The 115,343-nt window shown below is 41.4% G+C and carries 117 protein-coding genes and 3 riboswitches (1 of these 120 running past the window's edge); of the genes, 87 read left to right on the plus strand and 30 right to left on the minus strand.

The genetic code is table 11. From position 1 onward, the window contains the following. The first annotated feature begins 12 nt into the window (after window positions 1-12). From nuoL to AWM68_RS17520, 8 genes are all read left to right on the plus strand, one after another. Window positions 13-1,881 carry an NADH-quinone oxidoreductase subunit L gene (nuoL, locus tag AWM68_RS17485; RefSeq protein ID WP_066244814.1) on the plus strand — a complete coding sequence of 623 codons (1,869 nt, stop codon included), beginning with the start codon at window positions 13-15 and terminating at the stop codon, window positions 1,879-1,881. Further along, on the plus strand, window positions 1,878-3,395 hold the full coding sequence (locus AWM68_RS17490; protein WP_066244816.1) for a complex I subunit 4 family protein: 1,518 nt from the start codon (window positions 1,878-1,880) through the stop codon (window positions 3,393-3,395). The genes nuoL and AWM68_RS17490 overlap by 4 nt, the downstream gene beginning before the upstream one ends. 3 nt (window positions 3,396-3,398) lie before the next feature. Continuing rightward, window positions 3,399-4,937 (plus strand): NADH-quinone oxidoreductase subunit NuoN, encoded by a 1,539-nt coding sequence (gene nuoN / locus AWM68_RS17495; RefSeq protein WP_066244818.1) that lies wholly within the window; start codon window positions 3,399-3,401, stop codon window positions 4,935-4,937. Window positions 4,938-5,719: 782 nt separating this feature from the next. Continuing rightward, on the plus strand, window positions 5,720-5,953 hold the full coding sequence (locus tag AWM68_RS17505) for a DUF1146 family protein (protein ID WP_066244820.1): 234 nt from the start codon (window positions 5,720-5,722) through the stop codon (window positions 5,951-5,953). Between the two features lie 107 nt (window positions 5,954-6,060). Then, window positions 6,061-6,807, plus strand: coding sequence for a YwmB family TATA-box binding protein (locus AWM68_RS17510; RefSeq protein WP_066244821.1), 747 nt, complete (start codon window positions 6,061-6,063; stop codon window positions 6,805-6,807). Between the two features lie 30 nt (window positions 6,808-6,837). Further along, window positions 6,838-8,151, plus strand: coding sequence for a UDP-N-acetylglucosamine 1-carboxyvinyltransferase (gene murA / locus AWM68_RS17515; RefSeq protein ID WP_066244823.1), 1,314 nt, complete (start codon window positions 6,838-6,840; stop codon window positions 8,149-8,151). Window positions 8,152-8,575: 424 nt separating this feature from the next. Beyond that, entirely contained in the window at window positions 8,576-8,722 is a 147-nt protein-coding gene (locus AWM68_RS21555) for a lmo0937 family membrane protein (RefSeq protein ID WP_156488444.1), read from the plus strand. Between the two features lie 324 nt (window positions 8,723-9,046). Further along, entirely contained in the window at window positions 9,047-10,717 is a 1,671-nt protein-coding gene (locus AWM68_RS17520) for a M4 family metallopeptidase (protein ID WP_066244825.1), read from the plus strand. A 50-nt stretch (window positions 10,718-10,767) separates the two neighbouring features. Here the strand turns inward: AWM68_RS17520 and AWM68_RS17525 are convergent, their stop codons facing one another. Continuing rightward, window positions 10,768-11,382, minus strand: coding sequence for an RsiV family protein (locus tag AWM68_RS17525; RefSeq protein ID WP_066244827.1), 615 nt, complete (start codon window positions 11,380-11,382; stop codon window positions 10,768-10,770). Window positions 11,383-11,576: 194 nt separating this feature from the next. On the opposite strand from AWM68_RS17525, the gene spoIID reads away from it, so the two are divergent. From spoIID to AWM68_RS17570, 9 genes are all read left to right on the plus strand, one after another. Continuing rightward, complete coding sequence (spoIID, locus tag AWM68_RS17530) at window positions 11,577-12,617, plus strand: stage II sporulation protein D (RefSeq protein WP_231868448.1); 1,041 nt, start codon at window positions 11,577-11,579, stop codon at window positions 12,615-12,617. A 202-nt stretch (window positions 12,618-12,819) separates the two neighbouring features. After that, window positions 12,820-13,758, plus strand: a complete 939-nt coding sequence (locus tag AWM68_RS17535; RefSeq protein ID WP_066244830.1) for a M23 family metallopeptidase — start codon at window positions 12,820-12,822, stop codon at window positions 13,756-13,758. A gap of 599 nt (window positions 13,759-14,357) precedes the next feature. Further along, the gene (gene spoIIID / locus AWM68_RS17540; protein WP_007203593.1) at window positions 14,358-14,624 is read left to right on the plus strand and encodes a sporulation transcriptional regulator SpoIIID; all 267 of its coding nucleotides are present in this window, start codon (window positions 14,358-14,360) and stop codon (window positions 14,622-14,624) included. Window positions 14,625-14,827: 203 nt separating this feature from the next. After that, complete coding sequence (locus tag AWM68_RS17545; RefSeq protein ID WP_066244832.1) at window positions 14,828-15,823, plus strand: rod shape-determining protein; 996 nt, start codon at window positions 14,828-14,830, stop codon at window positions 15,821-15,823. Between the two features lie 388 nt (window positions 15,824-16,211). Next, the gene (locus AWM68_RS17550) at window positions 16,212-17,039 is read left to right on the plus strand and encodes a flagellar hook-basal body protein (RefSeq protein ID WP_066244834.1); all 828 of its coding nucleotides are present in this window, start codon (window positions 16,212-16,214) and stop codon (window positions 17,037-17,039) included. A gap of 11 nt (window positions 17,040-17,050) precedes the next feature. Continuing rightward, entirely contained in the window at window positions 17,051-17,878 is an 828-nt protein-coding gene (locus tag AWM68_RS17555; RefSeq protein ID WP_066244836.1) for a flagellar hook-basal body protein, read from the plus strand. A 15-nt stretch (window positions 17,879-17,893) separates the two neighbouring features. After that, window positions 17,894-18,178: a DNA-directed RNA polymerase subunit beta gene (locus tag AWM68_RS17560; RefSeq protein ID WP_066244838.1), complete on the plus strand. Its 285-nt coding sequence runs from the start codon at window positions 17,894-17,896 to the stop codon at window positions 18,176-18,178. A 135-nt stretch (window positions 18,179-18,313) separates the two neighbouring features. Continuing rightward, a complete protein-coding gene (gene fabZ, locus AWM68_RS17565; RefSeq protein ID WP_066244840.1) occupies window positions 18,314-18,739 on the plus strand; it encodes a 3-hydroxyacyl-ACP dehydratase FabZ in 426 nt (141 codons plus the stop codon). 140 nt (window positions 18,740-18,879) lie between these two features. After that, window positions 18,880-19,554, plus strand: a complete 675-nt coding sequence (locus tag AWM68_RS17570) for an HAD family hydrolase (protein WP_066244841.1) — start codon at window positions 18,880-18,882, stop codon at window positions 19,552-19,554. A gap of 276 nt (window positions 19,555-19,830) precedes the next feature. Here AWM68_RS17570 and AWM68_RS17580 read toward each other — a convergent pair whose 3' ends face one another. After that, window positions 19,831-20,865 (minus strand): class I SAM-dependent methyltransferase, encoded by a 1,035-nt coding sequence (locus tag AWM68_RS17580; RefSeq protein WP_066244844.1) that lies wholly within the window; start codon window positions 20,863-20,865, stop codon window positions 19,831-19,833. Between the two features lie 126 nt (window positions 20,866-20,991). Between AWM68_RS17580 and AWM68_RS17585 the strand changes: the two genes are divergently transcribed. The 26 genes from AWM68_RS17585 (at window position 20,992) to AWM68_RS17705 (ending at window position 47,165) form a co-directional block, all read left to right on the plus strand. Further along, entirely contained in the window at window positions 20,992-21,588 is a 597-nt protein-coding gene (locus AWM68_RS17585) for an SGNH/GDSL hydrolase family protein (protein WP_066244846.1), read from the plus strand. Window positions 21,589-21,609: 21 nt separating this feature from the next. Continuing rightward, entirely contained in the window at window positions 21,610-22,086 is a 477-nt protein-coding gene (locus tag AWM68_RS17590) for a GNAT family N-acetyltransferase (protein ID WP_066244847.1), read from the plus strand. 165 nt (window positions 22,087-22,251) lie between these two features. After that, on the plus strand, window positions 22,252-22,428 hold the full coding sequence (locus AWM68_RS21560) for a hypothetical protein (protein WP_156488445.1): 177 nt from the start codon (window positions 22,252-22,254) through the stop codon (window positions 22,426-22,428). 534 nt (window positions 22,429-22,962) lie between these two features. Then, window positions 22,963-27,309 (plus strand): alpha-amylase family glycosyl hydrolase, encoded by a 4,347-nt coding sequence (locus AWM68_RS17595; protein ID WP_066244849.1) that lies wholly within the window; start codon window positions 22,963-22,965, stop codon window positions 27,307-27,309. A 410-nt stretch (window positions 27,310-27,719) separates the two neighbouring features. Next, a complete protein-coding gene (locus tag AWM68_RS17600; protein ID WP_066244851.1) occupies window positions 27,720-28,106 on the plus strand; it encodes a DUF1259 domain-containing protein in 387 nt (128 codons plus the stop codon). 278 nt (window positions 28,107-28,384) lie between these two features. Then, the gene (gene cidR / locus AWM68_RS17605; RefSeq protein WP_066244853.1) at window positions 28,385-29,263 is read left to right on the plus strand and encodes a cidABC operon transcriptional activator CidR; all 879 of its coding nucleotides are present in this window, start codon (window positions 28,385-28,387) and stop codon (window positions 29,261-29,263) included. Between the two features lie 184 nt (window positions 29,264-29,447). Then, window positions 29,448-29,984, plus strand: a complete 537-nt coding sequence (locus AWM68_RS17610; RefSeq protein ID WP_066245720.1) for an acyl-CoA thioesterase — start codon at window positions 29,448-29,450, stop codon at window positions 29,982-29,984. Then, complete coding sequence (locus tag AWM68_RS17615; protein ID WP_066244855.1) at window positions 29,981-30,355, plus strand: hypothetical protein; 375 nt, start codon at window positions 29,981-29,983, stop codon at window positions 30,353-30,355. Before AWM68_RS17610 ends, AWM68_RS17615 begins: the two co-directional genes overlap by 4 nt. 356 nt (window positions 30,356-30,711) lie before the next feature. Next, entirely contained in the window at window positions 30,712-31,401 is a 690-nt protein-coding gene (locus tag AWM68_RS17620) for an HAD family hydrolase (RefSeq protein WP_066244857.1), read from the plus strand. A gap of 120 nt (window positions 31,402-31,521) precedes the next feature. Beyond that, the gene (locus tag AWM68_RS17625) at window positions 31,522-32,022 is read left to right on the plus strand and encodes an Lrp/AsnC family transcriptional regulator (protein WP_419865596.1); all 501 of its coding nucleotides are present in this window, start codon (window positions 31,522-31,524) and stop codon (window positions 32,020-32,022) included. Continuing rightward, the gene (locus AWM68_RS17630; protein ID WP_066244863.1) at window positions 32,019-33,191 is read left to right on the plus strand and encodes an aminotransferase; all 1,173 of its coding nucleotides are present in this window, start codon (window positions 32,019-32,021) and stop codon (window positions 33,189-33,191) included. Before AWM68_RS17625 ends, AWM68_RS17630 begins: the two co-directional genes overlap by 4 nt. Window positions 33,192-33,449: 258 nt before the next feature. Then, window positions 33,450-34,817, plus strand: a complete 1,368-nt coding sequence (locus tag AWM68_RS17635; protein WP_066244865.1) for a copper amine oxidase — start codon at window positions 33,450-33,452, stop codon at window positions 34,815-34,817. Between the two features lie 69 nt (window positions 34,818-34,886). Next, entirely contained in the window at window positions 34,887-35,519 is a 633-nt protein-coding gene (locus AWM68_RS17640; protein WP_066244867.1) for a class F sortase, read from the plus strand. A 179-nt stretch (window positions 35,520-35,698) separates the two neighbouring features. Then, on the plus strand, window positions 35,699-36,256 hold the full coding sequence (locus tag AWM68_RS17645; protein WP_066244869.1) for an RNA polymerase sigma factor: 558 nt from the start codon (window positions 35,699-35,701) through the stop codon (window positions 36,254-36,256). Continuing rightward, the gene (locus AWM68_RS17650) at window positions 36,249-37,001 is read left to right on the plus strand and encodes an anti-sigma factor (RefSeq protein WP_066244871.1); all 753 of its coding nucleotides are present in this window, start codon (window positions 36,249-36,251) and stop codon (window positions 36,999-37,001) included. The genes AWM68_RS17645 and AWM68_RS17650 overlap by 8 nt, the downstream gene beginning before the upstream one ends. 233 nt (window positions 37,002-37,234) lie before the next feature. After that, window positions 37,235-39,424: a type IA DNA topoisomerase gene (gene topB, locus AWM68_RS17655; protein ID WP_066244873.1), complete on the plus strand. Its 2,190-nt coding sequence runs from the start codon at window positions 37,235-37,237 to the stop codon at window positions 39,422-39,424. A 290-nt stretch (window positions 39,425-39,714) separates the two neighbouring features. Continuing rightward, the gene (locus AWM68_RS17660; RefSeq protein ID WP_066244875.1) at window positions 39,715-40,035 is read left to right on the plus strand and encodes a PadR family transcriptional regulator; all 321 of its coding nucleotides are present in this window, start codon (window positions 39,715-39,717) and stop codon (window positions 40,033-40,035) included. 61 nt (window positions 40,036-40,096) lie between these two features. Then, window positions 40,097-40,438: a DUF1048 domain-containing protein gene (locus tag AWM68_RS17665; RefSeq protein ID WP_066244877.1), complete on the plus strand. Its 342-nt coding sequence runs from the start codon at window positions 40,097-40,099 to the stop codon at window positions 40,436-40,438. 143 nt (window positions 40,439-40,581) lie between these two features. Continuing rightward, a complete protein-coding gene (locus AWM68_RS17670; protein ID WP_066244879.1) occupies window positions 40,582-41,343 on the plus strand; it encodes an ABC transporter ATP-binding protein in 762 nt (253 codons plus the stop codon). Then, window positions 41,344-42,093: an ABC transporter permease gene (locus AWM68_RS17675; RefSeq protein ID WP_066244881.1), complete on the plus strand. Its 750-nt coding sequence runs from the start codon at window positions 41,344-41,346 to the stop codon at window positions 42,091-42,093. Window positions 42,094-42,380: 287 nt separating this feature from the next. Continuing rightward, window positions 42,381-42,866: a DinB family protein gene (locus AWM68_RS17680; RefSeq protein ID WP_066244882.1), complete on the plus strand. Its 486-nt coding sequence runs from the start codon at window positions 42,381-42,383 to the stop codon at window positions 42,864-42,866. Window positions 42,867-43,163: 297 nt separating this feature from the next. After that, complete coding sequence (locus AWM68_RS17685; RefSeq protein ID WP_066244884.1) at window positions 43,164-43,514, plus strand: cupin; 351 nt, start codon at window positions 43,164-43,166, stop codon at window positions 43,512-43,514. A 305-nt stretch (window positions 43,515-43,819) separates the two neighbouring features. Next, a complete protein-coding gene (locus AWM68_RS17690; protein ID WP_066244886.1) occupies window positions 43,820-44,407 on the plus strand; it encodes a class I SAM-dependent methyltransferase in 588 nt (195 codons plus the stop codon). Next, window positions 44,397-45,083 (plus strand): response regulator transcription factor, encoded by a 687-nt coding sequence (locus tag AWM68_RS17695; RefSeq protein ID WP_066244887.1) that lies wholly within the window; start codon window positions 44,397-44,399, stop codon window positions 45,081-45,083. The genes AWM68_RS17690 and AWM68_RS17695 overlap by 11 nt, the downstream gene beginning before the upstream one ends. After that, window positions 45,080-46,156 (plus strand): HAMP domain-containing sensor histidine kinase, encoded by a 1,077-nt coding sequence (locus tag AWM68_RS17700; RefSeq protein ID WP_066244889.1) that lies wholly within the window; start codon window positions 45,080-45,082, stop codon window positions 46,154-46,156. Before AWM68_RS17695 ends, AWM68_RS17700 begins: the two co-directional genes overlap by 4 nt. Window positions 46,157-46,385: 229 nt before the next feature. Further along, on the plus strand, window positions 46,386-47,165 hold the full coding sequence (locus tag AWM68_RS17705; RefSeq protein ID WP_066244891.1) for a TVP38/TMEM64 family protein: 780 nt from the start codon (window positions 46,386-46,388) through the stop codon (window positions 47,163-47,165). Between the two features lie 95 nt (window positions 47,166-47,260). On the opposite strand, the gene AWM68_RS17710 is transcribed toward AWM68_RS17705, so the two are convergent. Next, complete coding sequence (locus tag AWM68_RS17710) at window positions 47,261-47,530, minus strand: hypothetical protein (protein WP_066244894.1); 270 nt, start codon at window positions 47,528-47,530, stop codon at window positions 47,261-47,263. Window positions 47,531-47,731: 201 nt separating this feature from the next. On the opposite strand from AWM68_RS17710, the gene AWM68_RS17715 reads away from it, so the two are divergent. Further along, window positions 47,732-49,033 (plus strand): YjiH family protein, encoded by a 1,302-nt coding sequence (locus AWM68_RS17715; RefSeq protein WP_066244896.1) that lies wholly within the window; start codon window positions 47,732-47,734, stop codon window positions 49,031-49,033. A 21-nt stretch (window positions 49,034-49,054) separates the two neighbouring features. Here AWM68_RS17715 and AWM68_RS17720 read toward each other — a convergent pair whose 3' ends face one another. Continuing rightward, window positions 49,055-50,182 carry an acyltransferase family protein gene (locus AWM68_RS17720; RefSeq protein WP_066244899.1) on the minus strand — a complete coding sequence of 376 codons (1,128 nt, stop codon included), beginning with the start codon at window positions 50,180-50,182 and terminating at the stop codon, window positions 49,055-49,057. 211 nt (window positions 50,183-50,393) lie between these two features. Next, window positions 50,394-50,499, plus strand: a riboswitch (TPP riboswitch). A 71-nt stretch (window positions 50,500-50,570) separates the two neighbouring features. Here AWM68_RS17720 and AWM68_RS17725 point away from each other — a divergent pair. From AWM68_RS17725 to yidC, 7 genes are read left to right on the plus strand one after another with little or no spacing between them, the layout of a single operon-like run. Then, window positions 50,571-51,179: a thiamine phosphate synthase gene (locus AWM68_RS17725; protein WP_066244902.1), complete on the plus strand. Its 609-nt coding sequence runs from the start codon at window positions 50,571-50,573 to the stop codon at window positions 51,177-51,179. Beyond that, a complete protein-coding gene (gene thiO, locus AWM68_RS17730) occupies window positions 51,176-52,300 on the plus strand; it encodes a glycine oxidase ThiO (protein ID WP_066244904.1) in 1,125 nt (374 codons plus the stop codon). The genes AWM68_RS17725 and thiO overlap by 4 nt, the downstream gene beginning before the upstream one ends. After that, window positions 52,248-52,442, plus strand: coding sequence for a sulfur carrier protein ThiS (thiS, locus tag AWM68_RS21105; RefSeq protein WP_082820762.1), 195 nt, complete (start codon window positions 52,248-52,250; stop codon window positions 52,440-52,442). The genes thiO and thiS overlap by 53 nt, the downstream gene beginning before the upstream one ends. Before the next feature lie 4 nt (window positions 52,443-52,446). Beyond that, the gene (locus AWM68_RS17735) at window positions 52,447-53,214 is read left to right on the plus strand and encodes a thiazole synthase (RefSeq protein ID WP_066244909.1); all 768 of its coding nucleotides are present in this window, start codon (window positions 52,447-52,449) and stop codon (window positions 53,212-53,214) included. Beyond that, window positions 53,211-54,227, plus strand: coding sequence for a MoeB/ThiF family adenylyltransferase (locus AWM68_RS17740; RefSeq protein WP_066244911.1), 1,017 nt, complete (start codon window positions 53,211-53,213; stop codon window positions 54,225-54,227). Before AWM68_RS17735 ends, AWM68_RS17740 begins: the two co-directional genes overlap by 4 nt. Before the next feature lie 52 nt (window positions 54,228-54,279). Then, window positions 54,280-54,567 (plus strand): hypothetical protein, encoded by a 288-nt coding sequence (locus tag AWM68_RS17745; protein ID WP_066244913.1) that lies wholly within the window; start codon window positions 54,280-54,282, stop codon window positions 54,565-54,567. A 29-nt stretch (window positions 54,568-54,596) separates the two neighbouring features. After that, the gene (gene yidC / locus AWM68_RS17750; RefSeq protein WP_066244915.1) at window positions 54,597-55,346 is read left to right on the plus strand and encodes a membrane protein insertase YidC; all 750 of its coding nucleotides are present in this window, start codon (window positions 54,597-54,599) and stop codon (window positions 55,344-55,346) included. A 55-nt stretch (window positions 55,347-55,401) separates the two neighbouring features. On the opposite strand, the gene AWM68_RS17755 is transcribed toward yidC, so the two are convergent. Continuing rightward, the gene (locus AWM68_RS17755; protein ID WP_066244916.1) at window positions 55,402-56,319 is read right to left on the minus strand and encodes a DMT family transporter; all 918 of its coding nucleotides are present in this window, start codon (window positions 56,317-56,319) and stop codon (window positions 55,402-55,404) included. A gap of 290 nt (window positions 56,320-56,609) precedes the next feature. On the opposite strand from AWM68_RS17755, the gene AWM68_RS17760 reads away from it, so the two are divergent. The 3 genes from AWM68_RS17760 (at window position 56,610) to AWM68_RS17770 (ending at window position 59,514) form a co-directional block, all read left to right on the plus strand. Further along, window positions 56,610-57,527: a DMT family transporter gene (locus AWM68_RS17760; protein ID WP_066244918.1), complete on the plus strand. Its 918-nt coding sequence runs from the start codon at window positions 56,610-56,612 to the stop codon at window positions 57,525-57,527. Window positions 57,528-57,632: 105 nt separating this feature from the next. After that, window positions 57,633-58,583, plus strand: a complete 951-nt coding sequence (locus AWM68_RS17765; protein ID WP_066244920.1) for an ABC transporter ATP-binding protein — start codon at window positions 57,633-57,635, stop codon at window positions 58,581-58,583. Next, window positions 58,555-59,514 carry an ABC transporter permease gene (locus tag AWM68_RS17770; RefSeq protein ID WP_066244922.1) on the plus strand — a complete coding sequence of 320 codons (960 nt, stop codon included), beginning with the start codon at window positions 58,555-58,557 and terminating at the stop codon, window positions 59,512-59,514. Before AWM68_RS17765 ends, AWM68_RS17770 begins: the two co-directional genes overlap by 29 nt. Before the next feature lie 275 nt (window positions 59,515-59,789). Here the strand turns inward: AWM68_RS17770 and aceA are convergent, their stop codons facing one another. From aceA to yhfH, 3 genes are all read right to left on the minus strand, one after another. Beyond that, complete coding sequence (gene aceA / locus AWM68_RS17775; RefSeq protein WP_066244923.1) at window positions 59,790-61,076, minus strand: isocitrate lyase; 1,287 nt, start codon at window positions 61,074-61,076, stop codon at window positions 59,790-59,792. A gap of 79 nt (window positions 61,077-61,155) precedes the next feature. Further along, entirely contained in the window at window positions 61,156-62,745 is a 1,590-nt protein-coding gene (gene aceB / locus AWM68_RS17780; RefSeq protein ID WP_066244924.1) for a malate synthase A, read from the minus strand. A gap of 84 nt (window positions 62,746-62,829) precedes the next feature. Next, window positions 62,830-62,961, minus strand: coding sequence for a protein YhfH (gene yhfH / locus AWM68_RS21110; RefSeq protein ID WP_082820809.1), 132 nt, complete (start codon window positions 62,959-62,961; stop codon window positions 62,830-62,832). A gap of 390 nt (window positions 62,962-63,351) precedes the next feature. On the opposite strand from yhfH, the gene AWM68_RS17790 reads away from it, so the two are divergent. The 11 genes from AWM68_RS17790 to AWM68_RS17840 all read left to right on the plus strand — a co-directional run bounded on the left by AWM68_RS17790 (window position 63,352) and on the right by AWM68_RS17840 (window position 79,408). Continuing rightward, entirely contained in the window at window positions 63,352-64,596 is a 1,245-nt protein-coding gene (locus AWM68_RS17790; RefSeq protein ID WP_066244928.1) for a helix-turn-helix domain-containing protein, read from the plus strand. Window positions 64,597-64,852: 256 nt separating this feature from the next. Further along, on the plus strand, window positions 64,853-68,644 hold the full coding sequence (locus tag AWM68_RS17795) for a S8 family serine peptidase (protein ID WP_082820763.1): 3,792 nt from the start codon (window positions 64,853-64,855) through the stop codon (window positions 68,642-68,644). A 273-nt stretch (window positions 68,645-68,917) separates the two neighbouring features. Beyond that, window positions 68,918-69,397 carry a site-2 protease family protein gene (locus AWM68_RS17800; RefSeq protein ID WP_066244932.1) on the plus strand — a complete coding sequence of 160 codons (480 nt, stop codon included), beginning with the start codon at window positions 68,918-68,920 and terminating at the stop codon, window positions 69,395-69,397. Between the two features lie 184 nt (window positions 69,398-69,581). Continuing rightward, the gene (locus AWM68_RS17805; RefSeq protein WP_082820764.1) at window positions 69,582-70,565 is read left to right on the plus strand and encodes a TAXI family TRAP transporter solute-binding subunit; all 984 of its coding nucleotides are present in this window, start codon (window positions 69,582-69,584) and stop codon (window positions 70,563-70,565) included. A 28-nt stretch (window positions 70,566-70,593) separates the two neighbouring features. Further along, on the plus strand, window positions 70,594-71,043 hold the full coding sequence (locus tag AWM68_RS17810) for a DUF1850 domain-containing protein (RefSeq protein WP_066244934.1): 450 nt from the start codon (window positions 70,594-70,596) through the stop codon (window positions 71,041-71,043). Between the two features lie 7 nt (window positions 71,044-71,050). Further along, on the plus strand, window positions 71,051-73,030 hold the full coding sequence (locus tag AWM68_RS17815) for a TRAP transporter permease (protein WP_066244936.1): 1,980 nt from the start codon (window positions 71,051-71,053) through the stop codon (window positions 73,028-73,030). Window positions 73,031-73,081: 51 nt separating this feature from the next. Then, window positions 73,082-74,989, plus strand: coding sequence for a transporter substrate-binding domain-containing protein (locus tag AWM68_RS17820; protein ID WP_066244938.1), 1,908 nt, complete (start codon window positions 73,082-73,084; stop codon window positions 74,987-74,989). Continuing rightward, entirely contained in the window at window positions 74,986-76,350 is a 1,365-nt protein-coding gene (locus AWM68_RS17825; RefSeq protein ID WP_082820766.1) for a sigma-54-dependent transcriptional regulator, read from the plus strand. Before AWM68_RS17820 ends, AWM68_RS17825 begins: the two co-directional genes overlap by 4 nt. A 17-nt stretch (window positions 76,351-76,367) precedes the next feature. Continuing rightward, a complete protein-coding gene (locus AWM68_RS17830; protein ID WP_066244941.1) occupies window positions 76,368-77,345 on the plus strand; it encodes a TAXI family TRAP transporter solute-binding subunit in 978 nt (325 codons plus the stop codon). A 31-nt stretch (window positions 77,346-77,376) separates the two neighbouring features. Next, complete coding sequence (locus AWM68_RS17835) at window positions 77,377-78,351, plus strand: DMT family transporter (RefSeq protein WP_066244944.1); 975 nt, start codon at window positions 77,377-77,379, stop codon at window positions 78,349-78,351. Between the two features lie 187 nt (window positions 78,352-78,538). Continuing rightward, window positions 78,539-79,408, plus strand: coding sequence for an AraC family transcriptional regulator (locus AWM68_RS17840; protein ID WP_066244946.1), 870 nt, complete (start codon window positions 78,539-78,541; stop codon window positions 79,406-79,408). A gap of 354 nt (window positions 79,409-79,762) precedes the next feature. Here AWM68_RS17840 and AWM68_RS17845 read toward each other — a convergent pair whose 3' ends face one another. The 5 genes from AWM68_RS17845 to AWM68_RS17865 form a co-directional block, all read right to left on the minus strand. Beyond that, window positions 79,763-81,184 (minus strand): S8 family serine peptidase, encoded by a 1,422-nt coding sequence (locus AWM68_RS17845; RefSeq protein WP_066244948.1) that lies wholly within the window; start codon window positions 81,182-81,184, stop codon window positions 79,763-79,765. Between the two features lie 307 nt (window positions 81,185-81,491). Then, window positions 81,492-82,187, minus strand: coding sequence for an OmpA/MotB family protein (locus tag AWM68_RS17850; RefSeq protein WP_066244950.1), 696 nt, complete (start codon window positions 82,185-82,187; stop codon window positions 81,492-81,494). Window positions 82,188-82,192: 5 nt separating this feature from the next. Continuing rightward, entirely contained in the window at window positions 82,193-83,812 is a 1,620-nt protein-coding gene (locus tag AWM68_RS17855; RefSeq protein ID WP_066244953.1) for a hypothetical protein, read from the minus strand. A 253-nt stretch (window positions 83,813-84,065) separates the two neighbouring features. Next, entirely contained in the window at window positions 84,066-84,473 is a 408-nt protein-coding gene (locus tag AWM68_RS17860) for a DUF975 family protein (protein ID WP_066244955.1), read from the minus strand. Beyond that, window positions 84,470-84,724, minus strand: a complete 255-nt coding sequence (locus tag AWM68_RS17865; protein WP_066244957.1) for a DUF975 family protein — start codon at window positions 84,722-84,724, stop codon at window positions 84,470-84,472. The genes AWM68_RS17860 and AWM68_RS17865 overlap by 4 nt, the downstream gene beginning before the upstream one ends. 127 nt (window positions 84,725-84,851) lie before the next feature. On the opposite strand from AWM68_RS17865, the gene AWM68_RS17870 reads away from it, so the two are divergent. Together AWM68_RS17870 and AWM68_RS17875 are read left to right on the plus strand one after the other, a co-directional pair. Next, window positions 84,852-85,262 (plus strand): thiol-disulfide oxidoreductase DCC family protein, encoded by a 411-nt coding sequence (locus tag AWM68_RS17870; protein WP_066244958.1) that lies wholly within the window; start codon window positions 84,852-84,854, stop codon window positions 85,260-85,262. Between the two features lie 75 nt (window positions 85,263-85,337). Further along, window positions 85,338-86,285, plus strand: coding sequence for a nucleoside hydrolase (locus AWM68_RS17875; RefSeq protein ID WP_066244960.1), 948 nt, complete (start codon window positions 85,338-85,340; stop codon window positions 86,283-86,285). Window positions 86,286-86,307: 22 nt separating this feature from the next. On the opposite strand, the gene AWM68_RS17880 is transcribed toward AWM68_RS17875, so the two are convergent. The 3 genes from AWM68_RS17880 to AWM68_RS21120 all read right to left on the minus strand — a co-directional run bounded on the left by AWM68_RS17880 (window position 86,308) and on the right by AWM68_RS21120 (window position 87,828). After that, window positions 86,308-86,742, minus strand: coding sequence for a hypothetical protein (locus AWM68_RS17880; RefSeq protein ID WP_066244962.1), 435 nt, complete (start codon window positions 86,740-86,742; stop codon window positions 86,308-86,310). A gap of 121 nt (window positions 86,743-86,863) precedes the next feature. Further along, window positions 86,864-87,034, minus strand: a complete 171-nt coding sequence (locus AWM68_RS21115) for an aspartyl-phosphate phosphatase Spo0E family protein (RefSeq protein ID WP_082820769.1) — start codon at window positions 87,032-87,034, stop codon at window positions 86,864-86,866. 233 nt (window positions 87,035-87,267) lie between these two features. Further along, the gene (locus AWM68_RS21120; RefSeq protein ID WP_331710056.1) at window positions 87,268-87,828 is read right to left on the minus strand and encodes a transposase; all 561 of its coding nucleotides are present in this window, start codon (window positions 87,826-87,828) and stop codon (window positions 87,268-87,270) included. 350 nt (window positions 87,829-88,178) lie between these two features. On the opposite strand from AWM68_RS21120, the gene AWM68_RS17890 reads away from it, so the two are divergent. From AWM68_RS17890 to AWM68_RS17920, 7 genes are all read left to right on the plus strand, one after another. After that, window positions 88,179-88,826: a spore coat protein gene (locus AWM68_RS17890; RefSeq protein WP_066245726.1), complete on the plus strand. Its 648-nt coding sequence runs from the start codon at window positions 88,179-88,181 to the stop codon at window positions 88,824-88,826. Between the two features lie 186 nt (window positions 88,827-89,012). Beyond that, entirely contained in the window at window positions 89,013-89,306 is a 294-nt protein-coding gene (locus AWM68_RS17895) for a YhdT family protein (protein ID WP_066244966.1), read from the plus strand. Continuing rightward, complete coding sequence (gene panF, locus AWM68_RS17900) at window positions 89,303-90,742, plus strand: sodium/pantothenate symporter (protein WP_066244967.1); 1,440 nt, start codon at window positions 89,303-89,305, stop codon at window positions 90,740-90,742. The genes AWM68_RS17895 and panF overlap by 4 nt, the downstream gene beginning before the upstream one ends. A gap of 211 nt (window positions 90,743-90,953) precedes the next feature. Beyond that, window positions 90,954-91,036: riboswitch (cyclic di-GMP riboswitch) on the plus strand. Window positions 91,037-91,068: 32 nt separating this feature from the next. Beyond that, a complete protein-coding gene (locus tag AWM68_RS17905; protein ID WP_066244969.1) occupies window positions 91,069-91,554 on the plus strand; it encodes a hypothetical protein in 486 nt (161 codons plus the stop codon). A gap of 88 nt (window positions 91,555-91,642) precedes the next feature. Next, window positions 91,643-92,377, plus strand: a complete 735-nt coding sequence (locus AWM68_RS17910; RefSeq protein WP_066244971.1) for a YdcF family protein — start codon at window positions 91,643-91,645, stop codon at window positions 92,375-92,377. Window positions 92,378-92,844: 467 nt separating this feature from the next. Further along, window positions 92,845-93,729, plus strand: a complete 885-nt coding sequence (locus AWM68_RS17915; protein ID WP_066245728.1) for an ATP-binding protein — start codon at window positions 92,845-92,847, stop codon at window positions 93,727-93,729. Window positions 93,730-93,794: 65 nt separating this feature from the next. Then, window positions 93,795-95,723, plus strand: a complete 1,929-nt coding sequence (locus AWM68_RS17920) for a nitric oxide reductase activation protein NorD (RefSeq protein ID WP_066244973.1) — start codon at window positions 93,795-93,797, stop codon at window positions 95,721-95,723. 324 nt (window positions 95,724-96,047) lie between these two features. Here the strand turns inward: AWM68_RS17920 and AWM68_RS17925 are convergent, their stop codons facing one another. After that, a complete protein-coding gene (locus AWM68_RS17925) occupies window positions 96,048-96,239 on the minus strand; it encodes a hypothetical protein (protein WP_066244975.1) in 192 nt (63 codons plus the stop codon). Between the two features lie 177 nt (window positions 96,240-96,416). On the opposite strand from AWM68_RS17925, the gene AWM68_RS17930 reads away from it, so the two are divergent. After that, entirely contained in the window at window positions 96,417-96,704 is a 288-nt protein-coding gene (locus AWM68_RS17930) for a hypothetical protein (RefSeq protein WP_066244977.1), read from the plus strand. 32 nt (window positions 96,705-96,736) lie between these two features. Here AWM68_RS17930 and AWM68_RS17935 read toward each other — a convergent pair whose 3' ends face one another. The 3 genes from AWM68_RS17935 to AWM68_RS17945 all read right to left on the minus strand — a co-directional run bounded on the left by AWM68_RS17935 (window position 96,737) and on the right by AWM68_RS17945 (window position 99,396). Then, entirely contained in the window at window positions 96,737-97,405 is a 669-nt protein-coding gene (locus AWM68_RS17935) for a sulfite oxidase-like oxidoreductase (RefSeq protein ID WP_066244978.1), read from the minus strand. A 79-nt stretch (window positions 97,406-97,484) separates the two neighbouring features. Further along, a riboswitch (SAM riboswitch) is annotated at window positions 97,485-97,591 on the minus strand. A gap of 40 nt (window positions 97,592-97,631) precedes the next feature. Beyond that, window positions 97,632-97,841 carry a hypothetical protein gene (locus tag AWM68_RS17940; protein WP_066244980.1) on the minus strand — a complete coding sequence of 70 codons (210 nt, stop codon included), beginning with the start codon at window positions 97,839-97,841 and terminating at the stop codon, window positions 97,632-97,634. A 376-nt stretch (window positions 97,842-98,217) separates the two neighbouring features. Next, entirely contained in the window at window positions 98,218-99,396 is a 1,179-nt protein-coding gene (locus AWM68_RS17945) for a S8 family peptidase (RefSeq protein ID WP_066244981.1), read from the minus strand. Window positions 99,397-99,716: 320 nt separating this feature from the next. Between AWM68_RS17945 and AWM68_RS17950 the strand changes: the two genes are divergently transcribed. Then, window positions 99,717-99,896: a hypothetical protein gene (locus AWM68_RS17950; protein ID WP_066244983.1), complete on the plus strand. Its 180-nt coding sequence runs from the start codon at window positions 99,717-99,719 to the stop codon at window positions 99,894-99,896. Between the two features lie 6 nt (window positions 99,897-99,902). Further along, window positions 99,903-100,160, plus strand: coding sequence for a carboxymuconolactone decarboxylase family protein (locus AWM68_RS17955; protein ID WP_156488449.1), 258 nt, complete (start codon window positions 99,903-99,905; stop codon window positions 100,158-100,160). A 43-nt stretch (window positions 100,161-100,203) separates the two neighbouring features. On the opposite strand, the gene AWM68_RS17960 is transcribed toward AWM68_RS17955, so the two are convergent. Then, complete coding sequence (locus tag AWM68_RS17960; RefSeq protein WP_066244987.1) at window positions 100,204-100,575, minus strand: VOC family protein; 372 nt, start codon at window positions 100,573-100,575, stop codon at window positions 100,204-100,206. A 118-nt stretch (window positions 100,576-100,693) separates the two neighbouring features. On the opposite strand from AWM68_RS17960, the gene AWM68_RS17965 reads away from it, so the two are divergent. Next, a complete protein-coding gene (locus tag AWM68_RS17965) occupies window positions 100,694-101,191 on the plus strand; it encodes a DUF1648 domain-containing protein (protein WP_066244989.1) in 498 nt (165 codons plus the stop codon). A gap of 299 nt (window positions 101,192-101,490) precedes the next feature. Here AWM68_RS17965 and AWM68_RS21125 read toward each other — a convergent pair whose 3' ends face one another. Next, the gene (locus AWM68_RS21125) at window positions 101,491-101,631 is read right to left on the minus strand and encodes a YpzI family protein (RefSeq protein WP_066293612.1); all 141 of its coding nucleotides are present in this window, start codon (window positions 101,629-101,631) and stop codon (window positions 101,491-101,493) included. Window positions 101,632-101,792: 161 nt separating this feature from the next. Here AWM68_RS21125 and AWM68_RS17970 point away from each other — a divergent pair, with 161 nt between their 5' ends. After that, complete coding sequence (locus tag AWM68_RS17970) at window positions 101,793-102,404, plus strand: hypothetical protein (RefSeq protein ID WP_066244991.1); 612 nt, start codon at window positions 101,793-101,795, stop codon at window positions 102,402-102,404. A gap of 55 nt (window positions 102,405-102,459) precedes the next feature. Here AWM68_RS17970 and AWM68_RS17975 read toward each other — a convergent pair whose 3' ends face one another. The 4 genes from AWM68_RS17975 to AWM68_RS21565 form a co-directional block, all read right to left on the minus strand. Next, window positions 102,460-102,639 carry a DUF2187 domain-containing protein gene (locus tag AWM68_RS17975; RefSeq protein WP_066244994.1) on the minus strand — a complete coding sequence of 60 codons (180 nt, stop codon included), beginning with the start codon at window positions 102,637-102,639 and terminating at the stop codon, window positions 102,460-102,462. 357 nt (window positions 102,640-102,996) lie between these two features. Then, the gene (locus tag AWM68_RS17980) at window positions 102,997-103,212 is read right to left on the minus strand and encodes a DUF2922 domain-containing protein (protein ID WP_066244996.1); all 216 of its coding nucleotides are present in this window, start codon (window positions 103,210-103,212) and stop codon (window positions 102,997-102,999) included. 42 nt (window positions 103,213-103,254) lie between these two features. Then, window positions 103,255-103,473, minus strand: a complete 219-nt coding sequence (locus AWM68_RS17985; RefSeq protein WP_066244998.1) for a DUF1659 domain-containing protein — start codon at window positions 103,471-103,473, stop codon at window positions 103,255-103,257. A 245-nt stretch (window positions 103,474-103,718) separates the two neighbouring features. Next, window positions 103,719-104,012, minus strand: coding sequence for a hypothetical protein (locus tag AWM68_RS21565; protein ID WP_156488450.1), 294 nt, complete (start codon window positions 104,010-104,012; stop codon window positions 103,719-103,721). Between the two features lie 293 nt (window positions 104,013-104,305). Here AWM68_RS21565 and AWM68_RS17995 point away from each other — a divergent pair, with 293 nt between their 5' ends. The 7 genes from AWM68_RS17995 (at window position 104,306) to AWM68_RS18025 (ending at window position 111,816) form a co-directional block, all read left to right on the plus strand. Then, a complete protein-coding gene (locus tag AWM68_RS17995; RefSeq protein WP_066245002.1) occupies window positions 104,306-104,806 on the plus strand; it encodes a sigma-70 family RNA polymerase sigma factor in 501 nt (166 codons plus the stop codon). A gap of 195 nt (window positions 104,807-105,001) precedes the next feature. Further along, window positions 105,002-106,633, plus strand: a complete 1,632-nt coding sequence (locus AWM68_RS18000; protein WP_066245004.1) for a DUF6583 family protein — start codon at window positions 105,002-105,004, stop codon at window positions 106,631-106,633. 310 nt (window positions 106,634-106,943) lie between these two features. Beyond that, the gene (locus AWM68_RS18005; protein WP_066245006.1) at window positions 106,944-108,173 is read left to right on the plus strand and encodes an ABC transporter permease; all 1,230 of its coding nucleotides are present in this window, start codon (window positions 106,944-106,946) and stop codon (window positions 108,171-108,173) included. Beyond that, a complete protein-coding gene (locus AWM68_RS18010) occupies window positions 108,143-109,306 on the plus strand; it encodes an ABC transporter permease (RefSeq protein ID WP_066245008.1) in 1,164 nt (387 codons plus the stop codon). Before AWM68_RS18005 ends, AWM68_RS18010 begins: the two co-directional genes overlap by 31 nt. After that, the gene (locus AWM68_RS18015; RefSeq protein WP_066245010.1) at window positions 109,303-110,016 is read left to right on the plus strand and encodes an ABC transporter ATP-binding protein; all 714 of its coding nucleotides are present in this window, start codon (window positions 109,303-109,305) and stop codon (window positions 110,014-110,016) included. Before AWM68_RS18010 ends, AWM68_RS18015 begins: the two co-directional genes overlap by 4 nt. Window positions 110,017-110,119: 103 nt before the next feature. Further along, complete coding sequence (locus tag AWM68_RS18020; protein ID WP_066245014.1) at window positions 110,120-110,989, plus strand: DUF6843 domain-containing protein; 870 nt, start codon at window positions 110,120-110,122, stop codon at window positions 110,987-110,989. 173 nt (window positions 110,990-111,162) lie between these two features. Then, entirely contained in the window at window positions 111,163-111,816 is a 654-nt protein-coding gene (locus AWM68_RS18025) for an NlpC/P60 family protein (protein WP_066245016.1), read from the plus strand. 57 nt (window positions 111,817-111,873) lie between these two features. Here AWM68_RS18025 and AWM68_RS18030 read toward each other — a convergent pair whose 3' ends face one another. Beyond that, complete coding sequence (locus AWM68_RS18030) at window positions 111,874-112,167, minus strand: hypothetical protein (protein ID WP_066245017.1); 294 nt, start codon at window positions 112,165-112,167, stop codon at window positions 111,874-111,876. Window positions 112,168-112,989: 822 nt separating this feature from the next. On the opposite strand from AWM68_RS18030, the gene AWM68_RS18035 reads away from it, so the two are divergent. After that, complete coding sequence (locus AWM68_RS18035) at window positions 112,990-113,544, plus strand: DUF4865 family protein (protein ID WP_066245019.1); 555 nt, start codon at window positions 112,990-112,992, stop codon at window positions 113,542-113,544. Between the two features lie 69 nt (window positions 113,545-113,613). Here AWM68_RS18035 and AWM68_RS18040 read toward each other — a convergent pair whose 3' ends face one another. The 3 genes from AWM68_RS18040 to AWM68_RS21130 form a co-directional block, all read right to left on the minus strand. Further along, window positions 113,614-114,657 carry an STAS domain-containing protein gene (locus AWM68_RS18040; protein WP_066245020.1) on the minus strand — a complete coding sequence of 348 codons (1,044 nt, stop codon included), beginning with the start codon at window positions 114,655-114,657 and terminating at the stop codon, window positions 113,614-113,616. 193 nt (window positions 114,658-114,850) lie between these two features. After that, on the minus strand, window positions 114,851-115,171 hold the full coding sequence (locus tag AWM68_RS18045) for a helix-turn-helix domain-containing protein (RefSeq protein WP_066245730.1): 321 nt from the start codon (window positions 115,169-115,171) through the stop codon (window positions 114,851-114,853). Window positions 115,172-115,260: 89 nt separating this feature from the next. Beyond that, window positions 115,261-115,343: the 3' portion of an anti-repressor SinI family protein gene (locus AWM68_RS21130; RefSeq protein WP_082820771.1), read on the minus strand. 61 nt of this gene lie beyond the right edge of the window; 83 of the gene's 144 nt are visible here — the last part of the coding sequence; its start codon lies beyond the right edge, outside the window; the stop codon is at window positions 115,261-115,263.

Consider the following 115,343-nt stretch of genomic DNA (forward strand, 5'->3'; position numbering starts at 1 on the left):
AGATGGACGATCATGTTGCAGAGTAGTTGGCTTATACCGTTGTTCCCGCTTTTATCCTTCATTTTATTGCTCATTTTGAGAAAATCAAAAAGTGAGAGCACTGCTTGGATCGGGGTGCTGTTAACTGGAATTTCGCTCGTGTTGTCTGTTGGGGTATGGCTTGCGGTATGGCAAGGTGACTTCATTAAAGTAGAAGGCACTTGGTTTCAAATCGGTGAGCGCGCCATCACCATGGGCTATGAAGTAAATCCGCTTAATGCACTCATGCTTGTTATCGTGTCACTTGTTAGTTTTCTTGTGCATCTGTACTCAAAAGGGTACATGCATGGTGATGAACGGTTTCCTGTATTTTTTGCGTATTTAGGATTGTTCTCGTTTGCAATGCTCGGACTCGTTCTTTCTCCGAATCTATTACAGCTCTATATGTTTTGGGAGCTGGTAGGGCTAGGCTCATTTCTATTAATCGGGTTCTATTATTTTAAGCCTGAAGCGAAAGCCGCTGCAAAAAAAGCTTTCGTGATGACCCGGATTGGGGACGTTGGTCTGTTTATCGGAATGGTTTTACTATTTTGGCAGGTTGGCAGTTTTGAATATGACGAGATTTTTGCTTCTGTAAAAAATGGTGATATCTCATCAGGCATGCTGACACTTACAGCTCTATGTATCTTTGTTGGAGCGATCGGTAAATCTGGTCAGCTTCCGCTTCATACGTGGCTGCCTGACGCGATGGAAGGTCCGACACCTGTTTCGGCACTGATCCATGCGGCTACGATGGTAGCGGCAGGGGTTTATTTGGTCGCTGCGATGTACCCGCTCTTTCAAGCATCTGAAACAGCGTTAACGGTTGTGGCTGTTGTAGGCGGAGTGACTGCCATTTTTGCGGCGTCAATCGGTCTCATGCAAAAAGACATCAAACGCGTTTTAGCGTATTCAACCGTCAGCCAGTTAGGGTACATGATGCTCGCACTCGGTGCCTCAGGCTATGTGGCTGGCATCTTCCACTTAACCACACATGCATTCTTTAAAGCACTGCTGTTTCTAGCAGCTGGAAGTGTGATACATGCTGTACATACACAAAACATCGAAGAGATGGGCGGGCTTTGGAAAAAGCTTCGCGTGACAGGACCGCTCTTTTTGATCGGTGCACTTGCCATTTCAGGTGTTCCATTGTTATCCGGATTCTTTTCAAAAGACGAAATCCTAGCAAGCACGTATGCCGATGGAAAGTACGGACTGTTTTGGCTCGCAGTCGTTGCTGCGTTCATGACGGCGTTCTATATGTTCCGCTTATTTTTCCTTGTGTTTACAGGAAAACCGCGCGGCGATCAGAGTGGTGTGCATGAATCACCAGGTGTGATGACACTGCCGATGATCGTCCTAGGTGTTTTGGCAGTTGTTGCGGGTTATCTGAACACAACATGGTTCGGCACTTTTTTATCTGATTACTTGGCACGAGGTCCTGTTGAACTGCCGCATGCCGAGCATCACGGGCCAGGATGGATCCCGATCGTCGCAACAGCGGCATCTCTTTTAGGAATTGCTCTCGCTTATCTGATCTATCGAAGAGGGGCATTATCTCGAGACTGGATGACGCGCTCATTGCCAGGTCTCAGCGATGTGATCTACAACAAGTGGTACGTTGATGAAGGGTATGACGCCACTTTTGTAAAAGGAACGAAGGGCTTGAGCAAGCTAGGGATTTTATTTGATAAATATGTAGTCGACGGACTTGTTGCGGCTGTTGTGAGTGGCGTGCAAGGATTAAGCAAGATCGGCTCAAGGCTTCAAAACGGCCAGGTTCAATCCTATGGAACGTTCGCTATCTTTGGCATCGTCATTCTTTTGCTGATCGTCGCATTAACAGGGGGGTATTTCTCATGAACACCTATCTTCTATCCATCTTGATTTTCTCCCCTTTGCTAGGTGTGCTCGTCCTTTTGTTTACCCCTTCTCATGATGAGAAGTCTATTAAATGGATCGGGATCTTAGGAACGCTATTACCGCTAGGTACAGCACTTGTTACGCTGTCAGCTTTTCAAATGTCAGGTGAAGGTCTTCAGCTAGCTGAGAAATTTCAATGGGTATCTTACGAAGTCTTTCAATCAAAGGGGGATGTAAGCTATCCGATCTTTTATGAAGTTGGTGTGAACGGCCTATCGATGGTTCTCATCCTTTTAACATCAGTTGTGAGTGTGCTCGCCGCCATTGCGTCGTTCTCGATAAAAAAGGACTGGAAAAGTTACTTTATTTTGTTCTTTTTGCTAGAGATAGGTATGCTTGGCGTTTTTGCCGCACAAAATTTATTCTTATTCTTTATTTTCTTTGAGATTACCCTTATTCCGATGTTTTTCTTAATCGGACGATGGGGTTATCTAGAAAAAGAAAAAGCGGCATACAGCTTTTTGATCTATAACGGAGTGGGTTCCGCGATTCTCCTTATCGCGTTTGTAACGATGTTCATGAAGACGGGAACGATGAACTTTGAGCAGCTCGCTTACACGTTCTCTCTTCCGCAATCTGAGCTGAACCAGCTGAATATAACGAAGAATTTTAAGATGGGGATGCTGATCGCGCTCCTCGTTGCGTTTGCGGTTAAGCTGCCTGTGGCACCGCTGCATTCATGGATGGTTAGGGTCCACGTTCAAGCGCCGCCTCCGATTGTAATGATCCACTCAGGCATTCTTTTAAAAATTGGGGCGTACGGTTTAATCGTATTCGGTGCAGGACTTTTTCCCGATCAGTTTAAGTCGCTCGCGTTTGTAATCGGATTGTTCGGTGTGATCAACCTGCTTTACGGAGCGTTTTTAGCCATAACACAAAGAGATGTAAAACGCGTGTTAGCTTATTCATCCGTCTCTCACATGGGAATCGTGCTCATCGGGCTTGCCTCGGTAAACGAAGCAGGGATGACGGGAGCCGTATTCCAAGTCGTCTCTCACGGATTGATCTCCGCGCTGTTGTTTTTCTTAGTGGGGGTTCTGTATGAACGAGCGGGCTCTTCTAATCTGAAAGATTTCGGAGGAGTGGCAAAAAAGATGCCGATCTTCGCAGGTGTCATGCTCGCTGGAGGTCTCGCTTCATTAGGTCTTCCGGGAATGTCAGGCTTCATAAGCGAATTTATGGCGTTTTTAGGATTGTTTGAGAAGATGCCGGTGCTAGCCGCTATCGGAACACTAGGGTTGATACTAACAGCAGTCTACGTCTTGCGAGCGGTCTTAGCCATCACGTTTGGGGCTGAAAAAGAGTTACCGAATGCACGTGATCTCTCTTCAACAGAACGCATTCCGGCATTTATCTTGCTCGCGGCGATTTTGTTTATCGGAATCTATCCTGCTTGGTTAAGTGATATGCTCCGTCCAACATTAGATGTCATTCTGCTAGGGTTAGGGGGCTAAGTCATGGATTTAGATACATTGTTTTCTTTTGAGTGGGGCGTGATGTCTCCTGAATTTATTATTCTTGGCACAGCTACATTGTTATCCATCATCGATCTTTTCATGAAAAGGGAGTCGAGCAGAAAACCTCTGGCTTGGCTTGCAGGAGCGGGAGTTTTGGCTTCTCTCGTCGCCATTTTCATGCAGCTCGATCAAGACGTAACGTCGATTCTTTATGACACGTATAGACTCGACTCGTTTTCAAAAGCCTTTAAGATCCTTCTATTATTAGGAACATTGCTTGTGCTTGTCTTAGCGTCCAATTATAAAAAAGAAGACGTAGAAGAAAACCGCGGTGAGTTCTATTATTTACTGCTTGCCGCATTATTAGGAGCCATGGTGATGGCTTCAAGTGCGGATCTGATCACATTGTTCGTCGGGCTGGAGCTTCTTTCTCTATCTTCTTACATTATGGCGGGGCTTGAGCGGAAAAATAAGCGCAGCAACGAATCAGCGTTTAAGTATGTCGTTTCAGGCGGAATTGCAACGGCCATCACTTTATTTGGAATGAGCTATATTTTCGGGCTGACAGGTGAAACGAACCTGTTCAGAATTGCCGAAAACATGGGGAACGTTGAACTGTTAAAGCACAGCTTCTTGATCGTCTTTGCATTTATCATCACATTTGCCGGTTTAACATTTAAAATCGCAGCTGCTCCCCTTCACATGTGGGCACCGGATGTTTATGAAGGGGCACCTGTTCCTGTAACGGCTTTCTTAAGTGTCGTATCGAAAACAGCAGGCTTTGTGATCTTGCTGCGTGTGATCATCATCACCTTTATCGCGGCACCTGGGATCGGCAGTGAACCGCTTTTATTGCAAGTTCAGCCGTACGTCATGATTTTAGCGGCAGCAACCATGATCATCGGTAATGTGACAGCGCTCAGACAACGAAACATTAAACGAATGTTTGCATATTCTTCTATCGCTCAAGCTGGTTACATTTTAGTGCCGTTCGTTTCAAATTCGTCATTATTGTTTGAACTGATCTGGTTCTATCTGTTGGCTTACTTGTTTATGAATATTGGAGCGTTTACCGTCATTCAATTGTTAACGAGTCAGGAAGGTTCGAACGATATCGGTGTTTTCCGCGGATTGTTCAAGCGTTCACCATGGCTTGCTGTTCCGATGACCTTCTTTGTCTTGTCACTTGCGGGAATCCCTGTGACGGCTGGTTTTATCGGGAAGTTCGGAATCTTTATGGGCGCGCTTGGATTAGAACCCGCTCATTATTGGCTTGCAGCTGTAATGATGGCAACAACGCTCGTATCTTATGTTTACTACTTTAATATCATTGCAATCATGTTTTTCCGGGATGGAGATAGCGAAGGAAAGAGGGTTTCTGTTCCTGGAAGTATGGCAGCGGTGCTGGCGTTCTGTGCCGCATCCGTACTAATTTTAGGTATTATGCCAGATCTCGCACTGGATTTCTTTTACGGAAATTTTGACGTAAACGAATTCTTTATGCAGATTGAAACCGAAGTTCATACGCATGATCATTGATGCTTTATTCGCCTCTATTTGTAGCATGTGAAAGTGGTTGATTTCCGTTCCAGATACTCGCTTTCCGCGGGGCAGGCGGTGAGCCACATTTGTACGTTTCACGTATAAGTGTCTCACCTGCCCACCTGTCCCGCAGGACAAGGAAGTCTACGGCAGCGACGCATCGCACGAAGAAAATTTGAAGTTCAATTTTCGAGGAGTCTCGCATCTTACACTCCAATCAACTTGTCAAAGAAGTAAATGAAAAAAACTTATGTAAGCTTCGGGTTAAAATCAGCTCATTGGGGTTCGCTAAAAATAGGAACCTTAATGAGCTTTTTTAAATGTAATTTTGGGTGAAAATCAGCTAACGTGAAATTATTGAGATTAACGTGAATAGATGGGGTGCTAACGTGAAATTATTGAGATTAACGTGAATATATTGTGATTATCGTGAATATAATTTGGCCGCCATTCAGTTGCTGCTTTTCCTGTCCGCTCCAGCTGGATAACAATCCGGTTATCCCTCTGAAAAATACATCCTTTCAAACTTCCAACAAACTTCAAAAATCCCCTCCAAAAATGAGTCGAAACTACCGTAACTTCTTATGTTTTCATTCGTCTAATGAATATGAGACGACTGTCTAAACTTTTTTACAGATAATAGTCGTTACAACTTTTTGAACTTCTTGAAAGAAAGGGCTTTCAAAAGAAGTAACTAGGGAAAAAGTATCTATCTAAATTCACTGGAAAGATTTATGCTTAATATGTCGAAATATGTAATGAGGAGGTCAGACGTTTTTATGATTCCAATCGGACAACAAGCTTTATTACATATCATCGTACATCTATTGTTTCTCGTTATTGCTTGGTGGGCATTGCAGGCAATCCACTTTGATAAATGGATCAAAAAAGGAAAGGTCATGCAAGCTAGAGTGTTATACATACTGCTAGTGATCAGTCTTGCGAGTATAGCGAGCGATTTTTTTCTGAAATATTTACAGTATTCCACTAATCTCAGCCAGTTATTTGGGTAATGTAGAAGCGTTAACCAAAAACGGAATTGTCGGAATATGACTACAACTTCCACGGATATCCTCTGTCTCTTTGGCAACAATGAGAAATAGAGAGGATGTGCTGGGGAATGAAAAAATGGACAATGACGATTACAGCGATTTTGCTTACAGTTATGATTACTTCTGGATATGCAAAAACAGACGAAAAAACAAATGAAGTTACACATATAATAGACGTTTTAAAGGACAAGGGCGTTAAACCTGACAAATGGACGATGTATTTTCGTGGTCAAACAGGTTTTACATCTAAAGGACTAGGGTATTTAAAACAAGCAGAAGAGCTTAAACGTAATTATCCTGAATTTGACTGGGCGGTAACAGAAGATGAAGCCGGACATTATAAAATGAACGGGTCATTTGAACGTAATGACATCGGGGTTTCAGAGAAAATGACCATCATTACATACCCCCAAAAAGATCAATCTGCATCGTATTTTATTTATGCGGTTGAAGGACTTGTAAATACAACTCAAAATTGGAAAGAAATCCAGAACCTGATTGATCGCCGTGTTGAACAATCAGTAGGAGGAAATCCCAAAATTTTCTCTTGTGTTACCGGTACATACGGTGATAGAATTGTGGTTGATTTGTATTCGCAAGCAAATGAATTGGTACGCGCCTTTTCTGGTGTTTCTGTAGAGGAACTAAAAGAAGAGACGTTTGTGTCGCTTTCTGCATATACTGAGCAGTGGGAACAAGCGATTTATACCGGTCATCAACATAAAATGAATCTTCAGGTTGCACTGCGAACTGAAGGATTGGGCAGTGAAACTACTGTCACAATTGGCACACCAATAATTACGTCTGAATATTAATATACAAATTGGACGCGGAGGGGAATATCGTTGGAAAAAATCATTGTCCGTGGTGGTAGGCGGTTAGAAGGCTCTGTTCGAGTTGAAGGAGCTAAGAATGCCGTACTTCCTGTCATCGCAGCATCCATTTTAGCGAGTCAAGGAAAGAGCACGATTAAAGATGTGCCAGCCCTTGCTGATGTGTTTACGATTAACGAAGTATTACGTTATTTAAATATTGATGTAGCATTTAATAATGGAGAAATTTCTGTCGATGCTACAAGTGAATTAAAAACAGAAGCACCATTTGAGTATGTCCGTAAAATGAGAGCATCATTCCTCGTTATGGGACCGTTGCTTGCTCGTGTTGGACTATCTCGTATCGCACTTCCTGGAGGCTGCGCAATTGGGTCACGTCCGATCGACCAGCATCTAAAAGGATTTGAAGCGATGGGAGCTTCAGTTAAAATCGGGAACGGTTTTATCGAAGCAAAGATTGATGGCCGTCTGCAAGGTGCGAAGATTTATTTAGACTTCCCAAGTGTAGGTGCTACTGAGAACATCATGATGGCCGCAACACTTGCTGAAGGAACAACAATTATTGAAAACGCAGCAAAAGAACCAGAAATCGTGTGTCTAGCTAACTACTTGAATGCAATGGGTGCAACAGTGATCGGTGCAGGAACTGGTACAATCCGTATCGTCGGTGCTGAAGAGCTTGTTGGTGCTGAGCATACTGTAGTTCCAGACCGTATTGAAGCAGGAACGTACATGGTAGCAGCAGCTATCACAGAAGGCGACGTATTGATCGAGAATGCAATCGCTGAACACCTGCGTCCTTTAATTGCAAAAATGGAAGAGATGGGTGTACACATTCAAGAAGAAGGAAACGGACTTCGTGTTCGCGGACCTCGTGAATTAAAGCCTGTTGATATTAAAACCATGCCACATCCAGGATTCCCGACTGATCTTCAGTCGCAAATGATGGCGCTATTGCTTCGTGCAAACGGAACAAGCGTAATCACGGAAACTGTATTTGAAAACCGCTTCATGCACGTGGAAGAATTCCGCCGTATGAATGGTGATATTAAAATTGAAGGCCGTTCTTCCGTAATCAACGGACCTGTAAATCTGCAAGGTGCTGAGGTAGCTTCAACTGACCTTCGCGCAGGTGCTGCTTTGGTACTTGCTGGGCTTGTCGCAGACGGTTACACACGTGTAACGGAACTCAAGCACATCGACCGTGGATATGTTGATTTTACTGGAAAACTGGCTGCATTAGGTGCTGACATCGAGCGTGTGAACGAAGATGTGAAGACAACACCTGTAAATGAAGAGCAATCATTAAAAAGTAATTTAGCTTAATTTATACAGAGAAAGCTGACTTCAAGGTGCTTAATGTACCTTTGGAGTCAGCTTTTTTGATGTGTTGGCGACATATATGAAACTAAAACGTGACTTTTTGTATAAAATGATGACGGAAAATGAGACTGAAATACAGATGTGCGTGCGAATTAGACAAAGGTGCGCGTAAAAGGTGATTTAATGCGTGCAAATGCGACTCAACCGCGTGCAACTCAGCTTAATCTGCGCGTAAACAAGCCTGCGCTGCGCGTCACCAACATTTTGCCGAGTAAGGTGCTCAAGTTCACCGACATAAATGCATGACTCTGTACGATCAACACCCTGAAAAAAGTTTTAAAGTGAAATAGTTTATTCAATATGCTGTTCGGGAAATCTATACCTATAACTAAACATATCAATTTTTCTTAGGAAGGATGTCGAGCTCATGCTTTGGACCATTATCGGGATATTAGTCGTTCTCTGGTTATTAGGTGTCATCTTTAAAGTAGCAGGCGGTATTATTCATATCTTACTCGTCATCGCATTGATCGTCTTTGTATTAAACTTTATAAAAGGCAGGAAAACAAAATAGCTTTAGAAAAAGTCGGCTGAGATTGCCGGCTTTTTTGTTGCCATTAACCGGTTAGGTGCGAGACTTGTAATAGATGATGTCACAGAGAAAGACCCCGTCCACCCCTCGAAAGCGAAACCACCTTGAAGCAGAGACAAGAGCATGCATGATCAATATTTACAATGATTTGTAATTTTTAGTAAAAAACACCCATTTTATTGAAAAAATACTTTAAATTAGTACCTTATAATCAAAATTTTTAAAATAGTTTGAAAATAAAATAAAAGATGCTAATATAAATCCACTGGCTTTAAAATTTATGAAAGCAAAGGGGATTGGAAGGGTATGAAAAAGCAGTTGTCAGTATGGGGTTTAGCACTTGGTCTTGCGGTGAGTCCATTAGCAGCAGGACAAGCTAATGCAGAAGCACCAGTTAATGTGCTATCAACAAAGCAGTTCAATAGCTTAACGGGTACACCATCTTTTGTATCAGGTAAATTAACAGAGGCATCTTCAAAATCTGCAAAAGAAGTGGTTATGTCTTATCTTCAAAAAGAGTCAAATACATTTAAGTTAGGAAGTCAAAAAGCGGAAGAGGCATTCACAGTTAAGTCTGTGACAAAAGACGAGTTAGGCAGACAGTTGGTTCGCCTTCAGCAAACATATAAAGGAGTTCCTGTTTGGGGATCCACTCAAGTGGCTCACGTAAATGATCAAGGCGAGCTTGTTGTATTCTCTGGAACAGTGGTTCCTAATCTGCAGGACAAGCCTGGATTAGGTTTTGGCAAAAAGATTTCTGCTTCTAAAGCGGTAGCAGCTGCAGTTAAAGACTTAGGCTTTACACCTGAATATGAAGCAGATCCAACGTCTGATCTCGTTGTTTATACGGAGGGACATCAAGCGGCATATGCATACTTAGTAAACCTTAACTTCTTATCTCCTAAGCCGGGCAACTACAACTATTTTGTAGATGCTGTATCGGGTAAGATTCTAAACTCTTACAATGATTTAGACGAGGCGCATGGCGATACGAAAGCACCTCCAACAGGCGGTGGTGGTTCATTAGTTGGAACAAACGCTGTTGGTTCTGGAACAGGTGTATTGGGTGATTCTAAAACGCTAAACACATTATTATCTAGCGGAACATACTACTTGCAAGATAACACAAGAGGTGGCGGCGTATTTACATACGATGGGCAAAATCGTCAGCAGCTACCAGGAAAGCTTTGGGCTGATGCGGACAACCAGTTCAACGCAGCATACGACAGAGCTGCTGTAGATGCTCACTATTATGCAGGAGCAACATACGATTATTATAAATCTGTCTTCAACCGCAATTCCTATGACAATAAGGGAGCTGCTCTAAAATCAACGGTTCACTACGGCCGCAACTACAACAACGCGTTCTGGAACGGCCAGCAGATGGTTTACGGTGATGGAGACGGAACAACATTCGTTTCGTTATCAGGTGGGCTGGATGTTGTAGCGCATGAATTGACGCATGCTGTAACAGACTTTTCATCTGACCTGATCTATCAAAACGAATCAGGTGCGCTGAACGAATCGTTATCCGATATCTTTGGAACGCTAGTTGAGCACCATGCGAACAACAACCCTGATTATGAGATCGGTGAAGACATCTACACGCCAAATAAAGCAGGTGATGCTCTTCGTTCGATGAGTGATCCTACAAAGTATGGCGATCCTGACCACTATTCTGTTCGCTACACAGGAACAAGTGACAATGGCGGCGTACACATCAACAGCGGTATCATCAACAAAGCGGCTTACTTGCTGGCAGTTGGCGGAACACATTACGGTGTAACGGTTCCGGCGATCGGCAACGAAAAAGTAGGAGCGATCTATTATAGAGCGAATACGGTCTACTTAACGGCTTCTTCTAACTTCAGCCAAGCACGAGCAGCTCTTGTTCAAGCGGCATCAGACCTTTACGGTGCTACATCTGCTGAAGTAGCAGCGGTTAAAAAATCATACGACGCAATTGGCGTAAACTAAATCATAATGAAGAAACCCTGATCTTTGAAGATCGGGGTTTTTTTGAGCCATTACAATCCATTCACCGCCAATTTTCCAAGGGGACCATTTTCATCAATGATGTTTTGTAAGTCAAAAACAGAGATCGGAAACATCGGAAAACCGTACGCATATGCCGTTAGGTCATAAAGCTGAAAATAGATCACGAGTGCTTTATCGGCAATGTAATAATCTTGGTTGGGGCTGATGGATTTAAAGGGTTCAAGCGTATCGATCTGCCGCGATTTGATTTGAACTTTTATAAGGCGATTCAACACTTCAACATAGTTTGCGCCAGGTTTAAATAGATCCTTCAACTGATAGGTTCTGCCCGTTGTAAGGTCCCACGTCTCTGATTTAATATACGTCATGCCGTGAGCGGCCATAGGCGTATAAGCATAGTTTAGAAAACCAATGCTCAAAATGTTTTGCTCGTTTGTTTTTACAGCAAATTCTCCGTACATACCTGGGCGAGCTTCAGGGTTTTGCATTTGCTGAAGCTGCTGATTGATCTGGATGATCTGCTGATTGACCTGTTGCTGAATACGCGGATTGATGCGTCCTTCGATCTGCGGATAATAGATCTTAATGTTGCCAGGTGCATACGTAAGCGTTCGGACCAATACAGGCGGCTGAAAACTGTCCATGCTGTTCACCCCTTCGCGCTGATCATCTCTTCATTTTATGCTGAGAATGGTCTGTCTCAGTCTCTGAAGCAAAACTTGTAAATCTGGAATAAGAACAGCACATTTCAATTGTAAAAATGCTAGTTTCAAGTTCTAAAGCCCGGCTTTTTTGTATAAGTTGTATGGTAGAAAACAATATAGGAGGGCATTGGAACGTGAATGTAAAAATCAAGCCGCTGATCTGGATTCTAGCTATTTTTGTCGCTATCATCGTCCTGCTTCCCACGATACTCGTACTACCATTTTCGTCAGCACCTCCTGAATGGAAAGAAGAGAAAGCAGTGCATCCGTCTGAGAGAATGCTAGCTTTGGAAATTCCTCACTCAGACATTGTCGTCCCTGTTTTCAGAAAGTCCATGGATACGGTCGAGAACATCCCTTTAGAAGAGTATGTGGCAGGTGTGGTCGCATCTGAAATGCCAGCAAACTTTGAGCTCGAAGCACTGAAAGCACAAGCATTAACAGCAAGAACCTTTATTGTAAAAGCCCTATTAAACCGAGGAAAAGATGATAGTTTGCCAGAAGGAGCCGTTGTGTCAGACACCGTAATGCATCAGGTGTATAAAGGAAACAAGGAGCTAGAAACCCTTTGGGAAGATGATTTTGACGAAAAAATAGAAAAAATCATCAAAGCGGTCTCTGAAACAAAAGGACAGATTCTAACCTATGAAGGAGACCCCATCCAAGCAAGTTTCTTCTCCACGAGCAATGGGTTTACAGTTAATTCTGAAGACTATTGGAAAAACAAATACCCGTATTTAAGAAGTGTTGAAAGTCCGTGGGATAAAGAAGAATCACCAAAATACACGGAGACCATTCAGCTTCCAGTGAGTACGGTAGAACAAAAACTCGGTGTTTCACTTTCAAAGAACGGTAAGATCGGAAAAGTCGTCGAAACAACGAGCGGGAAACGAATCGGGAAACTCTTGATCGGTAAAAAAGAGTTTACCGGAAAAGAGATAAGAGAAAAGCTGGAGCTGCGTTCAACAGATTTCCAAATGGAGAAAAAAGGTAAGCAGGTCAGCATTACGACGCGCGGCTACGGACACGGAGTGGGACTGAGCCAATACGGAGCGAACGGAATGGCGAAAGAGGGCAAGACGTACAAAGAGATCGTTCACTATTATTATAAAGGAATTGAGATCACTGATTATAAGCCGATCGCTGACAAAGGCCTCGCTTATCAGCCTCAGTAAATTGTGTGTAAATTGTAGGGGGTCTGTCCCGGGGACAGACCCCCTACAATTTCATTCAACTCAATTTAACCATATCTCAACCGCATTGTGCTCTAAGCATGATGCGGTTTTTTGTATTGTCGAAAAGAATTTTATAAAAAATAGAATGCTAAAGTATATATTTTCAGAATTCTGTTCAAACTTGTTGCTGAGGTGATGAAAAATGAAAGAAGAAGAAAAACAAACCAAAAAAACAATACCGATGAAAGGTAAGAGTGCTATGAAAAAACGTTGGGTTTATCCGGCAGTATATCTTAGTTTTGCAGCAGTCATTTTAACATCTGTTCTATGGTATCAAAACGATGCGAAAAATGTGGAGAAAAATAATACTCCAAAAAGCGCGTTAGAAGACAATGGAGCAGCAGTACCCGTTTCATTAACAAAAGAACAATTCCAAATGCCAGTCGCTGACCCTGAAGCCATTGAAGTAGTGAAAGATTTCTTTAGTCCAGACGCTACAGCTCAAGAGCAAGAAGCAGCACTCGTATTCTATAACAATATTTACTACCAAAACCGCGGAATCGACTTAGCGACTGCTAACAACAAAGCGTTCGATGTAACAGCAGCATTAAGCGGAAACGTTGTAAAAGTAGCAAAAGACCCTGCACTAGGATTCGTAGTAGAAGTAGAGCATGATAAAGGTGTTGTAACGCACTACTCATCACTTGCTTCTGTATCTGTTAAACAGGGTGACCAAGTGAAACAGGGCGCTGTTCTAGGACAAGCTGGTGAAAATGCATACGATAAAGATGCAAAGATCCACGCACACTTCGAAGTTCGTAAAGACGGAGAAGCAGTTGACCCAGTAATGGCTTGGGATCAATCTGTTGCTCAGCTGGCAGCATCTGTTGATAATTCTCGTAAAGAGATGAAGAAAGCAGAAGAGAAGAAAGCTGCTGAAGAGCAGAAAAAAGCAGAAGAGCAAAAGCCTGGTAAACAAGAAGAAAAGCCAGCACCAAAAGCCGACGATAAAGGCGGCAAAGATACGAAAGACTCAAAAGACACGAAAGATGGCAAAGATGCCAACCGTGAACAAGAATCATCATCTCAATCAGCAGAAGACACTGGCGCACAAGCCGACGATTCTGGTGCTAACGAATAATTTTCATAAAAAAGCTGTTTCGGATAAAGCCGAGGCAGCTCTTTTCAATGATTGTTTGATTACTGCTACATATGTAAGCGAAAACCTTCCCAATACCTGATGATAAATCCTAAAAAATAGACCTTGTGAGCGAAAAGAGGGTCTCATTGCGCGAAACGAGCTACTTATTGAGCGAAACGACGCATGCATTGAGCGAAACTCACTATCGATTGAGCGAAAAGTGTCCTCGATTGAGCGAACGTGTAACAGATAAAGAAACACGTACCGTAAAACGCATAAACGTAATACCCAGACCTCAAAATAGTGCTTCCGCTATTAAATTTTTCACTTGTTTAAGCACATTTTTCCAAGAAAATGGACATTTCCCCTTGTCCCAGTTGAGATTTAGGCATATAACGAAAACTTGGTTAATAAGATGTTACAAAACCTACAATAATTCAATTGAGGGTGAGCGGTGAGAAATCGTACTATGGCTGCGGTGGAAAAAGGGGAATGGAAGCAATACTTATAAGCCGAAGATGACAACAAAACTTGTCACGTAGCTTGTTCATAGAAGTCTCTATCGCATCTCTCACATCCATTTTAGGGAGGCGAGTGGTGTGCACGATTACATCAAAGAGCGAACCATCAAGATAGGACGGTATATCGTGGAGACAAGAAAAACAGTCCGCATGATCGCAAAAGAATTCGGGGTTTCCAAAAGCACGGTGCATAAAGACCTCACCGAGCGACTGCCTGAAATCAATCCGGATCTTGCAAATAACGTAAAAGAAATCCTCGAATACCATAAGTCCATCCGCCACTTGAGAGGTGGAGAAGCGACGCGTGTGAAGTACAAAAAAGGCACAGAGGAAGTTGTTCAGTAAGTCCGCGATAGATAGGGATGCAATTTGACACGAAAAACACTTAAAACATTATGTGCCATATAGGTCTGACGTCCAATAATTATTTTTTGACAATATTTAACCTTGTTCGACATACTTGTGATATAATGATAAATTGGATAGAACTTCGATTTTTTACTAAAAATGTCATTATATTGTATGGATGTTAACAGGGAGGATATAACATGTTTTCAAGGGACGTTGGAATTGACCTTGGTACCGCTAATGTATTGATTTATGTAAAAGGAAAAGGAATTGTGCTCGATGAGCCATCTGTTGTGGCGATCGACACGAATACCGGAAAAGCACTCGCTGTAGGTGAAGAAGCCCGCCGTATGGTAGGCCGTACACCAGGAAACATTGTGGCGATCCGTCCGCTAAAAGACGGAGTTATCGCTGACTTTGAAGTAACAGAGCAAATGCTGAAACACTTTATTAACAAAATTAAAGTGAAGGGCGTGTTTGCCAAGCCTAGAATCTTAATCTGTACACCAACGAACATTACGTCTGTTGAACAAAAAGCCATTAGAGAAGCTGCGCAAAAGTGCGGTGCAAAGCATATTTTTCTTGAAGAAGAGCCGAAAGTGGCTGCAATAGGGGCGGGGATGGATATCTTCCAGCCAAGCGGCAATATGGTTGTTGACATCGGTGGTGGCACAACTGACATTGCGGTCTTGAGCATGGGCGATATCGTCACCTCCTCTTCTATTAAAATGGCTGGGGACAAGTTCGATACAGAGATTCTTCAGTACATAAAGAAAGAGTACAAGCTGTTGATCGGGGAACGTACCGCTGAAAACATTAAATTAAACGTCGCGACCGTTTACGAGCGTGACGAAGAACTCGAGATCCGCGGCCGCGATATGGTATCCGGATTGCCTCGCACCATTACGGTCGGTTCAAAAGAGATTCAAAAAGCGTTGATGGAGCCTGTTATGGTAATCGTCCAAGCGGCGAAAAGCGTGTTGGAAAAGACACCGCCTGAACTTTCTGCTGACATCATCGACCGCGGCATCATGCTGACAGGTGGAGGAGCACTTCTTCACGGTATCGACCGATTGTTTGCCGACGAGTTAAAAGTACCTGTGCTGATTGCAGAAGAGCCGATGAGAGCTGTAGCGAACGGAACAGGCTTAATGCTTGAACATATGGATAAAATCGCAAAACGAAAAGTGTTTTAATGAAGAAAATGCCGCCCGAATAGGGTGGCATTTTGTTTTTGTATGAAGTAAGACTAAGGTTAGTAAGGTATATTTGGCATCGGAAACAACTTCTAGGCCCTAAATCGAAATTTCTAGGCCTTAAAAAACCTTTTATAGTCCCTTGAAACTATTTTATAGTCCTTCAAAAAAATTTATAGTCCTTCAAATTTATTTAAAGGCTTTTCGACAAAATGTCCCATCTCCACCGCCTCTTAACTCCTGATTTTCCCCATCTCTGAGACAAATTCCTCATCATGAAAAAGGAATCTCATTATTTTCGCAGAATTCTATTAATAAATGTAAAAATCTGTCGATAAAACGGATGAGACATATTGTGTCCAGATTACAAGTGCAGGAGGAATACTCCGTGTTAAGAGGCTTTTATAATGCTGCCGCCGGAATGCTGGCACAGCAGCGCAAACAAGAAATTTTAACAAACAATATGGCAAATGCCAATACACCTGGATATAAAGCGGACAATGCGAGTCTGCGTACGTTCCCGACGATGCTGCTTCAGCATATGGGGGAGACCGAATTAAACGGGAAAAAAATTCCGAATAACTACTCAATCGGGCCAGCCACGCTATCAACTGGCGTTTATGTGCAAGAGACGACGCCAAATTTCCTGCAGGGGGATATGCGTGAAACGGGGATCAAAACCGACGTTGCGCTCTTGCAGGGTCAAGTGCCTGCTGACCCAGAAAGCGGAACTCCCGGCGGACTCTTTTTCCGATTAAATGTAAATGGCGAAGAGCGTTTTACGAGAAACGGCCATTTTTCCGTCGATGCAGAAGGAAATCTTGTTACATCTGAAGGCTATTACGTGCTCGGAACAGATGGCAGTCCGATTACAGTTACAAGCGATAATTTTTCGGTGAACAAAGACGGTACAGTTATGGATAATGGTGCCGCAGCGGGTCAAATAGATGTGGCGTACATCGCGAACTCGAACAATCTTGTAAAAGAGGGTACAGGGTTGTTCAGGCTTGATGGCAATGCGGCCAGTGCGATCGGAAACCCAGCCATCACTTACAACCTGCAGCAAGGGTTTGTCGAGCGATCAAACGTGAACACGGAACAGACGATGACAGAGATGCTGACGGCTTACCGAGCGTTTGAGGCGAATCAGAAAGTACTGCAAGCGTATGATCGAACGATGGAAAAAGCAGCAAATGAAATTGGCAGGATCGGTTAGGGGGAATAAATATGAATCAGTCTATGATTTCAGCAGCTGTTACGATGGGCCAGCTACAGCATAAGCTGGATACCATCTCCAATAATATGGCAAACAGCACAACGAACGGTTATAAAAGACGAGAAGCGCAGTTTTCGGACATACTTTTTCAGCAAATTAGAAGTGAAGCACTAGAACCGACAGAAGCTGGCCGGTTAACGCCGAACGGAATCCGACTTGGAAGCGGAGCGCGTGTTTCGTCTACAGCAATAAGTATGGAAGCGGGCACGCTGCAAGAGACAGGACGCTCGCTTGATGCAGCACTTACACAGCCTAGCTTTTATTTTCAGATTGCCGGAGTCGACAATAACGGAAATGAATCGCTGCAATTTACAAGGGACGGTGCTTTCTACTTTTCGCCTTCAGCAGGGAACCCTGATGAGTTGGAACTTGTGACATCAGATGGCAGTAAAGTGATGGGTACAGATGGACCAATCACGATTCCAGCTGACCATAGTAAAATTACTATTGGACAAAACGGCCAAGTTTCGGTAACGTTAAATAATGGAGCAGTTGTTGAATCAGGACAGCTGGCGATTGTGAATATGATTCGGCCTCAGCTGATGCTATCCGTTGGGCAGAACTTACAAGCGCCAGAAAACATACCGTTAAATCAACTCATAGAGGAAGTAAATGCTGGGGCCGGTAATATCGTTCAGCAAGGTGCACTTGAATCCTCAAATGTTAATATTTCAAATGAGATGACGGAACTGATTCAGACACAACGTTCTTATCAATTTAATGCGCGTTCTCTTACAATTGCTGACCAGATGATGGGGTTAGTAAACGGGCTTCGCTAAATGAGGTAGGTTTGTATGACGAATAAGATGCAAGAGTTGAATACAGAAAAACCAAAAACACAGCGTTATAAGGAGAAAGAGAAATCTTCTAAAGAAGAGAAGAAGCAGTGGTATCAACGCCGAACGAAAAGGATCTTTCCGATCTGGCTTCGTCTTCTTCTGTTGATCTGCGGAATCATTGTGTGCTTTGCTGTGGGTACGATGGTCGGCTATGGCGTACTCGGTGACGGTAAGCCGATGAACGTGTTTGAAAAAGAAACCTGGACACATATCATCGACCTTGTACAAAAAGAAATGTAAAGATATAATAAAAAAACAATGGCAGAACGAATGAGTCATTGTTTTTCTTTTGAGATAAAATTAGTACCAGGTAACAATACCAAGTGTAATAAAAATAGATGTTCATGATGATGAAAAGAAAGGTGATGTTCTAGTATGTTAACGATTGAAGAAATCAAAGAAATTATTCCGCACCGTTACCCGTTTTTATTGATTGACCGCATTTTAGAAGTAGATGAGGGCCAGCGTGCTGTCGGCATCAAAAATGTAACAGCTAATGAAGAATTCTTTAACGGTCACTTCCCGGAGTACCCGGTTATGCCGGGAGTGCTAATCGTTGAGGCACTTGCTCAAGTAGGTGCAGTAGCCATGCTGAAAAAGGAAGAAAACCGCGGTAAGCTTGCCTTCTTTGCGGGTATCGATAACTGCCGTTTTAAAAAGCAGGTCGTACCAGGCGACCAACTTCGTTTGGAAGTAGAGATGACGCGTGTGCGTGGATCGATCGGTAAAGGCAAAGGCATCGCAACAGTAGACGGCCAAGTAGCCTGCGAAGTCGAAATCACGTTTGCATTAGGTAAATAACAATGGGGTCTGACCCCACACAATTATCATAAAAGCTTGAAATGGAGCAAACACCCTAGAGGAATGTTCCATTTCAAGCTTTCTTTTTATGGTATTTTAAATAGGGAACATCAAAAATAAGGAGCGGGGGAGAAACAAAAATGGAAAAGAGCTATAAAATTCTTCTATTTGATTTAGACGGCACACTATCTGATCCGAAAATAGGCATCACGAAATCTGTACAATTTGCTTTAGCAAGAATGGGTATCAAAGAAGAGAACCTCGATCATTTAGAACCATTTATCGGACCGCCGCTTCAACAATCTTTCTCAGATTTTTACAAATTTAATGACACACAAACGCAAACAGCCATTACTTATTATCGAGAACGATTCAGCGACGTGGGGATGTACGAAAACACCTTATATGAACACATCCCAGAACTTTTGGAGGAATTGAGGGAAAGCGGCTTTAAACTAGTTGTTGCTACCTCAAAACCAACCGTCTTTGCTGAACAGATTTTGAAGTATTTCAATATCCATCACCACTTTGATCGAATCGTCGGCAGCAACCTCGACGGTACGAGAACCGCTAAAACAGAGATCATTCAGTACATACTTCATCAATACAGCAATCCACCAAAAGAAGATTTCATCATGATCGGCGACAGAAAACACGATATCATTGGAGCGCATAACACGGGCATTGATTCAATAGGAGTGACGTACGGTTATGGTTCATTAGACGAGATTACAACAGCAGCACCTACTTTTATCGCTGAAAGCGTCCTTGAATTACAAAAATATCTATTAATAAACGCTTCAATTAAGGTGTAAAAACGAGACTCGGGTAAATTTTAAAAATAGTGTATGCCTTTAGTAGACATAACAAGAATATGTGTTTAGGGGATGAACACTTAATAATTATTACCAGGTAAATCACTATATATCCGGAGATAAGACTTACAATTCCGGGTATAAGCACAATAATTCTGCGTATAAAATTATTTATTCGATTTTTGACAACATAGAGTTCAACTTCTGCTTCATCATCTCCATCGACTTCAACTAAACGAAAAACAACAAAAAAACCTGGACCACCATCCAGGTTTTTCACTTCGCCTTCGCGACAATTCCATTATGCACTTTTATATAGCCATGCTTCATAATATCCAGCCCGTTTTCATAAAGATAAAGCCCCATCTGCTCTAACGTCATGAGTTCCCGATACGTATGGTTCATCACATCCGCCATGATTTCGTAATACAACTTGGACCGAAGCTGGGCTCGCGGTGTTGTCATCACAATATAGCCACTCGGCTTTAAGAACTTCCGATGCCACTCCACGACTTCAGCTTTCATAGAATCTGGGAAGTGCTCAAGTAAACCAACGCTCAGCACGATATCAAACTCCTTCCCGTAAGGAAGATTGCGAATGTCATCCACCACATAGGAAATGTTAGAGTCATTTTTGTAATAAACCTTATTTCCGCCCGTTCGTGGGTTCACACCTAAAAACGGGTAAGCCTCCGGAAACTCTGCAAACCTAGTATCCCTGCAGAACGGATCATAATCGACCATCACGACTTCACCACCTGGATACATTGCAGAAAGCTGCATCGCTTCATAACCTTCCGCTGCTCCCAAAAATAAAATGCGAGGTTTTTGAACATCCAACCCTTCAAACAGCGCACGCTTCCCGCGTGGATCCCAAATGCCATCCTGGACCCGATGAACATAATTCCATAAATGGATTCGCAAATAATCTCCGAGCGCTACTTTTACTTCAGAAGGCTTAAAACTTTTTAAACTATGAAAAAAGGCACCCTTCTTTTCGTGAATTTCAGCGGGAACATCCTTTGAAAACCACTCATGAAAAGACTGGTTGAACATCGTCCAGGAGGTGTGGACAGGCAGAGTCTCGCCACGCTCCTTCTCCCAATCCAGTTTATCCTTTGAAAACGAAGTCACTTCATACGGCTTCCCGATATCTTTCCATGAAACGGTCGACCAATCCTTCACCGTATTTACTTTTACAAACTTCTCATATTCTTTCTGACTTTTATATTGCCGTAAATCCATACGATAGGACGGCATCTTTTCCGTTTGACCTAATGTTACCGAGCGATGAACAGCAGTTTCGATCATGTTCTTCCTCCTTTAAAAGGATTTTCTATATGTATTCCAAAACGGCGGTCCAAAATCCTTTAAATCATGTTTTATTTGCGCGCATGGTAAAATAAGAGAAACAAAGAATCGGAGGGGGAAACAGTCATGAAAATCATTTTTATCGGGGATAGCATCACCGCTTCAAATAAAAACACAGATCCGGAAAGACTGGGGAACGGGTATGTTCGGATGATTAAAGAAGCCCTGCCAAAAGACGTAAATGTCATCAACAAAGGGGTAAATGGACATCGTGTTACGGACCTTGCCTTTCGCTGGGTGAGGGACGTAATTGATCTGGAGCCTGACCTGTTATCGGTTTCCATTGGAATCAACGATGTGTGGCGGCAGCTGGATAGCCCAGATCTCACGCAAGTCGATGTTTCTAAGTTCGAAGAGGTTTATCGTGAATTGTTGTCACAGCTTTCCACCACAACAAAACTCGTACTCATGGAACCTACAATCATCAAAGAAAACCCGCAATCTCAAGGGAACCAGATGCTTATTCCGTATGTAGAAGTGGTACGAAAGCTGGCAGTGGAATTTGATGCCGTGCTCGTCCCAACGCACGATGTTTTCATCAATCACCTCCATAAAAAACCAGATGTTTCCGTAACAACAGACGGCGTACATATGAGAAAAAAAGGAAATGAATTAATAGCCAAAAGCTGGCTAGATGCAGCAAAGTCACTCATTAACCAATAAAAATGAACCGAGGTTATGGATATGGCGAACACTACGCTTACCTTTTTTGAAGAAAAACATAGAGAAGCACTAGAGAAATTTTATTTACCTGAAGATCAGGAGAAGTTTACACAACTTCCCGCACAAGCATTAAACTTTTGTGAGGAAGATGAAAGGCGCGTACCATTTGTCATTGAATCGTCTGGAAAAGCAGTTGGCTTTTTCGTGCTGCATACAGGCGAAAACATCCGTGATTTTACATCAAACCCAAATGCGATGGTGATCCGCGCTTTATCAATCAATCATACAGAGCAAGGAAGAGGATACGCGAAGGATGCAATGCTGCAGCTTCCAACGTTCGTCATGGCTAATTTTCCTGAGGTAGACGAACTCATTCTAGCGGTAAACTTTAAAAACGAGCCAGCTAAAAAGCTCTACGAAAAAGCGGGTTTCACAGATCGCGGTCAGATTAAACATGGTCCGGTTGGGCCGCAATATGTGCTGCACTATGATGTTTGATTATTAAGCTAATATAAAGGTGATTTTAGGATTGTAAAGTCTCCGTTATGACTTGGTAAATTGCGTCTTTTCGGGATTTTTTCATGATATATTCTGAACAGGGACAAAGAAATCCCATACTCATGCAAAAATCATAATGAATATCCGAAGGGAGCAATTTTAAAGATGAGCAAAACGTTTTTAGCGAAAATCGGAGCATCTCTTATGGCAATTTTCTTGATCACTGCATGTAGCAACGCGGAAGACACGAACACAGAAGAAGACACAAGCACAGAGCAAACAGATACTCAAGACGAAGAAACTTCAACAGATGAGGAATCAACTGAAGAGTCAGCTGAATAAGATAAAGGAAGTGCCGGGCCTCTACCTACCAGAGAGGACCCGGTTTTTCGTTGTTTGGAGCGACTTGCTCTGGGACTAGCTAGTATGAACTCAATCTGCAAGGTGCGCGCGTCTTACGGTACGTGTTTTTTTATTTATTACACGTTCGCTCAAACATGACCGCTTTTCGCTCAGTGAACCCCAGTTTTCGCTCAAACATGACCGCTTTTCGCTCAGTGGACCCCTGTTTTCGCTCAAACATGACCGCTTTTCGCTCAGTAAACCCCTGATTGCGCTCCAGAACCCGCTAATTTCACCCTGATTTCTAAAGCAACCATGTGACAGCAAGCAACTTCCTACTTCCAATCCCTCTCACTCTATAAAAATGTCGAAAGTATAAGAAAAAATACCTATTTATAAACATTTTTATCAGCCGAATGACTTATTTTCCAATAAAAGAAAACATGACATAATAAAGGAAATGAAAGCGTTATCTTAAAACTATTTGTGCAAACGCTTTCACTAATTTGCACACCATTAAAAGGGGGAAATGAAGTGAGGAAAACGAAATCACGCTATATGGTTTCATGGCTATTACTTTTTACGATGATTTTGCAAACGTTTGCATCTGCATTGCTTATACAACCAGCTTCAACAAATGCGCAAGAGCGTACCGTTACACTCGTTGGAGATCTGCAATCTGAACTTGGCGGCTCAGGAGACTGGAACCCTGCAGAAGCAGCTACAAAAATGGAGCTTCAGCCGAACGGAAAGTACAAGCTCACTGGAAAACTTCCGGCTGGCAACTATGAGTATAAAATTGCGATCAACGGCTCATGGGACGAGAACTATGGAGTTGACGGCAAACAAGGCGGCGACAACTACAAACTGACTGTCGAAGCTGAAAAGGAAGTGACGTTTGTGTATGATGACACGACGCACAAAGTGACGATTCCAGAACCCCTTCCGGCAGAACAAACACCGCGCATTGTGGGTGATATACAGCCTGAACTAGGTGCAGGGAAAGAATGGTCACCTGGAGAATCAACAGCCCTCCTAAAGGACGAAGACGGTGACAACATCTACACGTACACTGCACAAGTGCCAAAAGGAAAGCACGAATTCAAAATTGTGCTCGGCAACAACTGGGATGCACCGGCATACCCTAGCGACAATTTCAAACTAAATGTACTTAAAGACTCAAATATCACGTTTTTCTACAACCATGACACGAAAGAAGTGTACACAAATTATGATGCTGGTTTGCCGGATGGCAGCGTGAACGCGGGCAAGCTTTTCCATGATACGTGGAACGAAGCATTTCGTGCGCCGTTTGGAGCGATTAAAGCTGGACAAGACGTAACACTACGCCTTCAAACGAAAAAAGGCGACCTGACAGCCGCAAAACTTTACCTCCGTAACTATAATTCCGGCTCTACGACTGTAAAAGATATGGATAATGCGGGCTGGACAACTGTTAACGGTGAAGAGATCGAGCTTTGGGAAGCGACCGTAACCCCACAGGAAAAAGGCGTTTACGGGTATAAGTTTACTGCAAGGGATGGAGATGCGGTAAAAGAGTATGGTGAAGATACAGCAGAAGGCGGAAAAGGGGCGGCAGCTGACACGAACGCTGGGCTTTTCCAAATGACCGTTTACGATCCGTCTTATAAAACACCTGATTGGATGAAAGAATCTGTTGTATATCAAATTTTCCCGGACCGTTTTTTCAACGGAAACAAGAAAAATGATACGGCAAAAACAACAGCACGCGGAACAGAACCGATCGAGCATCAAGACTGGAGTGAGCTGCCGGACAACCCTCGTCAAGCAGAAACAGAAGGCTATGACGGCGACGAAATCTGGTCGAACGATTTCTTTGGCGGTGATATTGCCGGTATTCAAAAGAAACTCGACTACATCGAGTCACTTGGTGTAAACACGCTTTATCTAAATCCGATCGCACATGCTGCATCTAACCACAAATACGATGCGACAGACTACAAAGCGATTGACCCGATGTTTGGATCACCTGAAGAATTCAAAGCTTTTACAAAAGAACTGAAAAAACGCAAGATGCACTTGATTCTAGATGGCGTGTTCAACCATGTTGGAGACGACTCGATCTATTTTGACCGATACGGAAAATACAACACGGTCGGTGCTTACGAATATTGGGCGAGCATCTATGACCTGATGAGCACAAAAGGCTTAACAGAAACTGAAGCGAAAAAACAAACTGAAGCGAAATTTACGAAAGAAGGACAAACATTTAGTCCGTATGGCTTCCACAACTGGTTTAACATCGAGAACGAAAAAGTGAACGGTGTGTACAAATACCAAGCATGGTGGGGCTTTGACTCACTGCCTGAGATCAAATCGATTCCAGGTGAGGCCGTGAACTATGATTCAGAACTAAACAACAAACCATTCGCAGATTACATTATGTATGATGAAGATTCTGCTGCTAAATCGTGGCTTGACCGCGGTGCATCCGGCTGGCGTCTGGATGTTGCGAACGAAGTAGATACCGAGTTCTGGAGAGAGTTCCGTAAAGAGTTGAAGGAAGGCAAGAAAGAAGATCCACTTATCTTAGGAGAAATCTGGGATGATGCGTCTGAATACTTCCTTGGTGATTTATACGACTCTGTTATGAACTACCGATTCCGCGGTGCGATGATTGATTACTTGAAAAATGGTAACGCGGAAAGCGCAGAAAATCAGCTGAACGCTGTTTTTGAAGATTACCCAGAAGAAGCTTTCTACGCATTGATGAACTTAATGGGATCACATGACACACCACGTGCGGCATTTATCCTTGGAAACGGAACAGATTCGTACGAGCGTGCTGAACTCGATCCGAAGTATAACCACGAATTAGGTGTGAAGCGGCTGAAGCTTGCGGCGATTTTACAGATGGGTTACGCAGGCGCACCGACGCACTATTACGGAGATGAAGCGGGAGTGACTGGCTCTAAAGATCCAGATGACCGCAGAACCTATCCATGGGGCTCTGAAGATAAGAACTTAGTGAAGCACTATCAAAACATCGGAAAAGTACGTGCAGACTATCACGAGCTGTTCAGCTATGGCGAGTTGAACCATCTATACGCTGAAAAAGACGTGCTCGCGTATACAAGAACGGATAAAAAGAATGCGGCACTTGTGATCACAAACCGCGGCAATCAAGATAAAACAGTTGAGCTAGATGTGAAGAAGCTGATCGTTAACAACGTGAAGCTGACAGATCAGCTGGATAAGACGTACAAAACATCCGTAAAAGACGGCAAATTAACAATTACCGTTCCAGCAATGACGGGACGCATGCTCGTGTCAGATAAAGGACAAAATCTAAAGACTCCTGAAGCCGTAACGAACGTGAAAGCAACAGAAGGAAGTCATTCTGTATCTCTTTCATGGAGTGGTGACGCCAGAAGTTATGCTGTTTACCAAACAACGATCTCAGGTGCTTTTTATGAAAAGGTAGCCGAAACAAAGAGCAACTCAATCAAGATTGACAACTTGGATAATGGACGAAAATATTATTTCGCTGTTGTCGCGATCGACAAGAATAACAATGAATCTGTGAAAACAGAATCAAAAGCGGCAATCCCGCACGTTGCACTAAAAGACGGCAACTATCAGATTTCTGGCTTAACAGCTCTAGATAATGGAGTGATTGACCTCTCTAAATCACAAAACGTTTCAGCTGATATTTTTATTAAAGGCGAGACAGAAAGTGACATGGCAGAAGGTCTGCAAGCCGTGCTTCAAGTGAAGGAGCCTGGCAAGAACAGCTGGACACCTCACAAAGCAACTTACACAAACCAAAACGGAGAATTCAACACATTCAACGCATCATTCCTGCCGTTTAAAGAAGGAACGTACGAATACCGTTATCAGTTCTCTACAGATCTTGGCCGTACATGGGTAACGAGTGAAACCAGAACTGTAACGTTCACAAAAGGTGACGATACAACAGCACCTGCGGATTCCGTAAAACTAGAAGAGCCAGCGCAAGAGTCTGGACAAGTGAATTTGAATTGGTCTGTTGAAGGGGCAAACGAACCTTACTTGTTCACAATCGTACGTGATGGAGAAGTTATTGACCAAGTGTTAGACACAAACGCAACAACGTACAAAGATATTAACGTGACAAATGGAAAAACGTATTCGTATGAAGTGCACATCTACGACAAGGCAGGTAACAGCGTGAAGTCGAACGCAGTGAGTGTCACACCTGACCTTGTAATGGTAAAAGTAACGCTGAAAGTGAACGCGCCAGACTATACCCCACAAGGAGTAGATCTGACGGTTCCAGGCTCAAAGAACGGCTGGAACACAGGTGCGTGGAAGATGACGCGAGGCGGTGCAGTAACAAACGATTACGAGTACACGTTTGAAGCACAAGAGGGCGAGGTAATCACGTACAAATACGTGAAGAACAGCTCATGGGATCAAGAAGGACTTGCAGACCACACGCCTGGTAACCCGAATGACGATGATGTCAGTTACTACGGTTATGGTGCAGCAGGAACGGACTTAAGTTTTGTTGTTACAAACCAAGGCGGCAACAAGATGACGGTTCAAGACAAGATCGTACGCTGGATCGACATGCCAGTGGTTGTAACGTCACATAGTGATGGCCAAACTGTAACATCAGATACCATCACGCTAAAAGGTACAGCGATTAAAGAAGGCGTGATGACGATCAATGGGGAAGCAGTCAAGATCAACGCTGATATGACGTTCTCGCACACAGTAAATCTGAAAGCCGGGGAGAACAAACTGAACATTCATATCGAACCGTCCGAAACGAACAAGACCACTATCTTTAAGAACGATGGTGGTGCAATCGCCAAGAATACGAAAGATAGTGTGATGACGATTATTAAAAACTAGCGTGACTGGATGCTGCTTCTTTAATGGAGCAGCATTTTTTTTAAAAGAAATGATTGGGAAGGGCAAAGGCTAAAATCTGGAGTACCTGATTGTTGAATAATGAGATTGTACATATGAAGAATATTTGAAAACCTTGGTATATACGCAAAAATATAAAAGTGAATGAGGATAAAAGATGGATGATACATTCAAGAATTAAACGAAGACCTTATAGGAAAGAAAATCGCGGCAGAATACGCTACATTTTTTTATATTTAAGTTTTTTGATGTGAAAAACCACTTTCAGCACTTGATTTATAGTATTCTGTTCCTTAGTTTAACAAAATCTTTTTTGTGAACGATTAGATTAATGTCCATTTCGAATCAACTCAATCTTCCATATCCTAATAGGGATAGGAGTGAATAAATTTATGAAGATGAGTGAAGAATCAACTTGTCAAGAGTTTGCAAGAATTATCGGAGGACAAGCTGGATTCGCCGGTGGAAAATGTGTGGCAACAATAAGTCGAGAAGATATTAATGCAACTATCATGGGAAAACGATTTAGAGTTACAACTTCTTTCTCATACGAATCTAGAGATAAATGCGGAAGCGCTTTATGTCTAGGTAGGATAGCACTCTTGCAAAAAGAAGTTGCTGGATTTGTTAGTGCTATTATTAATGAAGGGATCGAAGTTTCGTCCATACACAACGAGTGGTTGTTTGATGACCCAAATTTGATTTACGTTAATATTGAAGATGTTGATGATCCACTGAATTTTGCAAGGAAAGTCAGAAGAGCGTTAAGATGTCTTTAGTCGTATAGTTGGAAAATGTGCTTTTACGAGATACAGCTAACAGATTTGCATAGCTCCCGTAGATGACGATTCAATTCACCTCTGGGGAGCTTGTATTAAGGGCATTAGTTTGTATCCTTTAGTTATCCGAGGTTTCATTTTGTCTGTACGAAATATGGAAGAACAGCCTAATAAGTGGCTGTTCTTTTTTGCAGTTTTAAATCTAGTGTTTAGTAATTTATTTTGATAAGCTACATACTAAACTTAAAACATTTTTCAATATGAATGCAGGTGTCGCAATGGATATTAAACAATTACAATATTTCATTAAGGTTGCAAAATATAACAGTTTTACCCGTGCAGCTAATGAATTGTTCATCACTCAGCCAACCATAAGTAAAATGATCAAAAATTTAGAAGATGAACTAGGGTTGGTTCTATTTGACCGTTCCAGCAGAAAGAAGCTCATATTAACCGATGCTGGCAGAGTCATCTATGAACAGGCTAAACTCGTCGATAAAGCTTTTAACAATTTAGAATCTGAAATGGATAATTTGCTCGGACTTCAAAAAGGACATGTTCGAATTGGATTACCGCCTATTTTTAATTCTCGTCTCTTTCCGAAACTGGTGGGAAGTTTTCATGAGAAGTATCCAGCCATTACATTCGAATTGATGGAAGATGGATCGAAGAAAATCGAAGAAGAAGTAGCTAGTCATCTCTTGGATATCGGAGTTGTTGTACTCCCCACAAACAACGATATGTTTCAGTATTTCTCTTTTATGAAGGAAGATCTGAAGCTCATTATTCACCCTGATCATCCACTTGCCCAATATGAAGTAGTTGATCTATCGGATCTCAGCAGTGAATCTTTTATACTGTTCAATAAGGATTTTGTTCTGCATGACCGCATCATCTCTTCTTGTAATCATGCTGGATTTCATCCTCATGTGATCTCCGAAAGCTCACAATGGTCATTTATAGAAGAGATGGTCGCCTGCAAACTGGGGGTTTCTTTATTACCTGAAAGTATTTGCAGGCACCTTACCACAAAAGTAAAAACAATGAAGGTGGTGAATCCCTCAATAGGTTGGGAACTCGCACTTATTTGGAGAAAGGATCAATATTTATCTTTTGCCGCAAAAGAGTGGCTGCGTTATGCCAAAGAACAACTTTAAAAAAATAATACAAGAGACGATTCAACACGAATTGTCTTTTTTTTATGCCGTTAGAGCATACATGTAAGCATTTACATAGATACCGGCTATGTTATAAATGAAAAATAGCCATTTTACTTCATGCTATTTCAGGCGTACACTTGCCTTGTAAATGGAAATTCGCATTCTGGAAGGAATGATTCATATGAAGAAAAAGAGAGCGCGAGAAAGCCGCATTATTAATACTGACCAGGTTATGTCCCTGGATTTAAATAATTATAATACGTTATTCGGCGGTGTTCTAATGAGAAAGCTGGATAACAATGCAACATTATCTGCACGCAGACACGCCAGAGTAAAAGAATGTGTAACAGCTTCAACCGATTCAATCGACTTTTTACATCCTATCCATCAAACAGACTCTGTCTGCATAGAATCCTTTGTCTCATATACCGGAAAAAGCTCAATGGAGATCTTTTGCAAAGTGATTGCCGAAGACATGCTAACAGGCGAGAGAAGAATTGCTGCGACTGCCTTCTTAACTTTCGTTGCTTTAGGTGAAGATAAAAAGCCGGTAGATGTTCCACAAGTTATTCCTGAAACAGAGGAAGAGAAATTCTTATATGAAACAGCAAAAGAAAGAGCAGAAGTCCGAAAGCTGAGACGATTGAAGAGTAAAGAATTAGCAGCTGTTATCTCTCTTGATAAACCGTGGGATATAAAAGAGGAGGTATATGCATGATCACATTATGCAGCCAGAACGAACTGAAATCAGCTCAATCTGCACTAAATAAATTAGAGCAATCCTATCCTGAGCTTTTTGAAAAGCTGATCCATGTGATTAACTTGACCCGTACCATGCAGTTAAAATACCAGTACATGGGATGTTTAATCATGAATGAGGACCCGGAAAATGCCAAACCTCAATTTGTTACCGGATCTGTTATTCGTTTGTATAAAAAAGAAATGCAGCGATTAACGAGTGACAAGGATATTGAAGAAGTAAGAAAAGTATTCACAGAGTATAAACATACTGGATACTCCAGACTCAGCCAGCTTGCTCTAGGGAAAACACCTGAATCGTTAACAGGCAGCTCTGCCATTATTCAATAAACATCGAAACCCTGAGTACGTATTTGCGCACTCAGGGTTTCTTTTATACTGTTTAATTTTAGTAATCAAATAATAAAATTTGTACACAACAACAATAAGGAGCAGCACTATGCTTACAGCAATACTATCCTTACAGCAAAAAAGCCACTGCGATCATGGCATCACCAAACAAATATGGAGTGGTTTCTTCCTAAAAAATATACACATTCTTCTTCAGCAAACGGGCGCATTTCTGTTATAAAGAAATGTGTCCTTTTTTTATGAATAGGACCAGATTGTCATAGAAAAGCGTGCAAAAATCTATTTTAGGGTATTCACCTCTTATAAAGAGAATGCAAGATAGGAGAGTGTCAATAATGATAAAAGCAGTGTTGTTTGATTTGGACGGAACACTTTTGGACCGCGACACGTCGGTTAAAAAATTTGTAGAGGATCAGCATACCCGTTTGTCATCCGTCCTTTCCCATATTCCAAAAAAGATATTTGCAGAAAAATTTATTGAGCTTGAACAGAACGGATATGTGTGGAAGGACAAAGTGTACCAGAAGTTAGCTGATGAGCTGGCTGTAAGGAGAATGCCCCCAGGTGAACTGCTGGAAGACTACTTAACACATTTTAAGCACCATTGCACACCTTTTCCAAACCTTGTAAACATGCTGGATGAACTGAAGAAAAAAGGTCTGCGCCTCGGTTTAGTCACGAACGGATACGGCGTGTTTCAAAATGACACGATTAAAGCACTAGAAATCAAGGAATACTTTGACACCATCCTTATATCTGAGATGGAGGGGCTAAGTAAGCCCGATCCACTTCTATTCGAGAGAGCTGCAGAGCGATTGAATGTTAAGACGGAAGAGTGTATGTTCGTTGGTGACCACCCAAAAAATGACGTAGAAGCCGCGAAGAACACTGGAATGTTAGCTGTTTGGAAGACAAGTCCTTACTGGGATGAAGCTGAAGCAGCCGATTATCGCATAAATGATCTTGAGGAGCTAAAAAAGATCATAGAAAATGAGGAGAAGAAGCAGTACAATCTTCAGAGATAAAGAAAAAACGGTGCTTACACTGAATATGGACGATTGGATCGTTTCTTCTATATCTAAAAATGGGTGGCTTCATCTAAAGGGTTTGTTATAATGTTCAGCATATTCTACTAAAAGCGAGTGATTGATTTGAATTCGACAGAGCGCGAACTATTACAACTAATAGAAAAAAACGGACGTCTTGAAACAGCAACGATTGCGAAGTTAATGGGGATTTCGGTGGATGAGACCACACGAATGCTAGAAAAGCTCGAAAAAGAAAAAGTGATACTCGGCTATTCTGCCATTATAGACTGGACGAAAGGTACCGAAGACGGTGCTGTAACCGCAATGATTGATGTGAAAGTTACACCAAAACGAGGTGTCGGCTTTGATAAAGTGGCCGAGCGAATCTATCGTTTTCCTGAGGTTAAAGCGGTGTACCTCATGTCTGGTGTTTACGATTTGTCGGTCTCCATTGAAGGGAAGACGATGGCAGAAGTCGGACGGTTTGTATCTGAAAAACTCTCGACGATCGATTCAGTCATATCGACTACTACTCATTTTATCTTAAAAAAATACAAGCATGACGGCCTTGTTTTTAGTGATAATGATGAAGACAAGCGAATTGTGGTGTCGCCATGATTACAGAACCAACTTCAAAATATCTGTCAAATACCGTGCAATCCATTCAGCCATCGGGTATCCGTCGTTTTTTTGATCTTGCTTCCTCTATGGAAAACGTTATTTCACTAGGTGTCGGTGAGCCGGATTTCGTAACACCTTGGAACGTGATAGAAGCAAGTTATCACTCGTTGGAACAAGGCTATACGGCTTATACAGCCAATGCAGGATTGTTCGAACTCCGAAAAGAGATTTCTCGCTATATGAAAAGGCGATTTGGTGTTGCGTATAGTGCCGAAGATGAAATGGTGGTTACTGTCGGTGCTTCACAGGCGATTGATCTTGCTTTACGTGCGGTCCTTAATCCAGGAGAAGAAGTCATTGTCGTTGAGCCGAGCTTTGTGTCTTACGCACCAACCGTAACACTGGCAGGCGGAGTCCCTGTTCCGGTAAATACGTATAGTGAGGATGATTTCAAGCTTCAACCCGAACAAATTGAAGCTGCTGTCACTGAAAAAACGAAAGTCCTTATGTTATGCAGTCCAAATAATCCAACAGGCACTGTGTTGTCAAAGCGAGATTTGGAAAAGATTGCAGAGGTCGTAGAGAAGCATGACTTGCTCGTAATTTCAGATGAAATATATGCTGAGCTAACGTACGATGAACCGTATACCAGTTTTCCTGCTGTGAAAAATATGCGGGATCGAACAATCTTAATTTCTGGATTTTCAAAGGCCTTTGCTATGACCGGCTGGCGATTAGGCTTTGCCTGCGGTCCTAAAACGATCTTGCAAGCCATGCTCAAAATACATCAGTATACAATGATGTGCGCTCCAACCATGGCTCAGCATGCAGCTCTTGAAGCGCTAGTTAACGGACAGAAAGATGTCGTAAAAATGAAAGAAAGCTATCGGCAGCGCCGCAGTTTGGTCATTCATGCTTTAGAGGAGATGGGTTTATCGTGCCATGTTCCAGGTGGTGCGTTTTATGTATTCCCCTCGATTGAAAAGACAGGTCTTTCATCTGAAGAGTTTGCAGAACAGCTCCTGATGAAAGAGCAGGTCGCGGTTGTCCCTGGCAGTGTTTTTGGCGAGAGCGGAGAGGGGCATGTTCGCTGTTCCTATGCAACTTCTGTTCAAAAGCTTGAAGAAGCGATGCGTCGAATCGAACGGTTTTTAAAAACATTATAGAGATCTGTTTAATTGTTAGTCGCGAAAGGTGCATTTCTAAAACCCAGAAATGCATCTTTTTTAATGACCGAATAAGATTAGTAACCCATTTTATAGGAAGAGTGATTTAGTGTCGATGTTTATGAAGTAAAGTTATTGACAAGTTGTCGGTAAAAAATAAAATACTAAAATGTTTCTATAATTGTGATCCAAATCTAAACTCTCTTCGTTAGCTTTATGAATCTATTAAAAAATGTTCAAAAAAGGAGAGAGTTAACCATGAACAAGAAAATGAAAAAAGCATTTATTGCTGTTCCATTAAGTGTATCTTTATTAATTCCTACTTTTAGTGTAGCAGATGCGCATGGCCACGAAAGCCATAGCAAAGGCCATATGTCTGCTGAGGTAACGAACCCTGCAATCGATCTTCGTGCATCGTTAGACACTCTTTTATCCGAGCATGCATTCTTAGCTGTAGTAGCCATGCAAAAAGGAATTGACGGAAAAGAAGATTTCGAAGCTGCTGCAGGACAGCTGAACCAAAATACAGAAGCCCTTTCTAAAGCAGTAGCATCCGTTTATGGAGAAGAAGCTGGAATGCAGTTTAAAGAAATATGGAGCAGCCACATCGGCTATTTCGTAGATTATGTAACGGCAACAGCTGATAATAATGAAGAAGGACGAAAAAAGGCACTTGCTGATCTAGATGGATACCGTGTGAAGCAGGCTGATTTCTTAGATCAAGCAACAGAAGGACGTTTAAAAGCAAAAGACCTTGAAGAAGGATTAAAAGTTCACGTGGATCAACTTGTCTGGGCATTCGAAAGCTACCGAACAGGTGACTACGAAAAAGCGTACGACAACATTACGGAAGCGATGAACCACATGTTCATGACTGGAAAAGGCTTATCATGGGCGATCACAGATCAGTTTCCAGAGAAATTTGAAAATAAATCAGTGGATACACCTGCAGCAGACCTCCGCGCTGACTTGAACAGTGTGTTCTCAACACATGCAGCATTAGCCGCATTAACGATGCAAAAAGGAATTGATGGTGCGAAAGACTTTGAAGCAGCAGCTGCTGAACTGAACGAAAACACAGATGATATCACAGCAGCAGTTGAATCAGTATATGGTGCTGAAGGTGCAGCTCAGTTCAAAGAAATCTGGAGCAGCCACATTGGTTACTTTGTAGATTATGTAACAGCGACAGCTGAAAACAATGAAGAAGGTAAACAGCAAGCGATCAAGGAATTGGATGAGTACCGTGCAAAACAAGCGGCATTCCTCGATACAGCAACTGAAGGACGCTTAAAAGCAGCTGACTTAGAAGAAGGCTTAAAAGTACACGTTGATCAGCTGTTAGCAGCGTTCAACAGTTACACAGGAAAAGACTATCCTGCAGCTTACAAGAACATCTCTGAAGCGTATGGTCACATGTTCGGCGTAGGTCAGGCGATGTCAGGTGCAATCGTGGATCAGTTCCCTGAAAAGTTCGCGGGCGAGAAGCCATCTGAAATGCCTAAAACCGGTATGGGCGGCATGAGCCGAACGAATAACGATGCTGTGATGTGGAGCTTTTTCGGATTCCTATTAGCGGCTCTAACAGGAGCGATGGTTCTTCGTAAGAAAGCAACAAACAACTAATATAGAAAAGAATGGGGGACGATGCAGTCCTCCTTCTTTCTATCTATTAAGATGGAAAGGACGTTGAATATGCGTTATTTTTTAGGACTTATTATGCTGGTTCTTGCTTTAAGCGGATGTTCAGACGCTAAGCCATCTATTAAGGAAAACGCAAATGCAGAAAAGGAAACAAATGTAAATGAAGAGGAGGAGCAAGTCGCTTCCACTTCAACAGAACTGACTCCTCCAGAAGGCTTAACGTTAAAAGCGGATAACGAAGGAATGGTTCCCGCCTCTATTGAAATTCCTGCATTAGATGTAAACACTGAGATTGAAAAAGTCGGCAGGCTGAAGAACGGACAGATGGGAGTTCCAAAAGGATTCGACACAGTCGGCTGGTTTAGTGAAGGAGCAAAACCTGGTGCCCCGGGAAACGCTGTCATGGCAGGTCATGTAGACAGCAAAACTGGGCCAGCAATCTTTTATAAGTTAGAAGATCTTGAACGAGGTGATGAAATCATTGTGAAGGACAATGATAAACAGACACTCACATTTGTAGTAACCGGAAAAGAAAAATACGACAGAAAAAACGCTCCTGTCGATAAAATATTTGACTACGCGTATGGCAGCAAACTGAACCTGATCACCTGTACGGGGAACTTTAACCGGGATGAAGGAACCCATGAAGAGCGATTGGTTGTCTATACGGAACTGAAGAATTAGTATGATCCGTTCTCTTTACTGAGAGCGGTTTTTTCTGTGGATTACAGGGACAGGATGGAAAAAAAGTGATCCGTACAATGGATAAAAACGTTAGCTTAATACATCCTGCATCATCAGGTAAGACAAATATTGCCTGATTTCGCTATAATGAAGGAACCATGAACAGAAGGAGACAAAGGATGGGTAGAATTTCTGATAACGAGCTTTACCAGCTAGTTCAAGAAGAAAATAAAGAAGCCCTTGAGCAGTTATATGACCGGTATGAAAAACTGTTGTTTTCATTCTCATATAAAATACTGAAACAAAAAGAGCTTTCTGAAGAAGCCGTTCAAGATGTTTTTATGAAGTTATGGAGGAAAAAAGGCATCTATGCGGAACACAAAGGAAAGTTTTCTTCATGGCTGTTAACAGTCACTAGAAATGTATGTATTGATCTATTGCGAAAACAAACGAAAAATCAGGTAGAACTCATGGAAAAAGATATGGATATCGAACGAACGGAAAGCTTGGAAGAAACCGTAACCTGGAATGAAGAACGAAAGGTTTTAAAAGAAGCGGTCAATCAACTTACGATTGAACAGCAAGAAATTGTGGATCTGTTTTACTTTAAGGGGTATTCGCAGGCTGATATTGCAGATAAACAGAAACTTCCGCTCGGCACAGTAAAGGGAAGGATACGGCTTGCGTTGAAACATTTAAGAAATACGTATTCAAAGGGGGGCGGTAAATTTGGATAAGAAAATGTGTGATCAGCTTTTGGATTATTATAACGGCATTCTTTCCGTTGAAGAAAAGACTGCCTTTGAATCTCATTTAAAAGAGTGCCTGGCCTGTCAGGAAGAGCTGGCTGAGTGGAATGAACTTACAGAAGAACTACCGTATTTATCAGATGAAATCGAACCTCCAGCAGGTATGAAAGATCGTATTTTAACCAACGTTTTTGAAAGTGGACAGCCCGGAGAAAGGGAAGAAATAAATCGTCTGGCAATCCCTTTAGATATCGATTCTGTAAAAAGTGAAAAACCAAAGAAAAAAAATGGATGGCTGTCAGGTTTATTAGCTGCAGGTCTTCTGTTGTCACTTGGAACAAATGCTTATTTGTATGTACAGAACGAAAAAAATGAACAAGTGATTGAGGATCAGATTGGTAAAACGTATAAATCTGTGCAACTTGCTTCGGAAAACGCTGATTCTGCAGGAATGGCTTCCATGATACAGGAAAATGAAAAAATGAATCTAGTGGTTCAAACGCATAGTATGTCTCAAGTAAAAGGAAAAGAAGTCTATCAAGTCTGGTTGATTGAAGGTGATAAAAAGTACAGAGCAGGTACGTTTATACCCGATGAAAAAGGGAACGGTGCTGTAGTTTTCCCGGTTACTTATCCTGGTGAACACAAATGGGACGCAGTGGCTATATCCCATGAACCAACAAAAGACAGCAAACAGCCAAAAGGTACGATCGTGATGGCTTCGAACTTATAAATTCCCTGATAAACAACAATTCGAAATTTGAGTTGTTGTTTATTTTTATTTACAAACGATACGTCATAACCGCTCACTCCACAAACAAGCAATATTGTAGAATATGCTTTTTAAACGTAGAATGATAGTAACGACTGAAGACAAAACAAAATATAACTAAAAAGATTTAAGGGTAGTGGAACGCTCCCCTTATTTTTTTGTTAGCAAAATTTAAGCACAAAGGTGATGTTAAAATGAGCAAAATCGTCATTCTAGCAGAGAAACCGTCACAAGCTAAGGCTTATACAGATGCCTTTTCGATAAAAAAGAAAGATAAAACGTATATTGAATTAAATCCATGCAGCATATTTCCGAATGGCGCAATCCTTACTTGGGGAGTCGGCCATCTGGTAGAGTTGAAGCAACCGAAAGAATACAATTCAGAGTGGGGAACTTGGCGCTTATCTTCCTTACCGATCCTGCCTGAACGCTATGAATTTAAAGTGGCGTCAGGGAAGTATGAACAGTTTAATGCAGTAAAACGTTTATTTAGGGAAGCTGACATCATCATTAACGGCTGTGATGTGGATCGTGAGGGTTCGAACATCTTTTATTCGATCTACCATATGACAGGTGTGAAGGGCAAGATCATTAAACGACTGTGGATTAACTCTCTAGAAGTGGATGAGGTCAGAAAAGGCTTTTCTAACCTTCATGATAACGAGAAAGATCTATTGCTTTATGCAGAAGCGAAAACACGTCAGATTTCAGATTGGCTCGTCGGAATGAACGGAAGTCGTCTTTATACCTTGCTTTTACAACAAAAAGGACTCAAAGATAGCTTGAGCATCGGCAGAGTGCAGTCGCCAACAACGTATTTGATCTATCAGCGGCACCTCGAAATTGAAAATTTTGTAGCTAAACCTTTTTATGAGATTGAAGGAAACTTTACAGCTGCCAGCGGCAAATATAAAGGAAAAGCAAAAATAAAAAGTGAGAACAAAGAAGAAGTCGAACAGCTGCTAAACCAGCACAACATCACAGGAAATGATACCGGTATTATAAAGTCGGTATCAAAAAAGGAAATGCGTATCAAATCACCTAAACTGCATGCGCTCTCTACCCTGCAAGCAACAGCAAATAAACGTTGGAAATACAGTCCTAAAAAGGTTCTTGATACGGTTCAAAAATTGTACGATAAAAAAATCCTTTCCTACCCAAGAACAGACACACAATATATCACGGAAAATGAGTTTGCCTATCTATCTGCTAATCTTGAATCCTATCAAGATCTCATCGAGAACCGTTTTACCCCTGCTTCTAAAAGACCTAGTAAAAGGTATGTGGATGGATCAAAGGTACAAGAACACTATGCGATCATTCCTACTAAAAAGGTACCAACGCGTGCAAAAATACAAGGTTTATCAATAGAAGAGAGAAACATTTACTTTGAAGTCTTAAACACAACATTAGCTATGTTTCACCATGATTATGTGTATGAAGAGACAAAGGTAATGACGGATGTGAATGGTTTAGATTTCGAGACGGTAGGTAAAACAGAAATCAGCAAAGGCTGGAGAGAGCTGTTTAACTACGGTTCCAATGACAATAAAGGTAAGAAAGATGACACCGCACAACCTCTTCCTAAACTTGAAAAAGGAGAGCACGTGAAGAGTGTTGTCAAAATGAAAGAAGGAATGACAACTGCTCCTAAGCCCTACACCGAGGGTCAACTGATTTCAATGATGAAAACGTGTGGAAAATCGGTTGAAAATGAAGTAGAGATGGAAATTTTAAAAGAAGTTGAAGGCTTAGGGACGGAAGCGACACGAAGTGGAATCATCGAAACGATAAAAAAACATCAATACATCGAAGTAAAAAAGAACATGGTTTACATTACCGAAAAAGGGAAGATTCTGTGTCAGTCGATAGAAGGGAACCTGCTTTCGAGTCCCTCCATGACAGCGAAATGGGAAGCGTATTTAAAGAAAATCGGAAATGGAACAGGTACACCTCAAGCCTTTTTAGGAAGTATAGCAAAGTTCATAAATAAGTTGATTGAAGAAGTGCCAGGACAGTTGAATGCAGACTCCATTCAGCAGAGTATTGATGGGGTTAAGAAAGTGAGTCAGAATCCAATTGCTTTATGTCCTCGTTGTAAGAAGGGAAGCATCACGATCAATCGTTCCTACTATAGTTGCTCAGAACATGCGAATGGTTGTAAGCAAACCTTTCCTGGAAAATTACTGAGTAAGAATATTACTGAAAAACAAGTAAAAGATTTATGTACAAAAGGCAAAACCAATGTCATTAAAGGATTCAAGCCAAAAGCGAAAGAAAAGAAAAAGTTTGATGCAATGCTGATATTAAAAGAGGATTATTCAATAGGATTTGAGTTTTCTAAAAGGCAATTTGCGAATAAAGGAAAAAGTAGTTCTAGGTAATATGAGGATTTCAGGTGTTAAACTTTTGGTTGCCTTCATTCAATGCATTAGATTATCGCAAAAATAACCCATATAAATCCTGATCAGAGGACTCGTCATAGACGAGTCTTTAACGTTTTTATAGCATGAACCTTTTTATTTGGAAAACAGTTGACATTTTAGCTACTCAGTCATACAATGTAGAGGTAATGAGTAATACTTAATAGTGAGAATGAAGTTGAGAAGTTTTTTTTTGCAACGGTACTAAGTCATACTTATTATAAGCCACATGAATAAAGGAGGCTTTCGACATCGAAAATTTAACAGAAATGCTGAAGGGTTCCCTTGAAGGCTGCGTGCTGGAGATCATCAGCCGTCATGAAACCTATGGCTATGAAATTACACGCCGCTTAAACGACCTAGGGTTTACAGAAGTTGTGGAGGGTACGGTATATACGATCCTCGTGAGATTGGAAAAAAAGAAATTGGTAGACATAGTCAAAAAGCCATCAGACATGGGACCACCTCGAAAGTTTTATTCTCTTAATGAATCTGGCAAACGGGAACTTGAATTATTTTGGAGAAGATGGGATTTTGTATCATCAAAGATCAACGTCTTGAAGTCACAATAGCCTCATAAGATTGTTCATCCGCAATTTTTTTGTGCATTGATTAATAAGGAGGAATTTAACCATGTTAGAATGGATTAAAAAAATGATAGGTGATAAAAAAGAGTACAAAATGATGATGGCACGCGTCGAAGCTCTTCCAGAAGACTATCAGTTTGTATTTAAAAAAATTCAAAACTATATGTGGAATTTTTCAGCGGGCAACGGAATGGATATGCTTCACATGCAGTATGAGTTAATTGATTTGTTTGAAGCGGGTGCGGCTGAAGGCAGACAAGTGCTAGAAATCACTGGAGAAGACGTAGCGTCCTTTGCAGATGAACTCGTGGCAAATGCAAAAACTTATTATGCCAAATATCGTGAAGATTTGAATGAGAGTATTATGAAGGAATTAGGAAAAAAATAAGTGAAAAAGGCTGAATAGCTTGAAAATGAACTATTCAGTTAAATTTTCGCGCGGTACTAAGTGACACTTATTATCAGTAAGACTTAATAGTAAAAATCTTATCACATATAGATTCACATTAAAAATTTTTCAGGAGGAAAAACATGAATCAAACAGCGATTTCATTAAGTGGATTAAAAAAGTCCTTTAAAGACAAGGAAGTTTTAAAGGGGGTAGATCTTGAGGTACAGCGTGGAGAGATATTTGCGTTGTTAGGATCAAATGGAGCGGGCAAAACGACGACTGTTAACATTCTCTCGACTCTCATAAAGGCGGATGATGGTAAAGCCTTTATCTGCGGGTTTGATGTCGATCGTCAACCAGATCAAGTACGCCAGTGTATCAGTTTGACAGGGCAGTTTGCAGCTTTAGATGGAATGCTCACCGGGCGGGAAAACCTAACGATGATTGCCAAGTTAAGGGGTGTCTCTAATCCGGCTCAAGTCGCTGATCAATTACTTGCAAGATTCAGCTTGACGGAAGCGGCAAACAAACGCGCAGATCAATATTCTGGTGGGATGAAACGAAGGCTGGATATTGCGATGAGTCTTATCGGGACACCGGAAATTATCTTTCTCGACGAACCAACAACGGGGCTAGATCCTGAAGCACGTATTGAGGTTTGGGATACCATCAAAGAGCTTGCTCATGGTGGCACTACCATTTTGCTAACCACTCAATACTTGGATGAAGCAGAACAGCTTGCGGACCGTATTGCCATTCTGCATGGCGGAAAAATCATCAAGACCGGTACACTTACGGAACTTAAAGAAATGTTCCCACCAGCAAAAATGGAGTACGTTGAGAAGCAGCCGTCACTAGAGGAAATTTTCCTTGCGATCATCGGTAATAAGGAGGTTGTTTAAATGAGAAGCATCACAGGAATTTTACTAGGACGTTTGATGCGTAACATCATGCGAAGCCCAGATACGATTATAACGGTGGCGATTACGCCGATTATGATGATGCTGTTGTTTGTCTATGTATTTGGAGGTGCGATAGAGGCAGGTACCGACAACTATGTTAATTATTTATTACCGGGGATATTGCTTATGGCCATTGCATCCGGTGTCGCTTATACGTCTGTTCGACTGTTTACGGATGTAAAGAGTGGGTTAATGGCGCGCTTTATCACCATGCCAATCAAGCGATCGTCGGTATTGTGGGCTCACGTGCTTACCTCTCTAGCTTCCAATGCCCTTACGATTTTGATTGTAATCCTCGTCGCGCTTTTGATGGGCTTTCGATCTAACGCAGATATTCTGGATTGGCTTTCTGTAGCAGGTATACTTGGGCTGTTTACTTTAGCGCTAACGTGGCTTGCGGTCATTCCTGGGTTAACTGCGGGTTCTATGGAGGGAGCAACAGCTTACTCGTATCCACTTGTATTCTTACCCTTTATCAGCTCAGCCTTTGTTCCTACAGAGACGATGCCAAAGGTGGTTCGTGTCTTTGCTGAAAATCAACCTGTGACTTCCATTGTAAATGCGATTCGTGCTTTATTGTATGACGGGTCTGTTGGAAACGATATTTGGATGGCCCTTGCCTGGTGCATGGGAATCATGTTGGTTGCTTATTTCTTTGCTAGTAAACAATTTAAACGCCATTTAGGGTAAGTAATTGGATCATGCAAAGTCAAAAGCAGGTAGTCGAGATAGCTGTTCAATCAATTGACGTTAATTTCTATGGAGTAAAGCAATCGGTAACTAAAGTCTTTGTTAAAAGTGCGTTGATCCACAAGGATTAACGCATTTTTTATGGAACTTATTGAACGAAACGAGCAGTTTTCTTGAGAGCTAGAGAAAGATAGAGGTTTCGAATTGATTAATAGCTATTATTTAGGAACATTGAAAAATTATATGCTTAATGAGAATGTAAAAATATTGTTTAGGAGTGTGAAGTAATGGTACATGCCAAAGATTTATTGTCCGATCAATTATTGGCGAATGCAAATGATGAGAGCTGGTATCTTCCATTTTCCGACTCAGTGCAACATTTATCCGAAGAAGAAGCATTTTGGAAGCCGAACGAAAATTGTAATAGCATTGCTGAAATTGTCCAGCATTTACTTTACTGGAATGAAACATGGCAAACTAGGTATAAACAATCTGATGTCAATGCCGTACCTTCCATAGGCGATAATAATAAAAGCTTTATCATACCGGAGAATGAAAGTTTTATAAAACTGAAAGATCGACTCTTAGAGGTACTGTTGCAATGGCAAGAGTTATTATCTGAAGAAGAAGTTGAAAGTGAAGTGAATGGTTTCCCTGAACCTGCAAAATGGTGGCAGATTCTCGGTAATGTTGCAACACACAATGCGTATCACATCGGGCAGATCATTTTTATTCGAAAGCTGCAAAGAAGCTGGGAAGTAGTTAAAGCATAATTTGAGGCTCTCAGCATCTCTTAATATGGGAAGCTTGAGGGACGTTGATGAATCAACGTACTATGAAGGTCCTTAGACGATCGATGCTTATTTAAATACGATGATCGAGGTTATAAAAAAGAGAGATTGACCTTACTCATTTTACGCAAACAAAAGAACTGTTCGATGTATTAACAAAATTTCCACCTGATCTTGATGATCACTCAATGATCCGGAAAAAGAGCGAAAGGATTCAACAGTATTTTTTGAGTAAAGGAATTACAATCTAAAAAACTGACAGATGCAACGGGGGTACTAATGAAAATTTATCATTTTCAAAAAGAGACAGGTAAGATAATTACTAAGTTCAACTCAAATTTTATAATGTCTCGCATTACCCAAACTCAAAAACCAGCTCATATAGGATGTATGTATTTAGATGAGAATGGAATTATTGGTTATCATCAAGCAGTAGTACCTCAGCTTCTTTTAATTGTAAGCGGAGAAGGATGGGTTAGAGGTGAAACAGATGAATATAGTAAAGTTCATAGTGGCGAGGCAGTTTTTTGGGAAAAGGACGAGTGGCATGAGACCAAAACGGAAACTGGGTTAACTGCGATTGTTATAGAGAGTGAGGAATTAACCACTTCATCGTTAATGCTCTTATAGAAAAAGGTACGTATTCGAAAAACAGGTTCATTTCTAATAGAAAGTAGAAATGAACCTGTTTTATTTATGCCCAAGTCTAAATAAAGGGAAGCTGTAAAAAGTCTACTCCTCAGCAATACCTCTCTCATATTTTCCGGTCAAAGATCTCCATTCCAAACCTCTCCATCAGACTAAACTTACAAAAACAGGCCAAATATTAATATGACTGAAAGAAAGCTTAAGAATTCTTAAGGATTATTCCTCTCATTTCTTTAGGTTTGAATTATAGAATGGCTATAAAATTCAAACCATCGGAGTGAATAATATTGAAATTTTTGTCCTTTTTGGCACAGTATATTAGTAACCCTAGGTCAGTGGGTGCGGTTCTTCCAAGTACACGTTATCTTGCTGATAAAATGGTAAAGAAAATTGATTTTAATCAAGCCAAATATATTCTGGAATATGGACCAGGAACGGGTGTGTTTACAGATAAGCTTCTGCAGCATCGAAATCCGAAAACCATTATCGTATTATTTGAAAATAATCGTGAGTTCTATAAGATCCTTAAAGAAAAATATCAAGGTGTTGATAATCTATATATTTACAATGGTTCAGCTGAAAAGGTGGACTGGTACATGAAGGAGTGTGGAATTCCTTATGTGGATTATGTGCTGTCAGGACTTCCTTTTGCTACATTGCCAAAAGCTGTTTCGCACAAAATATTATTAAAAACGTCGAAACTACTAAGAAAGAACGGAAAGTTTATTACATTTCAATACACGAAAGTGAAGAAAAACTTTATTGAACAGTTCTTTTCAAATGTTGATGTAAGTTTAGAGATCAGAAATGTTCCACCTGCCATGGTGTTAAGTTGTTCGCTAGAAGAAAATATGGAGGGTACGTATGCAATCTAGAGTTCTAATCGTTGATGACGATAGAGATATTCGAAACTTAATAGCGGTGTATTTGGAGAATGAAGGAATGCAAACCACTCAAGCGGAAAATGCTATAGAAGCATTAGAACGATTGGAGAAGAAGGATTTTGATCTGATTATTTTAGATATTATGATGCCTATGATGGATGGGATTCAGGCTTGTATGAGAATAAGAGAGGAAAGGAATATGCCTATTATAATGCTTTCAGCCAAATCAGAAGACATAGATAAAATTCAAGGACTTGCATCAGGAGCGGATGATTATTTATCCAAACCGTTTAATCCATTGGAATTAATTGCGCGTGTTAAGTCACAACTAAGAAGGTATAGAAAATATAATCAGGATACAGATGTGAACCGGGAATGGATTGAGATTGGAGATTTAAAGATTAACACCGAAACTCGTCAGGTTACCGTAAGAGAGAAAGATGTAAGACTCACACCAAAAGAGTTCGCGATATTAGAGTTACTTGCACGCAATAAAGGCATCGTACTAAGTATTGAAAAAATATATGAAGCTGTCTGGCAAGAGGATTTTTATAAATCAGACAGTACAGTAATGGTTCATATCACAAAGATACGAGATAAAATAGAAGAAGACCCTAAGCGGCCTATCTATATAAAGACGGTTTGGGGTGTAGGGTATAAAATATGAAATTGAAAAGACTTAGAAATAAGCTGATTCTTAAGCTCCTGGCAGTTATTGCAGTAAGTCTTTTAGCCTCTTACTTGGTGCTCATTGTAAACGCAGTTTCTGTTAGATACCTTTATGAAAGTAATTTGCTGAATGAGGATAGTGTTTTTGCTTTTAACTTTATGTATTTTTTCATGCTTGCTGTATCTATCCTTGTTTTTATTCTGGTGTTCTTAGTCTTGATAAGAAAGAAAGTTGCTTACTTAAAGGTGATTTCGGACAGTGTTAACTCCATAGCTAACGGAAAGTTAGGTCTTACCATAAAAGCAGAGGGAAAAGACGAACTCACTCAGCTAGCAGAGAATATTAATTTTATGTCAAAAGAGCTTGAAAACAAGTTCGAGCGTGAAAGACAAGTAGAAGTGGCAAAGAATGAACTTATTACTAATGTCTCTCATGACTTGAGAACACCTTTAACATCAATCATCGGTTATTTGGACTTGCTTCGGAACAAGCAGTACCGGAATGATCTTGAAATGAGTGAGTATCTTGAAACAACCTATGCCAAATCTCAACGGTTGAATTCTCTAATTAATGAGTTGTTTGAATACACACGACTTTCAAGTTCAGATGTGAAATTAAATCTAGTCCCAGTGGATCTATCTGCTTTACTAGGTCAGATGCTCGGTGAATACATTCCCATTTTTGAGAAAGACAACATTATCGTCGAGCAAACATTGACAGAGAAACCAGTTGAAATCTTAATTGATATTGAGAAAATGGTGCGAGTATACGAAAACATTCTTATGAATGCGGTGAAATACAGTAAAAAGCCCTCTATTGTTAAGGTTGCCTTAGATTTACAATCTTCTAATGCAGAATTTCGATTCTCTAATCAAACAGAAAGACCCGAAGTTCAGGACATCAATCAATTGTTTGAACGGTTTTTAGTTGGAGAAAAAGCTCGCAGCGAGAAAGAAGGAACAGGGCTGGGGCTCGCTATTTCTAAAAGGATCGTAGAACTGCACGGAGGACGGATACGCGCGGAATACGATGAGGGATGGCTGACCATCATCATCATACTTCCTATATAATCAAAGCTTATGAGGCATGTTTCATAAGCTTTTTTATTTTCATTTGTGACGGTTGATGGGAGGATGTGAGGCGGAAAGCGAGCATCTGGAAAGGAAATCACACTTGCATTAACAACAAAGTTTATGGAAACAGCTTTTAAAAAGTTAAGAAACCTTAAGAATATCCCTGACCTTTTCTTAAGTTTTATTTTTCATAATGAATGTAACAGTAAGAAAAGGAGTCGGATCCATGAATCTTAAAAGCCCATTAAGCTCATTTTCATATAAATTATTTAACCCATACACGTATCCCGTTCTTAAACAGTTAGGGATGTTGATCATTTCAATCTTACTTCTATCTCAAACACTATCCACGTTTGAATCATCATACAGAATAATTGGCTTCAGTATAGGTTATCTATTGATGGTTACATTGTTGGTATCGCATTTATTAAGACAAAGAACAATCTTTGAAATGACAAAGACTGGATCTATCGTATATAGCCTATTTGTCTTATCCATTTATCTCACACATATCGTGAGCAGTATGGTGGTTTTACTCGACAACAAAGGATTAGAAAGCATTCTTAACGAGAATATAGAACTCGCTAAATTTATCTACTTTATGGTCTGTTTCGCACAGCCCATTATATTGCCTGTTCCAGAGATGGTAACGGTTGTTGCGGGTAGTGCTGCATTAGGGTCGCTAAGCGCATTTATACTAGGTTTCCTGGGTGCTGTTTTAGGGATTCTGACGATGTTTTATCTATCTCGTACGTTTGGGATGAAAGTTGTACAACGCTTAGTAAACGAAAAGCAATTAGAACAATATCATCGATCTGTGAGAAAGAATGAAATGTGGATTTTAGGGTTGTTATTTATCATTCCCGTCTTGCCGGATGAGATTATCTGTGTTGGAGCAGGAATCAGTGGCGTAAAAGCAAATCGTTTTATCACAATTGCGCTATTGTCAAAGCTAGTTACTACATTTTCATTGGCTTATTCATTACAATTAACGGATCTTTTTTAATGAGAGGTTATCGATACTCAGGTTACAAGCGGAAGTGAAAAAATGAAAAGCACTGCAAGTTTTCTGCAGTGCTTTTTCAATCTGCCTTACATACATCACTTCCGATACCTCTCCAAAATTTTCTCCGTCACACCTCTAATATCCCCATTTTGTTTCTTAGCTTCCGCATACTGCTTATAATCTTCAGCGGAAACCTCAAGCAAGAAGCTTTTAGGAAAGATATAAGGTTTCCCTTTATCCTGCTCGTCTAAGTTGTTCATCACTTCAAGCTCATCCTCGTTTTCTTCATTTGTTATAGGATTAAAACTAAACAGCTTGCCGTACTCTTCTTCCACACTTTTATTCACATTCATAAAGTATCGCATGTTAACACTCCTATTATTTATGGTTATGTAAATGGTATTCCCTAGACACCTTCAAAACAGACATGTTTTTGTTTGAAAAAGGGGATTTAAAAAAGAGACAGTTGTACAAGCACGACTCGTCATAATTCGTCCTTTGTCCCGATATGATGTATAGAGAGCCTGAACCGGCAGGCTTATCAACGGTTGAGGGAGTTGAATGAAATGAAAAAAGCTGCAGATTCCTGGTCTCATTCTTTGAAGTTTCTTTTTTTCAGCGCAGTCGGCATTTTCATGTTCTTCGTTCCGATCACGGTAAAAGGGAAGTCGTCCATTCCGCTCGATCACCTCGTCACATGGGTGAGAGATACAGCGGGTAGTGCCGTCCCCATTTACGCGTTACTCGTCATTCTGCTTGGTGCGGTTTATCCGTTCTACACAAAAACGTGGAACAAAGACAGAGTTACAACTACTTTTTCTTTGTTAAAAGTCGTCGGTCTGATCGCGGCAGTCCTTCTTTACTTTGAGTGGGGTCCGAGCTGGTTAAGTGACCCGAACATGGGACCATTTTTATTCGAAAAACTTGTCGTCCCAGTAGGCTTACTCGTTCCGCTTGGGGCAGTATTTTTAGCTTTTATCGTAGGTTATGGGCTGATGGAGTTTATCGGGGTCCTCGTACAAAAAATTATGAGGCCGATCTGGAAGACGCCTGGCCGATCAGCGGTTGATGCAGTTGCGTCGTTTGTTGGCAGCTATTCAATCGGCTTACTCATCACGAACCGCGTGTTTAAGGAAGGAAAGTATACGGTAAAAGAAGCGGCGATCATTGCAACTGGCTTTTCAACGGTTTCCGCCACGTTCATGATCGTTGTAGCGAATACGCTAGGACTGATGGAGATGTGGAACACGTACTTCTGGACGACGCTCGTTGTCACGTTCTTAGTAACAGCCATTACCGTTCGAATCCGTCCGTTAAGCAGAATGGAAGATTCATATGTTGGCGGAGAGGGGCAGCCAGAGGAAGTGGTTAGCGAGAAATATCTGCAAACCGCGTGGAGAAGCGCCTTGGATTCATCACAGAATGCTCCTGCCTTTTGGAACAATATCTGGTCTAACTTAAAAGACGGTTTCGTGATGGCGATGAGCATCCTGCCTTCTATCATGAGTGTTGGGCTCATCGGTCTGTTGCTAGCGGAATACACGCCTGTTTTTGACTGGATCGGCTACGTGTTCTATCCGATCACATGGGCGCTGCAGCTTCCAGATGCGATGCTTGCCGCGAAGGCAGCCTCAATCGGTGTTGCAGAAATGTTCCTCCCAGCCCTATTGGTAACAGAAGCGGCACTTGTCACGAAATTTGTAATCGGCGTCGTATCCGTAGCATCCGTCCTCTTCTTTTCAGCAAGCATTCCATGTGTATTATCAACAGAAATTCCGATCAGTGTGCCAAAACTTCTATGGATCTGGTTCCAGCGCACGGTGTTAGCATTAATTTTGGCCACTCCAATCGCATATTTATTGGTATAAACTTAAAAGAGACTGCTTGTCTTAAGCGGCCTCTTTTTTCACTGTCGCTTTCTTCATAGTTCTCATTCCAAACAAAATTCTTAGAACAGATACGTGCCGGATCACAAAATGATAACAAAGCATTATCAAGGTAAAAGAAACAGATATGAGGAAAATCAGTTTTACCGGTATGGACCAAGAAACATCACGAATCAAAAAGGCGATCAAAATAATAACAGGTTGGTGTAAAACATAGAAAGGCATAGAAACTTCACTGCCGTATTTTAAAAAGCGATTTGAAATTGATAGATACTTTTCTGCTAAATAGAAAATACATAATAACAAGCTCCAACAATTTATCGTTCTAACGCTATAAAAGATGAAGTTTTCTAAAGTACCTGGCTCAGGATATCCTTCCATGAACCACATGATATATAGAAATGTCGTACATATAGCAACAATGGCGTGAAGGGAAATCGTTGATGCAACAATGTGTTTAAAGTTTTCGCTTGAAAAAAAGTAAAAGCCATATACAAAGATCAATAAATAAAAAATAAGATCCCAACCGCCTAAGTTCTGTGTTTTCAAACTTCCTGCTAATATCAGTAGGGTTGGCAAGAGAACGAAGTGAACTTTTTTGAAGATAACGGGGTTACGGGCCCATTTGAATAACGGTATCGTCAGCAAGGAGAAAACGAGTAGAACCAATAAATACCATAAGTGCAGACCAAAAAAAGCAAAATTTCCCGTACCGCCAAAGTCTAAATAGACCCCATCAAAAAAATGAGGAAAAAAAGCAAAAAAGGACCCTTTAAACTGGTTGTTCGTTAATCGTTCAATATAGATTTGCGGCGGTGTTAAAATCAAGACTCCAAATACAAGTGGAATACCAAGACGGATGAACCGTTCTTTTATAAATGCCGAGATACTTCTCTTCTTCAACCCGTAAGAAACGCTTATACCTGAAATTGAGAAAAAGATAGGCATGATCCAGGCACCGACAAAAAGAGAAAATACCAATATGTAGCTCGCGTTTAATTCGTTATTTTTGATATGCCATGGAAACGGATTAAAGAACATAGAACAGTGATACAGAAATACCATAAAAGTGGCCAACACACGAACCCAATCGAAATCGTAATGCCTTTTCACACGATTTCCTTCCATCATAACCGCACCCCATCTTAATGAAATCTAACCTTTATGATTCTATATACCTATTTTACCTTTTATTAACAAATTAGGACACTCTCATTGCAAGTAAAAAAAGTTGAGATTCATATTAAAGACGCCAGATCCTTTTAATTGAATCAGACATCCTGTTGTTATAAGCCTGATTTAACGATAAAATGGATGTAATATGAATAACAATTAAATAGCGATTCACCGCTAGGGGTGCCTTTTAAAGGCTGAGATTAAAGTGTACTTTAAGACCCTTGGAACCTGATTTGGTTAGAACCAGCGTAGGGAAGTGGTGTGTTTGAACAGAATCCCGCTTAACAAATGCTGAATTTTGTAAAACCACCTCTTTTCTAAACAAAGGAGGTGGTTTTTTATTGTGAAAAAAGAACTTCATGTGATTTCAACGGGCAAGCAATCAGATGAACAGCTCATGGAAATTCTTTATAACATCTACCCGTACATCACTGCTTTTCATATACGTGAAAAAGAAAGAACGGAAAGAGAGCTCTCTAACTTAATCACAAATCTACTAAACATTGGTGTGCCCCAATCTAAGTTAATGATTAATGATCGAGCCGATGTCGCGGAATGCTTCAGAACAAGAGGCGTTCAGCTTCCTTATCATGGATTGGACGTGAACCATGTCAAATGTGCCTTTCCGAGGCTCACCATCGGTTGTTCCGTACATGCGATAGAAGAGGCACGCTATGCTGAAAAAAGTGGCGCTCACTTTTTGTTATATGGCCATATATACCCTACAGCATCAAAGGAAGGGAAATTGCCACAAGGACTTCAAGGGTTAAGGGAAATAACAAGCAACACACCTCTTCCTGTGATCGCAATAGGGGGTATTCAGCCAAGGCATGTAAGAGAGGTTATTCATGCAGGGGCGAGCGGTATTGCCGTTATGTCTGGCATCTTAGAATCAATTTCTCCGCTAGATGCTGTTAAGGAGTATCAGCAAGAACTGGAGGTAAGCCAATGAGTTCAACGTATGAAGTGATCATTATCGGAGGCGGGGTCATCGGTTGTTCTATTGCCTACCAGCTTTCCAAAAGAAAAAAGAAAGTCCTTTTGCTAGAAAAAGGGCAAGTGGGCGAAAAAGCCTCCTCTGCAGCAGCAGGTATGCTTGGAGCGCAGATGGAGTTTGGTGCAGACAATCCTTACTACCCGCTTGCCAAAACTAGCCGTGAGATGTTTCGGACTCTCTCTCAAGAACTGTTCGAGATAAGCGGAACGGACATAGAAATGATTGAAAACGGAATCTATGAACTTGCTTTTACAGAGGAAGAGGTCTTTCAGCTTCAAAGAAGAGGCCAAAAGGAATTTTTTCATGGAGAACAAATTCGTTGGCTAACTTCTTCAGAACTTTTAGAACGAGAACCAGCCTTAGCGACTTCGATCCGTGGAGCGCTGTATTTTCCGAATGACGGTCAAGTCTCGCCTGTGAAACTTACAGAAGCTTATCTAAAAGCTGCGAAGATAATGGGGGCAGAAGTGAGAGAACAAACAGAAGTCATCCAGCTGCTCCAAAATAAAAAGCGGATAACGGGCGTCGAAACGAATATAGAAAAAATTCATGCGGAACACGTCATTATAGCTGGCGGGGTTTGGAGTTCAAGATTAGACCCTGCCCTACAGATGGTGCCTGTGAAAGGGGAATGTGTTTCTTTTAGAACGGATGACAAAATTCTGACAGGAACCGTCAAATACAAAGGATGTTACCTTGTCCCGAAACAAAACAACCGGATAGTGATCGGTGCGACAAGTATTCCAGATACGTTCGACGAAAGCGTGACGTTCACTGGTATGTTTGAGCTGATGGAGAGAGCGAAGCAGATTGTACCCTGTCTTCAGAAAGCTGTTTTTGAAAAGGCTTGGACAGGTATTCGACCTCAAACACAAACTGGGAAACCCTATATCGGTCCACATCCAGAATGGGAAGGAATGTTTCTCGCAACTGGACATTACCGAAACGGCATCTTGCTGTCTCCTGTTACAGGAAAGATGATTGCTGACCAAATTGAAAGCGAGGTGCGTATGAGTGAAGCTTATGATCAACGGAAAAGAGATACAGGTGCCGGATTCACTGCAGTCGATCACTGAACTGCTGGAACACTTAAATTTGAACGATCAGATTGTGATTGCCGAAGTAAACCAGGATATTATCTCGAATGAAAACCAAAGTAAGACTCAAATAAAAGAAAACGACAAAATTGAACTTGTGCGTTTTGTCGGTGGAGGGTGATTTCATGCTAAACATTGGACCTTATTCATTTTCATCAAGACTTCTTTTAGGCACAGGCAAATACCCTGATTTTGAAACACAGAAAAAAGCGGTAGACGCCTCAGAATCTGAAATTCTAACGTTTGCTGTTCGGAGGATGAACATTTTTGAGGCGACTCAGCCAAACTTTTTAGAAATGCTCGATCTGAAAAAATATACACTGTTACCGAATACAGCTGGAGCAAAAACGGCAGAAGAAGCCGTACGGATCGCAAAACTAGCAAAAGCATCGGGATTATGTGATATGGTAAAGGTAGAAGTCATCGGCTGTGACAAGACGCTCTTGCCTGATCCAATAGAAACATTAAAAGCGACAGAAGAACTGTTAAAAGAAGGCTTTATCGTGCTGCCCTATACGTCAGATGATGTGGTTCTTGCAAGAAGATTAGAAGAACTGGGTGCGCATGCCATCATGCCGGCTGCTTCTCCGATCGGTTCGGGTCAAGGAATCATTAATCCCCTTTATTTAAAATTCATTATTGAGCAAACGGCTGTACCGGTTATCGTAGATGCGGGAATCGGTTCACCAAGTGATGCTATGATCGCGATGGAATTAGGAGCGGACGGTGTGCTGTTGAACACAGCTGTAGCGGGTGCAAAGGACCCAGTGAAAATGGCGCGGGCCATGAAGATGGCTATAGAAGCTGGACTGTTAGGATATGAAGCAGGCAGGATTGTGAGAAAAGAAACCGCAACAGCCAGCAGTCCATTAGAAGGGTTGAGTGTGAAGTGAATGAACGGTATTCAAGACAGGAACTATTTCGCCCGATCGGTAAAGAGGGGCAAAATAAAATACGGCAAAAGAGCGTACTGATCGTTGGAGCAGGAGCCCTAGGCGCAGCAAGTGCGGAATCGCTTACACGAGCGGGTGTAAAACGCATTGTCCTCGTTGACCGGGATTATGTAGATTGGACGAACCTGCAGCGCCAGCAGCTGTATACGGAGAATGATGCAAAACAACAGCTTCCAAAAGTCATTGCTGCTAAAAACAGGCTAGCCGAAATCAATTCAGAGGTAGAAATCCAGGCACATGTGATGGATATGGGAATTGAAGAAGCAGAAGAGCTGATCAAGGGAATCAATCTTATACTAGATGCAACGGACAACTTTGAAACACGGTTACTCATCAACGACCTGTCTCAAAAATATAAGGTGCCTTGGATTTACGGGGCATGTGTCGGGAGCTACGGCATCTCCTACACCATCATTCCCGGGCAAGGGCCATGCCTGAACTGTTTTATAAATAAAATTCCAGCGTACAACCAAACGTGTGACACAGCTGGAATCATTGCACCTGCTGTTCAAATGGTAACCGCTTATCAGACAGCAGAGGCATTGAAAATTTTAGTCGAGGATTTTCAAGGCGTCCGGCGGAAAATCGTAACGTTTGATCTCTGGGAAAATCAGCACGTGCAGCTTGGAATGGAAAAGGCGAAGAAAGAGGATTGTCCATCATGCGGAAAGAATCCGACGTATCCTCATCTAGAAAAAAACGCAGCGTTAAAAACGGCTGTACTATGCGGACGTGATACGGTTCAGATTCGGCCATCCTTCAACCGCGAGATCGATTTAAAAGAAATGGAACAAAGACTCTCACCACATGGAAAAGTCCGCCGAAATCTGTATTTGCTCGAATTGCAAAATGGCAGCCGCCGCCTTGTGCTTTTTAAAGACGGACGAGCGCTCGTTCATGGAACGAAAGATGCAGCAGAAGCAAAGTCTCTTTATCACCGGTTTCTAGGGTGAGATAGAATAAAGCGCTAAATTCTTGTATAATGATAAGTAGGAGGTGATTTGAATGATAGAGTTTTTAGACCTGTTATGTAATATGGATGCCTTGCTGTTATCCGTTAGTTTTGCGTTGACTTTTATCATCGTTGGGCAGCTTTATTCGTTTGTCAGTAGCTCTGTCGTCCACAAATCAAATCGACCTCAGAAAACGGCTGGGATTCAACTTGAAAAAGTGATGACAGATCCTCGCCTCGTTCAAAACTATTGCTTTATTCGTGACGAGATTGCGCGTAAGATGTTTAGAAAAGAAACGCCTGATGATAAAGAAGGACACGTACACTCCTTGTTTGCTTAAAGTTTTTTAAAAACAAGGAGGAACCATTTTTGAAAAAGTATGTATCCATTCTCTTATTAATCGCTATTTCTCTGTTATCGGGCTGCAACAGAACACCGATCACAGCAGATAGCACAGGTATCTGGAATCATTATTTCATCTATCCCTTTTCACAAGTTATAAAATATGCAGCTTATCTATTTAACGATAATTATGGACTGGCCATTATCTTCTTAACCATCGTTATTCGATTCTTGATTTTGCCTTTAACACTAAAACAAACGAAAAATCAGGAAAAAATGAAAAAGTTACAGCCGGAAATTAAACAGCTTCGAGAAAAATACAACGGCAAAGATCGTGAGTCTCAGCTCAAATTACAAAATGAACTCATGACAGTTTATAAAAAACACGAGGTGAATCCCTTATCAATGGGATGTCTGCCTCTTTTGATCCAAATGCCTATCTTGATGGCCTTCTATTATGCCATCATCAAAACAAAAGAAATCGCACTGCACAACTTCCTTTGGTTTAACTTAGGAACAGCAGATCCTCTACATCTGCTACCGATACTAGCGGCCATCACAACGCTCGTTCAGTATAAATTAAGCACAGCTGAGTTAGCAGCGGAAAATCCGCAGATGAAAATGATGGGTTACATCATGCCAGTCATCATCCTTTCATCAGCATGGAAGCTGGCAGCGGTATTGCCACTCTATTGGATGGTAGGAAATGTGTTTTTGACGATTCAGACCATTATATTAAAAAGAATGAAGAAAAAGACAACATCCACTAGCTCATAAATGAGAAAACGACCAGACATTAAAATCTGGTCGTTTTTATTTTCAGCCAAAAACGTTATGCGGCATTTTTTTTGCGCAATCGTCTGTTTCGAATCTCTTCAACCGCACCAGATCCTAATAGGACTCCGGTGATGATGAGAAAAAATCCGAGGATATGCTGAAAAAGTATCTTTTCATCCAAAAACAAAACAGCACCGACTAAAGCGAAGAACGGATTCAAGTTAATGAAGATTGACGCTTCAGACGCTCCGATTTTACCGATCGCTTCGTTATAAAGCATGTGCCCCATCGCTGTAGCAATACAGGCGGAAGCGAAATAGATGAGCCATAATGATACCGTTGAATTCTCAATCACTCCAGCAAATCCTTGAGGCTCCTCAATCAATCCAATCACAATCAAGAACAGTGAGCCGATTACCATCATGTACCCAGTCATCAAGCGGGGATCCAGCGTGTGTGCGACTCTTTTTATTAAAATAAAACTAACGGCTTGCGTAAGAACAGACAAAAGGATGTACCCATCACCAAACGAAATGCCTGTTACTTGGCTGCCTTCTAAGACGATGAAGGCAACTCCAGAAAATCCTAGTAATAGTCCGACCGTCTTTAGCAGTGTTAACGGTGTACCTAAGAACGAAATGGCAAGGATGGTCGTGAGAAGCGGTGACATGCCCATGATCAAACCGCCGTTTGTGGCTGTTGTTTCGGTTAGACCGATCGACAGAAAATAATGATGCGCCAAAACATTAAAGATCGAAGCTAAAAAAACATACCAAAACTCTTTTTTCGTAAGTGTTCGAACCTTTTTTATAAGAGCGAGCAGCAGAAATACCGTTAACCCAGCGGTTAGAACACGAATCCCTGTGATCGTGACAGGCATGAAGTTCGTAACGAGAATTTTCGTCGCTGTTACGTTAAGCCCCCATACCACCATCACAGAGAACAAAATAATATACGTACGATACGGTTTCATCACGTCATCTTCTTTCTTCTGCTTTTACTTCATGAAGTAAAGTATTAAAATGATTTTAGTTTCCATTGTACAGCATTGTCGAGGTTTTTACAGAAAAAAAGCTTACATTTTTACAGTTTGAGCCGAAATGACCATATCTCCTTCATAAATAGTCTGATAGAGTGGGATAAAATGATTTTGAAAAGTGTGAAGTTGCTACTTTTGCCTTGTGACTTACTGCTGTCAGGTTTATCGAATGGCCTTTATTTTTGAATTTAGACATAATTACATAAAAAAGGTGTGATCATTACATGAAAAAAATGAACCCATATGTACTTCTAGTTGTCGCAACCTTAATCTGGGGAGGCAATTTCGTGATTGGACGAGCCATCACGAGCAGTTTACCGCCAGTTACACTCTCTTTTTTGCGATGGTGCACAGCATTCATCATATTTCTTCCATTCGCGTGGCCCTTTCTGCGTAAAGAATGGCAGGTGGTAAAAAAGGAGTGGCGAATTGTACTACTCATGGCACTGACAGGCATCACTGGATTCAACACACTTCTGTACATTGCCCTTCATCATACAACTTCCATCAACGCTTCACTCGTAAACACGTCAACACCGATTATTATCTTTATTTTGTCTTTCATATGGCTAGGAGAGCGGCTGAACGCCAAGCAAATTTTAGGCGCCATTCTCTCAATAGCCGGCCTTCTGTTTATTATTTCAAAGGGCTCACTTGCGGTGTTGCTGCAGTTTTCCTTTAACAAGGGAGACCTGATCGTAATCGCGGCCGTTATTTGCTGGAGCATTTATTCACTGCTTATCAAAAGATATGCTGGAAAACTTCCCACATACAGTACGTTCACGGTTTCCATGGTTCTCGGAATCATAATCCTGCTTCCGTTTTTTATAAAAGAAGCTCAAAGTACAGATATCGTCTGGTCAGCTGGTTCTATCCTCACCATTTTATACACGGGAATCTTTGCCTCAATCGTTGCCTTCATGTCGTGGAACACAGCGGTAGAGCAAGTTGGACCGAATAAAGCAGGTATTTTTTTGAACTTGATTCCCGTATTCGCAGCTATTTTTGCCGTACTGTTTATAGATGAAACACTCGCATATTATCAAGCGGCAGGTGGAGCGCTAGTCATACTTGGTGTCTATTTATCGACTCGTATAACGAAAAGAGAGAGACACAAGGTTACAGCAGAAAGAAGCCTTTAATCTGAAAGTAAATATTTTACAAAATTTTTGAAACTATCCATTGTATTCACTCGTAGAGATAATTGGGAAAAAGAGAGAGTTGAGATAGGAGGAGTTGGGAATTTCATGACAACACATACGTTAGAACTAAAAAACTTAACGAAAAGAATGAAGAACAAGACCATTGTGGATGATCTGTCTTTTTCGGTTAGAGAAGGGGAGATCTTTGGGCTGCTCGGTCCGAATGGTGCCGGAAAAACGACAACGATTCGAATGATTGTGGGGCTCATCTCAATAACAGACGGTGATGTTCTAATTAATGGTGACAACATTCGCGGAAACTATGAAAAAGCCATGGAACGTGTTGGAGCGATTGTTGAAAATCCGCAGCTGTATGATTATATGTCAGGATATAAAAACCTCATGCAATACGCGCGAATCATGCCGGATGTGACAAAAGAAAGAATCGATGAAGTCATTGAACTTGTCGATCTGAAATATGCCATTCATGACAAAGTCAAAACGTACTCGCTTGGTATGAGACAGCGACTTGGAGTAGCGCAAGCCCTTTTACATAAGCCGAACGTGTTGATTTTAGACGAACCGACAAACGGACTCGATCCACAAGGAATTTATGATCTAAGAAACTATCTGCGTCTACTCGCAAACAACGGCACATCTGTTGTCGTATCTTCTCACATGCTTGCTGAGATGCAGATGATGTGTGACCGCGTTGCTATCATTCAGCACGGAAAACTTGTACGAATTGACGAAATCACGAACCAAGAAGATGAAGCTGACGTAAAAGTTCACTTCCTGATTGAGGGAGATATTTCACAGGCTAAACAAGTTATAGTGAAGATGAATGATGGACTTGCCGTGACTGAATCCGGCAATGAACTGATTGTGGAAGCATCTGACGTACGATTTATTGCAGAGTTGAACAAACAGCTTGTACTAGCAGGTGTTCTCGTTGTTGGTATTCAGCGTAAAACGAAGACGTTAGAAGAGCGATTCTTAGAAATGACGAGGAAAGGGGGCGATGTGAGTGAAGTGGCTGTCCCTGTTAACGAATGAGTGGATTAAGATTTTTAGCCGTGTGCGAACTTGGATTTTCCTTGCGCTTCCGATCATCATCATTATAGGTGTTGCCGTCTATGATAAAGTGACGACGGATGAAGAAGTGAATAACAATTGGAAACAAGAACTGACTCAAACCACGAATGACGATAAAAAGGCACTTGAAGAAGCAAAGAAAAATGGTGATGATGCGTTTTATATTGAGATGCTCGAAACAAACATCAAGCAAAACGAATACGCCATTGCCAATAACATCTCGCCATATGAAACGACTACATGGCAATTTATGAAAGACATGGCACCGATCTCGTCTCTTATCGGATTGTTTGTGATCGTAGTGGCCAGTGATATCGTATCCAGTGAGTTTGCCAAGGGAACGATTAAGATGCTGCTCATTCGTCCGTATAGCAGATGGAAGATCTTATTGTCGAAATTCCTTGCCACATTAGGTTTTGCCTTTGTGATGTGGCTCGTTGTGATTGTGGCAACGTGGCTTGTTGGTGGGCTTGCCTATGGATTTGGTGGAATGGATCAATCGTATCTGATTGTAACCGAAGACCAACAGGTAAAAGAACGACTGATTGTTGAGTACGTTTTTGCCAATATCGGTGTAGAGTTTATTGAATTGACGGCGCTTGTAGCTTTGTCGTTCATGATTTCCACGCTGTTTATGAGTAACTCGGTCGCGATTGGGGTAGCGATGTTTACGCTGTTTGCAGGAAACACGATTGTGATGCTGCTCGCAACAAAAGACTGGATCGTCTATACACTTTTTGCCAACATGGACCTTAGCGTTTTGATTGATGGGCAAAACCAGTTGATCAAGGACTTGACGCTGCCGTTCTCTATAAGTGTGCTTGCTGTGTATACAGCCGTGATGCTTGCGATTACGTTTACTGTGTTCCAGAAGCGGGATGTGAAAGCTTAAATTTCTGAAGGAATGGCTCCTGTTGATAAGGGGCCGTTCCTTTTTTGTAGGCAATAGAAGGGGGGGGAATCGTTTCTAGGCCGTAATTTGGATTTTATGGGCCGTTAAAAAAGTTTATAGTCCCTTAATCCTTTTTTATAGGCCTTCAAAAACATTTATAGTCCCTTGAAAAATGGTTATAGGCTTTTCGCCAAATATCGAAATCGTCAAAAGGACAGGTGCTCTCGTTGCCCCTGTCCTTTCTCTATTAAAACTCCTACCCAACAATTCTATCTCTATGCTTTCTGTGACTGAAATTGGTCTTCTTCTGTAGATCCTCTTAGGGCCGTTGTGGAAGCTGTGCCGCCTGAAACAAGCTGTGTTACTTCGTCAAAGTAGCCTGTTCCTACTTCGCGCTGGTGGCGTGTTGCCGTGTATCCGTCGATTTCACTATCAAACTCTCTTTGCTGAAGCTCAGAATAAGCACCCATGCCTCTTGACTTGTAGCCTTTTGCCAGTTCAAACATGCTGTGGTTCAGTGCGTGGAAACCAGCCAACGTTACGAACTGGAACTTGTAGCCCATTGCCGCAAGCTGCTGCTGGAACGTTTCAATCGTCGCGTCATCCAGCTTCTTTTTCCAGTTAAAAGAAGGTGAACAGTTGTAAGCTAATAGTTTACCAGGGAACTGCTCGTGGATTGCATCGGCAAAACGCTGCGCTTGCTCCAAGTTTGGTTCACTCGTCTCACACCAGATTAAATCTGCATATGGCGCATACGCAAGACCTCGCGCGATCGCTTGATCAAGACCAGCATTCGTACGGTAAAAGCCTTCAGCCGTTCGCTCACCTGTAATGAATGCGCGGTCAACAGGATCGATATCACTCGTTATCAAGTCTGCAGCATCCGCATCGGTACGCGCGATTAAGACAGTTGGCGTGCCCATAACATCAGCCGCAAGACGCGCTGAGATTAAGTTGCGCACCGCTGTTTGTGTCGGCAGTAATACTTTCCCACCTAGGTGACCGCATTTTTTCTCAGAAGATAATTGATCTTCAAAGTGAACAGCAGACGCACCAGATTCAATCATGCCTTTCATCAGTTCGAATACGTTTAACTGTCCACCGAAACCAGCTTCTGCATCGGCAACGATCGGGAGGAAGTAATCGACCTCATTTCCGCCTTCCATATGCTGAATCTGATCGGCGCGCTGAAGTGCAGAGTTGATGCGTTTTACCACGTGTGGCACGGAGTTTGCTGGGTACAAACTTTGGTCAGGATACATGTTTCCTGAAAGGTTGGCATCAGCTGCAACTTGCCAACCGCTTAAGTATACGGCTTTCAGACCTGCCTTTGCTTGCTGAACCGCCTGATTGCCTGTTAGTGCACCTAAAGCGTTTACATATGTTTCATTTTGAAGCAGATCCCAGAATTTTTCCGCACCCTTTTTTGCAAGTGTATGTTCAATATCAATGGATCCTCGCAAGCGAATAACCTCTTCAGCTGTATAGGGACGCTGAACTCCTGACCAGCGCTCTTCGTTTTGCCACATTTCCTGTAATTTCTCCACACGTGATTGTTTCATTTGTTTCTCTCCTTAAAGTTTTGGATTTTTTATTGTTGATTTCAAAAATGTGTAGCTTTAATTTTGCATGAGGAAGAGGTTACAACACCTCATACCCTCGATTGGTTAAGAAATCCTGAAAATCATCATCACGAATCAGTTCATCAAACAACCCGACAGCCTCCATAAAGCGGCCTGAGTTGAATGAGTCTTCATTCATTTGCTGTTTCAACTTTTGAACTTCCTGCAGTTTTAGTTCCTCTACCAGCTCGAATGTAACTTTGCGGCCATCGCTTAAAATGCCTTTAGGGTGTCGGATCCATTGCCATACTTGGGCTCTTGAGATCTCTGCTGTTGCTGCATCTTCCATAAGGTGGTTGATCGGTGCAGCACCTTTTCCTCTAAGCCATGATGCAATGTATTGAATGCCGACACTGATGTTGACGCGCAAGCCTTCCTCAGTAATTTCGCCCTCTGGTACAGCCACTAAATCATCAGCCGTTACGACCACATCTTCACGCTTTCGGTCGATCTGGTTCGGCTCTGGCATGATGCGATCAAACACTTCCATCGCAACAGGTACAAGTCCAGGGTGAGCGACCCATGTTCCGTCATGTCCATCTGATGCCTCGCGCTCTTTGTCAGCACGTACTTTTTCAAAAGCAGCTGCGTTTGCCGCCTCATCATTTTTAATCGGAATCTGCGCTGCCATTCCGCCGATCGCTGGGGCGTTCCGTTTGTGACACGTCTTGATCGCTAAGAGAGAGTATGATCTCATGAATGGTACTGTCATCGTAACGAGCGACCGGTCAGGCAGAATGACGTGTGGCTGGTTACGGAATTTCTTAATATAGCTGAAGATATAATCCCAGCGTCCGCAGTTTACACCTGCAGAGTGTTCACGCAGTTCAAATAAGATTTCATCCATTTCAAAAGCTGCGACGATTGTTTCGATTAGTACAGTTGCCTTGATTGTCCCTCTTGGAATTCCTAGCTGCTCTTGCGCGTAGATGAATACATCGTTCCAAAGGCGCGCTTCTTTATGACTTTCCATTTTAGGAAGGTAAAAATAAGGACCAGAACCTTTTTCAATGAGTGTTTTCGCGTTGTGATAAAAATAAAGTCCAAAATCTACTAAACTCCCAGACATCACTTCGTTGTCGACAACAATATGTTTTTCTTCTAAATGCCATCCGCGGGGACGTACGATCAGCGTTGCAATGTCTTTGTTCAATGTATATTTTTTGCCGTTCGGATTCTCAAAAGAGATAGTACCGTTAACGGCATCTTTCAGGTTGATCTGACCCTCTATCGTATTTTCCCAAGTAGGAGAGTTCGAATCTTCAAGGTCAGCCATAAACAGTTTGGCCCCTGAGTTAAGCGCGTTGATCACCATTTTCCGGTCAACCGGCCCTGTGATTTCCACTCGGCGGTCTTGTAGATCTTGAGGAAGAGGCGAGATGGTCCAATCACCGTTTCGGATATGTTCAGTTTCAGGTAAGAAGGTGGGCATGATTCCTGAATCAATTTCTTTTTGCTTCACTTTACGCTGTTCTAAAAGTTCTTTTCGGGTGCTGTTGAATTGAAGGTGCAATGACTTTAGAAAAAGAATGGCACCTGGGGTTAATATCTTTTCATACGCTGGGGTGATATCGCCTAACACTTGAAGATTAGAGGTTTCAATGGTCACTAATTCCACAGTCCTTTCTGAATATGTTATTAAACAGGTGCTTATATTTGTTATTGTTGTATAACAGAAGAGGTAAAAAAATTTTTACCTCTCGTGTTTGCCCATACAGCGCTCACACTCGTAAAGGTATGATTCGTGCTGCTCCTCAATCACACATCCACATTCTGTACACGTTTTATCCGGTATGTTGCGGTGAAGCTCCAAGTAATTTTTCATTTTTTGTTCCTCCTGTTTTGTTATTGTTTGATTATAATGCATTGTATTATAACAGTTTAAATATTGCAACACCTGTTTTATAACATTTTTCGTTTTTTTGTAAAATTGAGTCATTTGTCCACCTGTTTTTCCTCGTTATATCAACGATTGTCCTAGTTTAAATTTTTTTTGGAAGCTGTTGTAATACAGAAAGGTTAAAACGGGTAACATTCTATATTCTTGCCACACTAATAGTTGAAAACCAGATCTAATAAATCATTTCATAAGGCAGAAGGGATGTAGCCAAATATTGTCGAACATAAGGTGAAAATAAAAAAGAACGGGGTGCATATTCGTATAAAGATATGTACTTTTTTTGGAACTAAATCGATGAAGGGAAGAGACAGTTTAATGGTTGAGGGGAAAATCATTAGCTTTTTTCGTGAAAAGAAACAGTTAACCCAGCGTGATATCGGTATGGGGATTTGTTCAAGTTCTCATGTGAGTAAGATTGAGAGAGGACTAACTGAGTATTCAACCGAAGTTGTAAAGCTTTTGGCAGATCGGCTGCAGGTAGATTTGGAAAGGGAAAAAGAAACCTATTATACAATAAAGTCACTGCTACATCAGTGGATGGAAGCAATTTTGTTAAGACAGGAAAAGAAAGCTAAACAACTAAAACGCAAGTTAGAGGGATATGAATTACTAGAACTGCCAGAATTCCAACGGACCTATATGCTTATCCATATACGCTACAGTATGCTTTTGGGAGAGTTTTCTGATGTTCCTCTGATTATGAAAGAGACAGAGAAAGAAGAGAATCTATCAGACTTAGACGTTCATTTATTGTTACATAATAAAGCCATTTGTTTATTATATTTTGATAGAGATTATGAGGGTGCAAAAGTTCTTCTAAGACAGATCGACGACTCTATGTATCCTTACCATGAATATTATTATCATCTCGCCCTTAGCCATTATTTTCTTGGTCAGCATATCTTAGCCTATAAATACGTCAGTAAAAGTCTAGATTACTTTATGAAAACACATAATTTCTCAAGAATCATAGATGCAGAAATGCTAATTCTAATCCAACTGGAGCAGGACAGCATGACTGAATATAAAGAAGACAAGTATCAGTCACTGCTGGAAATGAGTGAAACATACGGACTGCAAGAACAGCAATCGATCATTCTTCATAACTATGCGTATCACCAGTTTGTAAATCAGCATTACCTAAAAGCAATGGACTTATATAGACGAGCAATGAGTCTGAAAGATCCTAACAGCAAAGAATATTTAGGATCATTAGAAGGATATATCCATGCTGCCTCAAAATCGTCCATTAATGCTCCAAAAAAATTACTAAAATGGGTAGAGGAGGGGTTGGAAAAAGCTAAGAAGCTTGGAGATGAGCGCAGTTTGCACTTGTTAACCCTTCATCAATTTAAAATTTTAAATCAACTAGATGATTATTATCAATATTTGGAATCAACTGCTTATCCCTACTTTTCCATAAATAATATGAAGCCACAAAAAGAGTATTACCAAATACAGCTTTACCACTATTTTGTTAAGAACGGACAAATGGAAAAAGCCAACCTCTTGTCGCGTACATGCATAGAATCTATTGAACCTAAACATCAGTATGTTTAATAACCTTCCAACTTTTTGGGAGGTTATTTTTTTGGTACAAAGAGTTGATAAAAACCCAACAGAAAAAGAGAGAAATAATTCATAAGTCCTAAAAAAACAGCTCTCACAAGTCCAGTAGGACGAAAACAAAGCAAAAACCGGGACGAATAGACAATAAAAACCCCGATAGTCAGTTAATAATTTTTGAGCTTACAATGAAGAAACAACAAAGACATAGCGTGGAAACTTTGAAACTATTACTACAGGGGGAAAAATAATGAAGAAGAGCAGTATGTTAAAGCCTGTTGCACTTGCATTATCAACTGTCATACTAGCATCACCTATTTTAGGAAATGCAAGTACCCAACCACCGGTAAATGTTTTAAATAATCAAGAAGAGGCTCTAAAACAGCTTATTGAATCAGAAGAGAATAATGTGTCTTCTGGCCAAGGTAAACATCAAATTACACTGATCACGGGAGATGTCGTGACCGTAACCGAAATTGGTGAAGGAAAAAGTGTCATTGATGTGAAGCCAGCAAACGGAATAGAAGATCGCACAAGAATCATCACAGCAGATAATGAAACATATGTCATTCCAGAAGAAGCAATGCCTCTTGTTGCGGCAGATAAGATCGATCAAGACTTATTTAATATTACAGAATTAGTGAAGAACGGATACACCGATAAAGGAAGTACGGCTCTTCCGATGATTGTTCAGTATAAGGAGTCGAAGGTCCGTACTGCCTCAAGTGCAAACCTTCCTAAAGCGCCTGAGGGTTCAAGAAGGACAAAGGTTCTTGAAAGCATTCGAGCTGCTGCCGTGTCAGTAGATAAATCTCAGGCAAAAAAGCTATGGAATGCTGTAACAGATCAAGTGGTTCAAGAAGACGCGAGTGAGAATGAACGTACAGAGGTTATATTGGACCAAGAAATTGAAAAGATTTGGCTAGACGGAAAAGTAGAAGCGAGTCTTGAACAAAGCGTTACCCAAGTGGGAGCTCCAACGGCATGGAATCTTGGTATTGATGGGACAGGAGTAAAGGTTGCTGTCTTGGATACAGGAATTGACCCGAATCATCCGGACATAGCCGGTAAAATTAAGGATAGCAAGAGCTTTGTGCCAGGTGAGAATATCTTAGACTACAATTCTCACGGTACACATGTTGCTTCGACAGTACTTGGTACAGGTGCAGCTTCAAATGGAAAAAATAAGGGTGTTGCGCCAGGAGCTGAGTTGCTCGTAGGTAAAGTTTTAGCAAACAATGGATCTGGGTTAAATTCTTGGATTATCGACGGAATGGAATGGGCTGCTCAAAATGCCGATATCGTCAATATGAGTTTAGGAAGCCAACAGCCAAGCGATGGAACAGATCCCATGTCACAAGCCTTAAATAAAATTACAGAAGAAACGGGAACGCTGTTTGTTGTTGCGGCGGGTAATAACGGATCGGAAGGATCAATAGGGGCACCAGGTGCTGCAGATAAAGCACTTACCATTGGAGCAGTATCAAAAACAGATACAATCGCGTCGTTTACTTCAAAAGGACCTCGGATCGGAGACAGTGGATTAAAACCAGATATGTCTGCTCCGGGTGTTGGAATCATTGCAGCCCGTTCACAGTATTCAAGCGGTCAAGGAGCTTATAAATCACTGAACGGGACTTCAATGGCAACCCCTCACGTAGCAGGAGCTGCTGCCATTCTTAAGCAGAAGCATCCGAATTGGACAAAGGAAGACATAAAAGAAGCGCTTATGAGTAACACAAAAAAATTAAAATATGTGCCTTATGAAGTAGGAACTGGACGACTAGATATCCCTGCATCCTTAGGTGAGGTACGTGCTACAGGGTCCATATACTTCGGTTTTTTCGATTGGCCACATGAAGAGGAAGAAAGTGTTGAACGAACAATTACGTATACAAATGATGGTGATAAACCAATCACGTTAGATCTGACGGCTGAATTGCTGGATAAAAGCGGCAAACCTGCTCCAGCTGAGATCCTCCAGCTATCTGACAATCAAGTAACTATACCAGCGAAGGGGAAAGCTTCCATCAAGGTAGAAGCAGCGGTGAACCTGGTATCACCAGGAGCTACCCTCCAAGGACATATCTACGCTAAAGCGGATGGTAAACCAGTTGTTCACACTTCCATGAGCTTGGTTAAAGAAGGCGAGCTTTACTCGATGAAGATCCGTCCGATTGATCGTGATGGCTCACCAAACTTAGCGTATGTCACGCTTTACTCCCCTAAGCTCGGGCCGAAATTTTATACAGTTAATGGAGAAAGAGAACTCCGTCTTCCTCCAGATACGTACACAGTTACTTCCTTAATGGATGTAGATACAAAGACAGATCAGTCTGGTGTAGCTTTTGTCGGAAATCCTGAAGTAAAGCTGACAAAGGACACGGTCATAGAACTCGATGCCCGAAAAGCGAATGAAGTCGTCGTCAAAGCACCTAGAGAAGCAGAGGATTCCTATCGAAGAATGGATTACACTCGTGTATTTAAGCAAGGTGGTGTTGGAGAACAATGGACACTCCCAGTGGTACACGATAAAGTATACGCTGTTCCACTTGATGGCGTTGAGGAAGGTACATTTGAATTTTCAACCCGCTGGCGTTTAGTAAAACCAGTCCTTGATATGAGGTACCGTGATCAAGTGATTGATGATCTTCCTCAAGGAGGCGTCACAAATCTTGAAGGGAACCACAATCTAAAAGTGGTGTACGCTAAAAAAGGAGCAGCTTCTGATTATGAAGGCCTAGATGTGAAAGGAAAAGCAGTAATCATAGAAAGAAGTGCAGAAGTAACCCCTAAAGAACGGGGGAAAGCTGCGATTGCAGCGGGTGTTAAATTACTTATCGTAGTAAATGACACACCGCAGGAAATCAGGGAATCCTATCTGAATAGAGAGGAATACAGCAAAAATATTCCGCTTGCTGTCACAGCTGTTTCGGGTGTGGAAGGAAAAGAGTTAATTGCAGCAGCACAAAAAGGAAATTTTGTACTTCCGGTAAAAGGTACTCCATATTCACCTTATTCCTATGACCTCATTTCCGTTTATCAGGATAAGATCCCGAATGAAACGTTGATATATGCACCAAAGGAAGAGGAATTATCGAAGGTAGATACTTCTTATCATTCAGATGACAAGAACGGAGAAGATGGAGAAGAGTGGCGCTATGATTTTCGTCCAACACGTACGGTTGATCACGTCATTGGATGGCATGCTTTAAAGTTTCCTCATAAACGGGAAGAATGGATCTCTGCTCCAGAAGGAAGCAAATGGTATCAAAAGACCGGCTTGTACAAAGGTAAAACGTACTGGGAAATGAGGGACAAGCTTGTCGATTATGATCCGGGTGACCGTTTAGAACAGCATTGGTACAAATCTGTGGTACGTCCAACATTTGGGCCTGGTTTCTTTTATCCTTATCGCCAAGGAAACATTTTCTACTTAAATGTTCCAAATTGGGGTGATGCTGATTCAGGACACGCAGGTTTTATGGATCCTGAACAGAATGAGAAAAAGTTAACACTCTATCAAGAAGATAAGTTTGTTGTGGAACAGAAAAGCCAGGCGTTGCTTTCTTATTTGTATAATCATCCAAAAGAACGAACACAATACCGCCTCGTGGGTGAAAGTTCTCGGGATGCAGAAGTCTTTAGAAGTTCTGTACGAACAAAAACGGAGTGGACGTTCTGGTCAGCATACGAAGGACCTGAGAAAACAACTGTACCCCTTCTAGAGCTAGGGTATGATGTTAAGACTGACATCTATAATCGTGTTCAAGCAAGCAGTGCAACAGAGATTGCTTTGTCTGCAGAGCATATGGAAGACGCTGTAGGAGCTGGGAAGATCGAAGGAGCAACTCTAGAAGTTTCCTTTGACGAGGGTCAGACGTGGAAAGATGTTCCGCTTACAGCAGATGGAGACAAATGGAAAGGGATTATTAAAAATCCGAATGAACCAGGGGGCTCCGTTTCTCTTCGTGCAGCTGCATGGGATGATGCCGGAAATAAAATTAATCAAGACGTCATTAAAGCGTATATTTTAAAATAATGATCCATTTGTAAACAAACCCCATTTCAACTTTGTTGGAAAGGGGTTTGTTTTTTGTTTATCTTTGTCATGTATTTGGCCAAAATGGAGAAAGGTGTAGTCATTTTAAATTATCGGAAGAAAGTATTGTATAAAAAATGGAACACTCTGGCATGATTCACCTCCCTATACTTTTCCTGTAATAAAATCAGGACAAAAGCCTAGTGTGAACATGGCGGAAGTAGGAAACATTATACCTAATACTAGAAAAAATAGGTTATAGGAGGGATGCACATGTTTGGTTTTGAAGATGTTTGGAAGTTTTTCTTTTCGTTCTTTCTCGTTCTACCGATCGTTACGTTTATACACGAAGCAGGTCATCTCTTTTTTGGAAAAATAACGGGTGGCAAAGTCCGTATCCATATAGGAACAGGAAACAGATTATTTAAAATCGGTCCTTGTAATATTCGGAAATTGTATTTTTGGGACGGTTGGTGTGAATATGAAAATCTGAAGAATCATTCACGCAGACACCTTGTTCTAGTGTATTTAGGAGGGCCGTTGTTTACGATTTTAAGCATGTTGATCGTGAACATGCTGATTTACATGAAAGTCTTTGAACCAGGTATCTTCACATACCAATTTGTGTACTTTTCCTTTTATTTCGCCTTTTTCTCGCTGATTCCGATTGAGCAAAACGGGTATCCGACAGATGGGAAAGCGGCTTGGGATGTTATTAAGAGAAAAACATTTGAAAATAACCCTCTTGGGTAATAGCGCAAACGGGCCTAGAATTAGAGGCTCTTTTTTTTGTCGGCAAATCATGCCACTTAAAGCGGCATGATTTGCCGTTTTTAGAAACACCTATCTTCTCGTTTTTGTGCAATCCTTCGTGTTATTCACTTGGCATGATCCTTGCATTATTATTTGTAAGCGATTACATAAGGAGGAGAGTTTTATGATGAAAAAATGGTTATCGGGTGCAGCTGCCCTTGTCATAGCTGGAGGTATTTTAGCAGGGTGCTCTGATTCAGCAGAAAAAGCGGGTGGGGATTCAGGTAAAAAAGACGGAATGGAAACAAAGTTTGCTACCATTGCGACTGGTGGTGCATCAGGTCCTTATAACATCATTGCTACTTCGTTAGCAGAAATGTATTCAAAAGAATATGGTGTGAATTCCAAGACTCAAACTACTGGAGCTTCTGTAGAGAACATTAACTTAATGAAACAGGAAAAAGTTGAAATGGCTTTTGTTATGAGTGATGTATTAAGTGAAGCAGTTAATGGAGAAGGAAACTTTGACAGCAAAGTGGATAATGTGCAGCAGATCGCGTCATTATATCCAAACTTCGTTCAAGTGGTTACCTCAGAAAAATCAGGCATTAACACATTCGAAGATTTAAAAGGAAAACGGATTGCTGTAGGTGCACAAAACTCAGGGGTAGAAGTGAATGCGCGTAACTTACTAAATGGTCATGGCATTTCCTATGACGATATTAAAGTGGATTATCTTGGGTATGCAGAAGCCGCAGATGCTCTTAAGGCTGGGAAGCTGGATGCTGCGTTTTTAACGAGTGGGATTCCGAATGCATCGCTTATGGAACTTGGCCAGGGATTTGATTTGAAGATCGTACCAATTGAAAAAGAAAAAATCGAAAAAATCGCCAAAGATCAACCATATTTCACATCCCAGGTCATCCCTGCAAACACTTATGGCAACAAGGAAGATGTCCCAACTGCAGCGATCATGAACGCACTGGTCGTTCGTTCTGACTTAAGTGAAAACGATGTATATTTACTAACGAAAACCTTTTTTGAGAATTTAGATGGTCTTGAGAATGCACATCAAGCTGCTAAAGATATATCAATAGAAAAAGCAGAAGAAGGGCTTATTGCTCCATTGCATCCTGGTGCTAAAAAATATTATGAGGAACAAAAGTAAAAGTAGAGTGAGGAGCACTAGATTTTTAGTGCTCTTCCTTTGCACGTTAATCCTTGTGATTCCTAAAAATGTTGTGAAGATTACGATGCCGGATCGTACGATATATGAACAAGGTTCATCCTTTGCAGTGAAATGGATTCATTCAGTGGAAAAAGAAGAATGGATTGAAATGTATCATCGCCAAGATGGCGACCTAACTCTGTATAAAACATATTTTAAGACCTTTGGGGCTGGTGTTCCATCTCAAGGGAAAGTAATAAAATCTGACAAGCCTGGGTATGTGGCGTTTGAAATGAACCGAAAGATGAAAAACATCCTTCTGGTTGTTTCAAAGAATGTACATTCATCGGTTGCTGTCAACAAACAAGAGCTTCCTCTATATCGGATGGTTCCATCTTATGAAGAAGTAAAAATTGAGAGCATTAGAATCCCAGCTGTTTTTTATTACGCAAATAAAATTTGGCTGAAAATGAGGTGAATACTGCATGAGTGAAAAGACAGTAAATGAACAGGAAATACTCGAAAAATTTGACCGGGAATCTGTAACAAGGAGAGTTAAAAATTCGAAAGTAGGATTATTTTTATCAGCATTTGCAATCATGTATTCCGTTTTCCATCTGTATAACACTTACAATCCTTTGCCTGAACTTCTGCAGCGATCTGTTCATGTAGGAATGGGGATTGCACTTGTTTTTTTAATCTATCCAGCCAGCAAAAAAGAAGACAGATCTAAAATTCCGGTTTGGGATTGGTTATTGTTCCTTCTCTCCCTTTCAACAATCGGTTATCTATTTATGGAATATGATGACATTGTTAGAACAAGAGGAGGAATTCCAAACACGCTTGATATTATGTTTGCAGGATTGACAGTGGCTCTAGTTCTTGAAGCTGCAAGAAGAATAACCGGCTGGATTCTCCCGATTTTGTCATTGATTTTTTTAGCTTATCCTTTTATCAGTCATCTGTCTTTCATGCCAGATCGCCTTCTTACCCGTCCATATGATCTTGGAGATATTTTTGGACAGCTGTATTTAAAAACAGATGGGATATTTTCTTCTGCTATTGGAGCATCTGTTACCTTTATCTTTTTATTTATTTTATTCGGGGCATTTTTAGCAAAGTCTGGAATGGGGCAATTGTTTAACGATCTTGCATTGGCACTCGCTGGCAGCAAGCAGGGCGGCCCTGCAAAGGTAGCTGTTATCTCGAGCGGCTTTATGGGCAGTATTAACGGAGCAGCTGTAGCAAACGTTGTAGGAACGGGAGCCTTTACAATCCCGCTTATGAAGAAGATCGGATATGACAAAAACTTTGCGGGTGCTGTAGAGGCAAGTGCATCGGTTGGAGGACAGATTCTACCTCCGATCATGGGGGCTAGTGCGTTCATTATGGCGGAAACAACAGGTGTTAGCTATGGCACGATTGCATTAGCTGCTCTTTTACCAGCACTTCTTTATTACCTTGGTGTTATAGCACAAGTTCATTTTAGAGCGGGCAGAAAAAACTTAAGAGGCATTCCAAAAGCAGACTTGCCTCGCGTTAAAGAAGTACTAAAAGCAAGAGGCCATCTATTACTTCCTATTTTTGCGCTCGTCTACTTTTTGTACATGTCTGTTCCGATCGGCTATGCTGCACTCTATACAATTGGTCTGACCGTTCTTGTTAGTATGTTTAGAAAAGAGACAAGAATGAGCTTATCTGACATTTTAGAAGGACTTGCTGATGGTGCGAGACAATCTCTATCCGTCATGACAGCATGTGCGGTTGTAGGAATCATTATTGGTGTGGTTAATCTTACAAGCTTTGGTACGGTGATGACGTCCTCTATCATGAGCCTTGGGCAAGGTTCATTATTACTGACACTCTTTTTTACGATGATTGCTTCTATGATTCTTGGTATGGGGTTACCGTCTATTCCATGTTATATCATTACCGCGACAATGGCGGCACCTGCACTTGCGAATTTTGATGTACCGGTACTTGTTGCGCATATGTTCGTATTTTATTTCGGTATTTTTGCAAACATTACACCGCCAGTAGCACTCGCAGCTTTTGCTGGAGCAGGAATTTCAGGCGGAGATCCGATGAAAACAGGGTTCCAATCTTTGAAACTAGCTATTGCAGGATTTATCGTTCCTTTCATGTTTGTTTATAATCCTGCGATGTTAATGATCGACACGTCTAATCTTCCGATTGGGGCGAAAGAATTTCCGCTGCCTGCTACAATAGAAGTCATTATGGTCATTTTCACATCTACACTTGGCGTCATTGCGTTAAGTGCTGCTGCAGAAGGATATTTTAAGAGAGGGATGAACGTTTGGCAAAGACTAGTTTTAGGCGGTGGCGCTCTGATGCTCATCATTCCTGAACGTATGACAGACTGGATTGGACTAGTAATTGTTGCAGTGATGTTAGGATTCCAATTTTTTGTTTCCAAAAGAGAAAATCCTTCTATTTCTGTATAATTAGGAGATAGAATTTGATAACCTAATAGAAAAAAGGCAGGAGGCAAAGAGATGTTCAGACAATCAGGACTTACTATCATACTCTTTTTCTTTCTGTCTTTTTCTGTGTCTGCAAAAGAAAAAGAAGTTCTCCGTGCAGGGTATAACAGCGAGTTTCCGCCTTTTTCGTATGTGAACAAGAACGGAAAGCCAGCTGGTTTTATGATTGATCTTGCTCGTCAGATTGAGGAAGATCAGGGTATTAACCTCATTTTAATTCCTCAAAAGCCGCATGAGCTTAGCCAATCCTTGGTTGAAGGGACGACCGAATTAGCGCTTGGATTAAGCTACAATGCAGAAGCGGATAAAGTCCTTGATTTTTCAACTAGTGTCTTTACGATGTCTGATGCATTAATCGTTCTAAAAGATAATACTGCCATTTATCAGTTTAGTGACCTTAGCCAGCAAAAAGTTGTTCTGACCGAAGATATCGCTTCAGAAGATATGCTTGCAAGCGTGCGTAAGGTTAAAACAAACATGGCTAGCTCCCAACCTGCTGCGATCAAGGTATTGGAATCAGGAAGAAGTGATGCATGGATCGGCAATCCCTGGACAGCTCGCTTTTATATGAAGAATGATCAAATTAAGCCTTTAGATATTCGAGTATCAGCACTGCAGACTTATGAATACAGCATTGCGTTTAAAGATGGGCGTAAAGAAACACTAGTGAATTTTAATCATACGTTAGAAGCATTAAAGCAAAGTAAGGATTGGCAAACCATCTATAACAAATGGTTTAATCCTTACAAAAGCGAACAAGGGTTATCCAAAACCATGATGTACATATTGGCATCAGTCATCCTAACCATACTCGCCATCGCCATTCTTATTACCTATTGGAACTATAGGCTTAAAAAGGAAGTTTCCAAGAAAACAAAGGCATTAAACAGAAGCTTCGCCTTTCAAGAACAAGTGTTGAATTCTTTAGATACGGCAATTGTCTCTTTCAATAACGAGGGTTACATCCGTCTTGTTAACGACAAAGGAAAAAATTTGATAGAGCGTTTTGAAAAAGAAGAGCTTCATATGAACGATCATTGGCTTTTAAAACAACTGTGGAATCAGCTAGAGTTTCAGAATGAAGTTGTAAGAGAAGAGCTTCATTTTACTCAGAATGGAGAAGATCATACGATGGAATATGAAATTCTCCCTCTTATGAATGAGAAGCAAGAAAACGTTGGCTGGACGGCCATTATAGAAGATGTATCAGACCGCGTTGCCCTGCAGAGGAAATTGGTTGTACAGGAGAAGTTAAAAGCATTAGGACAGTTAGCTGCCGGCATCGCTCATGAACTTCGCAATCCGTTAACATCCATGAAAGTCTTTATCGATCTCCTTCCAACAAAATTTGATAACCCAAGGTACCGTAAAGAGCTCATGAAACATGTTCCTTCTGAGATTGATCGTCTAAACGGTCTTGTAACTGATTTGCTGGACTATACAAGAAGGCAGGAGCCTGTTAAAGAATGGGTACCGATCAAAGAACTGATTGCTACTGTCGTTCACTCCTTCCAGATTAAGCTGCCAGGTAATATCTATCATTTTAAGCTGGAAATAGATGATGACATCCAATTAAACTGTGACAAGCATCGGATCAAGCAGGTTTTTATTAATTTAGTCGCAAATGCAGTTGACGCTGTCAAAGATTCATCACAAAAGGTGATTACAATCTCTCTGCATGTGGATGACATGAACCAAAAAGCTATTTTTTCTGTTAAAGACACAGGTAAAGGGATACCGGAAATGGAGAAAGCCAATCTGTTTCAGCCTTTTTTCACAACAAAAGGAGATGGAGTGGGTCTAGGATTGTATATATCCTACAATATCATTCAGGACCATAGTGCTGAAATAGAGGTGCAATCTGTTGAAGGCAGCGGAACGCAAGTACACATACTGTTTAATAAGGAGGATGTTTCTTGAAGAAAGTACTCATTGTTGACGACGAACAAGCAATCTGCACAAGTTTGATGTTTGCTCTTGAAGACGAATATGAAGTTTTTACAACCACTCAGCCAGAAGAAGGTTTAAGCTTAATGGCAAAAGAAGAGATAGATGTTGTACTTCTCGATATGAGGATTAAGGATGTTAACGGACTAACCTTAATTCCTCAGATGCTTCAAGTGCAACCTGAACTTATTATCATTATGATGACGGCCTATGGAACAATTGAATCTTCTGTAACAGCACTGCAGCTCGGTGCTTTTCATTACCTAACCAAGCCAGTAAACATAGCTGAAGTAAAGGCTCTCTTAGAAAAAGGTTTACGATTCACAGCATTAAACACGGAAAGAAAAAGATTATACGATCTTGTACATCCTGCAGAATCTTACGCTGGTATTGTGGGCAAATCCTCAGAAATGAAGCGCGTATTTACACTCATGGAAAAAGTGAAAGATATCACTTCTAATGTCCTTATTTTAGGTGAGAGCGGAACCGGAAAAGAGCTTGTGGCAAAAGGGCTGCATGAAGAGAGCGAACGAAAAAACAAGCCCTTTTGTGTATTAAACTGTGCAGCCATTCCTGAAACATTGATGGAAAGTGAACTCTTTGGACACGAAAAAGGAGCTTTTACAGGAGCTATTCAATCAAAAGAGGGCATTTTTGAAAAAGCGCATGAAGGAACACTATTTTTGGATGAAATCGGGGAGATGCCGTTACATCTGCAGGCCAAGTTATTAAGAATCCTTCAAAATGGCGAGGTTACGAGAATCGGTTCGACACAAACAAAAAAAGTAGATGTACGCATTCTAGCTGCAACAAACCGGAATTTGAGCGATGAAGTAAATAAAGGTCAATTCCGTGAAGACCTGTTTTATCGGCTGCATGTGATCCCGATTGAGCTGCCTCCGTTACGAAAGCGCTTAGAAGATGTTCCTTTATTGCTTGACCACTTTTTAAAGCTTTTCTGCGAAAAAATCGGCCGAGAAGTTAACGGCTTTCAGCCACAAGTGAAGGAATTATTGTATTCTTACACCTATCCAGGAAACGTGAGGGAACTTGCTAATATTATAGAATACTCAGTAGCGATGACCGATGGAGAAATTTCTGTTGAAGATCTGCCGGCAAACTTACAGTTCATTAAAAACAAAGAAGTGGCAGCAGCAGGAAATCATCAGGAATTTTACGTACCTCCAAATTGGACACTTGAACAAATGGAAAAAGAAACGATCAGACAGACACTTAGCCGATTGAACGGACACCGACAGCAAACCGCAGATGCACTTGGAATCAGTGAAAGAAGTTTAAGAGACAGGATCAAACGCTATTCAATCGAACGGTGAAGAAAAGGGGGGCAGGCATGAAAAAATTAATACTATGTTTATGTATAGCAGTTCTTGCTTCGTGCAGTCATATGAATAGTAATGACCATCCTGCTCCTCAACGCAGCTTGGATGATAAAAAGCTATTATCCATTGCAACAGGCGGAAAAAGCGGACCTTATTACGCGATTGGGAAAGAGATGTCCCAGATTTTCAGTGAAACAGGAGAATACGCAGCAAACGTGCAATCATCAGGAGGAACTGCTGAAAACCTCTCACTCTTAAAAGAAGAAAAAGCTGAGCTAGCTTTTGCCATGTTAGATATTGCTTCACTTGCTTATAAAGGTGAAGGTGCGTTTAAAGAACCTGCAAAGAATCTGCGCTCTTTAGCGACTCTATATACAAACGTTGTGCAAGTGGTTACGCTGCCCAAAACAGAAATCAAAAGCCTATCTGACCTTAAAGGAAAAAAAATCGGGATCGGTGCGAAAGGCAGCGGTGTAGAGATCAATGCCTTAACTATTCTAAAGGGTTACGGAATAGAACGCTTGGACATCGATGCAGAGTACCTGTCATATCGCGAATCGATTGAACAGCTGAAGAGCGGTGCGATTGATGCAGCGTTTGTAACCTCAGGATTGCCAAACCCTGCTGTTACAGAGCTTTTACAATCAGAACGTATCGTTATTTTACCAATAGAGTTAGAAAGATTAAAAACAGAGGGTATACAAACGGACTATCTAACTGACATTACGATACCTAAAGGCGTCTACCAAAACGATCAAGATATCCAAACAGTAGGTGTTCAAAATATTTTGCTCGTATCAAAAAAATTGCCTGATCATACCGTTTACGAATTAACAAAGATCTTGAATGAAAAGAAACAAGTACTTATAGATGCTCACCCAGCGATGTCTGGATTTCATGAGGAAAACGCCGTTTATACTGGACCCATTCCCATGCATCCAGGAGCCTTAAAATTTTACAGCAAAAAGAATGTAAGACAAAATAGATGAATACGTTTTAGTGGAAATGGGGGATTTTGAGATGAAACCAATTTGGCTTGGAATTGCGGCTGCCTTTTTCTTTGGGGTCACATTCATATTGAATCGTTCAATGGATTTATCGGGAGGAAGCTGGCATTGGAGTGCGGCCCTTCGCTTTTTTTACATGGTTCCGCTTTTATGGATCATTGTTTGGATGCGTGGAAACGTGCGTCCTGTCTTTCAAGAACTTAAAGCTCGTTTTGGCACGTGGTTTATATGGAGTTCAGTAGGCTTTGTGCTCTTTTATGCGCCGATCACGTATGCCGCAGGCTTTGGTGAGGCATGGCTTGTTGCGGCAACCTGGCAGATAACGATTGTCGCAGGATCTCTTCTTGTACCCTTCTTTTATGAAGGAGAAGGGAAGGGGAAGAGTAAAGCAGGCGCAACTCGGCAAAAAATACCGTTTAAAGGTCTTGGGTTTTCAGTCATCATTTTAGCAGGAGTCGCGCTCGTTCAAGTGCAAGAAGCGAACGGGGTGAACGGGTCAGCGTGGCTGAATGTTGTACTTCCGGTTTTGATCGCCGCAATCGCGTATCCGCTCGGCAACCGAAAGATGATGGTCGTTACGAACAAGCGGCTTGGTGCGTTCCAGCGCGCATTCGGCATGACCATTGCATCCATGCCGTGGTGGATCGTTCTAGCTGTAGTTGGCTGGGTCGAAAGCGGACCGCCAACGAACGACCAGCTGTGGCAAACGTTTTTAGTCGCAATCTCCTCAGGTGTGATCGCAACGGTCCTCTTTTTTCAAGCAACAGACCTTTGTGCAAACAACCCTGTAAAACTAGCAGGAGTTGAAGCGACGCAATCAGCTGAAATCGTTTTTGTGCTGGCCGGTGAGATGTGGCTGTTATCGATCGCGAGTCCAACTTTCCTTTCCATGTGCGGTGTTTTCATTATCATGCTGGGCATGTTTTTACACAGTTATTATGGAAAAACAGAGGTTGTACCAAAAAAATCTATGAAACTTGCAAAATGATGAATAAAATTATGTGAGCTGGGAATAGTAGTACTACCCCCCCTTTTTATATAGTTAATTAAGAACAGCCACTGCCCGTAGCAGCGGTTGTTTTTTTGTGCGAAAAGGAATCCGTCATATCTGTGCATAATAAGTCGGGTAAGCCACAAGAGCTCCTGTTATGGTTGAGTGGAAAGGAGGCATTCGTATGGATTCGCTTCAAAGAATGAATGACGCGCTGAATTTTATCGAGGAGAATTTGGCAGACGATATTGACTATAAGGAAGTAGCAAGGCGTGCCTATTGCTCCGAATATCATTTTAAAAGAATGTTTTCATTTCTGGCGGGTGTTCCATTATCGGAATATATTCGCCGCAGACGTCTGACTCTAGCAGCATTTGAACTAGCGAATGGCGAAACAAAGGTTATTGACATAGCCATAAAATATGGCTACCGTTCACCAGATGCTTTTACAAAAGCGTTTCACCAGATGCACGGTGTAACCCCATCAGAGGCTCGGAGGAACGGTCATTCTCTTAAAGCATATCCGCGCATGTCCTTTCAACTATCCATAAAAGGGGGAAGTGAAATGAACTATCGCGTCATTGAGAAAGAGGCTTTTAGCATTGTGGGGTTGAAAAAACGAGTTCCTTTGATATTTGAAGGAGTAAATCCTGAAATCGCAGCCATGTGGCAAAGTCTAAACATGGACACTATTAATAAGCTTAAGCAGATATCCAATATAGAGCCAAAGGGACTGATCAGTGCCTCCACGAACTTTTCAGAACGATTGCTTGAGAATAGTGAACTCGATCACTATATCGGGGCGGCCACAACGAACGCATGTCCAGCTGAATTTGCTAATCTAGAGGTTGAGGCATCGACTTGGGCTGTTTTCGAAGCAGTAGGACCATTTCCAGAAACGCTGCAAAATGTATGGGGACGAATCTATGCAGAGTGGTTTCCGTCGTCTTCTTATGAACAAACAGAAGGACCGGAAATGTTATGGAACGCGGATAAAGATACCACTTCACCAACATTTAGAAGTGAGATTTGGATACCTGTGAAGAAGAAGTGAACGAGGGAGCATCGGGATGAAGAGGGTGATGCTTTTTCCTGGTGATGGGGTATGCTGGTTTATACGTAGGGCGGTGGTGACTCGCGGGAATGTCTGCCCGAAAGCTATTCGTTGTTTTTAGGAAAATTCCATTCAAAACGAAAGTGCAAAAAAACTTGGTGGCAAACAAGAAATAGCACATGTTACACCTCGGTCTAAGATTCAATTTGTTATTAATCAAAAACTGTTATTGCACCTCCCTGACCGTTGAGAAATGGGTAGTCTAAATGCATTGATATGCCTTAACAAGTTTTTTAGTTAAACAAAAAAGAATATAAAAAGACCTGCATCAGTTTTTTGCAGGTCTTCTTTTATCTATCTTGTTAGTGCATTATAGATGTTTGCTTCCCCAGATCCGTAAATAGGATCTTGTCCTTTTTTACCTAAATCTACTGCTGTCTGTTTAAGAGCAGCTTGTACTTGAGCAGGGGAGTACTCAGGGTGTTCAGATTTAATAACAGCTGCGATTCCAGCTACTTTAGGTGCGGCCATGCTTGTTCCGTGTAACAATGCATAACCTCTTAGGTTACTGGTCACATTTGGTGCCAAATATGTTGGCCAAGTCGATAAGGTACGATACATATAATCACGTTTGTCTAAATAGTTTCCTTTAGGATCTTGACGATACAAACTATCATATAAAGGACCGTTATCACCACCAGGGCCTGCTACATCAATCGAACTACCATAGTTTGAATAGAACGCAATAGAGTCTGTGGACCACTTATTAGAAGATGATACTGTTACGACCCCTGGAAGCTGTGCTGGAACGACACGTGATGGTCCCTTAATATCAAGACCATAAGTAGTTTTCCAATAAGCTTGCATATCATGCAGGCTGTTTAAATTGCGAGAATCGTTTCCTGCAGAGACCACAACGGTTACCCCTTTTTGTGTTGCGTACTGAACTGCACGGTGGTAAGCGACCATAGAAGCTGAATCACCTTTTTCGCCTAGGTTATGTGCCATCCAGCGCCATCCGCCGATACTCATATTAATGACTTCCACTCCATCGTTTGCAGCTGCTACTATTGCATCCGTAATCCACGATTGCTGAGCACCCCCAGTTGCCCCAAAAACCCGATAAGCTCGTACTTTTAGTTCTGGACCAACCCCAAGAACTTTACCATTTGCGGCAATAGACCCCGCAACATGTGTTCCATGCCCGTTCATATCCCATGCGTCTTTTGTACCTGGTACGAACGTTTTACTTCCAGCTAAATCGGCATTTGCTTTTAAGTCTGGATGATTAAAATCCAAACCAGTATCGATAACGCCAACGACCGTTTCATGGTTCCCAGAGTTAAGCTCATGGGATTTGAAATTATTTGTAATCCTTTTTACATCCCACTGGTAATCATGATAGTTTTGCTCAGGATCGTTCCAGTCGGGCTGAGGTATGGATGTAATGGGTTGTCCGTCTGCAGGATTGACCTCATCTTCTAAGTAAACAGAGAGTTCTTTGTCTGCAGCGTATAAATTTGTATCTTTCTTTATATCTGTTAAGAAATTAGGATCAGATGAACGAGCTTCTACTATACCGATCTCTTCAATGACACGTTCGATAGATCCACCAGCAAGTTTTATTTTAGTTTCAACGTCTGATGGGACCTTACCTTTGTAAGCTAATAGATAATAGGAACTGCTTTCTTCTGCTTTTGCAGGCTGGGAGCTCAATCCTGTAAAAAGTGAGAGTGATAGAACTGAACACATGGAAAGTACTGCTAACTTCTTCATGATCATTTCTCCTTTTTATGTATAATATGTAGATTAATAGAATCTACTAATACTTGCTAGATAAAAATAACATAGTACGTGATGAAAATATTGTCGTTTTATTGCAGCATAGTATAAAAATTGTTCGACATAGGGTTGGATTAATACTAGAGTTGTGTCGCCTTTTCAGTAAGGTCCTTTACTTAGAATGCTGGTCAAGGGATGAGTGAGCATTTCCTTTAGCACTCTCTGTATTAAATAGTGTCATATCCATAAGAAAGGAGCTAACTCAAAAACAAAAATGAGTCAGCTCCAATTTTAATATCATCTACTGCTCCACAATCTCCTTCAGCTTACTCTGCCACTTATCATCATCCAAAATAATCTGAAACGAAATGCGGCGGTTCTTTTGCAGCGCTTCAGCTGAGTTTCCTTCTGCAATCGGCTTAAACTCGCTGTATCCTGTTGCCGCCAAGTATTGTGCGTACTCTTTTTTCGCGAGCTTCGGATTTGCTTTTCCAAGATAATCAACGACCGCTACCGCACGCTGGGTGGAGAGTGACCAGTTGTCGTACGGAACGGAATCGGTATGTCCTTCAATTAAAATAATGTACAGATACTGACTCATGTCTTTTTCCTCGATAATGCTTGCGAGTGCGTCAGCGAGCGGGTCGAGTACCTGCTTTCCTTTGGCAGAAATCTCGGCACTTCCTGTATCAAAAAGGATGTTGCCTTCTACCGAAATCGTGTTGTTCGGTCCTCGAATGATCTTATCTTTTCCAACGTTTTCTTCCAGCTGTTTTTGAATTAAATCAGAGATGTGTTTCTTCACCTCTGCCACCTGACCGAGTTCGCGCTTGATCTGTGCCTGGTCATAGGCGTTGTAGATGCTCTGCACGTAGGCAAGGATCGCAATAAAGACCATGACGAGCACCATCATCGCCATCATATCGGTAAAACTCGGCCAGAAGATCTCTTTCGTTTCTTGGCTCTCATCGTTGTAGTAAGATTTGCGCGCCTTCATCCTGGTCACCGTCTCCTAAAACTTTGCGGTGAGACTTCTGGCATCCGCTCGTCATCGACATATTCCGTTGCCCGTGGACTGCGTGTTTCATAGACCACTTGATTCGACTGGTTCATGGCGGCTTGATAAATGCGCTGCATGAGGTGGTACATGTCTGAGAGCGTACGATTGTTGTCGGTGATGCTTCGTGTTAAGCCATGGTGGAGGTTTTCGAGTGTGCGTGCGAGTTCACGCATATCATCATCACGACTGTTTTGGTTTTGCGAATTGTTCATGATCGAAGCAAGCTGGCGGCTCTGACTATCCATAACGTTTCGTACTTGTTCTGTAAAATCACGTTTGATATGTTCGACAGCAGAATAAAAGCCTTTTTCAAGCTGTCCAACGCTTGACGCGAAGTCAGCTGCTGCCCGGCCGTATTCTCCTTGTTTTTCGGCGTACCGGTAGTGCCATTCGTCTTGCTTTTGGGCAAGTCGGTTTTCCAGTGCATCATGCTGGTTTTGATAATGCTGAAGCTGTTCTTGCATGCCGCGAAGCATGGATTGTGCGTGTTCTTCAGATCTGCGCTGCGCCTCTTGCAGCATTTTATCAGAGCGTTGGATAAGCTGCTCGAACTTCTGCTGCCCTTGTGTGTGCTTGTCGTTGCTCGTTTTAAGCTGTTGTTCAAAGGAAGAAATGTTTTTTGCGAGTGCATTGATGCTCGTATCGACCGTTTTTTGTATCGTACCGAGTTCTTTCGTCGTTTCGTTAAAACGCTGACCGAACTGATCGAGCTGTGTAGTGGAGGCGGCGAACCGTTCTGAGTGCTCGCGCTGGGCTTCGAATATCCCGTTCACGTCTTCCATCGCTTTTTGAAGACCTGCCGTAAAATTAACCATTTGAGACGCAAACTCGCCAAGTGTTTTATCGAATGAAGATTCAACTCTTGCAGCAAGGCGGTCAAGCAGACGTTCAACCGAGTCCTGCGGCTTGTCGTTGATCAGGTCACTGTTGACGTTATGATCAAGATACACTTCACAATCGGCTAAAAGCTTATTTTGCATGTACGAAAGGGACGTACCTTGCGAGAAAAAACCAGACTGGATTAGGTTTAGAAAGAGTGCGGCGCCAATACCCGCGATACTTGTAAAAAAGGCAACACTCATTCCTTCAAAAGGTGCGGTGAGTGATGAGATGATCGAGTTAAGTGTGAGGTTGGAATCTGCTGGTTGAGTGCCGAGCGTCATGAGCGTGTCTTGCATTGATAATAGCGAGAGCGTTAGTCCGATGAAGGTTCCGAGTACACCGAGAATGATGGTGAAGGATGGAAGCTGGTTAAGCAGTTTTTGTATATTTCCGACGGGTGCTCTAAAGATGCCAAGCAGCGGAATGCGTTCGTTGTATAGGTGCTTTTCAATAAGTGCCTGTGTGTTGAGCTGAGGCACACCGGCTAGGTGAAATTGCCTGTAGTCTGATGTGACGCGCTGCAGCCAGTGGGAGAAAGGCTGCTGATCTTTGTTGTTCTCGATCTGCTGCAGCTCTTTCGTCCATTTGCGAAAGTGGAAAGCGGTTTGGGTATACCCAACGATACCCATAAATACGAGAAACCCAATGACCCCGACGACGATTACAGTAAGTTGATCCATCATGCCACCCCTTAGATGTCTTGTCTGATTATCCTTACTGATAGATATGTCCTAGGAGTGGGAAATATTTAGGGAAATGGGGTCTGGCCCCAAACAAATACAAAAACCCCTGTTTTGTCCACCTCAAATGGACAAAACAGGGGTTTGATTCAAAAACTTATTTGATTCTTCTAAGTTCTCAGCTCTCAGCTCTCAGCAGCCCCACTCGTCTTCGGGAAAGCGGAGTAGCTTCTTCTTGCTACGCCTCTTCTTGTTACGCCTCTTCTTGCTGTCTCACTAAGTTTTCGTAAAAAGCAGCATATGACGCAGTGATGTAAGGCGAAAGCCAAAGGAATCCGATTCCAAGAGTAAGTAAACATAGAATTCCCCAGCCGATGAAACTTAACTGTAAGACGAAAAATTTCCACTTATAACCGACCATGAGCTTACGGCTTTTTGTGATGGCCGCATTGATGCCGATTCCAGGGTGATCTTTTAACACAAAATACGTTTGGGAATAGGAAAATGCTTTTATGATACCAGGAATAACTAGAAGAAGTGTCCACAGAAACATGTACACCATCATCACTAAATAGGTTCCAAGTATCTTTAAGTATGTGCTGATCTCGGAAAACGCTTGTAGAAGACCTGAAAATTTAATTCTTTCACCTGTCCGGATCACGAATAAAAGGTCCATAAATAACCGATATATAATGGCAATAATACAAGGGTAATGAGGAACGTACTCGCTGCTGGCCCGTCGACATTGTCAGGCTTGTTTACCCATGTGTTAAAGCCGCCGCTTAAATTGATTTCTAAGATTAAAGGGATGAAGTAATAAACCGCAGCAAAAAGCAGTGTAAATAAAGCTGCAGTTCCCCATTGTCCTTTTAGCTGCTGCCTTGCCACTCGTTTGATTTCTTTATTTTTCATGTTGGATTCACCTTTCTAGATCTGTCCTCTTATTATACTACGATATGTTAGTGAGAAAGATGTTTTTTAGTGAGCGTTAATAGTAAAATAGAGGAAAGTAATTTAGAGAAAGTGAGGGGTTTGTGTGGTGAAATCGAAAAGCAAGGAGGCTGTTCTTCTTTTTGACGGTGTATGCAATCTCTGTAATACGAGCGTGCAGTTTATTCTAAAGCATGAGAAAACAAGTGCGCTGAAGTTTTCGGCCATACAATCTGAAGCAGGTCAACGGTTACTCTCTCAACACAAAATAGATCCTGTTCATACCAATTCCGTTATTTTACTGATGGACGGAAAAGTGTACACCGAATCTGACGCTGTGTTCACAACCTCTCAGTTCTTACAATTTCCATTTAATCTTGGAAAAGCCCTGATGATCGTACCAAAACGATTTCGAAATTTTTTATATAGAAAAGTAGCGAATAATCGCTATCGATGGTTTGGTAAAAAGGATAGCTGTATGATTCCAACACCCGAACTCAAAAATAGGTTTTTACAATAGTTTATAAGGCCAAATTTCATAAGACAAATTATCGCCTAATAGGATAAAGCAAAAGCCTAAAAGGGGATTTGTGCAATGGGACAAAAAGTGTTGTTCTTTGGTGACGCTGGGATCGATGATGCAGTCGCCTTAACATATGCCTATTTAAGCGATGATATAGATATTGTAGGAGTTGTAGCAGATTATGGGAATGTGTCCAGGGTGCAGACAATTGCGAACGTACAATATCTTGCAAAAGTATTTAAATTCCCTAGTGGAGTGAGAATAATTGGCGGAGCGGAAAATCCCATGACAGGTGAACAGCCTATTTTTTATCCTGAAGTTCATGGAGTCTATGGATTAGGGCCAATAGAGCCAGGAACAAATGCCGGCGTGATCGAGAATTTTTTTGAGATTGTTAAAATTATTGAAGAGTATCAAAATGAGCTTATTATTGTAAATGCAGGCAGGCTTACCTCACTCGCCACTTTGTTTCTATTGTATCAATCGCTGATGAAGAAAGTTAAAGCCTTTTATATTATGGGCGGAGCTTTTTGGGTTCCCGGAAACGTGACGGCAGTGTCTGAAGCCAACTTTCACGCCGACCCCATTGCTGTAAGAATTGTATTGACATACGCCAAAAACGTAACGATCATCCCATTAAACGTAACAGACAGAGCGCTTGTTACTCCAGAAATGGTCAACTATATAGATTACAAAGGAAAAGCACCGATTATCAAACCGATACTGGATTTTTATTATCACTTTTATAAAAGCCGCAATCCAAGTATATTAGGCAGTCCAGTTCACGATGCGATCACCTTAATGGCGTGCGTAAGGGAAGATATGTTCACGTATCGGACGCTGCCTGTACATATTGTGCTAGAAGACGGCACCACTGCAAGAGGTCAGAGTATCGCGGATATCAGGACGTATATAAAGTTTGATGAACAAGAAAAAAAGCATCGCATCGCGTTTGATTTCGATTATAACTTCTTTTTTAGAGACTTTATGACGGTGTTGACGGGCGAAACGTTTACCTGATCTGGCGATGTATACTCAATTTTTAGTATGTAATAGTGTTCAGTTCAATTTTTCTTTTGTTGTATAGGACTTCTATATGCTTCGGAAAAGGTTGGTACTCAAATTCTAGTAATAACGTATCTTTCGCATCCGCATCATGATAGGCATCTTGATTAATTATTCTAATCTGAAGTTTATCTTTTTGGGTCACTAGAGTAGCCTTTGGATAGCTGTACAAACTTCTGCTGTCGTTTCGGTCAAAATAAAAATAAATCGATTTCTGGCTATCTGTTTTCGGGAAGAAGAGATACGCGTTTCCTTTTTCAAGTGTTGAACGGGTAATTAACTTGTGAGTTTCAGGTGAAAGGTTATTTAGCTCTAATTCCTTAAAACTGATCTGGTTTGGCGTAATGAAAAAGCAAAAAGAAAGTAAAAGTATTATAGAAATAGCAAGGGATACATAGGGTTTCGTTTTCAAAGTAATACCCCAATCAGCGGTTATAAGTTTAAGAGTCAATCAAGTAATAAAAAACCGAGCTTCCTATCCATGCAGACAAGACCTCGGTTAACTGTAAAATTAATATGTGTATGCGTACAATCTATGCACAATCTTTTATTTGATCTAATTTGTTTAATTTCTCATCTAATATCTGACTTAACTGAACAAGAAGCGGATCTGCAAGACTATTAACCTTTTTGCTTACCTCATACATGGTCGTGCGAATGGCGTCTATCTCTGTAGTTAAGACAAGAGCATTGCTTCGGCTCATGGTCCATTCCCCCTCTAATATAATAACCACTTCTGCACCATTAATATCGGTAAATCTTGTAAATATTATATACCATATTTTGTGTCAAGTCTATTATTTTTTTACACATCTAGGGGGACAGACCCCATACAATTACACATTAGCCGATTTTGTCTTTCACAGAAAGACAAAATCGCTTTTTCTTTGCTGTGACTGACTTTCTTTCATTAGTAGAGTGTGATTTTATAACCCATTTAAAGCTCTACTGCTGGTGAGATCTTACTTTCTACGTAATCTCGATATTGAGTTTTTGATTCTTGAAAAAGTCCAAGGATGGTTGAAGTTTCTACGAAAGGGCATACCGATTGGGTCACATAATATCGGTAACTGCTCCAAGGGTATTCGAGAGGAAACATAACAAGGTCTGCGGCCACAGGGTTTAAGTGAATGTAGCGGCTAGTATCTAGAAGGTACGAACGTTCTTCAATCAATTCTGCTCCGTAGCGCCCTTGAAATACATGGCCAGTCAGTTCATATTTTTTGTTGAAGTACATGGCATACGTTTCGTTAAGTTCTTTCATGAATTCTCCAGGTGGGGACTTGCTGCACAGAATTTGAAGGTGCGTATGGTTTGTCATGAGGCAATAAGAGAAGAGCTCGACAGTATGCTTTTTAACACAGTGACTAAGAATCTTTAAGTAGCGGTGGAAATCCAGGTGGGAATAAAATAGGGGTTCCCTGCGGTTTCCGCGAGTCGTCACGTGATAAACAGCATCGGGGTACCAAATGCGGGGTGTTCTAGGAATGATTTTCACCTCCTTTCAGTTGTAGTTCTATTATAATTGCTTATATCTATATGGGGAAATGGGGACTGACCCCAAACAATTTATTTCCCTCATTGTTTTTGAGTAAAACCTCTGATGGAATCGGGAATGCAATCGGTTCGAATCACTCCGTTTCGCAAAGTTATACATATTACACAACTAATCACAATAATAATGTCGAATGGAATACATTCATAGCGCTTCTTATCAAATTTCCCCGGAAATTTTTCCGATAAATTAGCTCAAAAACGAATATCTAACTTATATCTACACAAAATAACCCCGTATTTTATTTATCGGAGGTATATATTATGAACCCAAATCAACCGAGTCAACCAAACATGAATCAAAACCAGCAGCCAGCAGCAACTAACAATCCTGAATTTATCCATCAAAATATGCAGACTGGACAAGTTCCTGCCCAGCTCAATCATGGCGGTCATGAGATGTTTGATGTTCATGAGATGCTGAGTGGCATCGTTTCTACGTTAAACCTCTACACAATGTGCCGTGGACACGTGCAGGATCCAGAATTAAAAACGATGTTGAACAGCCATTATCAGCACATTTCTAAAGAATACAATGCTTGTGTGCAGGCTTTTCAAACAGGAACAAATCCAGCTCACAAAACGGAAACTTATATGATGAAGCAAGACAATGACTTTGTGTACGGTTTAAAGCCAGCTCAACCTAAAAAACCGATACAAAGTGTAACAGAATTAAATGATGAGACTGTTTCCATGCTCATTCTAGGTACTTTGAAGTCCAATGCATCTTTACGAGCCATGGCGACCTTAGAAGTAACTAATCCAGTGATGCGCCGAGTTTTAGCAGACGGCATTCCGAACTGGATAGAGATGGCTTATGAACTGTCAATTTGGCAAAATAAAAATCATTATTATCAAGTTCCACAACTTAACCAACAGGATATGACGAGCATGCTGAACGCTTATGCACCGTCACAACAGACACAACCACCGCTTCAATAAATCTATAATCATTTTAAAACGAGTACCTTAAAAAAGGGTGCTCGTTTTATATTGTCACACAAACAGGGATATCATGAGTAAGAGTAGAAGAGTTTTGTAAAGTCGAAAGAACTCGACAAGGTGAATTGAATTTGCCATAGTATTGAGTGGACTTATTTTACGGATTGAAACTCCAGGGGGTGGAAAATGAAAAAGGGAACGGACTGGCGATATCGAGTTTCCAATAAAGAAGCCATCATGGGAACGGTGCTCGCTATCTTAAACTTTATCTGGTGGTATGCGTTTGCTTACGGTCTTGGTGGACGCCCTGTTAAAGAATACACATACATACTCGGATTTCCTGCATGGTTTTTTTACAGTTGTATTGTAGGATTTGTTGTTTTTACCGTTTTAGTATGGATTATGGTGAAGTTCTTTTTTAAAGAAGTTCCATTTGATACGGAAGAACCAAAGCCAAAAGAGGGGGGCGATGTTCGATGAACTGGGATGTGATCCTTCCTTTAGCATTCTTTTTGATCCTTGTTTTTTTAGTTGGCATCTATACGTCTCGGCACATTAAAAGCGGACCTTCTTTTTTACAAGATTACTTCTTAGCAGGCAGAGAACTTGGTGGATTTGTGCTCGCTATGACGATGGTTGCCACTTATGGCAGTGCTTCAAGTTTTATTGGAGGTCCTGGTGCAGCTTATCAATTAGGACTTGGCTGGGTATTGCTTGCTATGGCTCAGCTTGTGACAGGTTATTTTACACTAGCCGTCCTTGGAAAAAAGTTTGCGATTGTTGCACGAAAGATTAACGCAGTAACGCTTATTGATTTTCTAAAAGCGCGATATGAAAGCAAGTGGGTCGTTATTTTGTCAGCGTTAAGCATTGTGATCTTCTTGTTTTCAGCGATGGCTGCCCAATGGGTTGGCGGAGGAAGGTTAATTGAGTCGTTCACCGGGTTATCTTATACAACAGCTCTCTTTATCTTTTCAGGTTCTGTCTTGGTGTATGTTATTGCAGGTGGCTTTCGAGCTGTCGTCATAACGGATGCGATTCAAGGCGTTGTTATGGTAATCGGGACAGTCATCATCTTAGCAGGAACGATAATAGCTGGTGGCGGAATCGAGAACATTATGGGGGAATTAAGAGCGGAAAACCCTAATCTCATCACACCTTTCGGCTCTGATCAATCCCTTACACCGCTTTATGTGTCGTCATTCTGGATTTTAGTTGGTGTGGGTGTCGTAGGATTGCCGCAGATTTCGGTTAGAGCGATGAGCTATCGAAACGCGAAAGCGATGCATAGAGCGATGATCATCGGAACATTCGTTGTTGGATTTATCATGCTTGGCATGCACTTAGCAGGTGTGTTTGGAAGAGTGATTCTTCCAGGCATTGATGTGCCTGATAAAGTAATGCCTCTATTGGCACTCGAGGTACTGCCAGGTTGGTTAGCCGGTATCGTCTTAGCAGCGCCGCTAGCTGCTGTCATGTCAACGGTCGACTCGGTGCTACTCCTTGTCAGCTCAGCCATTATAAAGGATGTTTATATCAATTACATTAAGCCAGATGCAGAAGAGCAATTTGTAAAAAAACTAAGCTTCGGCATCACGGCTGTAGTCGGCTTAAGTGTGTTCGCGATGGCGATTCATCCGCCAGACTTGCTGATCTGGCTTAATCTATTTGCATTCGGTGGTTTAGAAGCAGCCTTCATTTGGCCGATCATTATGGGGCTGTATTGGAAAAGAGGAAATGCCAATGGAGCCATCGCATCTATACTCGTTGGGGTAGGTTCTTACATGTATCTGCACCTGAACTACCCTAATCTTTGGGGCATGCATACGGTTGTCATGCCGATTGTACTTTCCTTCTTCGCCTACATTGTGGGGAGTTTCACAAAGGGGGACAGACCCCAGACAAATACATTCTAGACGATATTGTCCACTGGAGGTGGACAATATTGTTTTTCTTTAACTCAATGAAAATGCTATCAACTAACTAGATTCCCAATCTAAAACTCAGAACTTATCCCAAAACTAATTCTTAAAAAAATCCTACTAAAATGAAAATTTAGGAATAACTGACTAAATAACCATTTACAGTGAACTAGCCTAGTGGTAATTTAGTATCAGAATATAATGAGATAAGTGTGGAGCTGTGAAGGTTGTTCTGTATGTGGGCGCTTGGAATAACTGAAGCTAGTAGCGCAACCGACCGCTTTCTTTATGCGTTCTTTATAAAGGAAGGGGTATTTGTTATGGAAATCTCTCGAAAAGAAAAGTTTAGTGCAAAGAAAAAGGCAAAGAAGTGGCCGAAAATTGTTTTAGCATCAACTTTAGCATTAGGTGTAGGTTCAACATCTGTATTTGCTGCAAAGCCGGAGCTTGCTAACTACCTTTACAACCAAATCATGTCGTTTACATACAAGCCGGATATCGATAAAGCACTGCAAGATGAAGAAAAATCCTTGTTAAAAGATTTAAGCAAGAACATTTCTGCTATTTTTTCTAGCGCAGAAAAAGAACTTGAAGCGGAGAAACAAAAAATTATAAAAGATAAAAAGACTGAGTTAAGAAATCATTACAATGAGGAAATGGCTGAAGTGACAAAGAGAAAAGCTGAAGCATTGAACCAAAAGAAAGATCAAATGAATGCGGATGCTGCTGCAACAACAACGGAAATAAAAGCGGATATTACAAAACAAATAGAAGACGAATTAGCGAAAAACAAAAACTCCCAATAAATTTTCAACGAGCGGAATCTTCATTCTCCGCTCTTTTTCTTTTTCTGATATCCTAGATTATAGAAAATAGACAAACGGAGAGAACGCTATGAAAAAAATATTTTTAGCTCTTAGTATGATTTTTCTTCTGTACGCAACGGCTATGCTCATCCAAACGACAAACATGGACATGGGTCTCGCGGTATTCTTTCTTTTGGGAGCGCTTTTTTTCATCATCTTTTATCGATACAACACAGCAAAAGAACTCTTCTACAAGTACAGAAAAACAACGCTATCCATCGTCATTCTATCCTTTCTTTTTGCTGCTACCTTAGAAACTCTTATCCTAACATCTGCTAACACAGACCCTGGGAACGTTTCAGGAAAAATAGACTCCATCCTCGTTCTTGGTGGCGGGACGAAGAACAATCGACCGGGGGCTGTTTTAAAAGGACGGCTGGATCAAGCGCTTGCTTATGCTGAGAACCATCCTAATGTGACGTTTATCGTGAGCGGCGGACTTGGATTTGGCAAAACAACGAGTGAGGGCACCATCATGAAGAACTATTTAGTAGAGAATGGAATCGAGCCTGATCGCATACAGATTGAAGATAAAGCGACAAGTACATACGAAAATCTTTTATATACGAAGAAAATGATTGCTTCTGATGATCAATTGTTGATCGTAACGAGTGACTTTCATCTATTTCGAACAAAGATGATTGCAAAACGTGTTGGAATTGAGGCGGAGGGTCTAGGATCGCCGCTTAGGATCTCTTCAGTTCCACAAGCACATGTGCGTGAATATATGGCGATTATAAAGAGCTATTTTACCGATCGATAAAGGATTGAGGCGAACTACCATGAATCAAAGTAAGTATCATTGCTGCGCGACATGTATAAATTTTAAGCCGGAAAAAACGAGCCAAGGCATGCGCTATCACTGCGTACGGCTTGGTTTTGAGACGAAACCACAGTATCAGTTCAATTGTTGGGATCCGAAGCCTCATGTGGTAGAGCTTATGAAAAAGGATGAATAGAACATCTTGCCATACGAGTCAGCTCATTTCGTAACTTGCTTCGCGTTCACAATAAGGAAACTTCATGATTAGAAATAAGGCTGATTCTTTATAATCAGCTTCTTTTTTTGTGAGGTAATCCGCATACATGTTTACATAAAACACACCGCTTGCACTGAAAAAGCTTACAATGTTACATTGTGTAAGGCTTTACACAGCAAAATTCGTGGAAATACTGTTGATAGATGAGGTGATCTTGAGAGAGGGCACCGAAATAGAAAGGATTTTTGATATGAATCTTCAAATCCCGATTGAGATAAAAGAAAAGCTGCAGAATGAGGCAGCGAAACGATTAGAAAACTTACCAGATGCATATAAAGAATTGATTGGTGAACGTGGATACACGGCACCCGACGCTTCGCTTATAGAAGATGCTGTGATTGCACTTGCTTTGGGTAAAAATGTCCTGCTGAAGGGACCGACTGGTTCAGGTAAAACAAAGCTTGCCGAGCTTCTTTCAAACGTGTTCGGGCAGCCGCTTCATCAGGTGAACGCGTCTGTTGACTTAGATGCTGAAGCACTTCTCGGCCACAAAACATTAAGCTACAGTGATGGAAAGCAAGAGATTGAGTTCATACCGGGGCCAGTAACGAAAGCGGCGACGAACGGCCACTTCTTGTACATTGATGAGATCAATATAGCAAAACCGGAAACTCTGCCTATTCTAAACGGAATGCTCGACTATCGCCGCACGATCGCAAATCCGTTTACAGGTGAAGTGGTAAAAGCACAGCCTGGTTTCAATGTGATTGCTGCGATCAACGAAGGATACATCGGAACAGTGCCTTTGAATGAGGCGTTAAAAAACCGATTCGTGGTGATCGAGGTGCCTTACATCCAAGGTGATACGTTAAAAGAAATGTTGAAAAATCAATCTCAGCAAAAAGACGAAGAGGTTCTTTCAAAGTTTGTCCAGCTTTCATCGGACCTGATCGGCCAGGCGAAAGCCGGCCACTTGTCTGAGGACGCCGCATCCATCCGCGCACTGCTGGATGCAGCTGACCTGTCCGTCTACTTGCCGGCAAAGCGCGCCATCCAGCGCGCAATCGCTGACAAGCTCGAAGATGCCCGCGAACGCGCCCTCGTTTCTAACGTGGCCGCAACGCTGTTTGCGTAAGCTGGGAAATGGGGTCAGACCCCACACAATTTATTTCCCACGACGATTTTGGAGGTTTTCCCTAGATGAAATTCCTAGTATTTGCGAATACCAAGATCGATTCTTTTGTTCACATGCAACTGATCGATCTTTCTCGCTCACTCTCAAAAGTGGATAAAATGGATGTTTCGTTTTCGTACCACTCGTACCTTGAACGAAATAGCGGCGTCACTCACGTCAGTCAGTTCTGGAACCCATACCCGCGCGACATTCAGCTGGAAGGCTGGAAATCGGACGTGTATTTGCGCAGCTACGGAACGCAATTTCATACGGATGACCACGTGATTTGGAACACGCTTTTGCAACTAAAATCCCATCCGCACCGGGAATTTCTCAAGCAGGTCCTTCTTTTCGCAGAAGACTTTCGATTAGAACAGATCTGTACAAACGACCGGCCGGGGATGATGCATGCGTTCAGACTGCGTAAAGAAACATTCCAAGTTCACTACAATCGAGAGTACCGAAAACATATTCAGCAAAAGCGTGAACTCGACGCGCTTTTTTGTCATATCATTCTTTTAGCCAATAAACGCTTTGTTGCGGTGCCTAAAGAAACACAAGCACTATATCAACAGCTGCGCCCGCTGCTCACAAAATTGACGACAGCTCAATCAACACAAGACATTGCGGCAATCATCACTAAAATGGCTGGAATCACATCTCAGTATATCAACCTCCCAGACATGAAAACCGCATACCGCAGTTTCAGCGATCAGCCTAAACAAACAGAAACTAACGCGAACGAACAGGATTTCGAAGACCTAACACGCAACAGCGAAACGAAAACGAAGAAAACCATAACGAAAGATGATGATTCCAAAAAGGATGAAGATGATCAAGAGAAAGAATCTCATTCGTCCTGGCATGATGAAACATCTGACCCGCAAGATTCCTTTTTACAAATGGATCTGGATCAAGGGACGAACACAGATTTATTAGGAGAAGCGGCGAGAGAGGCTGAAAGTGGAGATGCGGTGTTTGGATCTGTCCAAACGAGCGCTCACTCGACGGACAACAACGACTTCAACACCCAAAACGAACATGAAGCTGAAACCGATAACAACCAAAGTGGTTCAGACGCTGCTAATCACTTTCCATACGGAGAAGTAAACAAAAACGTAACTGAACACTTTATTCCGGCAAAACCAGCATCCCTAGACGAAATCTCGCAATACGATGAATTCAATCAAGAAATTGCGCCATTTGTCTCTCAGCTCAAACAAAACTTCCTAAAAACGATGGAGCATAAGCGGACAGCACCAAGAGAAGATCTGCATTTCGGAAGACTAGGGAAGAAGCTTACAAGACTCGCAACCGACAAGAACCCAAGACTTTTCCGAAAAAAACAAGAATCTCAGCACGAACTCGATACAACGTTCACGTTGCTCGTTGACTGTTCAGCGTCCATGTTCAACAAGATGGAAGAGACGCAAAAAGGAATTGTTCTTTTTCACGAAACGTTAAAAGCGCTCAGAATTCCGCATTCGGTCGTCGGTTTTTGGGAAGATGCCGCTGATGCGACAACCAATGACCAACCGAACTACTTCCATGAAGTGATCTCTTACAGAAATTCGCTTCATCAGTCAGGGGCATCGATTATCCAGCTCGAGCCGCAAGAAGACAATCGTGATGGCTACTCTATCCGCCGCATGGGTGAGGAGCTCGCAAAACGGCCCGAGCAGCAGAAAATTCTTCTCGTTTTCTCAGACGGAGAGCCAGCTGCCTTTGATTACGAAACGCACGGTGTGCTCGATACGCACGAAGCGGTAACACGAACTCGAAAACTCGGAATCGAAACGATCGGCATGTTCATCGCGAACGGGGAGATTACAGAGGAAGAAGAGAAGCTGATGCAGAACATATACGGGCCGCAAAACGTTGTTGTACCAAGTGCGGCGGAGCTTGTTGACTATCTCATGCCCGTATTACGCAAACTGCTGTTAAAATCGTTATAAAAGTACTGCTTTTTGTAGTTGTAGCTACTATATCTGCTAAGGAATCGCTGTTCACCACATCTTTTAGTAAAATCAGACGTAATTTCTATCGTTGAAAGCGTGTGTTTTCGAGTCATTGAGCGAAACAGAGTACGTTTGGGGCGAAACTGGGGTCAATTGGAGAGGAACGAGGTAGTTTCTGAGCGAAACAGAGGGTGTATTGAGCGAAACATACCCCTCTATGAGCGAACGCGCAAAACCGCTGAATCTATCTACCCATTCATAACTCACCAAGAACGCCAAAACGCCCGGGGCACAAAACCCCAGGCGTTTTTTATGTATGTATTAATACTCCAGCAGCTTCAGCCAAGCGAAGATCACACCAACAAATCCTGTGTAGCTAAAAATCCTGACAGACCATTCTGGTAAGGCTGTACGAAGCAGGCTTGAGAATATGCCGACAATAATAATAGCGGCGAGCAGAATATAAATAGAAATGATATCAAACGGAATACGAAAAGACAGCCAGTGTTCCATCGCCAAACCTCCCCTAATATGGATAATATCGGTCAAAATGCTTATACATTAAGAAAGAAAATCCTTAAAACAAAAATTCGTAGCCATAATCTAGCACCTTACCGGTTAAAACCGGGCACCGGGACTAGGGCGAAAGCATATTGTAATGTAGATATCAGGGTGTAGGGAGTGAATGGTTTGAACCAGCGTGTAGTAGACGTCATTTTAGCAGAAGCAGAAACAGAATACTTAGCGAACAATAACTGTGCAACGTTTCTAGCCGAACTCGATTTACTTGCAGCCACACTAACAACGGCCGGTGACTTTCTGGCAACTATAAGTGCCGCAATCGCGCTAAAACAAATCTACATTGAACAAGCACAAGCGCAAAAAGATCAGCAAGAACAAGAAGCGCAGATGAAAGACATCCAAGATCAGTTGACTGCACTCAAAAACGAAATCAAAACGCTAAGGGGAACAAAGTAACGTATCTTTCCCCTTAACGATATTCCTAACAATCAATCATACTCTTTCTTCTTCCACTCATCCTCAGGCATCTCAAACTCATCGCTCGAGAAACGCTCCTCCTTGAACGGGTCGCCGTACATATGAAAGCCATTCTGCTCCCAAAAACCAGGTTGATCTTCCGCTAAAAACTCAAACTTTCGGATCCACTTTGCGCTTTTCCAAAAATACAGATGTGGCACAACGAGACGAAGCGGGAATCCGTGCTTGTCTGTCAACGGTTTGCCGTCGAACGAATGCGCGAGCAGCACATCGTCACGAAGCAGATCTTCTAGAGGTACATTCGTTGTATAATCGTAATCCGCGTGGACCATCACGTACTTCGCTTTCGGATCGACATCAAAGTATTTTAGGAAATCTGTAAATTTCACGCCTTCAAACGCATTGTCGAATCGCGACCATCTTGTTACACAATGAATATCCCGTACGACCGTCGTTTGAGGCATCTTCATGATGTCTTCAAAAGTAAATTCGACGTGTTTCCCCACGAGTCCTTCTACAGATAACGACCATTTTTTCATATCATAAACAGGCACGTCACCTTCATGCAAAATCGGAAACCGTTCGGTCACGACTTGTCCAGGCGGCAATCTGCCTTCAAGTTTCTCATCCAATTCAGGAACGCGCATTTTCTTTATACGATCGGCTTTGTTAAGGCCCATAATACATAACATCCTCTCTACTAAAATAAAAAAACGCCCTCTTTTTAAATAAAAGAGGACGAGTGTTTCCGTACACATCCTCTTATCTTTCAGTTTGGTAAACTGTTAGATGTAGCACCGTGCCTATAAAATAGGTGGTTGCCGGGCTTCATAGGGCTAAATCCCTCCGCCTGCTCGAAATAAGAGACCGAATAAATCGGCTAAAACGTTATAAAAGTTACACCTATTATGACACAGGAGCATAAAAAATCAATGACATTTCTTTGGATATCCCGAGATAGAGCACAACAATTCCGAAAATAGCCGTGCTGATCAAGAAAAAATACACGATCTTTTCTTCTGCTTCCTTTTCGCTCTGGCTTTTTTCAGTTTCTGTCGATTCGCTCTTGCCAGAACCTTGCGATGTTCTTTTCTTTTGTTTTCCAAAACCAAACATAGAAACAACCTCCGCTTCTCACACGTTTCCTCTTAACAGTTTTTCATGTAAAAGCGAATTCTAAACAAGATAGTTTTTGCAATAGCTTTGTTGCCCTTTAAAGTGTTGATTTCCGCTCCAGGATGCTCGCTTTCCGCGGGGCAGGCGGTGAGCCACATTCGTACGTTTCACTCTTAAGTGTCTCACCTGACCGCCAGTCCCGCAGGAGTCTCGCATCCTTCCGCTCCAATCAACATATCAAAGAAGTAATTAGGACAAACCACCTTAAAAACCACATTCTTTTAGAGAGGAGCCTTTAGAAAAGGATTTTAAACAAAAAACCCCTAGAAGTCTTCTACAAAAGACTTCTAGAGGCTATGAAACAACTTCTCAGAAATTATTGCTGAACGGCTTTTGCGGCATTCACACGGCCGTTTTGGAACAGCGTGCCTGTGCCTGTTACAGGATCTGCCGTATTTTCAAGCGCTGCACGGATTTGTGAAGCATTTTTCCCTTGAGCAGCCAACAGTCCGGCTACACCAGCAACAACTGGGGAAGCCATGGACGTACCTGAGAAACTCGCATACTGATTGTTTGGTGTCGTAGAATAGATGTTAACTCCAGGTGCTGCGATATCCACCCACGTACCAAAGTTAGAGAATGAAGCTTTTTGATCGTTCTGATCAGTTGCCGCAACCGCGATTGCGTTTGAATAGTAAGCAGGGTAGCTAGGAAGGGCTACGCCAGAGTTGCCAGCTGCTGCGACAACAACGGAGCCTTTATTCCACGCGTAGTTCACCGCATCTTGAAGCGTCTGTGTACCGATAGACCCGCCAAGACTTAAGTTGATTACCTGCGCGCCTTGGTCAGCCGCATAGCGGATACCTTGTGCAACATCATCTAACGTTCCGCTGCCATCCGCATCCAATACGCGAACGGCTAGAATTGAAGCTTTAGGAGCCAGACCTGCGATGCCGATACCGTTGTTCGTATTAGCTGCTGCGATTCCGGCAACGTGAGTACCATGTTCGTTCTCATCGATCGGGTCGTTGTCGTCATCAACAAAGTCCGCACCCTTAATGACTTTTCCAGCTAGATCTGGATGGTTATAGTCAACGCCTGTATCAATCACGGCGATTTTTACAGCTGACGAGCTCTGTGTTGTGTCCCAAGCTTGCTCGGCACCCACTTTTTGAGGAGCGTATTGCTGCTTGTAAGCAGGGTCGTTCGGAACGTAACTCGCATGGAACGTAGCGTTTGGCTCGGCGTATTCAACCGAGTCAAGGTTCTCGAAGTTCTTAATCGCATCAGCCACACTGCCATTTACTTTTACAACCGTAAATTCTTTCGTCACATCCACAACTTCACCGTCAAACTTTGAGACTGTATGTTCAACAGAGCTTGCAGCTAAAGCAGAATCCTTAAAGTGTACGATAATTTCCTGTGATGTAGCTTCCTGCTTAGCTGAAGGTGTAAAGGATGCTTCCTTCACTCCTGACTCAGCCGCCGAAGCCGGAAGAGCCAAAGAGACAAGTAGTGGTACTGATGCGGCAACTGCCACGAAACGCTTTAACATAAAAATCACTCCTCAGATGTATTTACCAAGCGGACTTGGTTTGTTGGGTAAGGAATTCAACAGCATTCTACAAAACCCTTTATTGTTATCTGAAAATAATGATAACTTACTAAGTACTGTTGAAGGTGAGACTTTTTATCTATGGTTAAAGCGTAACATGTCCAACTATTTTATTATCTTAAGATAAAGTTACGATAGTAAACATTGCATAACAGAGGTGTAAAGGAAGCGCAAATATATCACTTGAAACAGAATGATGTAACACTTTGGGAAAATCATGTAAGCTAAAAAAGAAGTATAAAATGTGAGGAGGATAAAAAATGTCACGCTTACCTGAAAAGAATGTGGAAGGAACACCATTTAAAAAGGCACTTGCCAATGCACCAGGCATTCTTGATGCTTTTCAGCAAATGGAAAAGGCACTAAACGACATCCTAGAACCAGAACTTATGGAAATGCTTCGCTTACGAGCGGCCTCAAACAACGGCTGCGATTACTGACAAAGCATGGATTATGGGACTCTGGACGAGTCTACTCGACAAACAGCGATGAAACAAGGAAACTCCGAACTTTCAGACCGCCAGCGGCTAGCTTTAGAACTTGCCGACCACATCATGGCTTATCATGGGCAGCTGCCAGATGAACTTTATAACCGATTAACACAACATTTTAGCCGAGAAGAAATCATTGCCCTCTTTTTTCAGATCGGAAGTAAAAACGGAGCAAACTGGTTTATTATCGCGATGGGAATAGAAAATAAATAAGAAATCAGAAAACGTCCAGAATGAATCTGGACGTTTTTATGTATTATCTATGTTGATCCACAAGAATCGGGTTGCCATCAGGATCTTCAATCATAAAACTTGCTGGGCCCGCACTCGTTTCGTCTGCTTCCGTCAGCAGCTTTACACCTTGTTCCTTAAGGTGTTTTTGGATTTCCCGAACATCCGTAAAGTGATTGAGGTTTTGGGCATCTTGATCCCAACCAGGATTAAAAGTAAGAATGTTATTTTCAAACATGCCTTGAAACAGACCAATAATGGTGTTTTCGTTCTTCATAATCAGCCAGTTTTGAGTTATGTTCCCGCCGAACGCTTCAAATCCGAGCATTTCATAAAACGCTTTTGACTTGTGAATATCTTTAACATTTAAACTAACAGAAAATGCGCCTAGTTTCATAAGTCCTCCTATTGGAAAAAAGATACTTTAACTATAAATGTGAATTTCCACAAATACAATACGGACGAAACTTTAACTGGAATAAAGCGTAGTAGTCGTTTAGAGGAGGTTGAACGACATGAATGAAATTCGACCAAAACTAAAAATACCTAAGACATTACTCGAAAACATATTAGATATCGCTTTGATTTCTCTATTCATCACAGCTGCCGGAAGCTTAGTCATGCAATGGTCGTCCATTCCAGACACCGTTCCCACTCATTTTAACGCAGCGGGTGAACCCGACGGCTGGGGAAACAAGATCAACTTATGGATTTTGCTCGGAATCGGATTAATGACGTGGATTCTGCTTACGGTCGTTGAAAAATACCCGCACATCTACAATTATTTTAATTTAACTGAAGAAAACGCAGAGAGACAGTACAAAAATGCCCGTCTGATGCTGAATATGATTAAAAACGAGATGCTATTGTTCTTCGTTTTTATGAGCTGGGTGAGTGGTGGAGTAGCAAAAGGAACTCAAAAGGGGCTTGGAGTGTGGATTTTGCCTATATTTATCATCGGAATCACCGGAACGATCGCTTTTTTTATTGTAAGGTCCATAAAATTGAAGTAAGAAGGGGGTCGAACTCAATTTGTTGAGGGAAATGCCTCTTTTTTTTCTGCAGAGAAATATTGATGTCTTTATGGAATGGAAATAAAAGAATTATTCCGTTCCAAGTGGATTCATAAAAGGATATACGAGGTAATTAGGAATATATCCGTTTATACGCTTCGTAATTCCGTAATAAAGCTGTATAATTCCGTGTATAAAATATTTTATCCGATTTTCGACATCATCCAAACTAAAAACGGCCCACAAAAGGGATATTCACCTTCATGAGCCACTAACACATTAGCCTACAAATTTCCTAGTTACTGATCTTGATGATTGCGAGCACGCGCTTCATCTGGACTTTCCATTTTCGCTGCGCCAGAATACTTCAAGCTTTGATCGCGGTCAGATTCAACGCGGCCAGACTCTCTCAGTTTCTTCTCTTGTCTATCTTTTCCCATCCTAAAAACCTCCATTTCACAATGATTTTTTATAGTATGAGGAGTTATCCCAATTTTTATGTAAAAGGATTGTTTATTCTAAAATGCGTACCCAAACGTTTATCTTTTAGAGAAAAGGGAATTCCCATACTACGAAAAAATTATTAAAAGGAGGACTTAAAATGGAACAAGGTGCAAACAATAAAAACGGATTTGAAAGCGAACCGTACCAAGAAAATATGTATGGTACTTCTCAAACAGAACGAGTGGCAAACCCGCAAAACAGCAAACTGTTAAAGGGAATGATAATCGGTGGGATTGTTGGGGGAGCGCTAGCATTAATCGATTATAATACACGGACAAAAGTGAAAAATACTGCAGTTGGACTGAAGGATAGTTCAAGCAAGGTGATATCTGAAGTGAAACAAAATCCGGGTGAAGTAAAGGATCAGATGATCAGCCAATTTAAGTCGGCAACAAACACCCTGAAAGATGCAATCAATGATGCGCAAGTTCTATACGAACGCCTCAATAAAGACGTATTCGGCAATATCAATACGTTAACGGAAATCTCAAATGATGTTCTCTCTACCGTAAAGGGAACAAAAGGGGAGATCGGCAGCATCTCGACAAAACTAAAAGAAGCGGGAACGGAACTAACGGAGAACCCGATCGGCAAAGAAAATCTTCATGATTATTCTTCAGAGTCAAATCAGGCTTCTAATACCAACCAAAACGATCAAAATGCGGTTTCAGCAGGTGTCACTTCTCAAAACAATCGCAAAAAACTATAATAAAAAAAGCAGCTCTTTTGTTGAACAAAAGGGCTGTTTTTACGTCTATATCAAATTAGCTTTTTACCACTTGTCGAATATCATTTAGGCGAACAACTTGCTTCGCATCTTCAAAATGCTCTGTAAAATTTTCTGTTACGGAAAAGTCCACAACAGCGGTGTTGGTCAACAATGAAGTAATTTCTCCCTTTAAGCCGTCGAACGTTTCAATAATGTCACCGATTTTAAATTCCATGCCTTTTCCTCCAACTATTTTATGTTTGTACTATTTTACCATAATTGTATCAAATTTTCCTTTTGTTTTGAAAAAAGTTCTATTTGTTAAGCATTATATCGGAAACCTAGAACCATTACCATAAAAGCGTTTTACTAAACCGCTTCCAAAATGATGCAACCTGATAAATGGATTCACGAGTTATTAAGTTATCCAAAGGTTATCCACAATCCAAGGGGAAACCAACCTGTTGTCAATTCTATCTATCCACTTATTTATCCACATTATCAACAATATCCACAGATAAAATAAAACCGCCTTCTCAACCAATTGGTCGGAGGACGGTTTTTTACGGTCGCTATAAACTCTGGTAATATCTTATAAACTAATGTCGCTCACTTCACGGTCAACGATACGCGCACCTTTTTTGCTCGTATAATTCCCGCCTGATGACGTGAAGATGTTTTGGGCGATTACGGTGTCCATCGCTGCGTTTACAGCTGCAGGATTAACCGGTTCAATCGGAGCATCCAGGCGGATGGTTACCGTTTTGTTTTCTTGGTTAAGAAACTGCAATTCAAGCACTCTGGCCATTGAAATCCCTCCTTTCTTCTATATTTTCACTACGATTCCTTCTTAAGAGTGAATCGCGAAGGTATCGTTGCGGTTGATCATCACAAGTGGATAAGCTTGAAGTCCTGCTAATGCATTTCCTACTGTATAAAGCTGGTTAGGGGTTGCGGAAGTTTTTACATTTGCAAAGCTTTTGTACTTCACCACCGGTTTGAAATCTGCATCAAGTCCTCCGTCTAACTCTAATCGCATCGATGAACCAATCAAAGCTGCTGTTGCCATGTGCCTCACCTCCTTTCACATTATAAGTTCCAGTGAATGGGGAAAAGGAGGCATGGGGTGTAGAGAAAATTTTTTGCGATCGTTTTGGTGATAATTTTAGTTTTTAGGGGATTTACTGCGTTTGTGTAAGCACGAGCGGAAAAATGAAGTCCAATGTAAATAAAATGGGGCTGAAATTGAATCAGTTTTGCTATTAATTGAGGAAATTTTACGTTTTTGGAGTTTTAGAAGGTATATGCGTTGAATCATATTGGGTGAAAAATGCAGATTTTAAAGTTTGTGAGCGAAACGGGCAGTGTTCTGAGCGAAACGGCAGTCGGATTGAGCGAAACGAATGGGTTATTGAGCGAAACAGAGGGTGAATTGAGCGAAAAACCACTTTGATTGAGCGAACGTGTAATAATGAAAAGAACACGTACCGTAAAAATCAAAAACACACCGAGCAGGGGGCTCACCGTCTGACCCACCAGCTCCCGCCTGCTCCAGCTGTCTTCCCAGAAAGCCCCCACCCTGAAACACAAATCATCCACCTCCAACAACAACACTAACTCCTCCACAACACTTATCCACAAACAGCTTCCTTTTACTCAAAAACAACACCCGATTTTTACGAAATTGATCATTTCACACAAAAAATGTGTTGATTTTCGTGATTTGACACCCCTTCTGTGGATAACTTTTCAAAAGTTATCCTGCAACTTTTATCTTTTTGCATTCTTTTTAAGTCAACTTTTAAAGAGTGAGACTTTGTTTTGTAAAACGACTCCAACCTATAGTGAGGGTACCGCGGAATTCTAAAGAATGTGCGCACATTCCAAAAGGAAGTATTCCCATGAAACACATGCTTTTTGAAGAAGTAGCCGCCATGTTTGACCCTCTTATCAAGTCCCAGATCAAGCGGTACCATCTCACCACTCATTTTGATCAATACTATCAAGCTGGTTTACTTGGACTCTGGAAAGCTTACGAAACGTTCAACCCGGAAAAAGGGCAGTTCTCGTCATATGCATTCGTTCTTGTTCGAGGACGTATTTTACAAGAATTACGAAAAGAAGCGACACGGTTGGATAAAGAGGTAAGTCATGATCCGCACGAGTCGATGATGTTCCAGCACTTAACTCATCAAGACCACATCCCGTACTTAGAAGACGAAACTCTGAATCTATATCTCATGCATCTTACAGAGAATCAGCAGCGGTGGGTCGTTCATCGCATCTTCCATATGAAGAGTGAGGCGGAGATCGCGGAACAGTTTGGGGTTACACGCTACGCGGTGAAGTCGTGGAGAAAGGCTGCTCTAAAGAAACTTCGGACAGTTTTAAATACCCATTAAAATCAAACTTTCTTACTATGTGTTTTGATGGATATAATTCTAAAATTAGGGTATAGTAGAAAACTGTGGGTGAGGAAATTCCTTTTTTACCCATTAAAGCCAATAGAGAAATAAGCTGCTATTTTTTTAGAATAACAGTGTAATAAGTTGGTAGGACAAAGCTTATATATTTATTAAGAGGGGGACAACCAAACGATGGAAACACAAGTGAATCAGAGTACTGGAAACAAGAAACGACCGTTGATCATTGGGCTTGCGATCATTGCAGTGCTTGCGATCGGAGCAACGGCCTATGCGATGTTCATCGATCTATCTCCGCGTGAATTGTACTTAAAATCCGAACTAAACACATTTAAAGCACTAAACGAATCTTTTGAAGACAGCTTTGGAGATGCGCTGGCTCTTCAAGACAAACAGCGTGAAGAAGCGTATAAGTCTGAAGCGCGTGTAGGTGTGGAAGTGGATCCTGCGATGTTTGGAGCAGGCGGAATGGAAGCGGCAATGATCGGCTCCGTTCTAACAAACAGTGAAATTAAAATGACAACTCAGCACGACCCTAAAAAAGAAGAAGGATCTGCGGGTGTTGCGTTAACAATGAACAACACAGATCTTGTGAAAGCTGATTTTTACCAAAACAACAAGCAAACCGCAGTAAGTGTTCCAGCGGCATACGACAAACACGTTTACTTCCCGAACAGTCAGTTTGGCGACGTTATGCGAAAGTTTGATCCATCATACGAAGGAATGGAAAAGCTTGAAAACTTCTTTAAGGTGATCGAAGGAGACGTAAGCGAAGAAGCACGTGATGAAGCGTTCCAAGAGTTTGCAAAAGTATATGCAGATAGCATTAAAGATGAAAACGTAACACTAAAGGACGATGTTGATTTTAAAGGGGAGAAGCTTCGCGAACTAACGGTTTCTCTATCTGAAAAAGAAACAAAAACCATGCTTGTGAACTTTATTGAAAAGATCGAAAAAGACGACGAGATCCTAGATGCGATCGCTGAACAAACAGCATTGCAAGGCGGACTTCAAACAGGCATGATGGCACCAACAGGCAACATGAGCAAAGAAGATGCGAAAAAAGAACTGAAACAGTTGTTAGCTGATGTGAAAAAAGGGATCAACGATGACCTGCAAATCCCTGGTGGCATGAAGCAAGTTGTGATCATCGACAAGGATGATAAAGTGGTAAGCCGTGACCTATCTATGAAGATCGGTGCAAACGGTGAAGAAGCTGTTCCGGTGAACTACAAATCTGAAAGCTGGATGAAGGGCGATGTAACGAACTCTTCTTGGGTTCTTAACGCTGGTCCTGAAGGCGAAACATTGCTTGTAGATGTGAAAATGGAAAGCGAACCAAAAGGCAAAGATGGTAAGAAACGCGATATTAAAGCGAAATTCGAAATGACGGAAAACGGTACAACAGAAGGGATCGGCTTCCATATTAAAGGTGAAGGCACAGATAAAAAATCCAAGTGGACAGCAAGCCTTGTCCCAGCTGGCGATGCACCGATGGAACTTCCAGATATGACGATTGAGATCGAGCACAAAGGTGACCAGAACCTTGATAAAGATTATGCGAACCATGATTACAAAGTAACATTGACTGGAAACGACGCAACGATGGGCGACATCAACGTTGGATTAAACATCAAGACGAAAACAACGTTCGGTGAGAAGCTGAAGTTCCCTGAGTTATCAGAAGGAAAAGCAGTGAACGCAGCTGAGATGAGCGATGCTGAAATGATGGGCATGATGAGCGAAATTCAGCGCAACATCGAACAGTTTGTTGGCGAAAACGCATCAATGTTCCAAGGATTCTAAACTAGATTTATAATAAGAGGACAGAGATAACTTCAAACAAAGTTGATCTTTGTCCTTTTTTTAAACCTATGAGGGGTATAGGGTATGTAATGGAAGTAGGCCGCGCGGAAATTGTCGAGGATTGCAGACTCGTGGATAAATTGCCAAAACTTCTGGATTGAGAGACAAAACTCGTGGATAAACAGCCAAAACTTTTGGATTCAGCCCTTGAATTTCTGGATTCAGATAGCAGAATACCCCGCTATGTATATGTTCTGACCAGTTTCGTAGCCCGAAACTGTACAAATTTTTAAACGAAAGGAACGACACTATGAGGCAAACGCTACTCATTGCCCATCTAACGGTAAAATGCTGGCTAAAGCAGCCGTTTCCCTTGTTTGCCATGATGCTTTTTCCCATCCTTCTGCTTGGAATCACGTATCTTGGTCTGAAACCGCTCCTACAAGATAAGCAGTGGGTCGAACCTTTTGCCGTCGCGATCGTGGATGAAGACAAAACCTTTGAAACAAAACTGCTTATGAAGCAGTATGAGGAATCAGAAGAACTGCAAAACGTCCTTACTTTTGAAAAAACAGATGCGGCGGCAGCGAGCACGCGTTTAGCTGCAAATGAAGTCGCCGGAATAGTGATTGTACCTGACGGATTTACGAGAGGTATACGCCGCGGTAATAACATTCCTGTAACGGTAATCGGAAATCCAGAGCGCCCTTTTCAAGCGGAACTGTTGAAGCAAGTGATGGTGTCTAATGCGAACTTGATCTCTTCAGCTCAAAGTGGAGCCAATGCAGCTTTTCACTATCTCAGGAAGATGGGCTTAAGCTCTGAAGAATTCGCAACGTATCGAGAAACCATCATTACCGATTTCACTCTTCAGGCTTTGAACCGAAATAAAATCTATGAAACTGAAACACTAAGCGCATTCGGCGGCATCACCATGTTAGAGTTTTATAGTCTGTCAGGCGTATTGATTCTGCTCCTTATCGGCGGACTGTTCGGCATGAGTTTAACAGCAAGAAGTGAGCAAACCGCATTGCGTGAAAGACTAACGCTACAAGGCGTAAGGTCAGGTGTCTTCTTTTTTAGCAACATTCTGTCCGTATTTGCGCTGCTCGTCATCCAAAGCATTATTCTGATATCCCTTTTTTACAGCGTCACCAAAATGTGGAGTCTCACCGCAACCGTAATTCTGCTCGCATACTGTTTAGCAGTATCCTCCATTTTCGCACTCATTCAAGAACTTTTTCAGCGAAACGGAGCAAAGTGGGGTGCGGGCATTATACTCATGATGAGTATGGCAGCTACAAGCGGAAGTGTTTTGCCGTTATCCTATCTGCCAGAAATGTGGCGAAATGTAAGCTTTCTTAATGTGGTGCACCACGCGCACAGCGGTTTAGTAGAATCCCTCTTTGTCGGCAATCAAATTTGGACGCCAGTGATCGTGTTACTGAGTATATCGGTCGCCATTTGGGCTCTAGGATTACTACTTATTACAATAAAGAAGAGGTTGCCATGGTCTGGACAATTGCCATTACACGTATAAAATTATTGCTTCAAAGTCCGTTGAGCTGGATCGGCCTGCTGATTCCTGTCCTTTTGCTGGGTTTTTTTAGCATGAGCGTGGAAAAGACCGCGAACGCAACGAAAATCCCAGTCGTTATTGTGGATGAGGATGAAACCGAATATTCCGCGTTAGTTATAGAGAGAGTGAGTGAAAATCCAGCGATCTCTGTAAGTACGGTGTCTGAAGACGAAGCCCGCAATCAGATCGAGACCCAAAAGGCGGCGATCGGTTTTCTCATACCAAAAGGATTCATGGAACAAATCCGGAGTAATGATGAAGATGGACTTGTGACCATGTGGCTCTCAACCGGCACGATTTCACACGGTTTAGTGCGGGAAATTTTTGCAAGTGAAGTGAAGCGGCTGTCGAGTAACTCCTATGGCGCGAACACGGTTTTAAAAACATACGGTAAAAGCAAGAATCTGAATGCCATAGAACAAACATCCGTCTGGAAGGACGCTTGGGCGTATAGCGACAAACATTGGGAACCAAAACCGCTGATGACGGTTGATTACAAAGTCGGCGTTACGAGTGAAAAAGCTGAAGCGGCTGAGAGCAAGTCAGCTTCGATCTATATACCAGGAATGCTCGTCCTCTTAATGCTGTTCAGTTTTTTATGGAACAGCTGGCCGATCAAAGACCGTGATTCAGGTATGCGGTCAAGAGTGCCGTATGCGGTGGGCCGATTTTCGTTGTATTGGATGGGTAATGCACTTGGTGTGTTGTTAGTGCAAATTGTTTTGCTAATTCTGTTAGGTGGTTTCGGATGGTGGAGAGGCGAACTGGAGTTGAACGGAGTGACCATACTAGCGCTCGTTGGATATGTGCTGTTTTTAAACGCGCTGTCTCTGACATTCGCGTATTTCGTACACGCCAACCGCACATGGCAGGCAATCACACTCTTTGTGGTGCTCGCCACTTCGCTTCTCAGTGGAACGTTTTTTCCAAGTGACGAGCTTTCGAGTTTTTTAGAAAGAGCCGCACAATGGACACCGCAGTACTGGGTCGTATCCTCTCTTCACCAAGAAACGCTGCCCATTCCTCTCGTTTTCTTTACGATCAGTATCATCCTATACGGACTTTCAACCATAAAGGCAGGTGACAACGCTTGATTGCAGCAGAAAATCTAACAAAGAAATTTGGCAGAAAAGAAGTGTTAAAGAATATCAATTTCACGATTCAAAAAGGAGAAACCGTCGGCGTTGTTGGCCCGAACGGCGCTGGGAAGTCTACCTTGCTCAGAATCATTGCAACCATCATGAACGCTACGACCGGAACAGTTGCGGTCGATGGATTAGACGTTAAAAAAGAGAAAAAAGCAATTCGTCAAAAAATCGGGTATGTGCCACAAGAGATCGCCGTCTATCATGAGTTGACGACTCGGGAGAATTTAAGATTCTTTGGGAAGTTAGCGAAACATTCATCTGAAGAAAGATGGATGAAACGGTGCGAAGAGTGGCGGCTTGCGGAACATCTGGATAAAAAAGTGAAGCATCTGTCTGGCGGTAACCAGCGAAAGCTCAATATCTTAATTGCCATGCTGCATGACCCGGATATTCTCATTCTCGACGAACCAACAGTAGGAATCGATATCTCTGCCAAACAGGAGATCGTGAATGACTTGCGTGAATTCGGAAGGGAAGGGAAGACCATCCTGTATTCCAGTCATGACGCACAAGAGCTCGAGACATTATGTACTTCCTTTTTGATTTTAAAAGAAGGGGAGCTGCTGTTCTACGGATCCAAACAAAAAGTAAGGCAGTTTGGATCAATTGCGCAATCTAAGAACTTTGCGGAGACGCTTGGGGAGATTGTGGGGTAAAGCCTACCAATATGGTAGGTTTTTTTTAGTTATCCTGAATATTCTAATGTATTGCCAATAGTGATATACTTTATGTGAAGTATTTCACAAAGGAGTGTAAACGATGAATAAAAACCTTTCAAGAAAAATCAATTCTGCCATGCTTTCATCACTTTTACTACCAGGGTTTTTTGGTCTGTATATTATTTTTGAATCAGGGTTTTCTTTAGACTTGTTTTTCCTACTTATTGTCTTATTTTTTGCGCTAATTGGTAATTTTTTTTATGCGATACCAGTTTCCCTTCTAATTGATGTAATAACAAGTAAACTTCATAAGCACTACTTAATAGTATCAGCCATTTTACATTTAGTATTTGCTTTTATAACTATAATCTTTATTAGAGAATATAGCTATTTCGCCCTTTTTTGCGCCCTTTTTTTCTTTTTAGCAGAAGAGTGGCAAAAAGGAAGTTATAAAACGTTAAAATTGAATCAAATTATATCAAACGGAATTTCCTTAGTTGTAATTGTTGCTCTAGCCATTTTAAGCACTTATCTATTATTTGACTTAACTGAAAAGAAAACGAAAGAATATTACATAATTCCAGACGGTTATGTAGGTAATGTGACTGTACTATACAATATGAAAGATGAACCAAAGCCTAAGAAAGTTGGAGACTATAACGTAATTAAAATTAATGAATTAGGTTATGGACTCACTTCACTACCTGAAGCTGAAGGACTCATTGATAATAAATATTATTATTACGATAAAGATGGGCTTAAAGAAAAAATTAAAGAGAATTGCATTCATATTGGTAGCACAGGTTCTACTTCAAATGGTGAACGTGAATTTATTTATTCTTCCTTTACCGTTATAAATAGAGGTTGTACTAATCATTTTTCTGCTTACGGAAGTAAATATTTAGAGGATCATAGTATGGATGTGGAAGAGATCTTACAACGCGAAGGCTTAGGGGATTTTGGCTACTAAAAGTATAGGAGCAACGCTTAATAGTGGTATTTTTTTGAAATAATAAATTCGACAAAAAGTGCAACTGGACCAAATTCCTATTTTCCGTAACCGAAGCGTAAAACACAACCTCTTTTTTATATAGTAGGATAATAATAGGTTACTTGGAAAATAAAAGGGGTTAGGGATAAATAATGAAAAAATGGATAGCAACATCAGTTTTAGGAGCAACTTTATTATTGTCGCCGCTACAGGCGTTTGCAAATATTGGAGATACAACACTTAAACCAACGATGACTCATACAGATGTTAAAACATTACAATCCATATTGCGCGATAAAGGTTACTTTACATATAGCGGTTCGTATACATCGTATTTTGGATCCTATACAAAGAGTGCTGTAGTAAGTTTTCAACGTGCAAAAGGTTTAACAGCTGATGGAATTGCTGGCCGTAACACGTTTAACAAACTAGGAGTTTATAACGTTAACAATACGTATTTAGTAGACTATGCAAAACGATTCCAAGGTACACCTTACGTATGGGGTGGGACAAGCCCGTCAGGTTTTGATTGCTCAGGTTACATCAACTACGTATTCAAGAACTCGCACAACATCACGCTTCCACGAACAGTAAAAGATATGTGGGTAAACACAGGGTATAAGGTAGGGTCACAAGCGGTAGGAGATCTTGTATTCTTTTCCACTACAGATTCTGGCGCTTCACACATGGGAATCTACATCGGTAACGGGAAGTTTATCCATGCTGGGTCTTCAACAGGAGTAACAATCGCAGATATGAACAATTCGTACTGGGGACCGCGTTATTACGGGACAAAGCGTTTATAAAATTAAAAGAGGGTGACCCGCATAGTTGGGTCATCCTCTTTTTTTATGTATATGAATTTAGTAGACCAAATCTTTCTTTTTACTTAAAACAGGTCTTCTCTTACCCTCAGTTATCATTTGATTTGTGTCATAACTCAACTCTGAAAAAAAGCAAAAGCGAGTAGCAGGATGTGGATATGATAACTGATCTAAATCAAGACCTATTGCATGAAATACCTTTTGTATACAATCTACAGCAACACTTTCAAAACCTTGATTCATAACTTCTTGTATATCGTCATAGTCTGTCATTTGAGATATAGTTGTCCCATTTCGATAATAGGTAAACTTTATTCCAACTTGATTACTCATATAAATACCTCCGTCAATAAAAGTAAATGTTAATTGTACTTACTACAGATAGCCATGATCATTATAGTAAATGGTATATAGTTCGGGTAAGGTATTGTATAAACTAATATTATACAAAACATAAAAAAATTACTAATGTTATTTTCTTTAAAATATTATAGAAATAATTTTCCTTATTTTATATCGGCTATAATACGCTGATTTTTACTATAAGTTTGTTAAACTAATCAAAACTCAAGTTCGGGATTGTTTTGGAATAAAAATATATTACAGGAATTTTAGCTTGGAGTATCAACAAGGAGTTAAAAACGTTAAATCATAGTAAAATAGCAGCCCAAGATTAGATTGGGCTGCTATTTACAGTTACAATCCTAGAACAAAATTCTTGCCCAAGGATCGCAGCAACGGTGATGTCTGCGTTGCTTTCTAACTTTTCTACACTTCAAAACCTCAGAGCTTGAAGAAGATGAAGAAGAAGATGAAGAAGAAGATTCACACTTGTGACCGTGCTTTTTCTCTTTCTTCCACTTTTTCTCTTCCTTATGCTTGCAGTGGTCGAAGTTACCGCATTTGTAACACATTAAAATTCACCTCGCAAATTGATACCGACTTCTTATCTGAATTCGGTTTCTGTATATCATATGTAGGTAAAGACAAGTTGCTTAGACGAATGATGGGTTTTAAAAAAATTGGGGTCTGACCCCAAACAAATACAAAAACACAATAAATGTACTCCCCAGAAAAACACTTACAAAGCTAAGCTGCTTATGATTTAATTAAGTTTACATACAAATATTTACTAATTATTAACGAGGTGGTCAGATGTTAGCAACGCAATACAAGATCACGTTGCCTAGTGATTATGATATGAACATTATTAGAGAAAGAGTTAAGAATAACGGCTATAAAACGGATGGCTTTGAGGATTTGAAATTTAAGTTGTATTTAATAACTGAAAAAGGAATCCATTATAATATGCAGAACAGTTATTGCCCATTGTACCTTTGGAAGGGCAGTGAGGGTTTAAATAAATTTTTATTTACCGGTTTTTATGACAATATTATTCAATCGTTCGGATGGCAGCGCGTAAACGTTGGCATTCCACTCGTTGACACTACCACTTCAAAAATTACAGATTATAAATATATGTTTCAACTCACGAGAGAAATACTGCCTCAAGAAAGTCTAAAATACGTAAAAGATACAATACAAGCAGAGGTCCCATCCATTGATCAAGTAGAGCACGTCATTATTTATAATCCCGATCAGTGGAAGTATGAAATCAATTACTTTTTAAATGATGTCAGCGGCATAAAGGAAATGAAAGGAACGCTCTACAGCATCTTGCATGTTTCAGAAGGCAACCCTTCTGCTTAGGATTGCTTGTACAAAAAACTCCACAAAAAATAACGTGCGGTAATTCACACGTTATTTTTCTATTTCTATTCACTTTTTAGGCTCTTGAATGAACATACCTTCTTTTGCAAAAGCAAAGTGGATGGCGTGCTTCAGGTTCCTAAAGTATGTACTTTCTCCAATGGAATATTGGTGCTTTGTGACCTCCATACTCAACTCTGGTGAAATCCCTACTAACAGCGTTTCCATACCGAATAAACGGGCAGAAGATACGAGCTTATTCAGCATATCCACCATCTCAGAATCGATAGATCGAATTCCGGTCAAATCCAAGATTACGAATTTTGCCCGGTGTTGCGGCAGAGAAGTAAGGGTGTGTTCTAGCATATCTTTGGAGCGTAATTCATTATATTTACCGATCAGCGGAATAACCACGATATTATCGGTTACTGGAATAATAGGCGATGAGATTTCGCGGATAAGATCCGTTAACTCCCGCGTGCGATCTTCAACCATTGCTTCAAGCTTCATAATCTCATTTTTTTCTTCACGTTGAACGAGTTCACGTATATTATCCTTTGGGGTAATATTGGACTCTGTTATGCGTATTTTTAGGAAGTCAGAGGTTAGATCATGCTCTAATACTTCGTACCACATGTTTGTATCAAATAGACCAGTAAAAACTCCAGCCCAATGACCTGGTAAGAACCGGCCCATACGACTGCTGTTTTGTGCCTTCTTCACCTTTGTTTCCCAACCATTCAGAATAGTAATAATCGCTGATTTATTTGCTACATCAACATCAATGGACGTCTTACCCCAACCGGCAGAAGCATAAATTTTAGGGAGAAATTGTAGTGACGTTTCAATCGAAACCATCGATTTTTTATAAAAATCACTTACAACAAGTCCAGTACGATAGCCGGCTGTTTCAAAAACAATGTCTGCCGTTCCTTCGCCAGTAATTTCTTCAATGGAATCCAGAAACACCTTGAATGCTGAATCGGTCCAAAACAGCAAGACATCGGCGCCTTCAAATTTAAAAATACCTTTTTCTGTGTCCCAAAGAAAAGATGCACCATTTACATCAATACTGGTTTGAGTTTTCAATAATTCATTCGGCGTCTGAGTCATAGATAAATCCTCCATAGGCAAAAAAATATAGACACCCACTTCTTTTACCCTCTTTATATAATCTTGAAACATATAATTTTCGACAAAGGGGGTCTGACCCCAAACAAAGACAAACCCCCATTTTGTCCACTCCACGAAGACACAAACATAATCATAAACACACGTAAAAACCACCTGATCACGGATCAGGTGGCTAGCTTTGTTTATTTTTCCATTTATTAAACTCTAGAAACTCTTTGAATTGCTCTTTACTTACACCAGAACCCATGGCTTCTTTTACAAGGTTAGCCCATTCTTGGTCTAGACTTTGTGTGTCGACTTCCTGTTTGATCAAGTGATCAACCGAAATATTCAATACATCTGCGATCTTTTCAAGAAGCTGAATAGAAGGATTTTGCTGAATATTTCGTTCAAGTGCACTAATATAAGATTTTGCTACTCCTGCTTTATCAGCTAAAGCTGTAATGGAGAGCCCTTTTTCAGTGCGGTATTTTTTTACGCGTTCACCAATCATCATTTGCAATCCCCATTTAAGTAGTAATTTGCCTTTATTATATCTTTCTACAATAGGGAAGTAAATAAATTCTGTGACCTGTTTACTACTTAATTTTCTTGTGCTGCGTATTCTGCTGCAATCAGCTGGGGATTTTGTAAAAAACTCATAACTTCCTCTTTAGTGAAACCCT

Origin of the sequence: Fictibacillus phosphorivorans, assembly GCF_001619875.1 — a bacterium.
Lineage (GTDB): Bacteria > Bacillota > Bacilli > Bacillales > Fictibacillaceae > Fictibacillus > Fictibacillus phosphorivorans_B.

What these genes read in the sequence shown, in the direction of transcription:
- nuoL (WP_066244814.1), top strand. Translation starts at nt 13, where the DNA reads ATGTTGCAGAGTAGTTGGCTTATACCGTTGTTCCCGCTTTTATCCTTC.
- AWM68_RS17490 (WP_066244816.1), top strand. Translation starts at nt 1,878, where the DNA reads ATGAACACCTATCTTCTATCCATCTTGATTTTCTCCCCTTTGCTAGGT.
- nuoN (WP_066244818.1), top strand. Translation starts at nt 3,399, where the DNA reads ATGGATTTAGATACATTGTTTTCTTTTGAGTGGGGCGTGATGTCTCCT.
- AWM68_RS17505 (WP_066244820.1), top strand. Translation starts at nt 5,720, where the DNA reads ATGATTCCAATCGGACAACAAGCTTTATTACATATCATCGTACATCTA.
- AWM68_RS17510 (WP_066244821.1), top strand. Translation starts at nt 6,061, where the DNA reads ATGAAAAAATGGACAATGACGATTACAGCGATTTTGCTTACAGTTATG.
- AWM68_RS21555 (WP_156488444.1), top strand. Translation starts at nt 8,576, where the DNA reads ATGCTTTGGACCATTATCGGGATATTAGTCGTTCTCTGGTTATTAGGT.
- AWM68_RS17520 (WP_066244825.1), top strand. Translation starts at nt 9,047, where the DNA reads ATGAAAAAGCAGTTGTCAGTATGGGGTTTAGCACTTGGTCTTGCGGTG.
- AWM68_RS17525 (WP_066244827.1), bottom strand. Translation starts at nt 11,382, where the DNA reads ATGGACAGTTTTCAGCCGCCTGTATTGGTCCGAACGCTTACGTATGCA.
- AWM68_RS17535 (WP_066244830.1), top strand. Translation starts at nt 12,820, where the DNA reads ATGAAAGAAGAAGAAAAACAAACCAAAAAAACAATACCGATGAAAGGT.
- AWM68_RS17545 (WP_066244832.1), top strand. Translation starts at nt 14,828, where the DNA reads ATGTTTTCAAGGGACGTTGGAATTGACCTTGGTACCGCTAATGTATTG.
- AWM68_RS17555 (WP_066244836.1), top strand. Translation starts at nt 17,051, where the DNA reads ATGAATCAGTCTATGATTTCAGCAGCTGTTACGATGGGCCAGCTACAG.
- AWM68_RS17560 (WP_066244838.1), top strand. Translation starts at nt 17,894, where the DNA reads ATGACGAATAAGATGCAAGAGTTGAATACAGAAAAACCAAAAACACAG.
- fabZ (WP_066244840.1), top strand. Translation starts at nt 18,314, where the DNA reads ATGTTAACGATTGAAGAAATCAAAGAAATTATTCCGCACCGTTACCCG.
- AWM68_RS17570 (WP_066244841.1), top strand. Translation starts at nt 18,880, where the DNA reads ATGGAAAAGAGCTATAAAATTCTTCTATTTGATTTAGACGGCACACTA.
- AWM68_RS17580 (WP_066244844.1), bottom strand. Translation starts at nt 20,865, where the DNA reads ATGATCGAAACTGCTGTTCATCGCTCGGTAACATTAGGTCAAACGGAA.
- AWM68_RS17585 (WP_066244846.1), top strand. Translation starts at nt 20,992, where the DNA reads ATGAAAATCATTTTTATCGGGGATAGCATCACCGCTTCAAATAAAAAC.
- AWM68_RS17590 (WP_066244847.1), top strand. Translation starts at nt 21,610, where the DNA reads ATGGCGAACACTACGCTTACCTTTTTTGAAGAAAAACATAGAGAAGCA.
- AWM68_RS21560 (WP_156488445.1), top strand. Translation starts at nt 22,252, where the DNA reads ATGAGCAAAACGTTTTTAGCGAAAATCGGAGCATCTCTTATGGCAATT.
- AWM68_RS17600 (WP_066244851.1), top strand. Translation starts at nt 27,720, where the DNA reads ATGAAGATGAGTGAAGAATCAACTTGTCAAGAGTTTGCAAGAATTATC.
- cidR (WP_066244853.1), top strand. Translation starts at nt 28,385, where the DNA reads ATGGATATTAAACAATTACAATATTTCATTAAGGTTGCAAAATATAAC.
- AWM68_RS17610 (WP_066245720.1), top strand. Translation starts at nt 29,448, where the DNA reads ATGAAGAAAAAGAGAGCGCGAGAAAGCCGCATTATTAATACTGACCAG.
- AWM68_RS17615 (WP_066244855.1), top strand. Translation starts at nt 29,981, where the DNA reads ATGATCACATTATGCAGCCAGAACGAACTGAAATCAGCTCAATCTGCA.
- AWM68_RS17620 (WP_066244857.1), top strand. Translation starts at nt 30,712, where the DNA reads ATGATAAAAGCAGTGTTGTTTGATTTGGACGGAACACTTTTGGACCGC.
- AWM68_RS17630 (WP_066244863.1), top strand. Translation starts at nt 32,019, where the DNA reads ATGATTACAGAACCAACTTCAAAATATCTGTCAAATACCGTGCAATCC.
- AWM68_RS17635 (WP_066244865.1), top strand. Translation starts at nt 33,450, where the DNA reads ATGAACAAGAAAATGAAAAAAGCATTTATTGCTGTTCCATTAAGTGTA.
- AWM68_RS17640 (WP_066244867.1), top strand. Translation starts at nt 34,887, where the DNA reads ATGCGTTATTTTTTAGGACTTATTATGCTGGTTCTTGCTTTAAGCGGA.
- AWM68_RS17645 (WP_066244869.1), top strand. Translation starts at nt 35,699, where the DNA reads ATGGGTAGAATTTCTGATAACGAGCTTTACCAGCTAGTTCAAGAAGAA.
- topB (WP_066244873.1), top strand. Translation starts at nt 37,235, where the DNA reads ATGAGCAAAATCGTCATTCTAGCAGAGAAACCGTCACAAGCTAAGGCT.
- AWM68_RS17665 (WP_066244877.1), top strand. Translation starts at nt 40,097, where the DNA reads ATGTTAGAATGGATTAAAAAAATGATAGGTGATAAAAAAGAGTACAAA.
- AWM68_RS17670 (WP_066244879.1), top strand. Translation starts at nt 40,582, where the DNA reads ATGAATCAAACAGCGATTTCATTAAGTGGATTAAAAAAGTCCTTTAAA.
- AWM68_RS17675 (WP_066244881.1), top strand. Translation starts at nt 41,344, where the DNA reads ATGAGAAGCATCACAGGAATTTTACTAGGACGTTTGATGCGTAACATC.
- AWM68_RS17680 (WP_066244882.1), top strand. Translation starts at nt 42,381, where the DNA reads ATGGTACATGCCAAAGATTTATTGTCCGATCAATTATTGGCGAATGCA.
- AWM68_RS17685 (WP_066244884.1), top strand. Translation starts at nt 43,164, where the DNA reads ATGAAAATTTATCATTTTCAAAAAGAGACAGGTAAGATAATTACTAAG.
- AWM68_RS17695 (WP_066244887.1), top strand. Translation starts at nt 44,397, where the DNA reads ATGCAATCTAGAGTTCTAATCGTTGATGACGATAGAGATATTCGAAAC.
- AWM68_RS17700 (WP_066244889.1), top strand. Translation starts at nt 45,080, where the DNA reads ATGAAATTGAAAAGACTTAGAAATAAGCTGATTCTTAAGCTCCTGGCA.
- AWM68_RS17705 (WP_066244891.1), top strand. Translation starts at nt 46,386, where the DNA reads ATGAATCTTAAAAGCCCATTAAGCTCATTTTCATATAAATTATTTAAC.
- AWM68_RS17710 (WP_066244894.1), bottom strand. Translation starts at nt 47,530, where the DNA reads ATGCGATACTTTATGAATGTGAATAAAAGTGTGGAAGAAGAGTACGGC.
- AWM68_RS17715 (WP_066244896.1), top strand. Translation starts at nt 47,732, where the DNA reads ATGAAAAAAGCTGCAGATTCCTGGTCTCATTCTTTGAAGTTTCTTTTT.
- AWM68_RS17720 (WP_066244899.1), bottom strand. Translation starts at nt 50,182, where the DNA reads ATGATGGAAGGAAATCGTGTGAAAAGGCATTACGATTTCGATTGGGTT.
- thiO (WP_066244904.1), top strand. Translation starts at nt 51,176, where the DNA reads ATGAGTTCAACGTATGAAGTGATCATTATCGGAGGCGGGGTCATCGGT.
- thiS (WP_082820762.1), top strand. Translation starts at nt 52,248, where the DNA reads ATGATCAACGGAAAAGAGATACAGGTGCCGGATTCACTGCAGTCGATC.
- AWM68_RS17735 (WP_066244909.1), top strand. Translation starts at nt 52,447, where the DNA reads ATGCTAAACATTGGACCTTATTCATTTTCATCAAGACTTCTTTTAGGC.
- AWM68_RS17745 (WP_066244913.1), top strand. Translation starts at nt 54,280, where the DNA reads ATGATAGAGTTTTTAGACCTGTTATGTAATATGGATGCCTTGCTGTTA.
- AWM68_RS17755 (WP_066244916.1), bottom strand. Translation starts at nt 56,319, where the DNA reads ATGAAACCGTATCGTACGTATATTATTTTGTTCTCTGTGATGGTGGTA.
- AWM68_RS17760 (WP_066244918.1), top strand. Translation starts at nt 56,610, where the DNA reads ATGAAAAAAATGAACCCATATGTACTTCTAGTTGTCGCAACCTTAATC.
- AWM68_RS17765 (WP_066244920.1), top strand. Translation starts at nt 57,633, where the DNA reads ATGACAACACATACGTTAGAACTAAAAAACTTAACGAAAAGAATGAAG.
- aceA (WP_066244923.1), bottom strand. Translation starts at nt 61,076, where the DNA reads ATGAAACAATCACGTGTGGAGAAATTACAGGAAATGTGGCAAAACGAA.
- yhfH (WP_082820809.1), bottom strand. Translation starts at nt 62,961, where the DNA reads ATGAAAAATTACTTGGAGCTTCACCGCAACATACCGGATAAAACGTGT.
- AWM68_RS17790 (WP_066244928.1), top strand. Translation starts at nt 63,352, where the DNA reads ATGGTTGAGGGGAAAATCATTAGCTTTTTTCGTGAAAAGAAACAGTTA.
- AWM68_RS17795 (WP_082820763.1), top strand. Translation starts at nt 64,853, where the DNA reads ATGAAGAAGAGCAGTATGTTAAAGCCTGTTGCACTTGCATTATCAACT.
- AWM68_RS17800 (WP_066244932.1), top strand. Translation starts at nt 68,918, where the DNA reads ATGTTTGGTTTTGAAGATGTTTGGAAGTTTTTCTTTTCGTTCTTTCTC.
- AWM68_RS17805 (WP_082820764.1), top strand. Translation starts at nt 69,582, where the DNA reads ATGATGAAAAAATGGTTATCGGGTGCAGCTGCCCTTGTCATAGCTGGA.
- AWM68_RS17815 (WP_066244936.1), top strand. Translation starts at nt 71,051, where the DNA reads ATGAGTGAAAAGACAGTAAATGAACAGGAAATACTCGAAAAATTTGAC.
- AWM68_RS17820 (WP_066244938.1), top strand. Translation starts at nt 73,082, where the DNA reads ATGTTCAGACAATCAGGACTTACTATCATACTCTTTTTCTTTCTGTCT.
- AWM68_RS17830 (WP_066244941.1), top strand. Translation starts at nt 76,368, where the DNA reads ATGAAAAAATTAATACTATGTTTATGTATAGCAGTTCTTGCTTCGTGC.
- AWM68_RS17835 (WP_066244944.1), top strand. Translation starts at nt 77,377, where the DNA reads ATGAAACCAATTTGGCTTGGAATTGCGGCTGCCTTTTTCTTTGGGGTC.
- AWM68_RS17840 (WP_066244946.1), top strand. Translation starts at nt 78,539, where the DNA reads ATGGATTCGCTTCAAAGAATGAATGACGCGCTGAATTTTATCGAGGAG.
- AWM68_RS17845 (WP_066244948.1), bottom strand. Translation starts at nt 81,184, where the DNA reads ATGAAGAAGTTAGCAGTACTTTCCATGTGTTCAGTTCTATCACTCTCA.
- AWM68_RS17850 (WP_066244950.1), bottom strand. Translation starts at nt 82,187, where the DNA reads ATGAAGGCGCGCAAATCTTACTACAACGATGAGAGCCAAGAAACGAAA.
- AWM68_RS17855 (WP_066244953.1), bottom strand. Translation starts at nt 83,812, where the DNA reads ATGGATCAACTTACTGTAATCGTCGTCGGGGTCATTGGGTTTCTCGTA.
- AWM68_RS17865 (WP_066244957.1), bottom strand. Translation starts at nt 84,724, where the DNA reads ATGAAAAATAAAGAAATCAAACGAGTGGCAAGGCAGCAGCTAAAAGGA.
- AWM68_RS17875 (WP_066244960.1), top strand. Translation starts at nt 85,338, where the DNA reads ATGGGACAAAAAGTGTTGTTCTTTGGTGACGCTGGGATCGATGATGCA.
- AWM68_RS21115 (WP_082820769.1), bottom strand. Translation starts at nt 87,034, where the DNA reads ATGAGCCGAAGCAATGCTCTTGTCTTAACTACAGAGATAGACGCCATT.
- AWM68_RS17890 (WP_066245726.1), top strand. Translation starts at nt 88,179, where the DNA reads ATGAATCAAAACCAGCAGCCAGCAGCAACTAACAATCCTGAATTTATC.
- AWM68_RS17895 (WP_066244966.1), top strand. Translation starts at nt 89,013, where the DNA reads ATGAAAAAGGGAACGGACTGGCGATATCGAGTTTCCAATAAAGAAGCC.
- panF (WP_066244967.1), top strand. Translation starts at nt 89,303, where the DNA reads ATGAACTGGGATGTGATCCTTCCTTTAGCATTCTTTTTGATCCTTGTT.
- AWM68_RS17905 (WP_066244969.1), top strand. Translation starts at nt 91,069, where the DNA reads ATGGAAATCTCTCGAAAAGAAAAGTTTAGTGCAAAGAAAAAGGCAAAG.
- AWM68_RS17910 (WP_066244971.1), top strand. Translation starts at nt 91,643, where the DNA reads ATGAAAAAAATATTTTTAGCTCTTAGTATGATTTTTCTTCTGTACGCA.
- AWM68_RS17915 (WP_066245728.1), top strand. Translation starts at nt 92,845, where the DNA reads ATGAATCTTCAAATCCCGATTGAGATAAAAGAAAAGCTGCAGAATGAG.
- AWM68_RS17920 (WP_066244973.1), top strand. Translation starts at nt 93,795, where the DNA reads ATGAAATTCCTAGTATTTGCGAATACCAAGATCGATTCTTTTGTTCAC.
- AWM68_RS17925 (WP_066244975.1), bottom strand. Translation starts at nt 96,239, where the DNA reads ATGGAACACTGGCTGTCTTTTCGTATTCCGTTTGATATCATTTCTATT.
- AWM68_RS17935 (WP_066244978.1), bottom strand. Translation starts at nt 97,405, where the DNA reads ATGGGCCTTAACAAAGCCGATCGTATAAAGAAAATGCGCGTTCCTGAA.
- AWM68_RS17940 (WP_066244980.1), bottom strand. Translation starts at nt 97,841, where the DNA reads ATGTTTGGTTTTGGAAAACAAAAGAAAAGAACATCGCAAGGTTCTGGC.
- AWM68_RS17945 (WP_066244981.1), bottom strand. Translation starts at nt 99,396, where the DNA reads ATGTTAAAGCGTTTCGTGGCAGTTGCCGCATCAGTACCACTACTTGTC.
- AWM68_RS17950 (WP_066244983.1), top strand. Translation starts at nt 99,717, where the DNA reads ATGTCACGCTTACCTGAAAAGAATGTGGAAGGAACACCATTTAAAAAG.
- AWM68_RS17955 (WP_156488449.1), top strand. Translation starts at nt 99,903, where the DNA reads ATGGATTATGGGACTCTGGACGAGTCTACTCGACAAACAGCGATGAAA.
- AWM68_RS17960 (WP_066244987.1), bottom strand. Translation starts at nt 100,575, where the DNA reads ATGAAACTAGGCGCATTTTCTGTTAGTTTAAATGTTAAAGATATTCAC.
- AWM68_RS17965 (WP_066244989.1), top strand. Translation starts at nt 100,694, where the DNA reads ATGAATGAAATTCGACCAAAACTAAAAATACCTAAGACATTACTCGAA.
- AWM68_RS21125 (WP_066293612.1), bottom strand. Translation starts at nt 101,631, where the DNA reads ATGGGAAAAGATAGACAAGAGAAGAAACTGAGAGAGTCTGGCCGCGTT.
- AWM68_RS17970 (WP_066244991.1), top strand. Translation starts at nt 101,793, where the DNA reads ATGGAACAAGGTGCAAACAATAAAAACGGATTTGAAAGCGAACCGTAC.
- AWM68_RS17975 (WP_066244994.1), bottom strand. Translation starts at nt 102,639, where the DNA reads ATGGAATTTAAAATCGGTGACATTATTGAAACGTTCGACGGCTTAAAG.
- AWM68_RS17980 (WP_066244996.1), bottom strand. Translation starts at nt 103,212, where the DNA reads ATGGCCAGAGTGCTTGAATTGCAGTTTCTTAACCAAGAAAACAAAACG.
- AWM68_RS17985 (WP_066244998.1), bottom strand. Translation starts at nt 103,473, where the DNA reads ATGGCAACAGCAGCTTTGATTGGTTCATCGATGCGATTAGAGTTAGAC.
- AWM68_RS17995 (WP_066245002.1), top strand. Translation starts at nt 104,306, where the DNA reads ATGAAACACATGCTTTTTGAAGAAGTAGCCGCCATGTTTGACCCTCTT.
- AWM68_RS18000 (WP_066245004.1), top strand. Translation starts at nt 105,002, where the DNA reads ATGGAAACACAAGTGAATCAGAGTACTGGAAACAAGAAACGACCGTTG.
- AWM68_RS18005 (WP_066245006.1), top strand. Translation starts at nt 106,944, where the DNA reads ATGAGGCAAACGCTACTCATTGCCCATCTAACGGTAAAATGCTGGCTA.
- AWM68_RS18010 (WP_066245008.1), top strand. Translation starts at nt 108,143, where the DNA reads ATGGTCTGGACAATTGCCATTACACGTATAAAATTATTGCTTCAAAGT.
- AWM68_RS18020 (WP_066245014.1), top strand. Translation starts at nt 110,120, where the DNA reads ATGAATAAAAACCTTTCAAGAAAAATCAATTCTGCCATGCTTTCATCA.
- AWM68_RS18025 (WP_066245016.1), top strand. Translation starts at nt 111,163, where the DNA reads ATGAAAAAATGGATAGCAACATCAGTTTTAGGAGCAACTTTATTATTG.
- AWM68_RS18030 (WP_066245017.1), bottom strand. Translation starts at nt 112,167, where the DNA reads ATGAGTAATCAAGTTGGAATAAAGTTTACCTATTATCGAAATGGGACA.
- AWM68_RS18035 (WP_066245019.1), top strand. Translation starts at nt 112,990, where the DNA reads ATGTTAGCAACGCAATACAAGATCACGTTGCCTAGTGATTATGATATG.
- AWM68_RS18040 (WP_066245020.1), bottom strand. Translation starts at nt 114,657, where the DNA reads ATGACTCAGACGCCGAATGAATTATTGAAAACTCAAACCAGTATTGAT.
- AWM68_RS18045 (WP_066245730.1), bottom strand. Translation starts at nt 115,171, where the DNA reads ATGATTGGTGAACGCGTAAAAAAATACCGCACTGAAAAAGGGCTCTCC.